General features: G+C 46.3%; 96 protein-coding genes, 1 pseudogene and 1 riboswitch (2 of these 98 running past the window's edge). Of the genes and pseudogenes, 80 read left to right on the top strand and 17 right to left on the bottom strand.

Annotated features, from left to right (window positions below):
• The 10 genes from alaS to MKY16_RS18300 form a co-directional block, all read left to right on the top strand.
• Positions 1–1,445, top strand: partial view of an alanine--tRNA ligase gene (alaS, locus tag MKY16_RS18345; RefSeq protein WP_029515725.1) — the 3' portion only. The gene continues 1,189 nt to the left of window position 1, outside the view; the window shows 1,445 of its 2,634 coding nt (coding positions 1,190–2,634); the start codon falls outside the window, past its left edge; the stop codon is at positions 1,443–1,445.
• 136 nt (positions 1,446–1,581) lie between these two features.
• Entirely contained in the window at positions 1,582–1,842 is a 261-nt protein-coding gene (locus tag MKY16_RS18340) for an IreB family regulatory phosphoprotein (RefSeq protein ID WP_007431624.1), read from the top strand.
• Between the two features lie 9 nt (positions 1,843–1,851).
• Entirely contained in the window at positions 1,852–2,268 is a 417-nt protein-coding gene (gene ruvX, locus MKY16_RS18335; protein WP_029515724.1) for a Holliday junction resolvase RuvX, read from the top strand.
• A gap of 13 nt (positions 2,269–2,281) precedes the next feature.
• Positions 2,282–2,584 carry a DUF1292 domain-containing protein gene (locus MKY16_RS18330; protein WP_013311523.1) on the top strand — a complete coding sequence of 101 codons (303 nt, stop codon included), beginning with the start codon at positions 2,282–2,284 and terminating at the stop codon, positions 2,582–2,584.
• Entirely contained in the window at positions 2,581–2,886 is a 306-nt protein-coding gene (locus tag MKY16_RS18325) for a DUF1292 domain-containing protein (RefSeq protein WP_013311522.1), read from the top strand. Before MKY16_RS18330 ends, MKY16_RS18325 begins: the two co-directional genes overlap by 4 nt.
• 94 nt (positions 2,887–2,980) lie before the next feature.
• A complete protein-coding gene (gene mltG / locus MKY16_RS18320) occupies positions 2,981–4,009 on the top strand; it encodes an endolytic transglycosylase MltG (protein WP_069012469.1) in 1,029 nt (342 codons plus the stop codon).
• An 11-nt stretch (positions 4,010–4,020) separates the two neighbouring features.
• Positions 4,021–4,950 (top strand): peptidase U32 family protein, encoded by a 930-nt coding sequence (locus MKY16_RS18315; RefSeq protein WP_318627537.1) that lies wholly within the window; start codon positions 4,021–4,023, stop codon positions 4,948–4,950.
• A 32-nt stretch (positions 4,951–4,982) separates the two neighbouring features.
• Complete coding sequence (locus tag MKY16_RS18310; RefSeq protein WP_340956547.1) at positions 4,983–6,314, top strand: peptidase U32 family protein; 1,332 nt, start codon at positions 4,983–4,985, stop codon at positions 6,312–6,314.
• A 223-nt stretch (positions 6,315–6,537) separates the two neighbouring features.
• Entirely contained in the window at positions 6,538–8,784 is a 2,247-nt protein-coding gene (locus MKY16_RS18305) for a methyl-accepting chemotaxis protein (RefSeq protein ID WP_340956545.1), read from the top strand.
• Positions 8,785–8,910: 126 nt separating this feature from the next.
• Positions 8,911–10,686 carry a peptidoglycan D,D-transpeptidase FtsI family protein gene (locus tag MKY16_RS18300; protein ID WP_340956542.1) on the top strand — a complete coding sequence of 592 codons (1,776 nt, stop codon included), beginning with the start codon at positions 8,911–8,913 and terminating at the stop codon, positions 10,684–10,686.
• On the opposite strand, the gene MKY16_RS18295 is transcribed toward MKY16_RS18300, so the two are convergent.
• The gene (locus MKY16_RS18295) at positions 10,674–11,828 is read right to left on the bottom strand and encodes an AI-2E family transporter (RefSeq protein ID WP_340956541.1); all 1,155 of its coding nucleotides are present in this window, start codon (positions 11,826–11,828) and stop codon (positions 10,674–10,676) included. The two genes, MKY16_RS18300 and MKY16_RS18295, sit on opposite strands and share 13 nt — an antisense overlap.
• A gap of 179 nt (positions 11,829–12,007) precedes the next feature.
• On the opposite strand from MKY16_RS18295, the gene MKY16_RS18290 reads away from it, so the two are divergent.
• Entirely contained in the window at positions 12,008–13,393 is a 1,386-nt protein-coding gene (locus MKY16_RS18290) for a polysaccharide deacetylase family protein (protein WP_340956539.1), read from the top strand.
• A gap of 99 nt (positions 13,394–13,492) precedes the next feature.
• On the opposite strand, the gene ilvD is transcribed toward MKY16_RS18290, so the two are convergent.
• The 3 genes from ilvD to MKY16_RS18275 form a co-directional block, all read right to left on the bottom strand.
• The gene (gene ilvD, locus MKY16_RS18285; RefSeq protein ID WP_039272868.1) at positions 13,493–15,181 is read right to left on the bottom strand and encodes a dihydroxy-acid dehydratase; all 1,689 of its coding nucleotides are present in this window, start codon (positions 15,179–15,181) and stop codon (positions 13,493–13,495) included.
• 345 nt (positions 15,182–15,526) lie between these two features.
• On the bottom strand, positions 15,527–15,775 hold the full coding sequence (locus MKY16_RS18280; RefSeq protein WP_165149659.1) for a KGG domain-containing protein: 249 nt from the start codon (positions 15,773–15,775) through the stop codon (positions 15,527–15,529).
• A 176-nt stretch (positions 15,776–15,951) separates the two neighbouring features.
• A complete protein-coding gene (locus tag MKY16_RS18275) occupies positions 15,952–16,986 on the bottom strand; it encodes an acyltransferase family protein (RefSeq protein ID WP_039272871.1) in 1,035 nt (344 codons plus the stop codon).
• Between the two features lie 313 nt (positions 16,987–17,299).
• Here MKY16_RS18275 and MKY16_RS18270 point away from each other — a divergent pair, with 313 nt between their 5' ends.
• The 4 genes from MKY16_RS18270 to mgrA all read left to right on the top strand — a co-directional run bounded on the left by MKY16_RS18270 (position 17,300) and on the right by mgrA (position 20,711).
• Positions 17,300–18,106 carry an alpha/beta fold hydrolase gene (locus MKY16_RS18270; protein WP_340956538.1) on the top strand — a complete coding sequence of 269 codons (807 nt, stop codon included), beginning with the start codon at positions 17,300–17,302 and terminating at the stop codon, positions 18,104–18,106.
• Between the two features lie 14 nt (positions 18,107–18,120).
• On the top strand, positions 18,121–18,891 hold the full coding sequence (locus MKY16_RS18265; RefSeq protein ID WP_340956537.1) for an HAD family hydrolase: 771 nt from the start codon (positions 18,121–18,123) through the stop codon (positions 18,889–18,891).
• Entirely contained in the window at positions 18,888–19,628 is a 741-nt protein-coding gene (locus MKY16_RS18260) for an NAD-dependent protein deacylase (RefSeq protein ID WP_340956535.1), read from the top strand. The genes MKY16_RS18265 and MKY16_RS18260 overlap by 4 nt, the downstream gene beginning before the upstream one ends.
• An 84-nt stretch (positions 19,629–19,712) precedes the next feature.
• The gene (gene mgrA / locus MKY16_RS18255; RefSeq protein ID WP_340956533.1) at positions 19,713–20,711 is read left to right on the top strand and encodes an L-glyceraldehyde 3-phosphate reductase; all 999 of its coding nucleotides are present in this window, start codon (positions 19,713–19,715) and stop codon (positions 20,709–20,711) included.
• 126 nt (positions 20,712–20,837) lie between these two features.
• On the opposite strand, the gene MKY16_RS18250 is transcribed toward mgrA, so the two are convergent.
• Positions 20,838–21,704: an AraC family transcriptional regulator gene (locus MKY16_RS18250; protein WP_340956531.1), complete on the bottom strand. Its 867-nt coding sequence runs from the start codon at positions 21,702–21,704 to the stop codon at positions 20,838–20,840.
• 219 nt (positions 21,705–21,923) lie between these two features.
• On the opposite strand from MKY16_RS18250, the gene MKY16_RS18245 reads away from it, so the two are divergent.
• From MKY16_RS18245 to ptsP, 10 genes are all read left to right on the top strand, one after another.
• On the top strand, positions 21,924–23,102 hold the full coding sequence (locus tag MKY16_RS18245; protein ID WP_340956528.1) for a galactokinase: 1,179 nt from the start codon (positions 21,924–21,926) through the stop codon (positions 23,100–23,102).
• 1 nt (position 23,103) lies between these two features.
• Positions 23,104–24,093: a UDP-glucose 4-epimerase GalE gene (galE, locus tag MKY16_RS18240; RefSeq protein ID WP_013311504.1), complete on the top strand. Its 990-nt coding sequence runs from the start codon at positions 23,104–23,106 to the stop codon at positions 24,091–24,093.
• 17 nt (positions 24,094–24,110) lie between these two features.
• Entirely contained in the window at positions 24,111–25,754 is a 1,644-nt protein-coding gene (locus tag MKY16_RS18235) for a UDP-glucose--hexose-1-phosphate uridylyltransferase (RefSeq protein ID WP_029515708.1), read from the top strand.
• Positions 25,755–25,938: 184 nt separating this feature from the next.
• Complete coding sequence (locus tag MKY16_RS18230; RefSeq protein WP_069012479.1) at positions 25,939–27,102, top strand: iron-containing alcohol dehydrogenase; 1,164 nt, start codon at positions 25,939–25,941, stop codon at positions 27,100–27,102.
• A gap of 174 nt (positions 27,103–27,276) precedes the next feature.
• Positions 27,277–27,795 carry a membrane protease regulatory membrane protein gene (locus MKY16_RS18225; protein ID WP_029515706.1) on the top strand — a complete coding sequence of 173 codons (519 nt, stop codon included), beginning with the start codon at positions 27,277–27,279 and terminating at the stop codon, positions 27,793–27,795.
• A 48-nt stretch (positions 27,796–27,843) separates the two neighbouring features.
• The gene (locus MKY16_RS18220; protein WP_069012481.1) at positions 27,844–29,379 is read left to right on the top strand and encodes a flotillin family protein; all 1,536 of its coding nucleotides are present in this window, start codon (positions 27,844–27,846) and stop codon (positions 29,377–29,379) included.
• 189 nt (positions 29,380–29,568) lie between these two features.
• A complete protein-coding gene (glcT, locus tag MKY16_RS18215) occupies positions 29,569–30,444 on the top strand; it encodes a glucose PTS transporter transcription antiterminator GlcT (RefSeq protein WP_029515704.1) in 876 nt (291 codons plus the stop codon).
• Positions 30,445–30,682: 238 nt separating this feature from the next.
• Positions 30,683–32,728 (top strand): glucose-specific PTS transporter subunit IIBC, encoded by a 2,046-nt coding sequence (gene ptsG, locus MKY16_RS18210; RefSeq protein ID WP_340956527.1) that lies wholly within the window; start codon positions 30,683–30,685, stop codon positions 32,726–32,728.
• Positions 32,729–32,838: 110 nt separating this feature from the next.
• Positions 32,839–33,114, top strand: coding sequence for an HPr family phosphocarrier protein (locus tag MKY16_RS18205; RefSeq protein ID WP_013372579.1), 276 nt, complete (start codon positions 32,839–32,841; stop codon positions 33,112–33,114).
• Positions 33,107–34,819 (top strand): phosphoenolpyruvate--protein phosphotransferase, encoded by a 1,713-nt coding sequence (ptsP, locus tag MKY16_RS18200; RefSeq protein WP_029515702.1) that lies wholly within the window; start codon positions 33,107–33,109, stop codon positions 34,817–34,819. The genes MKY16_RS18205 and ptsP overlap by 8 nt, the downstream gene beginning before the upstream one ends.
• Before the next feature lie 119 nt (positions 34,820–34,938).
• Here ptsP and gcvPB read toward each other — a convergent pair whose 3' ends face one another.
• From gcvPB to gcvT, 3 genes are all read right to left on the bottom strand, one after another.
• Positions 34,939–36,435 (bottom strand): aminomethyl-transferring glycine dehydrogenase subunit GcvPB, encoded by a 1,497-nt coding sequence (gene gcvPB / locus MKY16_RS18195; protein ID WP_029515701.1) that lies wholly within the window; start codon positions 36,433–36,435, stop codon positions 34,939–34,941.
• Entirely contained in the window at positions 36,432–37,787 is a 1,356-nt protein-coding gene (gene gcvPA, locus MKY16_RS18190) for an aminomethyl-transferring glycine dehydrogenase subunit GcvPA (RefSeq protein ID WP_029515700.1), read from the bottom strand. The genes gcvPB and gcvPA overlap by 4 nt, the downstream gene beginning before the upstream one ends.
• 125 nt (positions 37,788–37,912) lie before the next feature.
• Positions 37,913–39,013, bottom strand: a complete 1,101-nt coding sequence (gene gcvT, locus MKY16_RS18185; protein ID WP_069012538.1) for a glycine cleavage system aminomethyltransferase GcvT — start codon at positions 39,011–39,013, stop codon at positions 37,913–37,915.
• 176 nt (positions 39,014–39,189) lie between these two features.
• Positions 39,190–39,289, bottom strand: a riboswitch (glycine riboswitch).
• A gap of 392 nt (positions 39,290–39,681) precedes the next feature.
• Here gcvT and gcvH point away from each other — a divergent pair.
• From gcvH to MKY16_RS18110, 15 genes are all read left to right on the top strand, one after another.
• A complete protein-coding gene (gcvH, locus tag MKY16_RS18180; protein ID WP_069012484.1) occupies positions 39,682–40,074 on the top strand; it encodes a glycine cleavage system protein GcvH in 393 nt (130 codons plus the stop codon).
• Positions 40,075–40,500: 426 nt separating this feature from the next.
• Positions 40,501–41,979, top strand: a complete 1,479-nt coding sequence (locus MKY16_RS18175) for a PTS mannitol transporter subunit IICB (protein WP_340956525.1) — start codon at positions 40,501–40,503, stop codon at positions 41,977–41,979.
• Positions 41,980–42,060: 81 nt separating this feature from the next.
• Positions 42,061–44,139, top strand: coding sequence for a BglG family transcription antiterminator (locus tag MKY16_RS18170; protein WP_340956524.1), 2,079 nt, complete (start codon positions 42,061–42,063; stop codon positions 44,137–44,139).
• On the top strand, positions 44,136–44,570 hold the full coding sequence (locus MKY16_RS18165; RefSeq protein WP_340956523.1) for a PTS sugar transporter subunit IIA: 435 nt from the start codon (positions 44,136–44,138) through the stop codon (positions 44,568–44,570). Before MKY16_RS18170 ends, MKY16_RS18165 begins: the two co-directional genes overlap by 4 nt.
• Positions 44,567–45,712: a mannitol-1-phosphate 5-dehydrogenase gene (locus MKY16_RS18160; protein WP_069012488.1), complete on the top strand. Its 1,146-nt coding sequence runs from the start codon at positions 44,567–44,569 to the stop codon at positions 45,710–45,712. The genes MKY16_RS18165 and MKY16_RS18160 overlap by 4 nt, the downstream gene beginning before the upstream one ends.
• A 214-nt stretch (positions 45,713–45,926) precedes the next feature.
• On the top strand, positions 45,927–48,080 hold the full coding sequence (locus MKY16_RS18155) for a DUF454 family protein (RefSeq protein WP_208332641.1): 2,154 nt from the start codon (positions 45,927–45,929) through the stop codon (positions 48,078–48,080).
• On the top strand, positions 48,073–49,728 hold the full coding sequence (locus MKY16_RS18150; protein ID WP_340956519.1) for an amino acid ABC transporter ATP-binding/permease protein: 1,656 nt from the start codon (positions 48,073–48,075) through the stop codon (positions 49,726–49,728). Before MKY16_RS18155 ends, MKY16_RS18150 begins: the two co-directional genes overlap by 8 nt.
• 255 nt (positions 49,729–49,983) lie before the next feature.
• Positions 49,984–52,518, top strand: coding sequence for a type I pullulanase (gene pulA / locus MKY16_RS18145; RefSeq protein WP_340956517.1), 2,535 nt, complete (start codon positions 49,984–49,986; stop codon positions 52,516–52,518).
• Positions 52,519–52,750: 232 nt separating this feature from the next.
• Complete coding sequence (locus MKY16_RS18140; protein WP_029515690.1) at positions 52,751–53,392, top strand: 50S ribosomal protein L25; 642 nt, start codon at positions 52,751–52,753, stop codon at positions 53,390–53,392.
• 284 nt (positions 53,393–53,676) lie between these two features.
• Positions 53,677–55,173 carry a methyl-accepting chemotaxis protein gene (locus MKY16_RS18135; RefSeq protein WP_029515689.1) on the top strand — a complete coding sequence of 499 codons (1,497 nt, stop codon included), beginning with the start codon at positions 53,677–53,679 and terminating at the stop codon, positions 55,171–55,173.
• Between the two features lie 189 nt (positions 55,174–55,362).
• Positions 55,363–55,611 (top strand): hypothetical protein, encoded by a 249-nt coding sequence (locus tag MKY16_RS18130; protein WP_029515688.1) that lies wholly within the window; start codon positions 55,363–55,365, stop codon positions 55,609–55,611.
• A 42-nt stretch (positions 55,612–55,653) separates the two neighbouring features.
• Positions 55,654–57,315, top strand: coding sequence for a sensor histidine kinase (locus MKY16_RS18125; protein ID WP_176715758.1), 1,662 nt, complete (start codon positions 55,654–55,656; stop codon positions 57,313–57,315).
• Positions 57,312–58,076 carry a LytR/AlgR family response regulator transcription factor gene (locus MKY16_RS18120; RefSeq protein ID WP_029515686.1) on the top strand — a complete coding sequence of 255 codons (765 nt, stop codon included), beginning with the start codon at positions 57,312–57,314 and terminating at the stop codon, positions 58,074–58,076. Before MKY16_RS18125 ends, MKY16_RS18120 begins: the two co-directional genes overlap by 4 nt.
• Before the next feature lie 190 nt (positions 58,077–58,266).
• On the top strand, positions 58,267–59,520 hold the full coding sequence (locus MKY16_RS18115) for an L-lactate MFS transporter (protein ID WP_029515685.1): 1,254 nt from the start codon (positions 58,267–58,269) through the stop codon (positions 59,518–59,520).
• A 177-nt stretch (positions 59,521–59,697) separates the two neighbouring features.
• Positions 59,698–60,609 (top strand): serine/threonine protein kinase, encoded by a 912-nt coding sequence (locus MKY16_RS18110; RefSeq protein ID WP_029515684.1) that lies wholly within the window; start codon positions 59,698–59,700, stop codon positions 60,607–60,609.
• Between the two features lie 43 nt (positions 60,610–60,652).
• Here MKY16_RS18110 and MKY16_RS18105 read toward each other — a convergent pair whose 3' ends face one another.
• A complete protein-coding gene (locus tag MKY16_RS18105) occupies positions 60,653–62,740 on the bottom strand; it encodes a vWA domain-containing protein (RefSeq protein ID WP_340956514.1) in 2,088 nt (695 codons plus the stop codon).
• Between the two features lie 640 nt (positions 62,741–63,380).
• Here MKY16_RS18105 and MKY16_RS18100 point away from each other — a divergent pair.
• From MKY16_RS18100 to MKY16_RS17970, 27 genes are all read left to right on the top strand, one after another.
• The gene (locus MKY16_RS18100; RefSeq protein ID WP_340957592.1) at positions 63,381–65,549 is read left to right on the top strand and encodes a transcriptional regulator; all 2,169 of its coding nucleotides are present in this window, start codon (positions 63,381–63,383) and stop codon (positions 65,547–65,549) included.
• Positions 65,550–65,668: 119 nt separating this feature from the next.
• Positions 65,669–66,094 carry a hypothetical protein gene (locus MKY16_RS18095; protein ID WP_013311475.1) on the top strand — a complete coding sequence of 142 codons (426 nt, stop codon included), beginning with the start codon at positions 65,669–65,671 and terminating at the stop codon, positions 66,092–66,094.
• 130 nt (positions 66,095–66,224) lie between these two features.
• Positions 66,225–66,674: a J domain-containing protein gene (locus MKY16_RS18090; protein ID WP_340956512.1), complete on the top strand. Its 450-nt coding sequence runs from the start codon at positions 66,225–66,227 to the stop codon at positions 66,672–66,674.
• Positions 66,675–66,706: 32 nt separating this feature from the next.
• Positions 66,707–67,255 (top strand): FHA domain-containing protein, encoded by a 549-nt coding sequence (locus tag MKY16_RS18085; protein WP_029515681.1) that lies wholly within the window; start codon positions 66,707–66,709, stop codon positions 67,253–67,255.
• 67 nt (positions 67,256–67,322) lie between these two features.
• The gene (locus MKY16_RS18080) at positions 67,323–67,850 is read left to right on the top strand and encodes an FHA domain-containing protein (protein WP_028542470.1); all 528 of its coding nucleotides are present in this window, start codon (positions 67,323–67,325) and stop codon (positions 67,848–67,850) included.
• Positions 67,851–67,885: 35 nt separating this feature from the next.
• Entirely contained in the window at positions 67,886–68,716 is an 831-nt protein-coding gene (locus tag MKY16_RS18075) for a PP2C family protein-serine/threonine phosphatase (RefSeq protein ID WP_340956510.1), read from the top strand.
• 22 nt (positions 68,717–68,738) lie between these two features.
• Positions 68,739–70,616 (top strand): serine/threonine protein phosphatase, encoded by a 1,878-nt coding sequence (locus tag MKY16_RS18070; RefSeq protein WP_340956508.1) that lies wholly within the window; start codon positions 68,739–68,741, stop codon positions 70,614–70,616.
• Positions 70,617–70,660: 44 nt separating this feature from the next.
• Positions 70,661–71,980, top strand: coding sequence for a normocyte-binding protein (locus MKY16_RS18065; RefSeq protein ID WP_340956505.1), 1,320 nt, complete (start codon positions 70,661–70,663; stop codon positions 71,978–71,980).
• Complete coding sequence (locus tag MKY16_RS18060) at positions 71,977–72,666, top strand: iron-dependent peroxidase (protein WP_134902813.1); 690 nt, start codon at positions 71,977–71,979, stop codon at positions 72,664–72,666. The genes MKY16_RS18065 and MKY16_RS18060 overlap by 4 nt, the downstream gene beginning before the upstream one ends.
• Positions 72,667–72,697: 31 nt before the next feature.
• A complete protein-coding gene (locus MKY16_RS18055) occupies positions 72,698–75,349 on the top strand; it encodes a molecular chaperone (RefSeq protein WP_340956504.1) in 2,652 nt (883 codons plus the stop codon).
• A gap of 62 nt (positions 75,350–75,411) precedes the next feature.
• Positions 75,412–75,924: an RDD family protein gene (locus MKY16_RS18050; RefSeq protein WP_029515675.1), complete on the top strand. Its 513-nt coding sequence runs from the start codon at positions 75,412–75,414 to the stop codon at positions 75,922–75,924.
• Positions 75,925–75,992: 68 nt separating this feature from the next.
• Entirely contained in the window at positions 75,993–76,571 is a 579-nt protein-coding gene (locus MKY16_RS18045) for an RDD family protein (RefSeq protein WP_029515674.1), read from the top strand.
• Between the two features lie 107 nt (positions 76,572–76,678).
• Positions 76,679–77,455 (top strand): DNA and RNA helicase, encoded by a 777-nt coding sequence (locus tag MKY16_RS18040; protein WP_340956502.1) that lies wholly within the window; start codon positions 76,679–76,681, stop codon positions 77,453–77,455.
• A gap of 25 nt (positions 77,456–77,480) precedes the next feature.
• A complete protein-coding gene (locus tag MKY16_RS18035) occupies positions 77,481–78,083 on the top strand; it encodes a hypothetical protein (protein WP_340956499.1) in 603 nt (200 codons plus the stop codon).
• A complete protein-coding gene (locus tag MKY16_RS18030) occupies positions 78,080–79,492 on the top strand; it encodes a phage baseplate assembly protein V (RefSeq protein ID WP_340956498.1) in 1,413 nt (470 codons plus the stop codon). Before MKY16_RS18035 ends, MKY16_RS18030 begins: the two co-directional genes overlap by 4 nt.
• Positions 79,489–80,139, top strand: coding sequence for a hypothetical protein (locus MKY16_RS18025; protein ID WP_340956496.1), 651 nt, complete (start codon positions 79,489–79,491; stop codon positions 80,137–80,139). Before MKY16_RS18030 ends, MKY16_RS18025 begins: the two co-directional genes overlap by 4 nt.
• Positions 80,121–80,648 (top strand): hypothetical protein, encoded by a 528-nt coding sequence (locus tag MKY16_RS18020; RefSeq protein WP_340956495.1) that lies wholly within the window; start codon positions 80,121–80,123, stop codon positions 80,646–80,648. The genes MKY16_RS18025 and MKY16_RS18020 overlap by 19 nt, the downstream gene beginning before the upstream one ends.
• A gap of 15 nt (positions 80,649–80,663) precedes the next feature.
• Positions 80,664–81,056: a DUF4280 domain-containing protein gene (locus MKY16_RS18015; RefSeq protein WP_340956494.1), complete on the top strand. Its 393-nt coding sequence runs from the start codon at positions 80,664–80,666 to the stop codon at positions 81,054–81,056.
• A 16-nt stretch (positions 81,057–81,072) separates the two neighbouring features.
• The gene (locus MKY16_RS18010; protein ID WP_340956493.1) at positions 81,073–84,006 is read left to right on the top strand and encodes a hypothetical protein; all 2,934 of its coding nucleotides are present in this window, start codon (positions 81,073–81,075) and stop codon (positions 84,004–84,006) included.
• 24 nt (positions 84,007–84,030) lie between these two features.
• Complete coding sequence (locus tag MKY16_RS18005) at positions 84,031–84,852, top strand: hypothetical protein (protein ID WP_340956492.1); 822 nt, start codon at positions 84,031–84,033, stop codon at positions 84,850–84,852.
• Positions 84,845–85,453, top strand: a complete 609-nt coding sequence (locus tag MKY16_RS18000) for a pentapeptide repeat-containing protein (protein ID WP_340956491.1) — start codon at positions 84,845–84,847, stop codon at positions 85,451–85,453. The genes MKY16_RS18005 and MKY16_RS18000 overlap by 8 nt, the downstream gene beginning before the upstream one ends.
• Before the next feature lie 392 nt (positions 85,454–85,845).
• On the top strand, positions 85,846–86,052 hold the full coding sequence (locus MKY16_RS17995; protein ID WP_340956489.1) for a hypothetical protein: 207 nt from the start codon (positions 85,846–85,848) through the stop codon (positions 86,050–86,052).
• Positions 86,053–86,173: 121 nt separating this feature from the next.
• Positions 86,174–87,115 (top strand): hypothetical protein, encoded by a 942-nt coding sequence (locus tag MKY16_RS17990; protein ID WP_340956486.1) that lies wholly within the window; start codon positions 86,174–86,176, stop codon positions 87,113–87,115.
• A 15-nt stretch (positions 87,116–87,130) separates the two neighbouring features.
• The gene (locus tag MKY16_RS17985; RefSeq protein WP_340956480.1) at positions 87,131–87,601 is read left to right on the top strand and encodes an SUKH-3 domain-containing protein; all 471 of its coding nucleotides are present in this window, start codon (positions 87,131–87,133) and stop codon (positions 87,599–87,601) included.
• A gap of 333 nt (positions 87,602–87,934) precedes the next feature.
• Positions 87,935–88,378, top strand: a complete 444-nt coding sequence (locus MKY16_RS17980; RefSeq protein ID WP_340956478.1) for an SUKH-3 domain-containing protein — start codon at positions 87,935–87,937, stop codon at positions 88,376–88,378.
• Positions 88,379–88,628: 250 nt separating this feature from the next.
• On the top strand, positions 88,629–89,078 hold the full coding sequence (locus tag MKY16_RS17975; protein ID WP_340956476.1) for an SUKH-3 domain-containing protein: 450 nt from the start codon (positions 88,629–88,631) through the stop codon (positions 89,076–89,078).
• Between the two features lie 664 nt (positions 89,079–89,742).
• Positions 89,743–90,675 carry a DUF2167 domain-containing protein gene (locus MKY16_RS17970; RefSeq protein ID WP_340957590.1) on the top strand — a complete coding sequence of 311 codons (933 nt, stop codon included), beginning with the start codon at positions 89,743–89,745 and terminating at the stop codon, positions 90,673–90,675.
• Between the two features lie 171 nt (positions 90,676–90,846).
• Here the strand turns inward: MKY16_RS17970 and MKY16_RS17965 are convergent, their stop codons facing one another.
• Positions 90,847–91,878, bottom strand: a complete 1,032-nt coding sequence (locus MKY16_RS17965) for a PocR ligand-binding domain-containing protein (RefSeq protein WP_340956475.1) — start codon at positions 91,876–91,878, stop codon at positions 90,847–90,849.
• Between the two features lie 188 nt (positions 91,879–92,066).
• On the opposite strand from MKY16_RS17965, the gene MKY16_RS17960 reads away from it, so the two are divergent.
• The 4 genes from MKY16_RS17960 (at position 92,067) to MKY16_RS17945 (ending at position 97,460) form a co-directional block, all read left to right on the top strand.
• Positions 92,067–93,200: a glycerol dehydrogenase gene (locus MKY16_RS17960; RefSeq protein WP_069012504.1), complete on the top strand. Its 1,134-nt coding sequence runs from the start codon at positions 92,067–92,069 to the stop codon at positions 93,198–93,200.
• Position 93,201: 1 nt separating this feature from the next.
• A complete protein-coding gene (dhaK, locus tag MKY16_RS17955) occupies positions 93,202–94,962 on the top strand; it encodes a dihydroxyacetone kinase subunit DhaK (protein WP_340956474.1) in 1,761 nt (586 codons plus the stop codon).
• 228 nt (positions 94,963–95,190) lie between these two features.
• The gene (locus tag MKY16_RS17950) at positions 95,191–95,442 is read left to right on the top strand and encodes a hypothetical protein (protein ID WP_039273050.1); all 252 of its coding nucleotides are present in this window, start codon (positions 95,191–95,193) and stop codon (positions 95,440–95,442) included.
• Between the two features lie 404 nt (positions 95,443–95,846).
• The gene (locus MKY16_RS17945; protein WP_340886173.1) at positions 95,847–97,460 is read left to right on the top strand and encodes a cellulase family glycosylhydrolase; all 1,614 of its coding nucleotides are present in this window, start codon (positions 95,847–95,849) and stop codon (positions 97,458–97,460) included.
• 330 nt (positions 97,461–97,790) lie between these two features.
• Here MKY16_RS17945 and MKY16_RS17940 read toward each other — a convergent pair whose 3' ends face one another.
• Positions 97,791–98,795, bottom strand: coding sequence for an LLM class flavin-dependent oxidoreductase (locus tag MKY16_RS17940; RefSeq protein WP_029515656.1), 1,005 nt, complete (start codon positions 98,793–98,795; stop codon positions 97,791–97,793).
• A gap of 151 nt (positions 98,796–98,946) precedes the next feature.
• On the opposite strand from MKY16_RS17940, the gene MKY16_RS17935 reads away from it, so the two are divergent.
• Positions 98,947–99,270, top strand: a complete 324-nt coding sequence (locus tag MKY16_RS17935; protein ID WP_029515655.1) for a DUF3817 domain-containing protein — start codon at positions 98,947–98,949, stop codon at positions 99,268–99,270.
• 129 nt (positions 99,271–99,399) lie between these two features.
• On the opposite strand, the gene MKY16_RS17930 is transcribed toward MKY16_RS17935, so the two are convergent.
• Together MKY16_RS17930 and MKY16_RS17925 are read right to left on the bottom strand one after the other, a co-directional pair.
• Complete coding sequence (locus MKY16_RS17930) at positions 99,400–100,350, bottom strand: acetylxylan esterase (RefSeq protein ID WP_069012508.1); 951 nt, start codon at positions 100,348–100,350, stop codon at positions 99,400–99,402.
• 36 nt (positions 100,351–100,386) lie between these two features.
• Positions 100,387–100,650, bottom strand: a complete 264-nt coding sequence (locus MKY16_RS17925; RefSeq protein WP_238437904.1) for a YkgJ family cysteine cluster protein — start codon at positions 100,648–100,650, stop codon at positions 100,387–100,389.
• A gap of 297 nt (positions 100,651–100,947) precedes the next feature.
• Here MKY16_RS17925 and MKY16_RS17920 point away from each other — a divergent pair, with 297 nt between their 5' ends.
• A complete protein-coding gene (locus tag MKY16_RS17920) occupies positions 100,948–101,205 on the top strand; it encodes a GlsB/YeaQ/YmgE family stress response membrane protein (RefSeq protein ID WP_013311445.1) in 258 nt (85 codons plus the stop codon).
• A 118-nt stretch (positions 101,206–101,323) separates the two neighbouring features.
• Here MKY16_RS17920 and MKY16_RS17915 read toward each other — a convergent pair whose 3' ends face one another.
• Entirely contained in the window at positions 101,324–102,625 is a 1,302-nt protein-coding gene (locus MKY16_RS17915; RefSeq protein WP_340956473.1) for an MFS transporter, read from the bottom strand.
• Positions 102,626–102,904: 279 nt separating this feature from the next.
• Between MKY16_RS17915 and MKY16_RS17910 the strand changes: the two genes are divergently transcribed.
• From MKY16_RS17910 to MKY16_RS17900, 3 genes are all read left to right on the top strand, one after another.
• Positions 102,905–103,756 (top strand): amino acid ABC transporter substrate-binding protein, encoded by an 852-nt coding sequence (locus tag MKY16_RS17910; RefSeq protein WP_340956471.1) that lies wholly within the window; start codon positions 102,905–102,907, stop codon positions 103,754–103,756.
• Between the two features lie 73 nt (positions 103,757–103,829).
• Complete coding sequence (locus MKY16_RS17905; RefSeq protein ID WP_029515651.1) at positions 103,830–104,498, top strand: amino acid ABC transporter permease; 669 nt, start codon at positions 103,830–103,832, stop codon at positions 104,496–104,498.
• Between the two features lie 14 nt (positions 104,499–104,512).
• On the top strand, positions 104,513–105,265 hold the full coding sequence (locus MKY16_RS17900) for an amino acid ABC transporter ATP-binding protein (RefSeq protein WP_029515650.1): 753 nt from the start codon (positions 104,513–104,515) through the stop codon (positions 105,263–105,265).
• A gap of 120 nt (positions 105,266–105,385) precedes the next feature.
• Here the strand turns inward: MKY16_RS17900 and MKY16_RS17895 are convergent, their stop codons facing one another.
• The 3 genes from MKY16_RS17895 to MKY16_RS17885 all read right to left on the bottom strand — a co-directional run bounded on the left by MKY16_RS17895 (position 105,386) and on the right by MKY16_RS17885 (position 109,542).
• Positions 105,386–106,540 carry an MFS transporter gene (locus MKY16_RS17895; protein WP_069012512.1) on the bottom strand — a complete coding sequence of 385 codons (1,155 nt, stop codon included), beginning with the start codon at positions 106,538–106,540 and terminating at the stop codon, positions 105,386–105,388.
• A 262-nt stretch (positions 106,541–106,802) separates the two neighbouring features.
• Positions 106,803–108,083 (bottom strand): AAA family ATPase, encoded by a 1,281-nt coding sequence (locus MKY16_RS17890; protein ID WP_029515648.1) that lies wholly within the window; start codon positions 108,081–108,083, stop codon positions 106,803–106,805.
• A gap of 1 nt (position 108,084) precedes the next feature.
• Positions 108,085–109,542, bottom strand: coding sequence for an RtcB family protein (locus tag MKY16_RS17885; protein ID WP_340956468.1), 1,458 nt, complete (start codon positions 109,540–109,542; stop codon positions 108,085–108,087).
• A gap of 546 nt (positions 109,543–110,088) precedes the next feature.
• Here MKY16_RS17885 and MKY16_RS17880 point away from each other — a divergent pair.
• From MKY16_RS17880 to MKY16_RS17865, 4 genes and pseudogenes are all read left to right on the top strand, one after another.
• Complete coding sequence (locus MKY16_RS17880) at positions 110,089–110,418, top strand: ArsR/SmtB family transcription factor (protein ID WP_013311437.1); 330 nt, start codon at positions 110,089–110,091, stop codon at positions 110,416–110,418.
• 29 nt (positions 110,419–110,447) lie between these two features.
• Positions 110,448–112,229, top strand: coding sequence for a SulP family inorganic anion transporter (locus MKY16_RS17875; protein ID WP_029515646.1), 1,782 nt, complete (start codon positions 110,448–110,450; stop codon positions 112,227–112,229).
• 519 nt (positions 112,230–112,748) lie between these two features.
• Positions 112,749–114,374, top strand: a pseudogene (locus tag MKY16_RS17870) (S8 family serine peptidase).
• Positions 114,375–114,940: 566 nt separating this feature from the next.
• On the top strand, positions 114,941–115,343 hold the 5' end (the start) of the coding sequence (locus tag MKY16_RS17865) for a S8 family serine peptidase (protein WP_340956467.1). It continues 5,111 nt past the right edge of the window; the window shows 403 of its 5,514 coding nt (coding positions 1–403); the start codon lies at positions 114,941–114,943; its stop codon lies beyond the right edge, outside the window.

Here is a 115,343-nt window from a genome sequence, read left to right as displayed (position 1 = left end):
GGTTCCCATTCGATCTCACAGAGGATTATGCAGACGAGCAGGGCTTGAAAGTAGACCGTGAAGGCTTTGATGAAGCGATGCAGGAACAACGCAAACGCGCCCGTGATGCACATCAGGACAGCGCCAGCATGAAGATTCAGGGCGGAGCTTTGTCCGATCTGGCGGTTAAAAGTGAATTTGTTGGATATAATGACCTCGTAACTGAGTCTAAAATTGTGGCGATTGTATATGAAGATGTACTGGTGGACACTGTTAGTGAAGGGCAGTCTTGCCAGGTCGTGCTGGATGTGACTCCTTTCTATGCCGAAAGCGGAGGACAAGTCAGTGACCAAGGCTTGCTGCGTGGAGGTACGGTAACCGCGAAGGTCGAAGGATTGTTTAAGGCGCCACAAGGTCAGCATGTGCATCAGGTTGTTGTAGAAGCTGGTGAGCTGAACGTTGGCGATACGGTGAAAGCTGAAGTTGATCAAGCTTCACGTGGAGAAATTGAGAAAAACCATACGGCTACGCATTTGCTTCACAAAGCGCTTAAAGAAGTGCTGGGTGACCATGTCAATCAGGCGGGTTCTTTGGTAGAGCCTGGGCGTCTGCGTTTTGATTTCTCCCATTTTGGAAGCATTACACCAGAAGAACTGGCGGATATTGAACTGCGTGTAAACCGTGCCATCTGGAGCCAACTGGACGTTAATATTGAACTGAAACCGATTGATGAAGCCAAGGCTCTCGGAGCAATGGCGCTGTTCGGTGAAAAATATGGAGATATCGTGCGGGTCGTTAAAGTAGGCGATTACAGCATTGAACTATGCGGTGGCTGTCATGTCAGCAATACTTCGCAAATTGGCTTGTTCAAGCTTGTCAGCGAGAGCGGCATTGGATCAGGTGTACGTCGTATTGAAGCGGTGACCGGACGTTTTGGTTTTGAATATATGGAAGGTCAATTAGAGCTGTTGAAGGTATCGGCTGGACTTGTAAAATCCAAGCTGTCTGAGGTACCAAAGCGTATCGAATCATTGCAGCAACAAATTAAAGACCTTAGCCGTGAAAATGAATCGCTGCAGAGCAAGCTGAGCGTTATTGAGGCAGGCCAGCTGACCGATCAGGTCGTGCAAGCAGGCGGGGTGCAGCTGCTGGCTGCGCGCGTGCAGGCTTCCAGCATGGACGCGTTGCGTGCGATTGCTGATGAACTGAAAGGGAAACTTCCGGCTGCTGTGCTGGTGCTCGGCGCTGCAATGGACGATAAAGTTAATTTTGTCGTAGCAGTTCCGGCAGAGCATACCAAGGCCGGACTTCATGCAGGCAAGCTCGTGAAAGAAATTGCTGCCGTATGCGGTGGCGGCGGTGGCGGACGACCTGACATGGCGCAAGCCGGTGGTAAGGATGCCAGCAAGCTGGATGAAGCACTTCAACGTGCGCATGAACTGGTGGCGGCAGCCTCACAAGGATAAAGTTCGATATTTTTTGCAGATTTTTGGGAAAAAACGGGCTTAGATATTTCCTTGTAGGGCTTTGCTTATGGTATGATGTAAAAGAATAAGCTGGCATAAACATGTACACATGTTTTGTGGAAGCGAGGTGTCAACAATGGATTCCATGGACAAAACGGTCAAATTTAATGTCAAGGCAGATGAAAAGGAAGCTTCTGCTCAGGAGATTTTGTTGACCGTATATGATGCGTTGGTAGAAAAAGAATACAATCCGATCAATCAAATTGTCGGCTATTTGCTATCCGGTGATCCGGCTTATGTGCCACGGCATAATAATGCTAGAAGCCTGGTACGTAAAAAAGAACGCGATGAGTTGATTGAAGAGTTGGTTCGTTTCTATCTTGCTAAGCATCGTTAGGAGACAGGCATGAAAGTAATGGGATTGGATTACGGGGATCGCCGAATTGGGGTCGCCGTAAGTGATGCCTTCGGCTGGACCGCCCAAGGATTGGAAGTCATAGAACGACGCGGTGACGACAGCGAGTTCGGTAAAATTGCAAATTTGGTTCGTGAAAATGAGGTCGGCGAGGTTGTTGTTGGCTTGCCGAAAAACATGAACGGAACCGTGGGTCCACGCGGTGAGATTTGCATCGAGTTTGCGAACCGACTCAAGGAGTTACTGGGTTTACCCGTTCACCTTTGGGATGAACGGCTGACGACGCGTTCGGCGGAGCGTACGCTTCTGGAGGCCGACGTCAGCCGAAAAAAACGCAAGCAGGTGGTAGATAAACTGGCCGCAAGCCTGATCTTGCAAAACTATTTGGACGCACACAGTACAAGGTGAGGGGGATTTCGTAATGGCTGAAAATCAAGTGGGTATGGAAGAAGAGCCGGAAATTATTTATATTGCCGATGACGAGGGCAACGAGGAAGAGTTCGAGGTCATTATGAAGTTTGAGGTAGATGGTTCCGAAGCGAAGTACATGATGGTTGCGCCAGTGGACCCTGAAGCTGATGAGTCCGATGTGTACGCCTTCCGTTACGAGGAAGAAGGCGATGATATTAAATTGTTTGTGATCCAAGACGATGCCGAATGGGAAATCGTCGAAGAGACCTTTAATACATTCGTAGAAGAAGAGGAAGAGGAAGACGGGAAATGACGAGCTATTCACGTGAAGACCTGAGTTGGACCTCTGATTTGAAGGAAACGTTCGACGGCGATGTAGAGTTGCAGGATGAACAGGGCCATGCGATTCGCATGGAATTGGAAGCAGAGTTCAAGGTAGGGGAGCAACGGTACGCCGTATTGCGTAGACCCGGGGCTGCTGTTGGCGAACATGAACTTTACCATGTAAGCTCATCCACAGACGGCGAAATCTCTATCACCACCATTGAAGATGATGATGAGTGGGAAGATATTTCCGAACTGTACGATGAATGTACGTTGCCGGAAGAACTGTAAGTCTGGATAGCGATGAGATCAAACCTGAAAGGGCGGACCAGTCCGCCCTTTTTGGCTGTGAAGGAGTTGGGTGGATGTGAAGCGAAGGACGAGGATGTTTACGTTGTTGCTACTGCTTATCATTATAGCAGGAGGGGTAGCCCTCTATATTTGGAATGCCATGCAGCCTGTTCAGCCCCAAACACAACCCGTTGCTTTTACGGTGGTGCAGGGAACAGGAACATCGGCAATCGCAGATACGCTGGAGCAAAAGGGACTTATACGTAATGCGCTCGTGTTTAAGGCTTATGTAAAATTCAAACAGCAAGGAAGCGCATTTCAGGCCGGAAAATATGAGGCGCAGCCTGGCGCAACCTTTGATCAGTTGATTACTAAGTTATCGGCTGGAGATGTTGTCAAAGAGGAAATGATTCGTTTTACAATCCCGGAAGGTTTTACGATTAGACAGATGGCTGATAAGCTGCAAAAGGAAGGACTGGCAGACCGGCAGCAATTTTTGCAGCTGGCCAACGATCCGTCCGCTTTTGACGTCGCGCTGGTGCGGGACATTCCAAAGCAGGCGGGGCTTCGCTATGCGCTGGAGGGCTACCTTTTCCCGGAAACCTATGAGCTGAAAAAGGGCAGCACGGCCAAAGATATGATACAGGTGATGCTAGAACAGACACAAAAGCGGTTGGAGACTGTTTCCGATCTGGATGCCAAGCTGAAACAGCGGGGTGAAACGCTGCATCAACTGCTGACGGTTGCTTCTTTGGTAGAGCGCGAGGTGGTTGTGGAAGATGAGCGGTCTGTAGTAGCTGGCGTCATTTATAACCGGCTCAAACAGGGTAAGAAGCTGGAAATTGATGCTACGGTTCAATATATGCTGGACAAGCAAAAAGAACGGCTGTATTACAAGGATTTGGCTGTGGAAAGCCCTTATAATACGTATTTGCATCTGGGACTTCCACCAGGGCCGATTGCAAGTCCCAGTCTGAACTCAGTGATAGCGGCTTTACAGCCGAAAGCTACAGATTATTTATTTTATGTGACCAAAAAAGACGGGACACATGAACATTTGTTTGCCAAAACGTATAAAGAACATTTGCATAACATTCAGGTAAGTAACCGTAAGACAAATTAGGAGGTGAGCCTATGGCTTACAAACCCGAACTACTGGCAACTGCCAGCTCTCCGGAGGATGCCCGCCATATGCTGGGGGCTGGAGCTACTGCATTACTTATTGGAGATGACCGCTTTGGAATGCGACTGCCGGGACATTTTACACCGGACCAAATCCGTGAAGTGGTAGAAGAAGCACGCAAGCATGCGGCGCAGGTATATGTATCTATGACGAATTTGATGACGAACGAGCTATTGCCGCTCATTCCCGAATATGTGCAGACCCTAGCTGGATGCGGCATAGACGCCATTGAGTTTAATGATCCCGCAGTGCTTATGGCCGTGAAGGAGTATGCCCCGCATCTGAAGCTGTTCTGGAACGGTGAGATGATCTCTACCAACTTCGCAACCGCCAACTATTGGGGTGAAAAGGGGGCTTCCCGGGTCATTTTGGCTCGTGAGCTGAGTATGGATGAAATTACCGAAATGATACCAAAGTTGAACATAGAAGCACAGGTTCAGGTACATGGCATGACTAATATTTATCACTCCAAGCGTAAGCTTGTTCAAAGTTATATGCTGCACCAAGGACGTAATGTAGAAGGCGATTTGGGTAGAGGACGCGGCTTGTTTCTGATTGAAGCAGAGCGGAAAGAAGAGAAGTTCCCTATTTACGAGGATATAAATGGGACACATATTATGAGTTCAGATGATTTTTGCATCATGGAGGACCTGCATATTCTAATGGAGGCGGGCGTGCATAGCTTTAAGATCGAGGGCTTATTGAAGCCTACGGCCTACAATGAGGCGGTTGTTCGTGCTTATCGTAAAGCAATAGATAGTTATACAGCCGACCCGGATGCTTACGCTTATGATGAAAGCTGGCTGGATGAAGTTCGCCGTCTTCAAGATCCTGAACGGGAACTTTCCTTCGGATTTTTCTATAAAGAGCAGGTTTATTAATTTTAAAATGAATTTACAGAGGGGGGAACGTCATGGGGACGATAACCAAAACGAGAAAATATATAGGTAAACGGAATCGTTTGGACAAGCCGGAGCTGTTGGCTCCTGCCGGAAATCTGGAAAAACTGAAGTTTGCCGTTCACTATGGCGCGGATGCTGTATATATTGGTGGACAAAAATATGGTCTGCGTTCTAACGCCGATAATTTCAGTTTTGAGGAAATGCGCGAAGGTGTAGAATTTGCGAACAAGTATGGTGCTAAAGTGCTTGTGGCCACCAATATCTATGCCCACAATGAAGATATTGCCGGAATTGAGGAGTACTTGCGCAATCTGTACGAGGCGGGAATTCATGCCGTTATCGTCGCTGATCCGGCTATTGTATCCGTGGCATTGCGCGCTGTTCCTGGATTGGAAGTGCATTTGAGCACACAGCAGTCCACGCTGAACTGGCAAGCGGTAAAGTTTTGGAAAAACGAAGGACTACCGCGTGTGGTACTTGGACGTGAGACCAGTCTGGAGGAAATCGAAGAAATTAAAAAGCATGTGGACATCGAAATCGAGGCTTTTGTCCATGGTGCGATGTGCTCTTCATTTTCCGGCCGCTGCGTGTTGTCCAATCACTTTACAGACCGTGATTCCAATCGTGGGGGATGTTGTCAGTCTTGCCGCTGGAAATACGATCTGTTTGAGGATGCCCGCCCAGGTGAGGTTTGGATATCTGAAGAAGAGGCACAGGTTAGCAATGCACTGAAACAGTTCCAGCTCGGTGTTAACCAGCTTCCATTGTTTGAAGAGAGTGATAATGCCTTTTCTATGGGTTCCAAGGATCTATGTATGATTGAAAATGTCCCTGATCTGATTGATGTAGGTGTAGACAGTTTTAAAGTAGAGGGACGGATGAAGTCTATCCACTATGTGGCAACGGTCGTGAATGTCTATCGTCAAGCGATTGATTCCTATATGGCTGATCCTGAAAATTATGTGCTCAAACCAGAATGGATTGAAGAAATTAACAAGGCAGCTAATCGTCCGCTGAATACAGGGTTTTTCTACGATACACCGGATCATGAGGATCATATTTATGAGCCGGAAGAAAAAGCAGTCCCTTATGATTTTGCTGGACTAGTCATGGACTACGATGCCGCGAGTGGCATCGCAACTATTCAACAACGGAACCATTTTAAACCCGGTCATGAAATTGAATTTTTCGGTCCGAACGGAACATTCTTCAAACAAACGGTCGGAACGATCTGGGATGAGGAAGGCAACGAATTGGATGCTGCTCGTCACCCGCTTCAACGAATTAGAATGAAGGTAGCTCAGCCCGTATCGTATTTTGATATGATGCGTAAAAAGAAATAAATAAGCCTTAAGTCACAGATGAAAGAATCAAAAGCCTCTCCTATCGGTTGGAGAGGCCTTTTTTTGAATAGTTTTCTAGGAAAAAAGTTTCACAAAATTTAGTCGATGCTCAAAGGAAAGCTACATTCCTTGTCGAATAGTTCCGATAGAAGTTATATAGATAATAGATACATAATGGATGACGTGGAATTAGAAACTAATTATATGGTGGTAGGTGAGAGGAATGGGTTTACGGAAAAAAGAGGGGAATACAGTAAAAAGGCAACCCAAGAAAACGGATCAAATGCAGGGTTTGAAAGGCAGTAAAGCAACGAATAAAGGGGAACAAACGGTTGCGATGTCTTCGAAGGTTGCGCCCTGGTTAGCTAAGGCGATTCGTAAGGGTACACACAATTTAAAGCGTTTACTTAAGCCAGAAAGGTACAGTAAAGATTTCATGCATTTGGTCAAAAACTATAATCCGATACGTTCGGTTGGAATGAAGTTGTTTCTGATCTTTTTTGCGGCAATTATGTTATTTGTGGTCAGCTTGGGGATGCTCTCATACTACAAGGCTAAAAGTACGATTGAGCAAAATGCAGCAACGGCTTATCAGCAGACCGTTCAGCAAACTTCAGAAAAGCTTGACATTATTCTAGAGCGCTTTCAAGACACATCGACACAGGTATTTTTTGATACTGAATTAAGTGATCAGTTGCAAAAGGCTGTAAAGCAAGATAAAAATCCCTTTGCATCTTTTGTTGCTATGGGCGAAGTAAACAAGAAATTAACGAATATTGCTTTTACGAATAAAGCGATTGATTCATTGTACCTGTACCCAGAAGATACCAAGTTTGCTGCTATGGGCACCGGAACACAAAAGGATGTACGGCAGGAAGCGTGGTTTAAGGATATTTTGAAAAACAAGGGAATTGTTTGGCTACCTACGCAGGTGAATGACAATGGCAGCAAGACCTTTCGTCTGGCACGCTCCATGAACAGCATGTCCGGGTTGGGAGGGACTTATGTTCTGGTTATGGATTTAAAGTCCAGTGCGGTGGAGGACGAGTTGAAAGGTGTTAATTTGGGCTCAGGCAGTATGATTAGCCTTGTGACAGACAAGGGTGAGTTTGTAGGTTCTAACAATGAGAGCTTGGCAGGAGGAAAGACAAAGCTGGATTACGTTTCCAAGCTTGAAGGGATTGAAGGAAATCAAATTATGGAGCAGGTTGCAGATGGCAAAGAGCAAAATGTGCTTGCGGTTCATAATACGCTGGGAACTTCCAAATGGATTCTCGTGGGTGTAGTACCTGTATCTGAGCTGGTGAGAGACGCTAAGGGGATTCTAACCACGACCTGGATATTTGCTGCAGTGGCTGCACTCATTGCATTGTTCATTGGCTTGTGGATCGTGCGCCTCGTGGCTCGTCCATTGACACACCTAAAGGATTTAATGGTCGAAGGCGCCAAAGGCAACTTGCAAATTCGAACGAACTATAAGGCTCAGGATGAAATTGGGCAGTTGTCAGAAAGCTTTGATATCATGATGGAGCAAATTACATTGCTGGTAGAGCAGACGAATGCCTCAGCTCAGGAGGTTCTGAATACAGCAACAGAACTAGGCGATGCCTCGAAGAAGACAGCCATTTCAGCCAAAGAAATAGCAGCAGCAACGGAAGAAATTGCTCATGGCGCCGCCAGTTTGGCAACAGAGGCCGAACGTGGCAGCGGACTAACCGGGAATATATCTCAGCAAATGGATACGGTTATGGCTTCCAATCATGAAATGAGTCTGGTCGCACAAGAAGTTGAACAATCCAGTGAACAAGGGACAGTTCAACTGAAAAATCTATTGAGCAAGACTAAGGTTACGGAAGAAACTACGCATGCTCTGGTAGGCAAAGTAGATGAACTGAAGAAGACAACTTCCGATGTCTTTAAGGTGCTGGACGTATTACAGGATATTGCTAAACAAACGAACATTCTGTCACTGAATGCGACGATTGAAGCAGCACGAGCGGGGACGGCTGGGCGTGGTTTTATGGTGGTAGCCAATGAGGTTCGGCAGCTGGCTGAACAATCACGTCAAGCTATTCGCACAGCTACGGGTATTACTAATAACATCGTCAATGAGATGAATGAAACGGTACAGGCGTTATCTGAGGTGTACCCGCTGTTCCGGGAGCAGATGGGAGCCGTGCAGGAAACAACGGACATTTTCCAATCGGTGCAGCAGCAAATGGGAGAGTTCGCGCTTCGGTTGGGAACGGTCACCGCCTCCATTCATCATCTGAGTGAATCACAGACCACATTGTCCGAGGCAATGACCAATGTAAGTGCAGTAGCTGAGCAATCCTCGGCCACTTCACAGGAAGTCGCTTCACTCAGCACTGAACAGGCCAATATTGGTAATCAACTGGTAGGTTTGTCGGATAAACTGGAAGGAGTATCAGTGAACTTGAAGGAACAGCTTTCGCGGTTTACGGTGTAGATATAACTAAACCATGGGAATCAGGATTGTCACTGATCTCCGTGGTTAACCCATTCAACGTTAAAAGTTGAGTGGGTTTTCTTTTTCAACTACAGGACATACTACTGGAAAAAAGATGAAAGAAGGATGGGTGTGCCGAGGCGTGGTAGCAGTTTCATACGAAAACGTCGAATTGCATATATGGCCTTGGGGGTGATGGCGCTACTGCTGATTTTATTATTCCGACTGGCTTGGCTTCAGGGGACAGCGGGCATTCATATGTCCGTTTATGGGGGGCATTCGCTTAAGGAAATGTCAGCACGTCAGCGACAGGAGGGCATTTCTATCGACTCTGGACGTGGACAGTTTACGGACCGGCATGGGCGACCCTTGACTGGCGGAGTAGTATGGACGCCAGTACTTTTTCCCGATGTAGATGGCAAAGCGGCTTTACATGGCGAAGAACTGGCCGAGCTACTGCGTACGAATAAGAAGCAACTACTGACACGATGGAAAGGGCTGCAATCCCCGCTCATATGGCGAGATGGGCGCGGAGAGCCCGTACAAATCAATCCGCATGAAGCAGGCAAGCTGCTGAAGTTAGCCCCTTCGCTTATTGAGCTTGTACCTTATGCGAAACGTTACAGGGATTTGCCCAATGGCAGGCAATGGCTTGGCTTTTTGTATGAACGTGCCGACCGAGCGAGTGAACTGCCGATGGGGGCAGCCGGGCTGGAAAGAACGCTGGAGCCGCTACTGAGCGGCGTCGGTGAAACGTTCGTCTCCCGATTTGTAGATGCGCAGCGTCGTCCATTGGCTCATGTACCGCTGCGTGTCAGTGCTCCATCCAATGGTCACTATCCATTACAGGTACAGACTACAATTGATCTACCTATACAGGAACAGATTGAAAAGCTGACGGAATCTAGTCATTTGGCAGAAGGGGCGGTGGTAGTGCTCGATGCAGGCAACGCGGATGTACTGGCGATGGTGTCTCGCCCTTTTTATAATCCCGGTCATGTTGATCCCCAGAAAAAAACAGACTGGTCTAATCGTGCACTTAAGGCGATAACGCCTGGTTCCATTTTTAAGTTGGTTACGGCTGCTGCTGCACTTGAATCAGGTGTTGTCCAACCGCAGGAACAATTCCATTGTCATGGAACTTATGGCAAGTACGGTTTGGCTTGCTGGAAAAAAGAAGGACACGGTACCCTGAACCTGGAGGAAGGGCTTGCCGTATCCTGTAATAGTGTGTTCGCTCATCTCGGTGAACGGCTTAATCCTGAGCAAATTCAGGCCACAGCCTCTGCACTGGGATTGGGCCGAACTGTGGGCTGGCAGGAGCGGAATCTTGCAGGACTACCTCAATTCAGACCGCTGGATCACGAAGAAAAGGGAGCCGTATTCGGCCCCCATACGAACGCGTCTGATCCGGGCGTACGTGTACAGACAGCTATCGGCCAACGTGATGTGCTGGTGACGCCTCTCCAAGCTGCCAATCTCATCGTCACCTTGCTGCATGATGGTCAAGTACATGCACCACGCGTCGTCAAACGCATCAGTTATGCAGATGGTAGCACCTTACTGGAACTACCTACTCACGCTGCACCTTCACCTGAGGGTAGCCGCTTGATTCATACATCGACGGCTCGCACGCTTCGTGAAGCAATGGAAAAGGTTGTGACACAGGGGACTGGTGCCTCGTTGCGTAATAAATCATGGAATCTGGCCGGCAAATCAGGTACGGCCCAAGCTTTGAAGAACGGTCAACCTATAAATCACCAGTGGTTTATAGGTTATGGTCCGATAGAGCGGCCTCGTTATGCGGTCGCCGTCCTTGTGCAAAATGCTTTAACAGATTCTACAAATCAAGCTACAGCACTGTTTGGTCAAGTGATGGATCTGTTAGCTCAATCCTCTTGAGTACCACGAGTAGCTTCACGATCCTCCTCCTGTATTTTAACGATAAACGGAGGCTCGTCAAATTCCTCTGTCGGAAACCGAATCCATTTCTGTAGATAGCCTTGCTGCCACAATTCCTTGAGCAAAATGATCAGAATGGGTGACAGGATTAAGCCGGCTAGTCCAAAGATGGACAACGATATAATGGCAAAGGAAAGCATCAGATAGGCAGATGAAACACCGATGGAATTACCAGTGATTTTAGGCTCTGCCAGCTGGCGGACGATCACCGTGACAGCCATGACAATAAGCAGGCCTACAGCCAGGCCGGTATTGCCTGTGATGAACAGATACACTGCCCACGGAATAAAAATAACAGGCACACCCAACAAGGGCAGGATATCAAACAAAGCTGCCACGAGCGCCAATGAGAGGGCATTATCCACTTGCAAAATGAGTAAACCTATAAATACGAGAACAAAGGTAATCCCTACCAGCAGAGCTTGAGCCTTGAGAAAAGCGGAGATAGCTTTAAGTACGTGATTTTTCAGAAAAAGATAAGCAGTTTTTAGTGTCTTGGGTGTTTTACTACGGGCAATGCTCTTCCAAAGATTAATTTCCATACTTAAAAAGAACGCTAAAATGATTGCAATGGAAAAGTTGCCCATAAAAACAGTGAAAGAACTGAGGAACTGTATGAAAAAGGATAAGCCTAGCTGTGCCCATTTTGTAGCAATGGTGGTGGCAGTCGCAAAATATTCATTCACACGTTCGGTAACACCCGGAGGCAAAGCAGCGATTTTATCTTGAGAAAGATGAAGATACCGCGTGAATTCCGCTTGGATCATCTGAGTATACTGTGGGAGGTTTTGCGCCACTTTCGTAAATTGCGTAACCAGAATCAGACCCAATCCGAAAAAAATAGCAAGTAAAAGGATAATAAACAGCAATACGGAGAGTGCGGAGGCAAAAGGCTTTTTCATTCCTTTTCGATGAAAATAACGGGCAGCAGGTTCAATGCACCAGAACACGACGAACGAAAGGAACACAGGTGCGGCAAGTTGATACAGTTTGCTGGATACGAACATAATTAAATAAACGGTTAATACGATCAAACCGATATCAAAAACGGTACGCCAATATTTTTTGTACAATGGAAGCATATGGATACAACGACTCCTTTTAGATTTTTATTTATTGTACACTAAATTGGACCTCAATGCTGACCATATGAAGTAGCGAAATCTCGGCATGTTTACGTCATTGTGATAACATATAAGTAAGTGAGTTTTCCTCAGGAAGCCTGCTTGGGGAGTTCAGAATAGAAAAGTGGGGATAAAACGTGCAGACTTTGCTGTTATGGATGTTTTACATTTCAACTTTTTATGCTTTTATTCCGGCGCTGGTTAGTCGTATATTTGGTTTCCGGGTGTTCAGGCGCGGCAAAAGTGAACAAGAATATGCGCTCACCTTTGATGATGGCCCTGATCCAGTGTATACATCGCAGCTGCTTGATTTACTGAAGCGTTTTGATGCCAAAGCTACTTTTTTTGTTGTTGGGATAAATGCAGAAAAACACCCTGAGCTTCTGAAACGCATGCATGATGAAGGTCATCTAATTGGTATTCATAATTATGTGCACAAATCGAATTGGCTTATGCGGCCTGTTACTGTTAGAAGACAAGTTGCCCAGACAGAGTCAGTCATTCGTCGAGTAACTGGCGAGGGAACGACCTTTTATCGCCCACCTTGGGGGATAGTGAACTTCTTTGATATTTCCAACACCAATGGTCGTCGAATCGTATTATGGTCTTCCATGTTCGGGGACTGGAAGGCAAGCATTGGAGCTAAACAATTGGCAGAGAGAATGCTTAAAAAGCTAAGGGGTGGCGAGGTGATGCTGCTCCATGACTGTGGTACGACATTGGGGGCAGACGCGGAAGCGCCACAGAATATGCTAATCGCACTGGAGAAGCTACTGAGGGTCGCCCAAGAACGACAATTACGCAGCGTGCGGGTGGATACATTGTTTTGCCGTCAGTCTGTCAATCAACCTACTGCCTCCGAGATGTCCAGTACGGGTTGGTATAAAAGAACGCTGGTATTTGGATGGCTTCAGTATGAGCGTCTATTTCATGTTTTGTTTCGTCTTCGTCCCGTAAGTCAGGAGGATACGATCTTTTATTATCGTCGCCGTATCTATCATGGGCCAAATGTAAATATGGAGAACAGCAGGTGGCTAAAAAAAGGGGATCCGGTAATCGAACTTCATTTTGATAATAAAAAGTTGTTCCAATTGGGTTCGACGGCAAAGTCGATGGTACATCTAGCTATTCAATTAATTCGGATTGTAAAAAAACAACTTCCTGATCTGACCCAACGCATTGTACATGATTCTGAAATGAAGGGTGTAAAGGCGATCTATGCAGTAAGTATGATTCATCGGGGACCAGAGAAGTTGGGATTTCAAGTTCGAGAGCTTCCCAAAGGATTGTTTAAGCATGTGTCCACTGTATATCTTAAGCTGTTATTTCGTGTTATCCATCCTTCGGGCTTAGAGAAATTGAATGAAAAAAAAGATGTAATGGTACCGAAAATAATTGTGATGCCACTGGATACCTTGTTTGAACGTTTTCATCAGGGAGACTCACACCGCTCAAACGAAGCTCTTGAGCAAACAGCTCAGAGAGATGATGTCCATGCACTCAACAGCGAGCTGACTGAATAGGCTAACCCTGATGACCTAATAAAAAAGCCTCTCGATCCTTTGTTAGGGATCGAGAGGCTTTTTAGCCGTTCATAAAGTAGTCCTATCTTAGCAAAGCATTTAGATTTTCATAATTCCGCCGTTACTTGCGTTCGTCACCAGCTTGGAATAACGCGCCAGGTAACCCGTTTTCACCTTCGGCTCAAAGCCTTTCCAGTTGGCGCGACGACGTTCGAATTCTTCGTCCGTAATCTGGAGCTCAATCTTACGATTGTTCAAGTCCAGCTCGATGATATCGCCGTCCTCAACAAATGCGATAGGTCCGCCTTCTGCAGCTTCGGGGGAAATATGACCGATGGAGATACCACGGGAAGCACCTGAGAAGCGTCCGTCTGTAATCAGGCCAACCTTAGCACCAAGCCCCATACCCACGATTTGTGAAGTTGGAGCGAGCATTTCAGGCATACCAGGTCCGCCTTTTGGACCTTCATAACGGATAACAACCACGTGTCCTTCATTAATTTTACCGTTGGCGATACCTGCCAGTGCATCTTCCTGTGAATCAAAGCAGATAGCAGGACCTTTGTGATAACCACCAACCGAAGGATCAACTGCACCGACTTTAATGATGGAGCCTTGCGGTGCAAGATTACCGAATAATACAGCCAGACCGCCACGTTCGGAATAAGGGTTGTCCAGTTTGTGGATGACGTTAGTATCCAGAATTTCCTGACCCTCTACGTTTTCACGAATGGTTTTTCCGGTTACAGTAATACAGTCTCCATGCAGTGCGCCCGGTTTCTTCAACAATTCATTCAGTACTGCGCTTACGCCGCCTGCATTATGAACATCCTCAATATGATAGTCGGAAGCAGGTGCCAATTTGGACAAATGAGGTACGCGGTTTGCGACTTCATTAATACGTTCGATAGGGTAGTCAACTTCTGCTTCATGGGCAAGTGCCAATGTATGCAATACTGTATTTGTGGAACCGCCCATTGCCATATCCAATGCAAATGCATTATCAATAGCTTCTTTAGTCACGATATCACGTGGTTTAAGATCCAGCTTAATCAATTCCATCAATTGGCGTGCAGATTGTTTAACGAATTCTTTACGTTCTTCTGCTACTGCGAGAATGGTGCCGTTACCCGGCATAGCCAGACCCATTGCTTCTGCGAGACAGTTCATGGAATTCGCTGTGAACATCCCTGAACAGGAGCCACATGTCGGACAGCCATATTGTTCTAATTCAAGCAAGCTTTGATCGTCGATTTTACCAGCCTGATATGCACCTACGCCTTCGAAGACGGAGGTCAGGGAAATAGAGCGACCGTTCTTGTCTTTACCAGCTTTCATAGGACCGCCGCTGACGAAAATAGTTGGAATGTTAACGCGCAATGCGCCCATCATCATGCCAGGGGTAATTTTATCACAGTTAGGAATACAAACCATGCCGTCAAACCAGTGAGCGGACACGACAGTTTCCAGAGAGTCAGCTATAATTTCGCGACTGGGCAGAGAATAACGCATACCGATGTGGCCCATGGCAATGCCGTCGTCTACACCGATGGTGTTAAACTCGAAAGGTACACCGCCTGCGTCACGAATGGCTTGCTTGACAATTTTGCCAAACTCCTGCAAATGGACGTGGCCCGGTACGATATCAATATACGAGTTACATACCGCAATAAACGGTTTGTCAAAATCTTCTTCCTTGACACCCGCTGCGCGCAGCAAGCTGCGGTGAGGAGCGCGGTCAAAGCCTTTTTTAATCATATCGGAACGCATTTTCGTCTTAGCTGTCATGATGCTGGTTTCCCCCCAAAGTATAAAAATAGTATGGCGTTCAATGGACGCCGTAATAGCGCAGATGTTTTCTAAAGAGTCTATCATAGATGTGAGCTTTTTTCTACATATATGAAGATTTTGAAAAAGTACAAGAAGTGTTCTGTAATCAACAATATATAGATATGACCAGTTTTATTTGTCTATATATTGCATTTAGAGGAGGTTAGAATGTGATTCTATTAGAAATATGTATACTGATAGGTTTGCGTATCAGGTAAAATATGAAAGGGCCCATTCCGCAATAAAGCAGATGGGCTCAAGCTTGTTTTTATGTTAAAGGAGGGCGGAAGAGGACATTACACCTTAATTTCTGCCGCCTTTACGACCGATGTCTCTGTAGAAATCTTTGTCATGCGACTCAGCTGTAGCATCGCCGCCCTTTTTGCCGATTTCCTGATAAAATTCTTTATCGTGAGAGTTTGCGGTTGCTTCCCCGCCTTTTTTACCAATCTCCTGATAAAATTCCTTATTGTGCTTCTTGGAAGTAGCCTCTCCACCCATACGACCTGCCTCTTCGCGACTCATTTTCCCCTGATTTTGATTACGTGCCATTACAAATCACTCCTTAATAAAAAAGTTGTTTTTTGTTGCGCGCATCCTTTACTTACCACGTCACGCCTGTATGAAACAGGCTCCAAGTGGAGTAAAGAGGGGGTAGACTCGCTTACATGTTGGTCTGTAAGTGGGTTGTGGCGTGTTCAATGTTAAATAAAAAATGGATAAAAAAATTACGCGGACCGTCTAAAGGGATAAGGAGCTGGCTTTAGCATCCACTCTACCTGTGGCTCAATCAGAGGTCGTGTTGCAGTTCGAACCCAAGGCATGGTCAACATACAGCACAGACCAGCAGCACACACTACAATCAACATGACTTCCACTGGAGTGTCTATATATTCGTAGACTCCCTTCGCAACGACGGTACGGACGATCAAGCCATGCAGTAAGAAGACATATAGTGTCCGTCTTCCCATCTCGGTTATACGTCCTGTGACAGCTGGAACAAAGCTTAGGAACGCCATGGATGCTATCCATTGAACTCCATAAATGCCGATGCGGTAAATTCCTGCGTACCATTCGGTATGGCCCAATTCACCGTAAGTCATATTGCCATACAGCCAGCCTGCCGGGATGTCGAAATACGACGTTCCCGCCAGTACCATAAGCAGAAGAGATATAAAGCCAGCGATTATGCGGACTGGAGCTGTGAAGAACCGCCGAACGTCCGCATAATTCAAATGATAACCTGCTACAAAGTAAGGCAAATAAACAAAGGTTCTGCATACGCTCAGCCATATACCATCCACAGGGAGATACCCGACGAGGATACCGAGCAGCACGGATATACCCAATTGGAGGACAGGTGGTATTTTCTGAAAAGACAGCATTAGCAGTCTCCAACAGATATGGCTGGCAAGGAACCAGAGTAGCAAATAAGGAGCAAAGAACGAATGATGGATATGGGGAACGTGGAAGAGCGCAACATCCAAGATCGAATAGAGCGATTGAAAAATAAGATATTGCATACCGATCTGAAGCAGAACTTTTCGGCCTGCAGATCCGGTCAAAGATGTTTGGGCAAAGTAGCCTGTAACGAGTACAAACAACGGCATATGAAACATGAATATCCAGCTGAACCATTGTTGAGCAATATGAAATGAACCGACTAGAGGTTCCAGAGCATTTCCTGCAAATACGCATATGATCAACAGAAATCGCAAATTGAGAAAGAAGCTTTCCCCTTGTACATCATGGCTTGTCGTCATGTGTTTCCCTCCGAGCGGCTTCTGCCGAATAAACTATTTAAAAAATAATTCTTTACAAGGAACAAGGTACGATACTCTGGACTTTATCATTGTGATTTTATTCACAATAGTAAGCGTTATCATAACCTTATTGTGTGGCGAAAGCTTGAACACCAGACAAAGACGGGCTAATACCTGGAAATGTATGCTGATTTGACCCTGTATGTGCAACGATGTTACCCTAACAAGGCTATAGTTACGCTGAGAATACAGCGGCACATTTTATATTCAAAAACCGAATTACGAGGTACGAAAGACGAAAGGGACTTTTACAATGAGAAGAAGAACAAGAAGATCATACAATTCATATGGGACACGTGGTCCTCGGAGAATATGGAAAGTTCTCTTAGGCATCCTGATTATTATTGCACTGATAGCAGGGTGGGGAGCATGGAAGGTATTTACGCCTTATCAGCCTGACGAGACGGCGGCGGCTGCATTAGCCGAAGTAGCGGATGCTGTGAAAGTAAATGAACAAGAATATTGGGTTGGTTTTGAGCCTGTAAAAAGAAGCGGAGCTGGAGTCATTTTGTATCCAGGGGCGTTGGTGAAGCCCGAAAGCTATGCGCCTTTGGCACGCCGTCTGGCGGAAAAGGGTCATCATGTGATTATTGCAAAAATGCCACTCAACCTTGCATTGATCTCCCCGGATCTAGCGAATGAAGTGCTAAAGGCATATCCGAAAGAAGCGTTTGTTATTGGAGGTCATTCGTTAGGTGGAGTGATGGCGGCCCGATATGCAGCTGCGCATCCTGATCAGGTCAAAGGTGTATTTTTCCTTGCCTCCTACCCGGATAACAAAGGAAATTTAAAGGATAAAAATCTGCCTGTTATTTCTCTACTGGGAAGTGATGATGGAGTCGTCCAGATGGAAAATGTCCAAAGTGGTAGAACTTATTTACCAGCCAACACGCTGTATTTTACAGTCGAAGGGGGTAATCATGCTCAATTCGGCAGTTATGGTGCCCAAAAAGGGGATAATCCTGCAAAAATTAGCGCTGTCGAGCAATGGAATCAGACGGTAACGGCTTTACAGGACTGGATGAAAGAAAGTGTGGATGTGGCTCCTAAGAATCAGTAAAGGAGGTATGCTGCATGTCTGAGCTGATCGTGCAGGGGGAGCGGTACCCATGCCGTGGTATTTTATTGGATAAAGATGGAACGTTGCTGGATTTTATTCAGTTGTGGGGCCCCTGGGCTCGTTCTATACTGGATATGATGGAGCAGCATCTTGCCGTGGCGGGTGCCGGTTTTACGGTGGAAAAAGGTACCGTTCTAGGTACTGTTCACGATCAGGAGGGGCGTGTGATCGGTTACGATCCTTCTGGCCCGCTGGCCATGGGGACGGTGGACGAAAGTACAGGGGTACTGGCTTGGCAGCTTTATACTGCTGGTGTACCGTGGAATGAGGCTGTGCGGCTTGTCCGCGACTTTAATAAAACGGCGATGGCTGATATTCGGCGACATCGGGCAGCGAAGGTGTTTCCAGGATTGCGGACGTTGCTTGAGCAAAGCCGCCATGCCGGGCTGAAGCTGGCAGTTGTGACCTCTGACAGTACCGAGGCTGCACAGGAGCATTTGGAGTGGATGGGGCTGACATCTTATTTTGACGAGATTATCGGACATGATAGGGTTACATACGGTAAGCCTGACCCGGAAATGGCTGAAAAAGCCTGCGCATTACTAGGACTGTCGCCGGCGGACGTGGTAGTCATTGGAGACAGCAATGGGGATATGCAGATGGGCAAACGTGCCGGAGTGCGGCTCGCTATTGGATTTGCGCCAGAAGCAGAACGTTCTGGTCATTTGCTGGATGCGGATATGGTTGTTCGTGGATATGAAGAACTGGAGGTGCGTAGGGTATGAAAGTTAATACGTTGGCGGAATGGATACAGCAATCGCAGAATGTTGTTTTTTTCGGCGGAGCAGGCACATCGACGGAAAGCGGTATTCCGGATTTTCGTTCGGCAGCAGGCCTGTATCAAAGTGAGGAGAAATTGTCTTATTCCCCTGAGGTTATGCTGAGCCGTTCATTTTTTGTGAAGCATCCTGAGGTGTTCTTCGACTTCTATCGCAGCAAAATGCTGCATCCCGATGCTGAGCCGAACGGTTGTCATCATTTCCTCGCGTCATTGGAAAAACAAGGCCGTCTAAAAGCGGTTGTGACCCAAAATATTGACGGTTTACATCAGGCTGCAGGTAGTGTGAATGTACTAGAACTTCATGGCTCGGTACATCGCAACCACTGTATGGAATGTGGACGCTTTTACAGTCTAGATGAAGTGATGAACAGCTCTGAGGTTGTACCCAAATGTCCGATAGATGGAGGAATTATCAAACCGGATGTCGTTTTATATGAGGAGGAGCTGAATCAGGATACCATTATTCAATCCGTTCAGGCTATTTCGCAGGCTGATCTGCTGTTAATTGGAGGAACGTCGCTGACAGTACATCCCGCTGCGGGCTTGATTACTTATTTTCGTGGTAAACATACGGTGCTGTTGAATACAGATCCGACCTCGTATGATCATAAGGCGGATCTTTTAATCACTGATCCAATCGGTAAAGTTATGGAAAAACTTGCTCATCAATTAGGTTTGTAATCGTTTTCTTGTCAACGCCTGGATAAAAGCGCTATGATGATGTTGTGATGGACATTACAATGTTTCGAGAGAGGCTGGGATAGCATGGTTTATTTAGCTGGCGAAGATCGTTATGAAAGTATGAAATATAACCGTACAGGGAGATCAGGTCTAAAACTGCCCGCTATTTCGCTAGGCTTGTGGCACAATTTTGGCGGGATTAACAACGCGGAGAATGGCCGTAGCATGATTACCCGCTCCTTTGATCTGGGAATTACGCATTTTGATTTAGCTAATAACTATGGCCCTCCTGCGGGATCAGCTGAGGAATTTTTTGGACAAGTTTTAGCCAGTGATATGAAACCGTACCGGGATGAGTTGGTCATCTCCACCAAAGCGGGCTACAATATGTGGGCAGGGCCTTATGGAGACTGGGGATCTCGCAAGTATATGATATCTAGTCTGGATCAGAGCCTGAAGCGGATGGGGCTGGACTATGTCGATATATTCTACTCTCACCGATTTGATCCTGATACGCCGCTGGAAGAAACGATGGGAGCACTGGATCATATCGTACGTTCTGGCAAAGCGCTGTATGTGGGTGTGTCCAATTATAGTGCGGAGCAAACAGCGGAAGCAGCTCGCATTCTGAAGGAACTGGGAACACCGCTTCTGATTCATCAGCCGAAATACTCCTTGCTTGACCGCTGGATTGAAAATGGATTACAAGATGTACTGGACGAAAACGGGGTAGGCAGCATTGCCTTTTGCCCGCTGGCGCAGGGATTGCTGACCAATAAATATTTGAACGGAATTCCTGAGGATTCACGTGCAGCGAGTACATCGGTTTTCCTGAATGAGAACCATGTGACGCCAGAGACACTTCGCAAGGTACGCGCCCTGAATCAGATGGCTGCTGCACGCGGGCAAAGTTTGGCTCAATTCTCGCTGGCCTGGGCTCTGCGCGGCGAACGTCTGACCTCTGTCTTGATTGGGGCAAGCCGTGTAAGCCAAATTGAAGAAAATGTTGCTACCTTATCCAATCTGGACTTTACTCAGGAGGAACTGGATCGGATTGATTCGATTCTGAATGCCGGGAACTGACAGGACGGCGGCACAGCCTAATGGCGAAAGTTAATTTGTAGTCATCGGCCTAATTTCGTGTTCTCTTATACAATATAAATTAACAGCCCGTATCCGTTTGAAGGATGCGGGCTGTTTAAGTCTGTTTTACGACTGTGGATACTGCTTAACCTTGCTTCGGTACTCGGTTGGAGACTGACCACAGAAGCGCTTGAATTGACGTGAGAAATATAAGGCATCAGTTAGTCCGACCGAAGCGGCCACTTGCTCTACCGATAGTTCAGGACGCTCACGCAGCAGTTGACGTGATTTGTCAATTCTTAGCTTAAGCAGATAGGTGACGGGGGAGATGCCCGTTTCCTTTTTGAATATCCGGGACAAATACGCACGGTTATAACCAAGTCCTTCAGACATTTGCTCAATGGAAACGGGATGTGCGTACTGAGTGGACATATATTGCACCATCTGCTTGACTGTACGTTGAATTTGCGAATCCGCCCCGGACGGATCAGTCCAGTCGCTCAGGTAATTGCCTGCTTCCCCCATAATCAGATACAAATAGCCCAAGGCTGATAAATGAGAACTAGATTTTCTGCTATAAAAGGCCAATTGCATTTGTTTCAAATAACCGGGGATGGGACTTTGACCGGAAGCATGGAAGACAGGCTGATGAACACGCAACCCTGCCCCTTGCACCACCTGCTCAGTATGGTGTCCGGTAAACGCAGACCAACGATAACGCCACGGTTCCTCTTCATCAGAGATATAGCTCACCAGCTGACCAGGATGGATAAGGAAAAAGTCGTTTTCTTCAAGCTGATATGTGTGCTGTTCCGTTCGGAAGATACCTTTGCCCGATTCCACAAAGTGAAGCAGATAGTAATCATAGATTTTCGGCCCTACGGCATGACCGGATTTGGTTTGGCTCTCTCCTGCAAAAAGCACATGCAGTGGGCTATTTTCATAAAACACTGGATTAGAGGCGACAGCATAACTATATGAATGCGCTTGCAAAATAGGGTCATCCTTCCTGCATTTGTGAATAGTTTAGCGTATGCGGTATACTTACATTGTACATATCCAAGTCACATTTATCCATAGCTTAAACACATGGATGCATTACATTGTGTGACGCTTTCATTTATACTGAAATCATAAGAGATGTCAACCTGATTAAGATGTTACAGGGAAATCAGGTGGCCTTTACTAACGGTATACGAGGTGGATGCGGATATGAACTCTGCTGAATTAAAGAAACATTTTATTAAAAAATATGGTGAAAGCAGCAATGAACTGCGGATATTTCATGCACCTGGACGTGTCAATCTGATTGGAGAGCATATCGACTATAATGGTGGTTATGTACTCCCGGCTGCGCTGGAATTTGGAACGACGCTGATCCTTCGTGCGCGTAATGATGATAAGATTCATTTTGCTTCGACAAACCTGTCGTATGAAGTATCTATCTCCCGCGGAGAAATAGGTAAAAACAAAACGGATGAGTGGGTGGACTATCCGGTGGGCGTGTTGGTAGAGCTAGCTGATAAGGGAGTTTATCCGTCTAAGGGATATGACCTGCTCTATCACGGAGAAATACCGAACGGTGCTGGATTATCCTCTTCGGCCTCCATTGAGGTTGTTACAGGATACGCGTTCCTCACTATTGAAAAACAGAAAACAGATACGGTCGAAATCGCTTTGTTGTCCCAGCGAGCAGAAAACAATTACGTTGGTGTCAATTGCGGCATTATGGACCAGTTCGCTGTAGCGAACGGAGCAGCTGATCATGCCATTCTACTGATGTGCGATACGTTGGATTACCGCAAAGTTCCATTCCGTACGGGAGATTATAAGTTGGTGATCGGCAATACAAATAAGCGTCGCGGTTTGGTGGACTCAGCCTATAACGAGCGGCGTAGCCAATGTGCCGAAGCACTGACCATTTTGCAGCAGCAAGAGCCGTCACTGGAATACCTCGCTCAGCTGGATGAGACGCGTTTCGGAGAGCTTCAGCACCACATCACGGACGAAACAGTGCGTCGGCGGGCACAGCATGTGGTGGAGGAAAACGCTCGTGTATTGGCCTCTGTCGATGCTCTCGCGGCGAATGAACTTGCAGCTTTTGGTCAGTTAATGAATGCTTCTCATGATTCATTACGCGATTTGTATGAGGTCAGCTGCACGGAGCTGGACGTCATGGTTGAAGAAGCCCGACGCATTCCTGGTACGTTGGGTGCTCGTATGACGGGAGCTGGATTTGGAGGGTGTACGGTTTCGTTGGTTCATGAGGACGATGTTGAACGTTTTGTGAAGGAAGTCGGCGAAGCTTATCAGACCCGCACAGGGCTGGAAGCCAGCTTTTATGTATGCAAGGCAGGAGACGGAGTTAAAGAACTGAAGGAGGACGAATAACATGGCCATTTTAGTAACAGGTGGAGCTGGATATATCGGTTCACATACCGTAGCAGAATTGTTGGATCTGGGAGAAGAAGTTGTGGTGCTGGATAATTTGCAAACCGGGCACAAAGCAGCGTTGCTTGGGGGCAAGTTGTATGAAGGGGATTTGAGGGATAAAGAATTACTGTCCAAACTGTTCTCTGAAAATAGTATCGATGCAGTTATCCATTTTGCAGCCAACTCGCTGGTTGGAGAAAGTATGCAAAATCCTGGTAAATATTACGACAACAATGTATTTGGCACGCTGAGCTTGTTGGAGGCGATGAAAGATGCCGGAGTGCGCCGAATTGTATTTTCCTCTACTGCGGCTACCTACGGCGAACCGGAAAAGGTGCCGATTGAAGAGGGTGACCGTACAGAGCCAACCAACGTGTATGGTGAAACAAAGCTGATGATGGAGCGCATGATGTCGTGGTTTGATAAAGTTTTAGGCATCAAATATGTGTCTTTACGGTATTTTAATGCGGCTGGTGCGCATGAGAGCGGCAAGATCGGCGAAGATCACCGACCAGAAAGTCATCTGATCCCATTGGTGCTCCAGACAGCCTTGAAACAGCGTCCACACATCGCTGTGTTTGGTGAGGACTATGCGACACCTGACGGCACATGTGTTCGGGATTACATTCACGTAAGTGATCTGGCGGATGCTCATGTGCGTGCAGTAAATTATTTGCGCGAAGGCAATGACAGCAACGTGTTCAATCTGGGCAACGGACAGGGCTTCTCTGTGAAAGAAGTAATTGAGACAGCACGCAAGGTCACCGGGCTCGAGATTCCAGTTGTGACAGAACCTCGCCGCGCAGGCGATCCAGCGATATTGGTTGCATCTTCTGACAAGGCTCGTTCGGTGTTGGGCTGGAGTCCAGCGCGTACCCAACTGGAGGATATTATTAGCGGAGCATGGGGATGGCATCAGTCGCACCCTCACGGCTACGGCGACGAATAGACGGGAGACGATGACATATGAGCGAGCGCCAATCTGCAGATAAAGGCCAAGGCCGGGAACATTCCCGGCATCTGGCCCATGACATCGACGAAACTGTACAGCAGTCGGCTCTATATGCGGTGGAGCAACTGGTTGCATTCGCACAAAATAAGGGCTTGGTCGGTCCGCAAGACACAGATTACAGCCGTAATTTGTTATTGGATCAGTTTGGTTTTTCCGAGCCTTATTCAGGTAGGGATGTAGGGGGCATTATGGCCCCTGAAGCCCTCCAGCCTGTGCTTAATGTATTGATAGATTATGGTTTTGCCATAGGCCTTATCCCCGAAAACACAGATACGTATCGTGATTTGCTGGATTCCAAAATTATGGGACTACTGATGGCGAGACCATCTGAAGTCATCCGTGACTTTCATCAAACGGAGGCTGAACGTGGCATAGAGGCGGCGACTGATGCTTTTTATCAATTATCTATCGATTCGAACTACATCCGAATGGATCGGGTTGCCAGCAATGTGTACTGGAATCAGTCGACATCTTACGGAGATATGGAAATTACGATTAATTTGTCCAAGCCAGAAAAAAGTCCCAAGGAAATTGCGATGGCGAAGCTTTTGCCGCCGCCTGTTTATCCCAAGTGTCAATTATGCCGTGAAAACGTTGGATATGCAGGAAGAGTAAATCATCCGTCCCGTCAAAATTTGCGTATCATTCCGGTGGAATTGAATGGGGAACCGTGGTTTTTTCAATATTCACCCTATGTGTATTACAACGAGCATTGCATCGTGTTCCATCATAATCATGTACCGATGAAGCTCACGAAGGATACACTGCGCCGATTACTGGCCTTTACGAAAGCGTTTCCGCATTATTTTATTGGCTCCAATGCGGATCTGCCGATTGTCGGCGGATCGATTCTGACCCATGATCATTTTCAGGGTGGTCGTCATACATTTCCAATTGAAAAAGCGGGTGTGGACGGCGTATACCATAATGAAGCGTTCCCGCAGGTTACAGCAGGGATTGTAAATTGGCCGATGTCGGTCATCCGTTTTACGTCAACAGATGCCGAGGCGCTGTTGGAAGCGGGAAATGCTGCTTTTGAAGCCTGGAAAGCTTATAGTGATCCTGTAGCTGATGTCCTCTCTCATACAGAGCAAGAAGGGGAAACGATTCCGCATAATACTGTGACGCCGATTGTGCGCCGTGATTCCGAAGGCAGGTATCAGATGGATCTCGTACTGCGCAACAACCGAACGAGTGAAGAGTACCCGGAAGGTATTTTTCATCCTCACCGCGAGATGCATCACATCAAGAAGGAAAATATCGGTCTGATCGAAGTTATGGGACTTGCCATATTACCGGGGCGGCTCAAGGATGAACTGGATGGAATTGCAGATATTTTGTGTGGGGATGACAAACTGGCTGTGGCTGTACAGCAAGAAGGACATCCGCTGTTTAAGCATGCAGACTGGATTTACCAGTTAAACACTCGGTTCGGTCGTTTGCCTGACAAGGAGACGGCTGTTCGTACCATACAAAATGAGGTTGGACTGAAATTCAGTGAAATTTTAGAGCATGCAGGAGTATATAAACGGAATCCGTCCGGACAGCAGGCCTTTGGTCGTTTTATGAAACAATTGGGATATACTTTGGGAGAATAAAATTGCTTGCGAAGCACATACTATACTACGAGAACCCTCCCAAGATATGACATGGAACCATGCTCCTCAAGGAGTGTGGTTTTTTTCTGAAAACAAAGCAGATTTGTTTCCTGTAACCGAAAAGGTTATAATAGAGTAGTTTCTTAATATTAAACTTTAGAACTATTGGAGGCGAGCGTTTGCGATGAAAGCATTCGAATTTTATAATCCTACACAATTGATCTTCGGTAAAGGACAATTGGAGGCTCTCAAGCGTGAAGTTCCTAAATATGGTAAACGTGTATTGCTTGTATATGGCGGCGGCAGCATTAAGCGCAGCGGCTTGTATGATAATGTAATAGGTTTGCTTGGTGAAATCGGTGCAGAGGTAACGGAACTGGCTGGTGTGGAACCGAATCCTCGCTTATCTACAGTACATAAAGGCGTGGAATTGTGTAAAACACATCAAATCGACCTCGTTCTGGCTGTAGGAGGCGGTAGTGTGCTGGATTGTTCCAAAGCCATTGCTGTTGGTGCAAAATATGATGGCGACATGTGGGATTTTGCAGAGCGTAAAGCGGCACCACAGGCAGCATTGCCATTAGGTACGGTTTTAACTATGGCAGCCACTGGTTCTGAAATGAATGCGGGTTCTGTTATTACAAATGAAAAAACACAGGAAAAATTGGGCTGGGGCAGCGTATTTGCGTTCCCTGCGTTTTCTATTCTTGATCCAGTGAACACATACTCACTGCCGCAAAATCAAACGGTTTACGGAATCGTAGATATGATGTCACACACGCTGGAGCATTATTTCCATCTGGAATCCAATACTCCGGTCCAACTTGGCTGGTGCGAAACGATTTTGCGTACGGTAATGGACGCGGCTCCAGGTCTGGTCAACGATCTGGAAAACTACGAGCTGCGTGAAACAATTATGTATTGTGGTACGATGGCGCTGAACGGCTTCCTGAACATGGGGCTGACAGGTGACTGGGCTACTCACAATATCGAGCATGCGGTGTCTGCTGTTTATGATATTCCACATGGTGGAGGACTGGCTATTCTGTTCCCGAACTGGATGAAACACAATCTGCATGTGAAGCCTGAACGCTTCAAACAACTGGCTGTCAATGTGTTCCATGTAAACCCAGAAGGCAAGAGTGATGAGGAAGTGGCGCTGGAAGGTATTCAGGCGTTGCGTGATTTCTGGAACTCGATTGGTGCACCAAGCCGTCTGGCTGATTACGAGATTGATGCGTCCAAAATCGATGTTATGGCTGATAAAGCTGTGAAATTCGGATCTTTTGGTGGCTTTAACAAGCTCAATCGCGAAGATGTAGTCGAAATTTACAAAGCATCCCTGTAAAACGACATTTGTATCATTTAAAGCACGTTTGTGCGTCATTAGACGTACGAACGTGCTTTTTTGGGTTTGATTTGGGATATTGGAGGAAAATTTTGAAACTTTTTTAGGTTGAATACGTAAACATAGTTATAGACTGGAAACCAGACTGAAAAGGTACATGGAAGGAGGAGTCGCATGGAAACCATATTTTGGTGGCTATTGGCAGGGGGCGCTATCTTTACCGTGGTCAGTGTGCTGATCGGGGATGTACTCGGTAGTTGGCTGGATGGTGCATTGGAGCTGCCGGGCCTTGATTGGTTCAGACCTGTCGTTTTACTTGGAGCCATGACCGCTTTTGGCGGAGCTGGAGTACTGCTGACAAAGTATACCGGGCTGAGCACGGGATGGGTCGTCGTGCTTGCTTTAGGGATTTCGTTTGTCATCGGAATACTCGTGTTCTTTGCGTTTATCAAACCCATGGCGAATTCGGAGGTATCCAGCGGCTTCTCCATGCGTGAGCTGACTGGCCGGATTGGTGAGGTCACCATTCCTGTTCCTGAGGTTGGTTACGGGGAGGTTATGATCCGCTTGGGTGCAGGCAACACCATACATACAGCATCGAGCTTTGATCACAAACCGCTTGCTGCGGGAACCCGTATCGTCGTGGTTGAGGTCGCAGAGGGCGTCGTCCGCGTAGCGTACCTGGACACCTAGACGGCGCAATCGCTTAACTTGAAGGGAGCGTGATCGGGAGTGTCAAATTTGCAAGATATTGTGCTGGTCCCTGGGATTGTTGTTATCGTTATCGTCATATTAGGGATCGCTTTTTGGGCCCGCTACAAAACGGTAGGGCCGGATGAAGGGATGATCGTGACGGGTTCTTTTCTGGGAAATAAAAATATTTCCGAGGATGACTCTGGACGTAAAATTAAAATTGTACGCGGCGGGGGGGCCTTCATTTGGCCTATTTTCCAGCAGTCCGAATTCATCTCTCTGTTGTCCCATAAACTGGACGTAACCACACCGGAAGTGTATACGGAGCAAGGAGTTCCCGTGATTGCGGATGGTGTGGCGATCATCAAGGTCGGCAGTTCTATTGAAGATGTGGCTACAGCAGCCGAGCAGTTCATCGGGAAGCCACTGGAGGCTCTTAGGGGAGAGGCTCAGGAAGTGCTGGAAGGGCATTTACGCGCAATCCTCGGCTCGATGACAGTGGAGGAAGTATATCGTAATCGGGATCGGTTTGCGCAGGAAGTACAGGGCGTGGCTGCTCGTGATCTGAAAAAGATGGGCTTGCAAATCGTTTCCTTCACCATCAAAGATGTGCGTGATAAGCACGGATATCTGGATGCGCTTGGTAAGCCGAGAATTGCCGCTGTGAAACGGGATGCTGAGATTGCGGAAGCCGAAGCTGTGCGGGATGCCCGGATTCAGAAGGCGCGTGCAGAACAGGAGGGCCAGAAGGCCGAACTGCTGCGAGATACCAACATTGCCGAGGCAGCCAAAGAGAAAGAACTGAAAGTGGCTTCGTTTAAAAAAGAACAGGATACAGCGAAGGCAGAAGCCGATCAGGCTTATCACATCCAGGAGGCCCGTGCCAAGCAGACTGCCGTCGAGGAGCAGATGAAGGTCGAGCTGGTGCGCAAAGAACGGGAAATTGACCTTCAATCCAAGGAAATACAGGTACGTGAAAAGCAATATGATGCGGAAGTGAAAAAGAAGGCAGAAGCCGATCGGTATGCGGTCGAACAAGCGGCGGAAGCAGATAAATCGCGTAAAATGCGTGAGGCTGAATCACTGCAATACTCGATTGAGACACAGGCTAAAGCGTCAGCTGAACAAAAACGTCTAAACGGGCAAGCAGAAGCGGATGCCGAACGCGCCAAAGGTACGGCAGACGCAGATGTCATCCGTTTGCGTGGACTTGCAGAAGCGGAGGCCAAGGAAAAACTGGCGGAGGCGTTCCAGAAGTTTGGAGAGGCTGCCGTGCTCGATATTATCGTAAAAATGTTGCCTGATCTGGCTGGACGTATTGCCGAACCGATTGCGTCCATTGATAAACTCACCGTAGTTGATACAGGAAAAGGAGAAGGAGCAGCGCGTGTCAGTAATTATGTCACCGAACTGATGGCTACGGCGCCCGAGATGCTGAAGAGTGTATCCGGTATTGATGTGGAACAGTTAATCAAGGGGCTTACCACTGGGAAAAAAGGCCTTCATTCCGTGCCGTCCTCCGGTGAAGCGAACAAGCAGCCTCTTCCAGCCTCGGTGGAGGCAGCACTAACAGATAAAGAATAACGATAAGTCTTTGGGAGCTTCTATCCCTAACCAAAAGACCGCTTTTCATCACAGCATTTTCCGGCAATGTGATGAAAAGCGTTTTCTTTTTATTGACCTTTAGCCGAATATTTGGTACTTTAACGTGGATTCCTCTGAGCTTCATGCTATAATTCTTAGGATCAAGGTTCTGATAAAAGAGGTGCGGATGTGAGCAGCCTAAAAGTGGCCAAAGCGCTGAATAACAATGTGATTATAGGAATGCACCCCGAGCATGATGAGGTTGTCGTGATTGGAAAAGGAATCGGTTTCAATCGCAGACCCGGCGATCTTATGCCGTTGGATTCAGTTGAAAAATTATTTATATTAAAAAGCCATGAAGAACAGGAGCAATACAAACGGTTGCTTCCTGAGCTGGATGAAAAGCTCATCGAGGTCATCGGTGAGGTGCTTCATCTTGTTCAGCTTCAAGCAAAGAAGCCTCTAAATGAGCACATTCTGATTGCTTTAACTGACCATATCGCTTTTTCCATCAACCGTCATAAACAGGGAATTACGATTCATAATCCGTTTTTGTATGAGACTAGGGAAATATATCCTCAGGAATACAAGATGGCTGAGCAGGCTGTTGCTTTAATCAGGGATAAGATGAATGTAGATCTGGGAGAAGATGAAATCGGATTCGTGGCCCTGCATATTTATAGCGCCATGACAAACCAGCATATTTCCGAGGTTAGGAAGGATTCTCGTCTGATTGCTGATATGGTTCAGGTTGTCGAAACGACACTGGATTATCGAATTCCTCTCCAATCCCTTGATTATTCTCGACTGCTGACTCATCTGAGGTTTGCGATTGAACGTGTGCGCCGGGGAGAGATTGTGCAGGAGATTTATCGATTGGACAAGCTTTTGAATGAAGAATATCCAGAAATGTATATGCTGTCCTGGAAACTGACGAAGATTATGGAGAAAAGGCTACGTAAACCTGTTTATCCGGCTGAGGTTAGTTATTTGACAATGCATCTGCAGCGGTTGTCCCAACGCAAAGAGCAGGGGGAGCAACAAAAAGTGATAAAACCGGAATAAAAAAGTATTGCCTCGCATTTAGTGGGGTGCTATAATCAATTTTGCAATGAGGAAGACAACAACTGAACATTTAACGTGTTACTGATTCGATCAGGCATGAGTTGTTTTAAGTTATGATTGTTTACAGCCTACTGGGGTAAGCTATATCCCAAGGTTGTTTTCAAACATACTTAAATCGGCTCATGCCTTTTTTGTTGTTTTGCCTCTGTTCTAAATTTCAGAGAAGGATGTGGAAGGTATGTTTAAAAAGCTTTTCGGCGTTTTACAGCGTGTCGGTAAAGCATTAATGCTTCCTGTAGCGATTTTGCCAGCTGCGGGGCTTTTATTGGGTATCGGTAACATGCTGGTCAATCCTGATTTTCTCCAGTATATTCCGGCATTAAATGCGGGCTGGGTTCAATCGGTTGCGACGATCATGATGAATGCCGGACAAATCGTTTTTGATAATCTGGCACTGTTGTTCGCAGTCGGCGTAGCCGTCGGTCTGGCGGGCGGTGAAGGTGTAGCAGGTCTGGCTGCCATCATCGGTTACCTCGTTATGAACATTACTCTGGGTACAGCCGTGGGTGTCACACCTGGTCTGATTGCTCAAAAAATACCGGGTTATGCGAACGTGTTGGGAATTCCAACGCTTCAAACCGGGGTGTTCGGCGGGATAATCATCGGTATACTGGCCGCAGCCATGTACAACCGCTTTTTCAAAATTGAGCTTCCTTCGTATCTGGGCTTTTTCGCGGGTAAGCGTTTCGTTCCAATTGCAACGGCGGTATCCTCACTTATTGTCGGACTAGCACTGGTTCTGATCTGGCCTCCAGTTCAACAAGGACTTAACGCAGTATCTCACTTTATGGTGTATTCCAACCCGACTTTGTCGGCGTTCCTGTTCGGGGTTATCGAACGCGCGCTGATTCCATTTGGTTTGCATCACATTTGGTATTCACCGTTCTGGTTTGAGTTTGGTGAATATGTTAACAAAGCAGGTCAAACTGTTCACGGTGACCAGCAGATCTTCTTCAGCCAGCTTCGCGACGGAGTGGCTTTGACAGCAAGTACGTTCCAAGTGGGTAAATTCCCATTCATGATGTTCGGTTTGCCAGCAGCAGCGCTTGCGATGTACCATGAAGCAAGACCAGAACACAAAAAATATGTAGCAGGTATTATGGGTTCAGCAGCATTGACTTCGTTCTTGACAGGTATTACGGAGCCACTGGAATTTTCCTTCCTGTTCGTAGCTCCACTGCTGTTTGCAGTACACTGTATATTCGCAGGTCTGTCATTTATGACCATGCAAATTTTACATGTCAAAATCGGTATGACCTTCTCAGGCGGATTTATTGACTTCCTGATTTTCGGGATTATTCCAACCCGTACGCCTTGGTGGTATGTAATCATCGTCGGTCTGATTTTGGCAGTTATTTATTACTTCGGATTCCGATTCATCATACGGAAATTCAACTTGAAAACACCAGGGCGTGAAGAAGCCACAGAAAATGTGGATGGCGCAGCAACTGGTAGTAGTGACGAGCTCCCACACAAAATTTTGGCAGCTTTCGGCGGTTCATCGAATATCAAGCATCTGGATGCTTGTATCACACGTCTTCGGATCGAGGTTAATGAGAAATCGAACGTTGACAAAGCTCGTTTGAAACAACTTGGCGCATCGGGTGTCCTTGAAGTCGGTAACAATGTACAGGCAATTTTCGGTACACGTTCCGACACCATTAAAACTCAAATGGCTGATATCATGGCTGGACGTACACCTGCACCAGCTCCGGCGCAACCTGCTCCACAAGAGGAGAAGGAAGCTGGAGAAGAACAACAAACCATTATTGTAGAAGATATTGTAATGCCTGTTAACGGCGAATTGGTTGATATCTCGACGGTTCCCGATCCGGTATTTGCAGAACGTATGACAGGTGACGGCTTTGCGGTCGTGCCAAATGATGGAACGATTGTGTCCCCTGTTTACGGCAAAGTATTCAATGTATTCCCGAGCAAGCATGCGGTTGGTATCCAATCCGATGGCGGTAAAGAAGTGCTTGTTCATATCGGGGTGAATACAGTGAAGCTTAAAGGTCAAGGATTTGACGTTTTGGTGAACGAAGGCGATCTTGTGTCAGCTGGCCAGCCTATTATGAAAGTAGACCTGGAATACGTGAAGGCAAACGCTAAATCCATCATCTCACCTGTCATTTTTACTAACCTTCCTGAAGGTTCTTCGGTAACTTTAAACAAAACTGGAGTATTGAAGGCTGGCGAAGATGGTATAATTACGATAAAATAAACTCTATGTGTTTCGGATTAGTTGATTAGGCGGCTTAGGCCGTCTGATCAATTATTCGGTATACTGCGTGTAAACAAATATTATCTTTAGGAAAGTGGGAGGAACAAATTATGCAAACAACTTTTAGAATTACGGATGAAGACGGTATCCATGCACGTCCTGCAACTGCGCTGGTAAATACAGCTAACAAATTCAGCGGTGCTGAATCTTTTGCCGAAGCTAATGGTAAAAAAGTAACTTTGAAATCCATTCTGGGTGTATTGTCTCTGGGTCTGGAACAAGGCGATACTATTAACATTATCTGCGAAGGCGCTGAAGCTGCCGAAGCACTGAAAGCTCTTGAAAATGTAATCGTCAACGAAGGGCTGGGCGAAGTTCATGCTTAAGATTTCTGGGATTGCCGCTTCGGCAGGCATAGCCATTGCCCGGGCGTTTATCTTGGAGCATCCGAATTACGCTGTAGAGAGACGCGCGGTTGGTGATGTTGAAGCTGAAATCGCAAGATTGGATGCGGCTTTGGCACAATCTCAAACCGAATTGGAATCGATTAAGGAGAAAACGCTTAAGGAACTGGGAGAGAAAAAAGCAGAAATTTTTGCATCTCACCTGCTCATTTTGAATGACCCTGAATTGATCGATCCGGTTAAAGCTAAAATCAGAGACGAGCAGCTTAATGCTGACTATGCTTTGAATGAAGTAGCTACACAGTTCATTTCCATGTTTGAAAACATGAAAAGTGCCTATTTGCAAGAACGCGCATCGGACATGCGTGATGTAACCAAGCGGATCCTGAATCACCTGCTTGGTGTTCATTTTGTTAGTCCTGCAGAAATTGCCGAAGAAACGATTGTGCTTGCAGAAGATTTGACACCTTCCGACACAGCTCAGCTGAACCGTGAATTTGTTAAAGGTTTTGCAACGAATATCGGCGGACGTACTTCGCATTCGGCTATTATGGCTCGCTCACTTGAAATTCCTGCAGTTGTGGGAACGAAAAATATATTGTCTCAAGCTAAAAGCGGCGATTTGATTATCGTTGATGGTTTGGATGGTCACGTATTCGTGAACCCTACCGAAGAGATTGTTGCAGAATACCGTGCTAAACAAGTGGCATACGACAAGCAACGCGAAGAGTGGCGCAAGCTGCGCGGCGAAGCTACGGTTTCTGTCGATGGTGTCCATGTCGAACTGGCAGCCAATATTGGTACGCCTAATGATGTAGCTGGTGTCCTGGACAACGGTGGTGAAGGCGTTGGCTTGTACCGTACGGAGTTCTTGTACATGGGACGCGATAAGCTTCCATCCGAAGAAGTACAGTATACAGCGTACAAAACTGTTCTGGAAAGAATGGAAGGTAAACCGGTTGTAGTCCGTACTTTGGATATCGGTGGTGACAAAGAACTTCCTTATCTGGACCTGCCGAAAGAAATGAATCCGTTCCTCGGATTCCGTGCTATTCGCCTGTGTCTGGATCGCCAGGATATTTTCCGCACTCAATTGCGTGCTTTGTTGCGTGCGAGTGTGCATGGTAACTTGCGCATCATGTTCCCAATGATTGCTACGCTGAACGAATTCCGTGAAGCTAAAGCTGTTTTGTTGGAAGAAAAGGAAAAATTGGTAGCTGAGGGTGTATCCGTATCCGAAGAAATTCAACTGGGCATCATGGTAGAAATTCCTTCTACAGCGGTATTGGCTGACCAATTCGCAAAAGAAGTAGATTTCTTCAGTATCGGTACAAACGATCTGATTCAATACACAATGGCAGCGGATCGCATGAACGAGCGGGTTTCTTACCTGTATCAACCATACAATCCATCCATTCTGCGTCTGGTGAAAATGGTTATTGATGCCGCTCACCGTGAAGGACGTTGGGTTGGTATGTGTGGCGAAATGGCAGGAGATACAACAGCAATTCCGTTGCTGCTGGGTCTCGGACTTGATGAGTTCAGTATGAGCGCCACTTCCATTCTGCCAGCACGTAGTCAAATTTCCAAGTTGTCCCGTGCGGACATGGAAAAACTGGCTACAAAAGCTCTGGACATGCAAACAGCAGAACAGGTTGTTGAATTGGTTCAAAGCATCGAAGGCTAAGGAAGGGTATTACATTTCAAAGGTTATATCTTTTTCCAACAAAAAATTGCTGTGTACATACAGCAGCCGGTATCTAATTAGATACCGGCTTTTTTGCATCCTTTAAGTAGAATTTGTTTTCAACTGCATGAGCAATTCAGTACAGGTTTGCGGGCTGCAGTAGTTTCGTCCAATCGTGTGACTGGAGTAGTATATGGTGCATTGAGCACCAGCTCAGGGTTCTCTTCTGCTTCCCGCGCAATATGAATCATAGTGTCGACAAAAGCATCAAGTGTTTCCTTACTTTCTGTTTCCGTGGGCTCGATCATGATGCACTCCTCTACATTCAGCGGGAAGTAAATTGTAGGTGGATGGTAGCCGAAATCAAGCAGCCGTTTGGCTACATCAAGCGTGCGCACTCCAAATTTTTTCAAGCCTCGCCCTGACATCACGAATTCGTGTTTGCAATGTCCAGGGTAGGGCAGATCAAAATATGGAGCGAGCCGATGCATCATGTAATTGGCATTGAGTACAGCACATTCCGATACACGCTTTAAGCCATCAGGACCGTAGCTACGGATATAGGCATAGGCACGGACGAGAATACCGAAGTTCCCGTAAAAGGCTTTAACCCGTCCAATAGAATCTCCCTGTTCCCGGTCCCAGTGGTACACCCCCTGTGGATCCCGTGCGACAAGCGGCTTGGGCAAATAAGGGATGAGCCGTTGCTTTACGCCGACAGGCCCAGCGCCGGGGCCACCGCCACCATGCGGGGTACTCATCGTTTTGTGCAAATTGAGATGCACTACATCGAAGCCCATATCTCCGGGACGGGTAATCCCCATGATGGCGTTGGAGTTCGCCCCGTCATAGTAGAGCAGACCCCCCGCGTCATGCACGATGGCAGCAATGTCAGTGATTTGCTTCTCGAACAGCCCAAGCGTGTTCGGGTTGGTCAGCATGAGCGCAGCAGTGTCGTTGCCTACGGCTTGACGCAGCGCATCCAGATCCACTAGCCCCTCAGGGGTGGAAGGAAGGGTGACTGTTTCGAAGCCTGCGACGGTTGCACTGGCGGGGTTCGTTCCGTGCGACGAATCCGGCACGAGCACCTTGGTACGTCGCTCACTACGTGCTTCGTGGTATGAGCGAATCATCATCAGCCCGGTCCATTCGCCATGGGCGCCCGCGGCGGGCTGAAGCGTGACGGCATCCATGCCAGTTAACGCAGCCAAATCATTTTGGAGCGTATGCAGCAACTCCATGGCACCCTGGATGCTCTCCTCGGGCTGATATGGATGGATTTTGGCGAAGCCTGTATATCGGGCGACATCCTCATTCACCTTCGGATTGTATTTCATCGTACAGGAGCCGAGCGGATAAAATCCATTGTCCACGCCAAAATTGCGCCGGGACAAGGCGGTATAATGCCGAATAACGTCTACTTCGGATACCTCGGGTAATGCTGCAGGTTCGCTGCGCAGCGCATAGTCTGGCAAAAGCTCTGCCACCGGGCGACGGGGAACGTCGCACTCGGGAAGGGAATAGGCGATGCGACCCGGACGGCTCAATTCAAAAATGAGCGCTTGATCGTGTTCCTTTAACAGCTCTTGTTTCTGATCCTGTCCGGTATGTGTCATAGCAATCCCCCCAAGGTGTGCACAAATTGGTCAATCTCTTCTTTGGTTCTTTGCTCCGTCACGGCAATCAACATGTGACCAGCAAGTTCCTCATAGTCCCGGCCCAAATCGTAGCCAGCGATAAATCCAGCAGCTAGCAGCTCGGCCTGGAGTCTGCTCATATCTGTACCCTCAGGCAGTCTCAGGGCAAACTCGTTAAAGGTCGGTGCGTTAAACGAGGCAGTTACGCCCTTCAAGCTCAGCAATTGCTCTAAAGCATACCGGCTTTTATGCAAATTTAGCTCGGCTACTTCCTTGATCCCCTGTCTACCCATAACAGACAAGTATACAGATGCAGATAAAGCTAGCAACGCTTGATTGGAACAAATGTTAGAGGTGGCCTTTTCGCGGCGGATATGCTGTTCGCGCGCTTGCAAGGTCAGCACGAAGCCGCGTTTACCATTGCGATCAGTGGTCTGACCCACAATACGGCCGGGGATACGGCGCATATGTGCCTGAGAAACGGCAAAGTACCCACAGGTCGGACCGCCGAGAGAAGAGGAGATGCCAAGTGGCTGCGCGTCTCCTACCACAATATCCGCGCCCTGTTTGCCGGGTGTCTCCAGCAAGCCAAGTGCCAGTGGGTTGGCACTGACGACCAAAAGACCTTTGTGTGCATGGATGAGGTCAGCCATCGGCTGTAGATTTTCCACGGCTCCGAAAAAGTTGGGGCTTTGGACCAAAACAGCCGCGGTCTGTTCCGATACGGCCGCCGCTAACGCATCAGCATCCGTTACACCGTCCGAACAGCCGATCTCCACGATGTCCAAATTCAATCCGCGTGCATAGGTTGCCAATACCTGACGTGCCTCTGGATGGACGGACCTCGATACGATAAGCTGTTTACGGCGGGTAGCTGCGGCGGACAGTGAGCCCGCTTCCGCCAGTGCAGTCGCTCCGTCGTACATGCTGGCATTAGCTACAGCCATGCCCGTCAATTCGCAAATATACGACTGAAATTCGAAAATGGCTTGTAGCTCGCCTTGGCTTACTTCCGGCTGATAGGGGGTGTAGGCTGTATAGAATTCCGAGCGTGAAGTGATGTGCTGGATGACCGACGGAATATGATGATCATAAATTCCTGCGCCAAGAAAGCTGGCATGTGTGTCTGTATTGGCGTTGTGTCCAGCCAGCTCGGCCAAGTGGCGGGTTAAGGCTTTCTCATCGAGTCGAGAAGAAAGAGGGAGTTCCCCTTGATATCGAATGGCCTCTGGAATGTCACTGAATAAATCATCAATGGATGATACACCCACCACACGCAGCATTTCGGTTTGATCTTGTTCAGTCATAGGGAGATAACGATGCTGCTTCATAGGTTCTGGCTCCTTTCGAAAAGCAAAATTTTAAATCGTAATTAGCTAATAAAAAAGTGTGAGCTGAAAAACCCGGAAGTTCATATCTGACATGTTTGCTTTATTGGAATGAAGAGAGTTTAAGATTAGCGCGGGCGTTTATAAAAGGGTGCTGCCACTACCTCGGCACGCAGGCGTTTGCCACGAATCTCAACCTCCAGCGGTGTGGAGAGGGCACTAAAACGACTGTCCACCAAGGCGAGGCCCAGATTACGCTTCAAGGTGGGCGACTGAGTCCCCGTTGTGACCTCACCGATGCGTTGTCCTTCTGCGAATACCGGATAATGGGCGCGTGGGATGCCGCGATCAATCATTTCCAGCCCGATCAATTTACGAGGAATCCCTTGATCTTTCTGACGTTGCAGTGCTTCTCTACCGATAAAATCTCCTTTATTCAGCTTGACGAAGTACCCTAGACCGGCTTCAAGTGGTGAAATCGTGGCAGATAGCTCCTGTCCGTACAGCGGCAACCGAGCCTCAAAGCGTAGTGTATCCCGAGCACCAAGTCCAGCGGGAATCAGCCCATACGACTCACCGGAACGAAGCAAACCCTCCCATACGGCGGGTGCTTCCGCAGCAGGTACATAAAATTCAAAACCGTCTTCGCCCGTATATCCGGTTCGTGAGACGAGTGCTTTTGCTCCGAACAATGGCACGTTCTCATGAAAGTGGAAAGATGCCAGATTCGTAATATCCGTATCTGCCACGGCTGCGGCAATACGTGCTGCTTCCGGTCCCTGCAATGCCAGCAATGCTATTGCATCAGACACATTCTCCATGTGAACGGATGCAGGCACATGACGAAGTAACCAATCCCAATCCTTATCAATGTTGGAGGCGTTCACAACGAGCATGTAGCGCTCCGGTCCTTTGCAGTAAATAAGCAGGTCGTCTACTACACCTCCATCGGGGTAACACAGGAGTGAATATTGTGCCTGACCTGGTTCCAACTGGCTGACATCATTCGTGGTCACCCTTTGTAGAAAAGCTTCGGCCTCTTTGCCTTCAACCAAAAACTCACCCATATGCGATACATCGAATAAACCCGCACGTTGCCGGACGGCCTCATGCTCCTTTTGGATACCGCTAAACTGAACGGGGAGCTCCCAGCCGCCAAAGTCAATACAACGAACCCCAGACTGCGTCCCGTAGGACGAATATAGCGGTGTTTTTCGCAAATTAGTCATGTTTCCACTCCTATCCGGTGTGATCGGCAAAACAAAAAAGACAGGCCGAAAAAAACGTATAGACAGCAGTCTATACTCTTTTTTCAGCTCTGTCCTTGATACCAGAAAGTTACCCCGGTATGTACCGGGTTTCCTCTTGGGTGATCCGCTCCAATAGCGAATGCTCTCCAGAGATGCGTCCGGCAGAGGTCCTTTTGCCTGAGAGATTCACCTGCAATGCAGGCTTACTCCTTCGGCGCTACCTTCGGGATCAGCAGTATATTACCTGGCTTTGCAGATAACAACTTGATCCGATTCGCGTGCACAACTGTCTCACAAGCGGCAACAGCTATGCGAATCTTTTTGGCAGTCTCTCCCTCTGCGTTCATCCGCGTTTGCAGTTGTCGGGTGTTTCCCAAAGTATTTGCTATAACCCATTAATACGCAAATTCATTCAAAATGTCAATAAAAATGTCATCAAAAACAATAGAAAAAACATTTAATATATAAATAAGGATATGTAAGCGTTTGTTATAAATTATTATATTTTTATATAGAGCGCTATAGGAGGTGATATGAAGTATTTTTGTTAGTATTATTGACATGAGTGTTCTTATTGTCATAATCTTAACCTGTCTAATACAGGTGAGCAAATGCGATTTTATTCATATGGAAGTGAGGGGAACAGAATGGGTGAAGTGAAGCAGCAACTTTGGTATACAGACGAACATGAGTGGGTTCAGCGGACAGAGAATGGAACGGTGCGGATTGGTATTACAGACTTTGCACAGCACCAACTGGGTGATATTGTTTTTGTAGAATTACCTGAGGCGGGAGTAACGATTGAGCAGGGAGCGGAGATCGGTACGATTGAATCGGTGAAGACGGTATCCGACCTTTTTGCTCCGGTGACGGGAACCATATTAAAAGTGAATGAAGCGCTGGAAGGTACACCTGAGCTAGTGAATGAATCTCCATATGACAAAGGTTGGATGGTAGAAGTAGAGATGGATAAAGATGTGGAGGAATCATTGGGCAAACTACTGTCGGCGGATCAGTATGAGCAGTTGATTTCGGAGTAATAAATAGAGCAATGCAGCATGAAATAATAGCGTGTTATTCGGAATTTTATATTGATTTTTAATTGAATAAGAGCATCGTTAGTTTGCTCGATTTTTGTATAAAATAGTCGCTATGATTTGACGTAGCGGCTATTTTTTTGTCTTTTTTTGAAAACGTAATTACGTGTGTTGTTCTGATATAGTGGGTTGTCCCCATATAGGAATCATACATAATCCAGCGCGGTTTTTCGACTAATTTCTATAGCTACAGGTCATATTAAGAAGAATTATGCAGGTATAATATCTTCCTGGATAATTTAAATTTAAATGTTGTCATCAACGTTCATGACGAAAGTACGTTTTCATTTCGTTGATGAAGATAGCGCTGTCATTTAGTATGAATTTTAAGAAAAGGTAGTGATGCTTACCTACAAGGAGGATTTGAATATGAGTACATTGGACGCAAAGCCAAGTTCAAAAGGAGGCACTCGTGTCGCCGTACAGCGTTTTGGCCGTTTTCTTAGCGGTATGGTTATGCCCAATATGGGAGCCTTTATTGCGTGGGGGTTGATTACGGCACTCTTTATTCCGACCGGATGGTTCCCGAACGAAGGTTTTGCACAGTTGGTTGATCCGATGAAAAATTATTTGTTGCCGCTGCTGATTGGTTATACAGGGGGCACGATGATTCACGGACAGCGTGGAGGTGTGATCGGTGCCATCATGACGATGGGTGTCATAGTAGGAGCCGATATCCCGATGTTCCTGGGCGCGATGGTAGCTGGTCCGCTGGCTGCGTGGATATTGAAGAAGTTCGACAAGGCCATTGAAGGCAAAGTCAGATCAGGCTTTGAAATGCTGGTCAATAATTTTTCGGCCGGGATTATCGGTGCCATTCTAGCACTGCTTGCCCATGTGGCGATCGGCCCGGTTGTACAAATGATCAGTCAAGTGTTGTCGGCAGGGGTACAGTTCCTCGTGAACGCGGGGCTATTGCCGCTTGTCAACCTCATTATTGAGCCCGGAAAAGTATTATTTTTAAACAACGCGCTGAATCACGGAGTATTGAGTCCGATTGCGTTGGAGGAAGCTGCAAGAACAGGCAAATCCGTACTGTTCATGCTGGAATCCAACCCTGGGCCGGGGCTTGGTATTTTGCTGGCCTACTGTCTGTTCGGTAAAGGCTCTGCGAAGTCGTCAGCTCCTGGCGCAGTCATCATTCATTTTTTCGGCGGGATTCATGAAATTTATTTCCCTTATATTTTGATGAAGCCGATTCTGATTCTTGCAGCTATAGCTGGCGGTGTTGTGGGAACCTTCTGTTTCATGTTGACAGGTGCCGGACTGGTTGCTGCTCCTTCACCGGGTAGTATCATCGCCTATTTTCTAATGACGCCAAAAGGTGGATATTTGCCAATGCTGAGCGGGGTGATCGCTGCTGCGGTCGTATCCTTTGCTGTTGCAGCAGTGTTACTCAAGACAGGTAAGCAACAAGAAGAGGGGCTGGAGGAAGCTGCATCTCGCCTGAAAGATATGAAAAATCAAAGCAAGAGTGCCAGTGCTAACGCCACTGTAATGGAAGATAACCACGAATCTGATCGTGCTGCCGAGATTGTCGCAGATCGAACGCTCAAGGATAAATCCGAAGTGAACAAGATTGTCTTTTCCTGTGATGCAGGTATGGGTTCAAGCGCGATGGGTGCCTCGATTTTACGCAAAAAAATGAAGCAGGCGGGCGTAGGCGTAACAGTTACGAATACGGCAATCAGTGAAATTCCACAGGATGCGGATATTGTCATTACGCAAAAAACGTTGACAGACCGGGCTAAAACAGTAGTCCCGAATGCTGAACACATTTCCATTGACAATTTTCTGAAGAGTCCTGAATACGAAGCGCTGGTTGAACGTCTGAAATCCGATTCTTAATCCCCGTCATAGTCAGGCGGACTGTATGCAGTGTACGTCTCCTGCTGGAGGGATGAGCTTGGGAAGGAACGGTATGCGCTTATGAATATTACGAAACGACAACGTGACATCGTGGAATATCTTCTGGAGCAGTCCAAAGAGGTTACTGCCGGGGAAATTGCCACGAAGATCAATGTCAGCACAAGGACGGTTCATCGGGAACTGGGCGCAGTCGAGCATTGGCTGGCAACTCATGAGGTGAAGCTGGAGAAAAAGTCAGGGATTGGTATCTGTATAGATGCAGACCCAGCTCAGCTTGTATGCCTGCGAAAGCAATTGCTGTATACGAATCCAGACGAATATTCGGCTGAGGAGAGAAAGATCGTGGTTCTCTGCATGCTGCTGGATACACGGGAGCCGATCAAGCTGCTGGCGCTGGCTTCAGATCTGAAAGTCACGGTAACTACGGTCAGTCATGATCTGGACGAATTACAAGACTGGATCGGAGATCGAGGGCTCGTGCTTGTCCGCAGACGGGGATATGGTGTCGAGATTACCGGACGGGAGATAGACAAAAGACGGGCGATTTCCGAGCTGGCCCTCGAACATTTGGATGAATCTGATCTGTTTTCCAGCCAGGGAGGGGTTCGTTCTGTGACTCGTGTCTCCGACAAATTGCTGGAGATGATTGGCAGAGGGAACTTGCTGATCGTGGAAAAGGCCCTCTGGCAGCCCCATGAAAAGTGGCTGGAAAACATGGTGGAAAGCAAATATATGGAGTTGCTGATTCAGATTTGCGTTTCGCTGGCACGTCTACGACTCGGGTATGTTATGGATCCTCTTCTCTCCTATTTAAAAACAGATTCGGATGAGAATATCATGCTGCGTACAGCTATGGTAGAACGCATATGCGCAGAATTGTCAGCGGCGCTGGATATTAACTTTCCGGACCCGGAACGATCTTATTTCAGGCTGCTGTTCCGTGATGCCGAGGATCATTCTACCCGGCTGCTGCCGCTCGATGATCTTGTACTGCTGGAGTCGGTTCATGAGTTGATTCGTCGTGTGGAGGAAGAAACAGGCACGCCATTGGAAGAGGACCGTGTTCTGCGTGAAGGACTGATTGCCCATATGGCTCCGGTATTCAAACGTTTGAAGGAAGGCAAGTCGATTCGTAATCCCCTCCTTCAGCAAATCCGCAAGGATTACAGCAGCTTATTCGACTCAGTGAAAAAGGCTGCGGCGGACATGACAGAAATGAAAGTCCCTGATGAAGAGATCGGATTTCTCGTCATGCATTTCGGCGCTTCGCTGGAGCGGCTGCGACAATTGCGGCGGGAGGTGCGGGCCATCGTAGTCTGCACGAGCGGCATTGGTTCATCCAGACTTCTGGCAACAAGGCTCGCCAAAGAGCTGCCACAGATCAAAATTGTGGATAGGGCCTCATGGTACGAGGCGGCGCGGATCCCCAAGGAGGATTATGATCTGATCATTTCGACAGTAGAGCTACCGCTTGAACCAGATCGCTATCTTAAGATCAGCCCGCTGCTGACGCAGGAGGAGAGTGATCGCCTGCGTCAATTTATCCAGCATATTACACTCAATCATCCTGATGACCATCAGCAGGAACACGTCGTTCAGCCCGGTCAGGACATGGAGTGGCTTACCGGTCTGCGGAAAAGTCTCGATGAAATTGTACACATTGTACAGCAATTTCAAGTGTACCCGCTGGAAAATCAGGAGATGGATATGGCGGCGACCGTAGAGGCTATATGCATGTTGGAGGCGGGGCGGGGGAATGTTACAGAGCCTTCTGCGGTTGCTGCACAACTCATGGAAAGAGAGCGCCAAGGTAGTCAGGTGATCTCTGATACCTCCATTGCTTTAGTTCATACGCGTAGCCACTATATTCGCAAACCTTCGCTTACCTTGTATAAGCTGGCAGAGCCGCTGTTGGCGGATACAGGCGAACAGGTAGAATGCGTGCTGCTCATGTTGGGACCTCGTGAGCTGCCGAGAGAAAGCTTGGAGGTATTGAGCGAGATTAGTGCATTACTCTTGCAGGAAGACATGGTTACGCTACTGGAACACGGTAGCAGGGATCATATTGTCAATTATATATCGAGTGAGCTAGCTGGATTTTTACACAGTAAATTAGGGACAGGGAGGAACCTACCGTGAGTATTATGACGATAGACAAAGTAAAAATGAATGCAACCGCCAAAGACAAATATGAGGCGATTCGTATGGCTGGACAAATCCTGCTGGATGCAGGACATATTTCAGGTGAGTACATTGACAAGATGCTGGAACGCGAGGAGATCGTGTCCACCTATATCGGGAACGGGCTGGCTATTCCACATGGCACCAAGGAATCCAAGACGCTTATTCAATCCACAGGCATTTCCATCGTCCAGTTTCCGCAAGGCGTAGATTTTGGGGGAGAAAAAGCATACATGGTAATCGGCATTGCAGCACAAGGCGGCGATCATATGGAGATTTTGACGAGTATCGCTGTGGTGTGTGCGGAGGAAGAAAATATGGATAAACTTCGCAATGCGGTGACCCCACAGGAAATTATAGATCTGTTCGAAAGTGAGCTGGAGCTATGAGAGCCGTCCACTTTGGAGCAGGAAATATCGGTCGCGGCTTTATCGGATTGATTCTGTCGCGTGCAGGCTATGAGGTTGTTTTTTCAGATGTCAACGACACCCTTGTATCCGAGTTACGCCGTCGTAAACAATACACCGTAGAATTAGCCAATGATACAAAGGATACGGAGCTGGTCACGAATGTGACGGCGATTGACGGCAAGGATGCAGCGGCTGTAGCCGATGCAGTAGACCACGCAGATCTGGTAACGACCGCGGTAGGGGTCAGCATCCTCAAGCACATAGCAGCAGGTATTGCGGAAGGAATCAAGCGGCGGGTAGAGAGAGGAGCGAGGCCGCTGCATGTGATTGCCTGTGAAAATGCAATCGGAGGTAGTGCGCAACTGAAAGAGCATGTTTTTGCGCTATTAGATGAGGCGACCCGTGCCAAGGCTGAGGCTTCGGTGTATTTTCCAAATGCTGCCGTAGACCGGATTGTGCCGATCCAGCAACACGAGGACCCGTTACATGTGCAGGTAGAGCCTTTTTACGAGTGGGTGGTGGATCGTTCGCAAATGGCATCTGAGCATGAAGAAATCGAAGGTATCCTGTACGTGCAGGATCTAGAGCCTTACATTGAACGAAAGCTGTTCACGGTAAATACGGGACATTGCGTGGCAGCTTATCTTGGTTATACCGCAGGTTATGCTACCATTCAGGAGGCCATGAAGGATAGCAAGGTGGTGGATTCGATACAAGGGTCACTGGAGGAAACGGGAGCGGTGCTTGTGAAGCGCTTCGGTTTGGATCAAGAGGAGCATAGGAAGTACATCTCTAAAATTTTGGATCGCTTCCGCAACCCTAATCTAATAGACGATGTTACTCGGGTCGGACGTTCACCATTACGCAAGCTGTCTCCCAATGACCGTCTTGTACGTCCCGCGCTCCAAGCGCAGGAGTATGGCATTCCGACGGATCATCTGGCGTTAGGAATGGCTGCTGCCTGTAAATTTGATATTACGGAAGACCCCGAGGCAGTCGAGCTTCAGCAGGTGATCCGCAACGAAGGGCTGGGTGTGGCGCTGACGCGTTATACTTCCATAACCGCAGACCACCCGTTACATCGGCAGATATTGGAGCAATATGATATTATAAATTCATAAAACAACGGATTACTAACATTAAATTTCGATAATCCTCTTGAAGACAAAGCATCCACATCAACACTAGCGTGTTCTGTAGAGATGTGCTTCAAGAGGATTTTTATATGCGTGATTTACATCACATAACAACCTGCTTAAATTGTTTATATTGATAATGATTATCATTATCTATAAAATGAAACCATTACTATTATAACTATTAGGGAGGATTATAGTGAAACCGATCTATATTACCTTAGGGTTTTTATTTTTAGCGCTTGGAGTTATTGGTGTAGTGCTACCGTTGCTACCGACTACACCGTTTCTGCTGCTCGCGACCTTTTTCTTTATGCGGGGGTCCGAAAGGATTCACCAGTGGTTTTCGAATACCTCTCTGTACCAAAAGCATCTAGAGAGTTTTGTTCAAACAAGGTCGTTGAAGCTGTCTACGAAAATCACGACATTGGGCTTAGCGTCAACGATGCTGATTATAGGCTTTATTTTCACCCCTAATGTGTGGGGCAAAACGCTCATCGTCTTGGTCATCCTTTTTAAATATTATTACTTTATATTCCGAATCGGAACAGTGAGAAACGCTGCAGCAAAAATAACACCATCATCTTCACCTGCACCTACTCCAAAAAAAAAGTCTAAAATGGTCGACAGCCGTCTGCTCGGTCTAGTGGAACATTCTCGAAAATATATCGTATGGGGTGTGCTTGTGCAGTGGATCGGTCTTTTGGGGAGTATAGCCGCTGTGTTGTCTATGGCCTTTGTTATGCAGCAGGCATGGGAAGGACAAGTGACTCGCAAGCTGATTCTATCTATGACGGTCATTGTTATTGCTGCTATTGCAGTTCGCTGCCTGAGCAATTATGCAGCCAGTATGTTATCCTATCGTGCTTCGGTAAATGCTAAAAAAACGCTGCGCTCGCAAATTTACAGCAAGTTGCTGAAGATAGGGCCCGCATATACAGATCATACCTCCACCTCGGGGGTTATTCAGGTTGCTGTAGAAGGGGTAGAGCAGCTTGAAACCTATTTCGGTAGATATATGCCTCAGCTATTTTACAGTCTGCTTGCCCCCGTAACGTTATTCATTACCCTCTCTTTTGTCAGCTTCAAAGCAGCCATTATACTATTGATCTGCGTTCCCTTAATTCCAGTGTCGATCATTGTCATTATGAGGATGGCTAAAAAGCTTTTTCGGAAATATTGGGGTAGTTACGTCAATTTGGGCCACAGCTTTTTGGAGAATGTGCAAGGTCTGACTACGCTCAAAATGTACGGAACAGACCAGGATAAACATCAGGAAATGAACACAGCAGCTGAAGATTTTCGCAAAATGACGATGAAAGTGCTGACTATGCAGCTTAACTCCGTGGCCATTATGGATCTTATCGCATTTGGTGGTGCCGCTGCGGGTGTACTGGTCGCGGTAAGCGAATATTCTTCTGGACGAATTGGCTTGGCAGGAGCAATCATCATTGTTTTGCTGTCGGCAGAATTTTTTATTCCTCTGCGTCTTCTGGGTTCTTACTTTCATATCGCCATGAACGGAATGGCTGCAAGTGACAAAATATTCCAAATGTTGAGCACAGAGGACCTTATCCAAGGACAAAAAAGCATAGAAACCACAGATATTCGTCTGGAACAGGTGAGTTTCGCCTACGACGAAAGAGATACCTTACGAAATGTATCCATGGATATTCCCCAGGGCAGCTTTGTATCCATTGTTGGGGAATCAGGCTCTGGTAAAAGTACGGTAGCCGGATTGATTGTTGGGCATCACGAGGGGTATCGAGGAAGCCTGACGATTGGAGGAACCGAGCTTACCGATATTTCGGAAGAAAGCCGCATGCGTCATATGACCTGGATCGGTTTTAACAGCTATATTTTTAAAGGCACCGTGGAAGCAAATTTAAAAATGGGCAATGAGCACGCGGATGAGCAACACATGCTGGAAGCTTTGCGACAAGTGAAGCTGTATGATTTTATCCTCTCAGAAGGAGGTCTGGAAGCAGAACTGGAAGAGCAGGGAGCCAATCTGTCAGGAGGACAGCGCCAGAGGCTAGCACTAGCCAGAGCATTGCTACATGATAGTCGTGTCTACATTTTTGACGAGGCCACCTCTAACATTGACAGTGAAAGTGAGGAAGGCATTATGGAGGTTATACATGCGCTGGCAGGTCAAAAAACAGTGATTCTTATCTCTCACAGACTGGAAAACGTAGTCCAATCCGACTGTATCTATGTGCTGCAAAACGGTTTGGTGGCAGAATCCGGGACGCACCATGAGCTGTTGAGCCAGCAGGGGCATTATGCGGAGATGTATCTCAGTCAACACCGGGTAGAGCAGTTTGGAAAAGGAGGGGCTGTATATGCGTAGACACGGATTACGGATCATGGGCCAATTATTGGTACTGGCGGGACCTCTTTTACCTGTGCTGCTCATCACGATTGTTACAGGAGTGCTTGGTTTTGTTTGTGCTATTGGCATTATAGTGTTTGGAGCCCTGGCTCTGCTTACAGCAACGGGCATCACGACAGGCTACACCCTATCGTTTTTGCTGACAACGATCGTGGTTTGCGCCGTACTGCGCGGGGTATTCCGTTATGGCGAGCAAATGAGTGGTCACTATCTCGCTTTCAAGCTGCTGGCTGTACTACGTGACAAGATGCTTCAAGCCCTGCGAAGACTCGCTCCAGCCAAATTGGAAGGCAAGGACAAGGGAAATCTGATCTCACTCATTACAAGTGATATTGAGTTGCTGGAAGTATTTTATGCGCATACGATAGCTCCTGTTATGATTGGCATCATCACCTCACTGCTCATGGTGTTTTTTATCGGTTCTTATGAGCCTCTGCTAGGCTGGCTTGCTGCGCTTGCTTACATAACCGTCGGTTTGTTTATTCCCCTACTTACGACACGTATGGGCAAGCGCCAAGGGATGGAATACCGGAGCAGCTTCGGCCAGCTGAGCAGTTATTTTTTGGACAGCTTACGTGGGATGAAGGAAATTGTGCAATATGGGCAAGGGGAACAACGATTAAATGAGATTAACCGTCGTACGGATCAGTTGGATGCCAAGCAGAAGGACTTGAAGCATCATGAAGGCATCACAAGAGCCATCACAGATGCGGCTGTAGTTGGATTCTCATTCTTGATGCTGCTGGCTGGATTGTACGGTATGTCTAATGGTCAGGTTGACTTTACAGGTATGCTGATTTCTGTCATTGCCCTGTTTAGTTCATTTGGTCCGGTCATCGCACTAAGCAATCTGTCCAACAATTTGCTTCAAACGCTGGCGAGCGGGGAACGAGTGTTGAGTCTATTGGAGGAAACTCCGGAGGTAGAGGAAAATATCGACGGGATGAGTGTCGCCTTTACTGGGGCACGAGTAGACAAGGTGACTTTTTCATACGATGGTCAAACGGTGCTGAATGATGTAAGTCTCATGATACCGCATCAGCGGATTTTAGGCATTCAGGGTAAAAGCGGCTCTGGCAAGTCTACACTGCTAAAGTTGCTGATGCGATTTAGGGACCCGCAGCAAGGTGCAATTTTGCTATCCGGACACGATCTGAAGGAAATTGGGACCCGACATTTGAAAGGCTTACAGAGCTATGTCGACCAGCATACGTTCCTGTTTGATGATTCCATTGCAGCTAATATCAAAATCGGAAAGCATGATGCTACACATGAGCAGATTGTGGAAGCAGCGCGTAAGGCATCCGTGCACGATTTTATTATGACCTTGCCTCAAGGGTATGACAGCCGAGTTGGAGAATTAGGGGACAGGCTGTCTGGTGGAGAACGTCAACGCTTGGGGCTGGCCAGAGCCTTTGTCCATGATGCGCCTCTCTTACTGCTCGACGAGCCTACCAGCAATTTGGACAGCCTGAACGAGGCCATTATTTTAAAATCGTTAAAGGAACAGCAGCAAGATAAAACGATTGTCCTTGTTTCGCACCGAAGTTCTACCATGCGGATTGCTGATGATATTTTTCAAATGGATAATCGAAGACTGTCCTGACTTTTCTAACTATTGTTATATCCTAAGGGCAAAAGTTGTAGCCTGTTCATGGTATTGTCATAAAATGGAGTGTGTGTTGAAATGGAAGCGTCATCCTTATTTAAATCATCCAGCTTTTCAAGCTTGTCTTATTTTGTTAGCCTATTAGGTGAAGATTTTATAAAATCCTAAGGTATATTGACAAGTCATAAACATCATAAATGATGGATGAACAGAGGCTGTAAGCCGATGTACAGAAATGGGTGGTGAACAGAAATGTCAGATTTCAATCAGCTTAAAGAGCTTGAGCACACAAAATATCCCATATATGAAGGCTATGATTTGGGTCTTACTTATACGCCTGCGGGCAGCAAGTTCAAGGTATGGGCCCCGACTGCGAAGCAGGTCCATATAGCGTTGTATAGCGATGCAGGGGCGTACGATCAGGAGGGGAACGTTCAGGAGCACGGCGGGGGCCAGGAATTTCTCATGATCCGTGATGATCAAGGGGTATGGTCTATAGAGCTGGAAGGTGACTGGAACAAATATTATTACATGTACAGGCTGGAGTGGGCGGACAACACTGTTCATTATGCTGCCGATCCATATGCCACAGCGGTATCAGCCAACGGGCAACGTACAGCGATCATTGATTTGGCTCAAACCAACCCGGATGGATGGGAATTGGATGCGGGGCCTACCCTTAAGCGGCCGACGGATGCCATTCTCTATGAGGTTCATGTGCGTGATTTTTCGATGGATACCTATTTTAATACAGGGAAAAAAGGCTTATCTGCTGCTCAGGGACGGTTTGAGGCCTTTACGTATACGGGATTGAAGGATCCTGAGGGGAACAGTATCGGGCTGGATCATCTGCTGGAACTGGGCATTACACATGTTCATTTGCTTCCGGTAGCTGATTTTCATACGGTGAATGACTTTGCGGAATTAGATACTGAATATAACTGGGGCTATGATCCCCAGCATTATAATGTGCCGGAGGGGTCTTATTCTTCCAATCCGGCTGATCCGGAGGCACGTATACGAGAGCTGAAACTGCTGGTACAGTCTTTGCATTCTGCCGGCATCGGTGTCATTATGGACGTTGTATACAACCATACGTATTCGGTGGAACAGGGGCCATTTGAGCCTGTTGTACCTGGATATTATTACCGCACGGATGAACAAGGGCAGCTCACCAATGGATCAGGTGTAGGCAATGAGGTGGCAACCGAACGTCCGATGGTGCGCAAGTATATCAAGGATTCACTACGCTATTGGGCAGAGGAATATCATATAGACGGCTTTCGATTTGATCTGATGGGTCTGATTGATACACCAACCGTGGTGCAGCTTACGCAAGAACTTCGCTCTGAAGTGCGTACGGATCTGCTGATCTATGGTGAGCCTTGGACGGGAGGAGAATCTCCACAACCCTTGCTTACGCTAAAAGGAACACAACGGGACAAAGGCTTTGCTGTTTTTAACGACAACTACCGTTCTGCTATTAAGGGGGATAGCGACGGTACTGGAAGCGGGTTTGCCACGGGGGCAGAACATCAGGAGGAGCAGGTGCTCAAAGGTGCTTTTGGGGCTATTCATGATTTCACAGCTCAGCCATCGGAGACCGTCAATTATGTAACTGCCCACGATAATCTCAATCTGTGGGATAAAATTTTGACGGTAAGACATTTGCGGGAGCACTGTCGTTTTCCACAATGGGAGCAGGGGAAGCCACAGGATGGGAGGACACCTGAACATGCTGTTGCCGAAGCAGATCCGTATGGGGAACTGGATGAAAATAACCTGCTAGAGGACGAAACCGTGCGCAAGTCCCTGTTGGCCAACGGCATGGTACTCACATCTCAAGGTATTCCTTTTATTCATGCAGGGGATGAACTGTTGCGCTCCAAATATGGAGACCACAATAGTTACCGGAGCTCAGATGTGGTCAATGCCATTCATTGGGATAACAAGGCGAGGTTTCGCCCCGTGTTTGATTACTACCAAGGCTTAATTGCTTTGCGACGCAGCCACCCAGCATTCCGAATGGACCAACGTGAGCTGGTGGAGCAGCACATGGAAGTGCTGCAAAGCAGTGGGCATGTGGTGGCCTTTGCTTTGAGGCACCATGCTAACGGCGATGCCTGGAATCATATTGTGGTGATTTATAACGGCTCGGATACGGAGCAGACGATAGTATTGCCTGCGGAATCGGATCGTTGGCATGTGGTCGTGGACGCACACGGGGCTGGTAATGAGACACGGTATGAAGTCGTAGGCCATCGTGTAACTGTATCGCGCTGGTCAATGATGGTGTTATATGATCAGGAAGAACCTGCACGAGTCTCCTTTTTGACTGAACAAGATCAGGCTAATCGTCAGGCGGAGAACGAATTGGAAGACTCGGATGAGGGAACAGATCAAGAAATTGCAGGTACAGCCATGGATTTGACAGATGTGCAGCTTGGAAACGATAATGAAGTCGCTCCATTTCGTACGATTGAACTGATCTACGAGCGTACGGATCGGCAATACACTGGCTGGAACGTATGGGTATGGGGAACTGGGCATCGCGACGGACATGTCGAATTTCGGGATTTGGATGACGGTCGTGCAATAGCGCGTATTCAGGTGGCTCCTGATATACAGCGAATTGGCTACATTGTCCGGCTTAATCACTGGGATGCCAAGGATGTTGAGGCAGATCGATATATTGATATAGACCAGAACCAGTCTGTGATGCAGGTACTGATCCATAGTGGCAGAGAAGAATATTTGTTACTGGTAAATGATAATCGGGCCGGTTAGACTTGCGTGCTTGGTTGCGTATATACACAAAAATAGCATTTTTCGATCATTTCGAGAAATGCTATTTTTTTATGCAAACGTGTGTCAGTTTCAGAAAAAAGGGGTAAAATAGAATTATGGACTTGTTTAGTTTTGCCAGCTAGCTGGCTTACATCCTGTAGTACGACTGGTAAACAGGCAAGATTCTTGGAGGAAAATCATTTGTAAGGTAACCTGAAGGAGGTTGTATATCATGAGTTCTAATGGAGGAAGTATTCAACTGACCGCCCAGCCGAGAACAGAGAAGAAGGGTTCGGCCATTCGTGGATTGAGGTTAAAAGGACGGATTCCAGCTGTGGTTTACGGCTCTGAGCTTGAAGGAACCCCTGTACATGTCGATGCCAAGGAATTTAATAAAGTAGTCAAAACCGGACGTTCAGAGGTGTTTAACCTCACAGTAGAGGGTGGAGAAACCATTCCAGTTATTATTAAAGATTATCAACAGCGTGATAACCAATGGTTGCATGCCGACTTTCTGAAAATCTCCAAAAACAAACCGCTTCGCGTGCGTGTTTCTATTGATTATCAGGGTACACCTGCAGGTACAAAAACAGGCGGTATTCTGCAAGTTCAGGAAACGGAAGTTGAGGTCGAAGGTCTTCCGGCTGATTTGCCATCTACCATTGAGGTGGATGTATCCGCGCTGGATGTTGGCGACAAGCTGAGCGCTAGCGACTTGAAACTCCCTAAAGGAGTAACACTGCACGTCCCTGAAGAAGAACTGCTTGCTTCTATTATCGTTCCACGTGCAGTTGAAGTAGAAAATGCTGCTGTGGAAGGTGATGCAGCGGCAACCGAAGGCGCTGAAGAGGCTTCTGAAAACAAGGAATCCTAATATTATCAGTGGTACATGAACCTTTTCCAATTGCAAAGATCATCAAAAATGAATTCAAAATCGCTCCCTGTCAGGGGGGCGATTCTTTGCATTCATTTATTTACAATTACATACTCTTTCCCTTTAAGAGTTGTCCTGTTGTAATTTGACGATTAAAGGGAATGTGGAGTGTTTGCATGATTTTCATTCACTACGTGTTCTGATATGACGATATATAAAGTATGGTATTTACATTTTTATTTTATAAATACCTAATATATATTCTAAGGAGCGCGTACACAATCATGGACAGAACGAGTGAATTGTTGTGGCAAAGAAACAAATTGGTGATCATTATTTTTTGGATTATGGCCTTGAGCGGCATCGTCCCGGCATTATCTAATCCCTCGATGTGGGTATCTAATGGTGTAGGATTTGTAGTCGCGGCAGTTTTAACGATCCTGAATGTGAAAAAGAAAGGAATCCGCCTTATTCCGTGGATTACTACGTTTTTTAGCGTATTAATGTGTATATTTTTGAACTTATCTAACGTCGAGGTAGGGACCACCATATTAATTTGCTCTTTGTTTTTGCTGTATCCGTCTTACCGGTATTTTCTGGTAGCTATGACCTTAAATCTCTGTAATATATTTGTGCAAATAACAATCGGTACGCCCCCAATTCCCCCGGCTACCGGTTCTTTGCGCTATGTGCATGAGTTTATTATTGTTTTACTCATTGGTTTGCTACTGTTAGTGGTATCGGTGTTAAATCAAAAGCAGTTTAAGAAAAGTGAAGAGCAAAATAAAGATATCGATGCTACAAGGCAACGAATTGAATTTCTGTTTGAGCAAGTTAGACAAGCAGTGGCTGGATTGCATAGCTTTACAGAACGATTCAGGAATCAAGTAGATGCGACGGGCAGCGTGACAAATGAAGTCGCTATCGGATTTCAGGAGGTTGCCAAAGGGGTAGAAATGCAAGCTTCGAATATCACCGAGGTTACGGATAACTTGGCTCAATCTGACCAGCACGTGCGAGAGGTAGCTGATCATTCCCGAGAACTGAAGCAGCTTTCCGAAGATACGAAAAATGCCGGGGACAGAGGGAGCAGTCAACTGCTTGCATTGACGTCTCAAATTAAGGATTTGGGTCAAGTCATGAGTCGTACCAAAGAAGAACTGGACGAGTTTAGAGTACAAAGTGATAACATGTCTGCCATGCTTAAAGATATTACTCAAATCTCGAAACAAACTAATTTGCTGTCCTTGAATGCATCCATTGAGGCCGCCAGAGCGGGAGAGCATGGAAAAGGATTTGCCATCGTAGCTGGCGAAGTGCGTAATTTGGCTGAAATGGTAGGGAACACCTCGGTGGCGATGGAAGCTATTTTGACTCAACTGAGAACTCAGATGGATTCTGTCGTAAGCCAATTTGACATGGGACAGCACAGGCTACAGCAAAGTATGGAATCGGCACATTCGACCGAAATTGTACTGGAAGACATCCTGCAAAACGCCAATAAAGTGCTGATGCAGGCCGTGGATGTGGAAAACAGTACGAATAGCATGCAGCAGTATTCATCTCAGGTTGTTCAAGAGATGACGGAATTTTCAAGTGTAACGGAACAGGCGAGTGCAGCATCAGAACAAATTTTGGCTGGAGTAGAGGAACAACGAAATATAACCTCCAATATGGTGACCGGGTTTAGTGAGCTAGAGGCGTTGATTATCCAATTAAAAGAACTGGTACATGATCAGAAGGAGTACAACAGTCCTACCGAAATCAGCAAAAGCAAATAACCGACAAGCTTCTTCATCGGACTAGAGAGCCGGGGAGTATCGCTATCAAGCGGTACTCTCCGGTTTTTTTCTGCGTTTGAAGAAGGGAAATGAAGAAGAGGCGATTTCTAGAAGCTATAATTAGATGGAAGTTGATGGTATAATTTGTGGCAGTTTAAATGCTTTGTAACTAAGGGGGGATAAATTCTTATGGAGCTTAAATATTTGTTATTCGGCGTGTTGAGCCTATTGGGTAGCGGAGTGATATATACGATGGAGCGCTTTATAGCGGTCATTCAATGGGCTGCGAATTCCGTACCTGTTAAATTGAATAGTTCGGGCATTTCTATGTCAGAACCTGATATGCCGAGTTTTGTTGACAATATATTTGTTATTATTTTATTCGTATGTGGCTTGATGATACTTGGGTATGGTGTGTATGAACGACGTACACGATAACAACTATGTAGGCATATCCGTTTTTATTTGGGAGGAACGCATGTGAATGCCTTGTTGGAAATGCTGATGCAGCTATTTGAGCGCGCAGCATTGTTGCTGATTTGTTTATTTTTTATTACACGTATCCCACGGTTTAAGGAAACCTTGCAAAAGAACAGTCATTCTCCGGCAGAGCTGGCCATACTAACATTGATTTTTTGCATGTTTGCACTGTTCGGCACCTACACCGGGATTGAAGTTGAAGGTTCGCTTGTTAACGTTCGAATCATAGCAATTATGGCAGGCGGTATTTTGTTTGGACCCTGGGTTGGGATCGTTACAGGTATTATATCGGGTATCCATCGTTATCTGATTGATATCGGGGGAGTGACCTCGATTCCGTGTCTGATTACGAGTATTCTGGCAGGTGTGGTGTCAGGATACATCGGCCGCCGGGTCAATCGTTCCAAGAGATGGCTGGTCGGTATCGCCGCAGGTATGGTCTGCGAAGCGTTGACGATGCTGCTCATTATGGTGATGGCACAACCCCATAGCCTTGGAGTGGACATCGTTTCCAAGATTGGTCTACCGATGATTATCGGAGAAGTCAGTATCGGTTTAATCGTTCTGTTGATCCAGAGTGTGGAGGGGGAAAAGGAGAATATCGCGGCCAGACAGGCCAAGCTGGCACTGGATATTGCCAATAAGACGTTACCTTATTTTCGCTCCATTAATGCCGAATCCTTGCATACGATTTGCTCGATCATAAAAGAAGATATTAAGGCAGACGCGGTGGCGATCACGGATACCAGAGATGTGCTGGCCTATGTCGGTTTTGGCGAAGAGCGTTATCACATCGGAGATGAGATCATTAGCGATGTGACTAAATCGACAATCCGCAGCGGTAAAATCACGATTCGCAACCATATTGCAGACGATAAAACACCCCAAATCCAGTCTCTGCTCATTATTCCATTAGAAGAGCGGGGAGAAGTAACCGGAACCTTGAAGATTTATTATCGCAAAGCTTATAAAATCACGTATCCGTTGCAGACGATGGCGATTGGCTTGTCTCAAATCATTTCCACGTTAATGGAAGTGTCGCGTGTGGAGCAAATTAAGGAAGCGGCGAATAAAGCTGAGTTAAAGGCACTCCAAACGAAAATTAATCCCCATTTTCTGTTTAACGCGCTGAACGCCATTGCCTCTACGACACGCACCAAGCCGGATAAGGCCCGAGAGCTAATCATTAATTTATCGGGCTATCTGCGCTATAATTTGGAGCTGAATGATGATTTGATTGAAATTCATAAGGAGCTTCAGCAGGTGTCTGATTACGTGGAAATTGAAAAAGCGCGCTTCGGCAACCGGCTTCAGGTAGAGTATGTAATGGATGAGGTGTCTGTGCGTATTCCAAGCCTTATTATCCAGCCCCTGGTTGAGAATGCGATTAATCATGGAATCCTCAAGAAAAAGGGGGCAGGTACAGTAACCATTTCTGTAAAGGATCGTGGAGAAAAGGTGCGTATTTCTGTGGCAGATACCGGGGTAGGTATACGCGATGATGTTGTGGATAACCTCTATCATGATCGGGTTCCGGCTAAACAGATCGGCTTGTACAATGTGCACAGACGGCTCAAGCTTATGTACGGCGAAGGAGTTATTATTCTAAAGCATGAGCCGGGCACCGAAGTTTATTTTGACATACCAAAGGAGAAGTCATGAAGGCCATAATTGTAGAAGACGAACTTCCGGCACGTGAAGAGCTGGAGTATCTTATTCAGACTCATAGCAACATTGAGGTGACCGATAGTTTCGAGGATGGGCTAGATGTGTTTCGGTTTCTGCAAGATCAGGAGACGGACGCGATCTTTCTGGACATTAACATTCCTTCATTGGACGGGATGCTACTGGCACAGAACATTAGCAAATTTGCCAAAAAGCCCTATATTATTTTTACGACCGCCTATAAAGAACATGCGGCGCAGGCTTTTGAACTGGAGGCGTTCGACTACATCCTCAAACCATATGATGAAAAAAGGATCGCATCTATGCTACGTAAGCTGGAAAATGCTTATGAGCAGCAGAACGTTCCAATACAGGAGCCTGTCCAGACGGCGCAACCCCGAGCTGCTGAAGCCAGCACCGTTGCTGCGCCAGGTCGTATTAATCTGCTGAAAAATGACAAAATCATCGTAACGGATGCGAACGATATTTACTATGCGTGTGCGCAGGAAAAGGTGACCCGTGTCTTTACTAGGCACGAAGAATATACGATGCCGATGAGCATTTCAGAATTTCATAGCCGGTTGCCGCAGCAGGACTTTTTCCGCTGTCACCGATCGTACACAGTTAATCTGTCGCAGATCCGTGAAATTGTACCTTGGTTTAATCATACGTATCTCCTGCGTTTGCGTGGACTAGAGGCTGAAATTCCAGTAAGCCGTAGCAAGGCCAAGGAATTTCGGCAAATTATGCGACTTTAAAGGCATTTCATTCCGCTATATGTGCATTTCATTCCTCAAACGATTTCTGGCTGACATGCAGGGTTATAATAACCCGTGTAGAGAGAATCCTTACAGACTTGCTCCTCCTCAGGCGCAAAGTATACTGGATTCCCGGTTATCATAATCACAAATTGACGCTGTAGAGCCGGAATGAAAAGAGGAGATTGAAATGAAAACAAACAGCGGAAATCGTTGGCTTGTCGTACTTGGAACAATAATTGTACAAATGGGATTAGGAACCATTTACACATGGAGTTTATTTAATCAACCGTTGGTGGACCGCTTTGGCTGGAACCTCAGTTCGGTTGCCATTACATTTTCAATTACCAGTTTTGCACTGGCGTTTGCTACCTTATTCGCAGGCAAACTACAGGATAAATGGGGACTACGTCGTTTGATTTTGTGTGCAGGTGTCGTGTTAGGAGCAGGGCTCATGCTCAGTTCACAGGTAACTTCGTTATCCCTGCTATATATTTTGGCGGGTATTGTCGTAGGTTTTGCGGATGGAACGGCATATATTACATCACTTTCTAATCTGATTAAATGGTTTCCTGAGAAAAAAGGACTTATTTCCGGTATTTCGGTTGGGGCATATGGAACAGGCAGTCTTATATTCAAGTATATTAATGGTTCGTTGATTCAGTCCGTTGGTGTATCGCAAGCGTTCTTATATTGGGGAATGATCGTGCTGATCATGATTGTGGGTGGTTCTTTCCTGGTAAAAGAAGCTGTAGTCGTGAACAAGCCTTCGGTACAAAATGGGGTTGTACAGCGGGACTACACCGTTAAAGAAATGCTGCGCACCAAGCAGGCATACCTGCTGTTCGTCATGTTCTTTACCGCTTGTATGAGTGGTCTATACCTGATTGGAGTCGTCAAAGATATCGGCGTACGGATGGCCGGCCTAGATGTAGCAACAGCCGCGAATGCGGTCGCTATGGTCGCTATTTTCAATACGGCAGGTCGGATCATTTTAGGTGCGCTATCGGATAAAGTAGGTCGTCTGAAAGTAGTAGCGGGTGCTCTATTAACAACGGCGGTTGCAGTTACAGTGCTGAGTCTATTACCGCTGAATTATGGTTTGTTCTTTGCCTGTGTAGCAGGAATTGCTTTTTGCTTCGGCGGCAACATTACAGTCTTTCCTGCCATCGTAGCTGATTTCTTCGGTCTGAAAAATCAAAGCAAAAACTATGGTATTGTGTATCAAGGCTTTGGCCTTGGTGCGCTGGCGGGGTCATTTATCGCAGCCTTGCTCGGCGGATTCATCCCGACCTTTACCACAATTGCTGTGCTGTGCGTCGTATCGTTCCTGATTGCCCTTACCATTCGCACTCCAGAACAAGGTAAAGGCAAACTGCGTAGTGAACGGAAGAAAAATACGAACAGTGTGCGCAGCATGAAGCCTGGAACGAAACTGGGTTAAAGGATTTGAGAAAAAAGAACCAGATGAATGCCAAAAGACCTGTCATCATTTCTCTAAGGGAGATTATGGCAGGTTATTTGTTTTTCCAATAATCTATTTTACGGTATAATAAAAAGATATGTAATAAGCCGATATATACAAAAGACATAAGCTAAGAACCTGACAGGAGGACGAGTCATGATCGTGGATACAAGCGGGAATCTGCTTGCCCGCAATACGAAGCTGCGAAATACATATCAAATTCGAAGCGCCTTGTCCCGCAGTGAGCTGGCCATCGTGTATACGGCAAGGCTGTTGGACAACCGAGAAAAAGTCATTGTGAAGGAATTTTTTCCGAATGCACTGGCTTTGCGGGGGATGGATCGAAAAACGGTCACTTGCGGTGCTTCGATGCAATCCAAATATGTGGAGTTTATGCATTATTTTTTGCGTGAAGGGCAAATGTTGAAGGAGTTAAGTCATCCGGGAATTGTCGGTTATATAGATCACTTTGAGGAAAATGGAACTGCTTATCTGGTCATGGAATACTGTGCAGGCAAGACCTTGGATCGAATGATGAAAGAAGAGGCTGCGCCAACGTATGACCCCACTTTTTTGTACCATACGCTGCTACCTTTAATTGATGCCATGGAGTACATTCATGACAAAGGAATTATTCATCGGGATATTAAGCCGGGCAACATTATGATTGGGGAAAATGGCAACGTCAAGCTGATTGATTTTGGTTCGGCTGTGCATTTTGAAGGCAAAGAGCATCCGATTTTCACCACGGCGGGCTATTCTCCGCTGGAATTTTACTCTAATCGTTCGCAGCAGGGACCTGTGTCGGATATCTATAGTTTGGCCGCTACGCTGTATTATTGCCGAAAAGGAACACCTCCGCCAGATGTGCCAGGCCGATTATTTGCAGATCATGCTGAGCGGATTCAGATTGAAAATGCGGGACTTTCTCTGCTGCCGTATGTCATTCGGCGTGGTCTGGAGGTACAGGCTAACAAGCGCTGCCGCTCACTTCGATGGTTTAAAGCCGCACTACGTGCGGAATATTGGATAAAAAAAGGGAAGCGCCCTACTCTTACGGTTCGTTAATCGTAAGAGACGGCGCTTCTCTTTTTTTACGTTGTGACCGACATTATCCTGTCGGAGCTTGGATATGGTCGGTGTACACTGAAGTATTTGGTTTAATCGCTTTGTATCGCAGCTCGATTTCAGTGACACCATCCTCGAATGTAATGTACAGTTTGTCACTGTACTCCATGACCGCTTTTTTGTTGCGAGCTAATCTGATCTTTCCATGCTGTAAGGCACAGCGTGTATCATGTTTCACGATCAGGCTCCCTTTTTTACCTGCGGAAAATAGGATCCGTTCCGCTTCTGGCAACGGTTCGTGAACGTCAAGCGTACGGAACAACTCCTGCAAGCTGACCTTACGACCCGGAAAGGAGGTGAGCGGCCAGGATTTTACCGGAATCTCCTGCCCACTTGCTGTAGCGAGAAAATATCCTTCGATTCTTCCGGCAAACTGCGGCTTCGGCCGCAAGAACCAATACAGAAGAGCGGCTACCACGATACTGATGGCTACTGTCCATTTAATGGCTGTATACCGAGATTGTACGGTAACGGTTAGTGTAGCGCTGCTGGATGCTCCTTCCGGATCGGTGGCAGTAATCTTTAGCTGAGAGTCACCTGTGCGGAGCTCGGATAGCAGCAGATCATTACCGTTAATCTCAGCATGGATCGCATCCCCAGAGGCTTCTGAATCCAACTTATAGTTCAGCTTGTCATGATTCGGGTCAACAATAAAATCCGATACACTTCGACGGGAATCACCGTCTTCTTTCACCAGGTGAATCGTCAGGTCTTTTAAGACCTGTGGCGCTGCATTGGCCGCGTGAACTTTATGTACAGTTCCCTTACGGTACCATTGCGGACTATCCAGAGATAGCTGCCATGTATAATCCCCGGTTTGAGGGAACGCATATTCGGTATGGAAGGCTCCTGACTTATAGGTCATAGGCACCTTTTTGGCTGTGCCCCCCTTTGGAGTAACAATAATATGGGCTTGGAGAGACGTATATACGGCTTCATCCGTAAGCTTTTGACTGTCGGGTAACAGGAGCTGAGCTTGAAACGGTGTGGCTTGACCTTTCAGCAACTGCACAGGCTTGTCGCCATGAGTTGCCGATGCTTGCTTTCCTCCTATGGTTGCTTCGGCTTCCAGTCGGTAGCTGCCAAGTAAATTGATTTTCACCAAATCCCCGCGTATGCCCCGTAGTTTCAACTTCACTTTGCCTGCCTGTGGATGCTCGATTTTTAAAATCGCATATCGGCTCGACTTGTACCTGCGGACATTTTCTGAATTGGAATATAGCTGTGTTTCCAGAAGGGGATGCTCCGACAAAAGCACCAGATTGGCTTCCTCCATACTGGAATCAGGTAGAGTTACAGTTAATTCCTGCATCTCGCCAGTGGTCGTAATTGCAGCAATTGGAACGAGCTTGGAGCGAATTTGACTGGCGAAAATACGGTTCAGAATTTCCGGCAGATCCTCGGCACTACTCGTAATAAAAGAAGCTCCACCCGTTTGAGAAGCGATCCGTTCGAGTTCTTGTCGGTTCACTGTGCCATCATGGTTCAGACCAATCGTGTACACCGGATATCCTTTGGTCTGTGCAGATTTGATGACAGAGGATACATCGTTATTGGAGTCACCTTTGGATCGGGAACCAGAGGAGGCACCAAAATCAGTCTCTCCATCTGACAATAGAATCATAAAAGGCTGACGCCCTTGGGATGCTCCTGCGGCTAGAAGCTCCGAGCCTTTGCGCAACCCAAGTCCCAAATCCGTATAACCGGAACGGTTAAGTGTTCTGATTTCCTGCTGGATCTGGGATTTTTGCGCTGCCACGGCAATCGAAGTGAGTGGTTTCGAGGCGACCACGTGATGATTGTAGGCAACGAATCCGACGCGTGTGCGGTCTGCATCACTCAAATCCATAAACATATTGATGACTTCCGCGGCAATGCCCTCAGGATCGGTATCCCTCATGGAATAACTGGTATCCAATACAAAAACGGCATCATAACCCTCGATCGGGACAGCACCTAAAGATGCTGCATTAGCCTGATTTACACTGCAAATTTCCCCATTTAAGCCCATTTGTAAAAATAGTACAAAAGTCATGAAAACAATAATCGCTAGTTTCCTTATTCTGAACATAAGCTCCTCCATCGCCGAGGCCAACGTGAGGGGATCAACTCTCCTAATCCTTGGGATATAAGGGATAAAGGATCAAAACAGCTGATAAACCTCACATTAGCCATGAATTTGATTCTTTTACGCTTATCAGAAATATCCAATGGACTTCTATCGGTAATTGAGTTCCATTTGTGAATATTTCCCTGAAGAAACAGGTCTAACATATCATAAAAATTACGTATTCACGCATAAAATGAGTCAAAATGCCCTGTTTCAATCTGAGACTACAGAAATTGACAAAACTGAAGGGTGCTTTGTATGATAGCTCTCGTATCAACGGCAAAAATTGGGATTGAAGTTAGGAATACGAAATCATAAATTTAAAATTTCTGTGTTATCTGACTTTGTGATTTAAAAAAACATCTCACTTGCATGCTTTGCCGTTAAAAGCCGAATAACGCTTCGGACCGATTTTCGAGGTTACATGCCTGTACCATAAATGTGGTATAAGCTCAATCCTTTGACGAATTTAAATGTATAAGTAGGGGGGAGGAGGCAAAAGAACTAAAAATGAGTATTCGTCCGTTTCAAATTGGACATCCCGTGTCCGTGTATGGAGCAATGGACCTATAACTCATACTTTATTCATTTGCCGACAGCGATGGAAATCATTTATCAAACCAACCGGACAATGCTTTTTGAAGAGATTAACCCGGAAAAGCTGGACCTGATCACCATAGTAGGTGATGTGAAGGGTATTGACAGCTTGAGCGATGAGAAGATCAAGGAGATTAATCAGCACCTTCTGGTGCGCAGCTTTGACGAATTTTTGGATAAGTTTTCACCGACCGTGTATTCGTTTTTTAACGCGGCCAATCAAAAAGTCGTCTACACCCTTAAAAAGCCAGAAGGAATTGATGAGGATAGCATTTCTGAAATTCGTGTAAATCAAAGTAATGACTTTCTGAAAATGTTGTTTACGCTCATCGATACCAAGCGCAGTCAAGGAATCACTAATGTAGATTTCAAATTTGAAAATCTGCTGGATATGATTTCACCGAAAAAGGTCATGGATGATATTCGCCAAGTCCGCAAAGAAATTCACTATATGTATGGTGAATACGACAAGCTGGATGATGGTGACCCGAAGAAACTTGACATGGGTGACAAGCTGAATGGCATGTTCGAGGAAGCGAGTCAAAACTACAACAACGTTATGGCTATGCTCCCACTGGCAATTGAGGACATCAAAACCCGCCTTCTGCTCGGTGGCGCCCAAGAGGAAAACTCCGGTGAACTGATCCAGGTGGGCATGCTCTCCATCGGGGAAAGCGGCGAACTGAAAATTATTGAAGCGCCGAAGAGCGACAGCACTGAGCTGATGTTGTTGGATGAGAACAGCACTGGCGATCTCTCTCAAGTATTCGAAGAAGACTATAACTCTATCACAGATACGCCTTCTGATTATGTGAAGGATTTGGTAGTTCGCACGTTTGTGCCACTGCCAGCTGTTCAGACCAAGGTGGATACAGCAGTTGAGGTTCAGAACTACAACACGTATCTGGAGTTCTATAAAAATGCCAAGGATGATTTCGTAAAGGCGGTTAAGCCCCTTGTGGAAAAAATTCTCGGTGTCAAAATGTTCTTCGATCAATATGCAACGAAGAGCAAAGGCATGCTGCCGACAATGCTGGTGGCGAACAACAAGCTGGACATGCTGGTAAAAAGCAGCAATATCCCGCGCCTGGAAACGTACCTGAACACTGTGAATGCTAAGAATGAATTTAGCGACACGATCTGGTTCGGTATCGTTCCATCCGTCGAGCTGGAAGCGGGCGGTAAGGTAAAAGTTTCACGTGAACGCTTCAAGGGCAACGAGAAGGTCGTTAAGCAGGGCGGCAATTCAATGGAATCGCTCTCGATGCTGCTGCAAGTCGTGAAGGATTACAAAATTCAAATGTTCTTTAATTTTGAATCCGGTGAAGAAACGACTTTCAACAGTATGGCAACAGCAGGCATTGATAAATATGTCGATAAATGCGCTAGTCTCGTTCGCAGAGAATATAGCGAATTTGCAATTCCTTGTGTACCGAACTTTACGATTATTCCGAAGGACAAATCGGGTGTCATTATCGACAGCAAAATGCTACAGACCGAAGATGGTGTACAGCTCTCTAAGGAGAAAGAGGATATTCTCAAGCTGTGGATCGAGGGCGTTTATGTAGGTGCAGCCTACGTTGCCGCCGGCTTGGTCGCTTCCTATCAGTGTCCTGAATACCTGCGTGAGACGTTCAAAACGGTCAATAAGAACTTCCCTGGCGTACGCTTCGATATCGAGGCAGGAGACAACAGTCTGCGCACGGTGACGACGATGGCCAAGGAGATCACCGGTTTCACTAACACGATCAAGGATGCCATCAACCGTAAAAACTTCGGCTTTGTATTCTCGTCGGAGAATGCACAGATCCAGGATAAGGATATCCGCCGGATTACCGTCTACAAGGCGAGAAGCATGGCGATGTCCGAGGACGGTTTTGACTCCATCTACAAGACGCTGGTCAGCACGTATATTGAACGTATTTTGCGCTACCAGACAGGGGACTTCAAACACGAGAATATCGTCCGTTTCTTCAGTAACAATCCGAGCAGTCAGAAGAGCAAGTGGCTGAGCAGCAGAGGATCTGTTAACTCGATCATTCAGGACGGAGACGATATGAGCTTCATTATTGATGAGAAAAGCAATATGTGCCATATCGATCTGGTCTTCAACGGTAATGTGAAGAACCTGGAAGTCATGATCACTAAGGGAACCAGCTCGGTCAAATCATGATCCGAGCACTACGAAAGATGTTAGAGGCGTTTCTATCCAGAACCGCCTTTATACATAAATCGCGGAGAAGCTCTGCTTCTTCCACCATCATATTACCTAATTTCAAGGAGGCAACACACATGGGATTCAGATTGAAAGTAGAAGGACAAGAAACAATTGAGCTGGGCTTGGATAACATCCAAACGGTTATTTATGACACCGATACACCGGACGATTCCAATGCACGCTCGACTGACGTAGGCTCCACGCTGCGCATCAGCGGTAAAATCATCACAGCAGTAGACGGTGACAGCGCGGATGACACGCTGAAACTGGCTTTGTGGTCTCTGGTTCCTGCTGAAAAAGCAGACAGCTACCGTAAAGTAACACTGGAAGTTATCGCAGCTGATCAAGTTGTGCGTAAAATCCACTTCCCGAATGCTTTCGTTGTAGACTACAACGAGCACTTCGGCGACACAGAAGGTGTAGGTGCATTTACACTCTACATCAAACAAAAGAAAGACAAAACCGAGCTGGCTACAATCGACGGCGGATATCCGGTTTAAGCTTAACGTCTTCACGTTAAGTGCAGCTTAAACACACACTCACCCGGCACACAAGTGCAGGGTGGATAAATATTAAGAGGCCTACGGGTCTCTTAATATTTATTTTTTTCGGAGAGGGGAACATCACACAATGACTAACTACTATGAGCTGCTCGGTGTCAGCCGGGATGCTTCGGAGGCAGAGATTAAGCAGGCTTACCGTAAACTGGCCAAAAAGTATCATCCTGATACCAACCAGGGAAGCGAGGAAGCAACGCGCAAGTTCAAGCTGATTCACGAGGCTTACAATACCTTGCGTGACGAAGCATTGCGGCAGGCATACGATGCCGAGCTCATCCGAAAAACTGAGGGAGCTGGCGGGGAACAGCAAGAGAGAGGGAGAGGGGCTACATCTTCCGGTGGTGCGCGTACAACAGCCAAAGGATTCAATCCAGCTGACATAGGAACTGATTTTGAGCAATTTTTTGGTTTTCATCCGAAAACGAAGGAAGGCTCACCAGGGAAAAAAACGAAAAAATCCGGTGATCCGACGGATACCTCAGCGATGTTTAACCAATTTTTTGGTATTCGTAAAAAATGATGATTTCAGGATAGAAATGGGGGAAGCAAGCAGTGAAAACGGCGCAGAACAGATGGGTTTTCATCATAGATGTTGCCATGTTCGGGCTGATGCTGGCGATCGCCTTTTATGTGTTTAATCGTACAGGCTACAGCGGTTTGAAAACCGTGGTCGCGACAGGTATTGGAATCGGCGTGCTTGTATACATACTGCGCAATCTGGTGTCCGTTGTACCTGTGGCCAAGTCAAGGGCACAACGTCAGCGGATTGCCAAGCTGGTGTTGATTGATGAAGAGGGCGAGTCCATTAAAGAATGGTATATCGAAGGCGAAACGTCGCTCTTAATCGGCAAAACGACGTCACGTTCGGAGGCGGATATTGATTTGGCAGGTACAGATTATGCCTCCCTGGTAAGTGTGGAACATGCGGTACTCAACCGGGTGAACAGCGACTGGTTTGTAGAGGATGTGGATTCCGGTAATGGTACAGGCTTACGGTCTGCCAACGAAAGTGTAACCAAGAAGTTGGAAAGTGGTGAGCCATACCGGATTTACTCAGGTGACTTATTATATATTGCCAATACGAGGGTGCTCGTTAAATAGATGAGGATGCTGCAAAATTCTCAGATCGCTGAAAAGACAATCATGACAATGGGGGAAGGAACCGACTATGAGTTTGACAAGATGCCCGAACGGACACATGTTCAGTACACGAAAGCACGGAAATACGTGTCCTTATTGCAACACGGTAGTAAATATAGCTGCACCCAAGAGCGCGGAGCCAGCAGCGAAAACAAACGTCGCGGGAGATAATGACAAAACAATGCCGTATTTGGGTGAGACGGTGGGTATTCATCCGGTAACTGGATGGCTGGTATGCATCGAAGGAGCACAAGTGGGTCAGGACTATCGCATTATGGCGGAGAAGAACTTTATCGGACGCGCAGAAGAAATGCATGTCCGCATTATCGGGGACAACACGATTTCTCGCAGAAATCATGCGGTCATTGTGTATGATCCGAAGAAACGCAACTTTTACTTGCTGCCAGGCGATTCATCAGGTTTAGCGTACCACAATAACGAGGCGGTATATTCACCAGCAGAGCTGGCTGCCTATGACGTGATTCAGCTGGGACACAGCAAATTTATCTTTATCCCGCTGTGTGGCGCCCATTTTGAGTGGGATAACGAAAACTAGGATGGAATTGGGCAATGGTGCAGGGAGGTAACGATATGCAGCCTTATTTTGTTGTAAGTGGAGCTGCGGTACTATTCGCTGTTCTTCTCATGATCCGTATACGACTGACGCGAAGTTCCGGCAGCCGTACCGTAAGTGGAATTGAAATCGGAAATGGTCAAACGATCGGGAGCCGGAGCGAGCAGGATGATTATTTCTCCAGTATGACGACACCTGTCGGTACGCTGGCTGTTGTCGCAGACGGTATTAGTGGACTGGCCAATGGACGTATGTCCAGTACCTTGGCTGTGACGACTTTTACAAAGGCATTTGCCAAGCTGGAAGATGCAACGAATTTGAACGGATATTTTGCAGAGGCGTCAACTCAAAGCAATCGCGGCATTTTGCAAAATTTGAATGGACAGGGTGGAGGAACGACGCTGGCTGCGGTCATTGTGTGCGGCTATCAGCTGTATTACGGAGCGGTGGGCGACAGCCTGATTACGATTTACCGTAATGGTCATTTCCAAACAGTCAATTCCAAGCATACAGCAGAAACACTGCTGGAGGAACGAGTGCTTGCTGGACAAATGACCTCGGAGGAAGCCAAAACGAGTCCAGTGCGCAATCAACTGGTCAACTACTTGGGCTATGAGGGCTTTGAGAGCATGGAACTGGGGAGTGCACCGATTCGTCTGTATTCGGGCGATCATGTGCTGTTGTGCAGCGATGGCATTCAGGAGGCGCTGACGGAGATTGAATTGGAAGAGATTATGCGCAAGGGTGGAACACCGCAGGAAACAGCGGATGCCATGATCGACGCCATTAATGATAAAGGCTTTAAAAGTCAGGATAATGCAACAGTACTTATTTTGGCGATAGGATGAAACAAGAAAGACGGGGGTAGCGATGCGCAAGGACAACAGCGATTTTAGTACCGCCTTTGTGTCGGAAGCGGGCTCTTACATAGACAACCGGGACTATTTTGCATTCATGGAGACGGACGACATGGCCTGTTATGTCCTCGCAGACGGTCTGGATTCGGATCAGGAGCTGCGCAGCGCAGAAATGGTTGTCAAAACGGTGCTTGAAAACTTCATGGAGAAGCCTTCCATGTCCAAGCGGCGCTTGATGAGAGATCTGCGTGAAGCGCAGGAATGGCTGCAATTTGAAAGCCGTCGTGTTCGGCTCAAAGCCAGTCTGCTGATGGTAGTGACCAACTACAACAAAATGGTGTACGTTTCGTGCGGTAATGTGCGGCTATATCATTTTCGCAATGGAAGGCTTAATTTTCGCAGCAAGGATCATAGTCTGGCTCAGTCATTGGCAGATGATGGACGCATTCCAGACGAAGCGACCAGCACACATGAGGAACGAGGTAATCTGCTGGAATACTTGGGAAATCCGAATGGAGTTCATGCCCATTACGCCAAAAAGACCCAGCTTGCAGATGGAGATGTAATCCTGCTCGCCACATCCGGGATGTGGGAGGACGTTGAGCTGGCGGAAATGCTGGGGGCGCTAGAGGAAGCGAAGGATCCGGTCATGCTGACGGACACATTGGAAGAGGTTCTGCTAAGCAAACAGCACCGGACGGTGAACAATTACACGGCTGCGGCCATTTATGTAAATAAAGTTTTTCAGGAAAAGCCTAAAAACCGCCGTAAGCTGATCAAACGGATTTTGATTGCGTTGCTCGCCTTTGTAATCGTGGGAGGGGGAGCATGGATTACACTGGCGCGTATGGCAGCGAACAAGGCGGCTGCGCTGGAAACGATGGTCGAATCGGCTCAGGCCGCGGATGATTATGCCAGGGCAGGAGATTATGCGAAGGCACTCAAGTCCTACAGTGAAGCGAAAAACGCGGCGGTTAAAATTAACGATAAAATTCACAAACGAATGTATACAGCCGAGCAGAAACTGTCTCAATTGCTGGTTGACGGAGACGGCTACGTGGAAAAGGCGGACTTTACCAAAGCTGAAGCCAGCTACGAGAAAGCACGGAAAAGCGCTGGTCTGTACCCGCCTTTCAATGTGAAGGATATTGAGCATAAAATCGACCAACTGGACAGCTATGCTGAGACGGCGAGCTGGATGAAGGACGGAGATATGAAATTTCAGGGCGGCGATTACACGAATGCACTCAAGCTGTACAAAAAAGCAAATAAGGCTGCGATGGAATCCGGTTATACGTCTGCGCAAAAAGAACTGGAGAAGAAAATTACCGAGGCCAACGATAAATTGACTGCTATTCAGCAGCAGCTCAAGGAGATTCAAGCTGGCAAGCTTCAGGCTAAAGGAGATCGAATGATGAAGGATCTCGATTATGAAGGAGCCATTGATGCCTATAGCGGGGCACAGGAAATTTATCAGGAGATCGATAAGCTCGAAAGTGTTCTGGCATTGGAGCGGAGCATAGCCAAGGCGGAGGAAAAGCAGAGCGCTGAGCAGCAGAAAAACGGTCAGCTTCCTGCTGGATTGGGATTGTCTGACGGAGCGTTGAACGACACGGACGCAGGGGACGCAGCGAGTAATGCTTCAGCTTCCGTCGCTGCAACCCCTGCTGCAGAATCGCAAACGAAGGCTACGCCAACGGCTTCAGCGGGAACTACACCCGCGAAGAAGGAAGTCTCTTCAGCGGCAAAAAATAGCGGTACGGGCGATGGAAATGCCTCTTCGGCCAAGGCGGGCACCAGCAAAGAACAAGGAACTGCTGATTCCGCTTCTAAAGCAGAAGGAGCGTCTGATTCAGAGAACCAAGATCGGGCTGCTGCGAATGGAAGTTAAGTTTTCATGTTCAATGAAGCTGGAGCCGAAAGGAGTGAGACGTCGTGAAAGAGCTGGTACAGGACCGTTTGAGCAAGATGGACGATTTGGAGCAGAGACGTTTACTGAAAAATATGATGGCGGGGGTATTTATGAACCTCGTCGAATATCAGGAAGAAATGACCCGCCAGCTAGAACGGCGGGTATTTGAGGAAATTGAGAATACGGAAGAAAAGATTGATGTGTACGTGTCATTGACATCGCGTGAGGACTATGACCCGATTCATGAATTTTTATACCCTGTGTTACCGTCGGATACGGAGGAAAAGCAGATTGACATCAGCCATGTGGCAGAGGTGGTACGCGAAGGCGGATCGATGCCGCTGTTTACGCTTTTCCTTGAGATGGAGACCGAACGAATCTCAGCACTGGTGCGCAGCAAGCGAATTTTCTCAGGAATGTTGGTCACGGAAACCGGCAATTATCCGATTCGTTTTCGTCTGGAGCATAACCGTTCTTATATTTTAGAGATTGAGCAGTTATATCACACGTTTATGCAAAATGGCATGCCGTGGAAAACAATTAATCACCCGTACGCTTATAAGTTTGTGGACTGTGTATTGATTGGTGGAGACGGCGAGCCGGCCGCCCATGAAGAAATTCATGAAATTACAATTTCATTGGAGGAATTCGACGGTTTTAAGAAGGGTGACGTTTTTCCGCTTTGGAACATTGAAAGGCTATCTCTAAAGAACAGCGGCTTTCCTATACCCGCTATGGATCGTGTGAATTATGAGCATGTGCTACCTTTGCGAAAAACAGGTCCTGAGCATGGTTACTTGATTGACGGGACTGAAGGCGATATCCGGTATATCAAGCGTACAGAAGAGGAACTGACGATTGTCACACCACGTGATAAGTCTGGCGAATGGAATGTGTTGAAGGTTACGAAGCCTGTTACAACGAGACTTAGTCGTCAGACTTATCCGTTATTGTCCAATCGGCGACAGGACAGCTTTTTGGGCCGCTATGCAGGAAAACAGGCCGTGATTGTCCGTGCCAAAGCGGAAATCATGCGCATCGTAAACTCGTTTGAAGCAGCGCAGGGGCTTGAGCTGGAACGTGTAGACATCTGGGGAGGTGCAGGGAGAAATGATGTAAGCAACCTTTTAACCAAAACCCAGACGTATCCGTTAAATCCGTTTATCAGCGATAACGTACGGACAGAGGAAGGCAAGCAGATCATGCGTTTGGGGTTCAGACGTGGTTCTGACGATGTTTTGCCCACTGCGCCTGCTTATATTTTATCCGATTTAATGAGCTTTCTAGTATCAGAAGTGCAGATGTATTTTCCGGAGTACAAGTGTGAAGGAGAATGGGTGTGAATTACGTCTGGGATTTGCTCATGCGCGCGAGGGAACAGGGGCTGGATGTAGATAAATTCCGCTTCGTACCCGCTGTCAGCTACTCTCCGTATATGGAGCTTAGTCTGGCAGAGTTGAATACTTCCCATTTGGAGCAGGTAGTGGAAATCAATCCGTACTACCGCTTTTATTCTATTTTTCGGGATCTGTTTCCACCGGATGCTGAAGAGTATCTAGAGCTGAGAGAATCGCTATTTGATATTATGATGCATTTCCTGGCGGAAATGGACTTGTATCAAGGGATGAATCGGCGGGAGTACCATATCCGGTTTGTTCAGCGTGATATTGCAGAGGGCATTTTTGGCCCGAAGGTAAAGGAAGGCTTTGGACAATTAAACCGTGAGGATCAGGACGCGATTGCTGAAGGATTGCTGCGCCTGTATGAGACGGGAGAAGCCGTACATTTGCTAAAAGAAACGATGCGGCGCGTCTTTCATCGCTCAATCATTTACACCAATTGTGAGGAAAAAGACGAACTGCTCATCTATATCGGCCAAGAGGAGACACCATTGTCACGGATTAAAGTGGATTTGATTCTGGATTTGTTTCTTCCGGCACGTTTTACGACGGAATTGTATTGGACAAGTCATTTCGGCATTTTGGAGGAAGATCCTACGATGAAAATAGACGCTATCGCCCTCTATTAAGGCTAAATGGCTAAGAAAGGACATGTGAACGATGAACGGACCCTATACATACAGGTTGCTAGACCCGCTCACCGATCGAAAAAGCATACGCTTCACGGCGAAATACACGCGGGCGGAATTGGAGCAAATGACGACCTTTCAGTTACGCGGAATATGCGATAAGGAACGACTGGTCGAGGGCTTTGCCAATCGCCTGGCACGTGAAGAGTTGATTCGCGTGATTTTACGTTTTCGGAGCGCGGAAGAGCATTTACTCATCACAAGGCCAAATCCTGGCGGCTTTGAACGCATGGAATCGGCACTACAGCGAAACTGGAACGACCGTCGGCAGGAGAGCAGCGGCATCCGGGTTCCCGCCAAAATCACGCTGTATCAGGGTGTACGCACAGGTCGCATGGACAACTACCGGATTGAATCCGATTTGCCTTGGCTGAGCTCATCTAATGTGCTGCTGGTGAATGCAACAGGAGAACTGTGCGGTGTTTTGAATTTGGTGAAGGATGAGACACGAACAGGCGTATATTATCTTTCTCGTCATCGTGATGCTGAACTGCGAGAGACGTCCAATCATAGTTATAGCCTGCTGTTTCTGCGAAGACAGGAATCAGAATATTTTTATAACCTCTACTATGGAGATAAGCCAATGCTGCCGCTGAAGCTTCAAGGTCACCGGATTCCGGTGGCAGAGCTGATCATTCGGGGCACGGAAACTACAGATGCGGTACTTGCGATTGATTTTGGCACCTCGAACACCACAGCAGGTGCTTATTTGGATAGCTCCTACGTTACGGCTCCTGATACAGGTATGAGCAGCACAGTAAGGCTGAACGCCATCAATTATGTGTCATTCCCCGGCCCAGAAGGGGCAGAAGGCGACTGGATCGAAGTATTGCCGACTGCTATTCGCGTCGCAGATTGCTCCAATCCAGAACATATCCTTTATGTATTTGGGGAGGATGCACTACGTGGATCTGACGTGGCAGGAAGCCGTGCAACAGTATTGCGGGGGATCAAGCGGTGGGTCAACGATTATAAGCGAATTGAGGAATTAATGGATTCCGAGGGGAATACAGCAACCGCTTCCCGCAGTGATATTTTAGCTGCTTTTATCCGTTATGTGATTGCTACAGCCGAGCAGCAATTTAAGTGTCGGTTCCGCAACCTGCACTTTTCTGCTCCGGTAAAGCTGCAGCCCCAGTTTATAGAGATGTTTAGTGATATTTTGCCTGATTACCAGATTGAAGCGGAGGATGCGCTGGACGAAGGGCTGGCTGTGCTGTACAACACGCTGGCAGACCAGATGGAACGAGGGACTTTTGCGGACGGTGAGGAGTACCAGGCACTTGTTATTGATTGTGGTGGAGGCACGACAGATTTGTCTTCCTGCCGATTCCGAATTGAGGACGGACGTATTGCTTACAAGCTGGATATTCACACAACATATGAAAACGGGGATACCAACTTTGGCGGCAATAATCTGACGTATCGGATTATGCAGTTTATGAAAATTGTATTTGCAGGTTATTATGCTGCCGAGACGCGTTTGCCTGACACCGATATTGATGCCCTGATCGGCATTCCTTCGGGAGATTTGTACCGTCATGTGGATGAGTTTGGTGTAGATGCTGTATATGCGGGACTGGAGGAGCGCTACCGAGAGGCAGAGGCCATCTTGCCTACCGCGTTCAAACAGTATGAGCATGCTACACGGGATGAATATCAGCGGGTACTGAGTAATTTTCATCTGTTGTGGAGCGCGGCAGAAAATATGAAAAAGGAATTTTTTCTACGTACGGGGATCTTGCGCAGCCGCTTCGAATCCGAGCAGGTATTATCTGCTGAAAGCGACCTGAACATTGCAGTGATGGACCGTTGGCTGGTTTCAGTCATCGAGAACGGACGGTTTCGTGATGAATATGGTTTGCCTGATGTGGTGTTTAACATTCGGGAAATACAGCAGCTTCTTAAGGCGGACATCTACAATATTGTGCGCAAGTTTCTGGATGAGTTTTATCTGGAGGGACGCATGCAGGATTATTCGATTATCAAGCTAACCGGGCAATCCTGCCGGATTGACGTATTTCGCGAAGCACTCAAGGAATTTGTACCGGGGCGCAGTATTGAGTTTCGTCAAAAGGCAGAGGACCTCAGCCGGGTACCTGAGTTGAAAATGGCCTGTCTGCGCGGGGCTATCCGTTACCTGAACGCTAAAAAAATGGGCACGATTGAGCCTGTCATTACCAATCATATTCCGGCTATTCCGTACACGGTCAGCGCATGGACGCATACGGGACGCGAGAAGGAGCTGATTGTGAGTTTGGAAAGCAATCGGGTACGCGGTTCTATTTCCCGGCCGTCTCATGCGGCTGAGGTGGAGTTCTTCCTGACGGCCGACGGCGGCAAGCTGCGTCAGCGCCATGTGTATCGTAGTCGGCCAGAAGCTTTTGAACCCATGCCGTATGAGGAAATTGCAGTGCTGTACGGGCGGGATATCCCGCAGGATGATACGGACTCCATCCGTAATGGGGAAACGAAATATTTTGTTTTTGTCGGAGATAGCCGCTGGGGCTTTTATGTAGTGCCGATTACTCGCCGAGATGAATTGCTGCATCTGGGACCCAAACGCTTTTTTGCCTTCGAGAATGATCTCTCCGAGCTGGATTTCTTTGACGGCACGAAATAGTAAATTAAGGGTTTTGCAAAATGCTGAAATTAGAAAAGTACACAACACTTGGAGGGGATAACGTGCTGTATGCAGGTTTTTGGAAACGAACTTTGGCTTATATCATCGATGGCCTTATTCTATGGTTTGTATTTTTAATATTTGGATTGATCTGGATGGTAATTCGGACCTTAGGGGATTGGGTACCGTCTCCGGCAGAAAGCTCTTTGCTCTCAGACGGATCGTCTTCTATTGTTACCATGAAAGTAATAGGACAGACCTTGCTGAATTGGGGAGCTATATGGCTATATTATGCGCTTATGGAATCATCGAAATGCAAAGCCACGGTGGGCAAACTGGCTCTCGGCATCGTTGTAGTAGATGAGTTTAATCACAAGCTCAGCTTTGGACGTGCTAGTGCCCGCTACTGGAGTAAGCTTCTATCAGTCATCATTTTGTTCGCCGGCTTTATTATGGCAGCCTTTACGGCGAGAAAACAGGCTCTCCACGATCTGATTGCCCGTACCTACGTTGTGGACAAACGCGAGCTGAATTATATCCTTCGTGAGCAGGCTGGGCGCGGAGCTGGAATGTAACATTTAGGTTGGCACACAGATTCAAAGATTCTGATGAACAGCAGGCTTTAAACAGGAGGAGCAGTAGGATGTACGCTGGTTTTTGGAAAAGATTTTTAGCCCATTTGCTAGATTATACTATTTTATTTGTGACTATTCGTTTGATTGATACGTTGCCGTTTGTGACGATAGGGTTTGTCTCTGCGTTCGTAAAAATGCCGAATTTTTCGGAGTTTGTTTCACACTTAGACGATGTGTCGGTGAGAATTTTGGGAGCTATTATTATTTTTGGCCCTCTTTTATTGGATTGGCTTTACCACACCATCATGGAATCATCAAAATGCAGAGGAACGGTCGGCAAGCTGGCTGCGGGGATTGTCGTTGCGGATGAAAATAATGAAAAAATATCTTTCGGACGGGCCAACGCCCGCTACTGGGGTAAAATCATTAGCTTAGTCACTATATTTGTAGGCTATATCATGGCAGCTTTCACTGAAAAAAAGCAGGCGTTGCATGACAAAATCGCTCGTACCTATGTGGTGAACAAAAATTGGCTGGACTACTCTGAGTATATTAAGCAAAATCCATCGCTGACAGAGATGCCTGTCCCGGCTCCTGCACCCGGTGTGAATCGGTTGTCCGTTCCCTTGAATAAAGAAGAGCAGTAATGACGTCGCAGAGCGACCCGGCTGGCGCATAACGTTGCTACGCAATGTCATTACTGAGGTGCCGGGCGACACTTGTGCCGAAATCGGCACGGAGAGGAGGAAACCACATGTTAACCCATATCGTGCCGAAGTTCGAGAAAGGCCGTATTCTCAAAACCGAGATGCTAGAGAACCTGCGGGACTACCCCCGCAGCTTTCTCGATATCCGGTATCAGGATTATTCGGATGGCATCATTACAGGAATGAACGTAACTGTCGGGGAGTACACGCTAACCATTGGTAGAGGCATCGTGAAGCACAAGGGTAGATTGTATCTGCTGGAGCAGGAGCAGGAAGTGTCGTATGCGGCCACAGGGCGGCTGTCGGTGTTGAAGCTGCTCTTTTTGGAACAAACAGATCGCCCGGATTTCACAGCCCATCATGCAGATATCGTGCTGGAGGATGAGGCAGAAATCGGTCTGGATGAGATGGAGCTGGGCCGATTCAAGCTCAAAGAGGGAGCCGTGCTTCGCTCGGATTATCAGGATTTTGCCGACATGGCAACGGAATTCAATACATGGAGTGATATCCATGCTCCTTTTGCGGGTTTGAAGCAGAGTACATTGCGCCCGGAGACGATGCGCTACTTCGCATCCGAGCTGCTTAAAAGTGGTGCATCCGATCCGATGGATTGTATGTTTGCCCTCATATGCCTGAACTCAGAAGCCGTAGACAGGGAGTCCATTCAGCATTACATCGCAAACCGAAATGCTACGGAATACAGAGATTATTCACCTGCTCAGCTCCATAGGCAGCTGGTGCTGATCCTGGAGGGAGTCGGGCGGGGTAAGCGCACAGCAGGCCGCTGGCAAGGCGGCGGAGCCGGGCGGATGATTGTGGATTAGTCAATATGCGGAGGAGGAATAGACAGTGAAATATGAGGATGAAAAGATTTTGGCCTTGATCAATGAAGCCGAGAAGTTGAACAAACCACGGAATATTCTTACGGGACCTGTTAGGATCGGGGATCAGGATTATGAATTTGCTGAACGTTTCTTTTTTTCTGACATGCTAAAGCTGCACATCCCGAAAACATTTGAACCGATGTCCATAACTATGCAAAAGATTAAATATCCTCATGAGCAGCGCCCGGAAATTGTTTTAACCAATCAACCGGGCAGTGTGAATATTACGTTAAATCGCGTAGATCAGAAATTGCAGGATGAATGGGTAGAACGGTTGACTTCAGGAATGAAGGCGATGTTGAAAAAGATGAGTCCAGCCAATGTGTTTTACGATGAGCAAGTCGAGTCGATTAATGGAAAGCGGATTGGCTATTTCGATTTTAAAAGTCCTGCTTTGGATGAACCCGCGTACCACATGATGTTTTACTTTGAATTGTCTGGCGAGACGGTTATGGGGAGCTTTAACTGTCCTTATAAACAGTATACAGAGTGGCGCGACATTGTATTGCAGATCATCCGATCCATTCATACGATAACCCCCGAGGAAGGAGAGGAAACATCCGAATGAGTAATCTTGTCTATACTTCCGCAGATATTAAGGTAGCCCCCTATCAGTTTGAACATATTTTGGATATGCATTTGATTAAACAATTAAATGAGCATGTGAAATTTTCTATTCGAGGCATCATTGCTGAAGAAAAGCTGGATAAATATGTTGAAGGAGCCGATGAGGACGAGCAGATTGAAGTTTTTTTGAAAAATGCAGAGCGGAATGTCAGGTTATTTCAAGGAGTTGTTACGGATATTTCGGTAAAAGCCGTGAATGGTGTCAGAGAATTAACGATTCAAGCGGTAAGCTCTACCTTTCGGATGGATATTCAAAAAAAGCGCCGTTCCTTTCAGAATACGGGGCAATCTTACAAGCAGCTATTTTTGCATGTCACAGGTGCGTATGCTCGTGCAGAAATGATAGATGAAGCTTCTCAAGGCGCTTCCGTTGGCGAGTTGCTGGTTCAATATCATGAAACCGACTGGGGCTTTATGAAGCGGGTTGCTTCGCGGTTACACGCATCCCTGGTGCCGATCTCCATGCAGCAAGGATTGAAATACGTAGTCGGGATACCGGACATGGGAGAGCCACAGCATTTAGATGAACACAACTACAGGATTCAAAAAGATTTGAAAGAACACAAGCTGAAATCAGAAAATGGATTACCAGAACTAAGTGAGCACAACAGCTTGAGTTATGAAGTTACCAGCTACAAAGTACTGGAACTGGCCAGCGAAGTGATCTTCCAAAAGCGAAAGCTATATATCGCCCGTGTTGAAACCGTCCTTGATGGGAACGTGATCGTAAGCCGTTATGTGCTGCGGGATTCAGAGGGGATGAAATGTCCTACTACGTTTGCATATGACTTGTCTGGGGCATCGCTGTTCGGTACAGTGAGTGACATTTCCAAGGATCAGGTGAAAATAAAACTAGAAATTGATCGAGGCTCCTCTGCGTCAGGTGCAAAGTGGTTCTCTTATTCCACTGTATATTCTTCTCCGGATGGAAGCGGTTGGTATGTGATGCCGGAAGTGGGGGATCAAATACGCCTGTATTTCCCCGATGAACGAGAGCAGCATGCGTTTGCCGCCAGTTCCGTGGATCTGGCATCCTCTGATCCGGTCAAACGAAGCGATCCTTCCATTAAAAGCATCAGCACCAAATATGGAAAGCAGGTTGTTTTCAAGCCGGGTGCGGTAGAGATTATCAACAGCGGAAAAATGCTGATGCGCCTTACGGATGAAGGCGGTATTGAAATCAAAAGTGATAAAAAAATTACCATGAAGGCTGATGACGATATCGAGATTAAGGGTGAAACCAAAATACTCATTGAAGGTAAAGAAGGTATTCAATTCAAACAGGCGGGTGCGACGCTTGATATTGTGAATGATATCACCTTAACAGGTGGTAAGGTACACATTGAATGAAGCTCATGGATCGGGACGCTGCCTTGCAGGATTTTTTGGGAAAATATGTGCTGGAAGCATGGACAGGCGATATTCCCTTTATTGAAGATTACTATCAAAAGCACGGGGAAGAGATACAAGAGGAACTGCTGCGTGCGGTGGAAACGGTGTGCCTTAAGGCAGCATCTCAGCAGCAGGAAGGAAATAAAGGGGATATTCGCTACATGTACATTTCCTTGCTGCGAACCAGCATCATGGCTGGGAAGGTACAATATCGCATAGATGCCTATGACCAGAATTGGTTCCTGGATTTGGTCGAATGCTCAGCCATGTGGTCAGCCGACTTTGTGTTTCAACCGTTGCTGAACCGGATGACGGAGTGGGAAACGGTAAAAGGCGCTTATGTCCGCAAGATTACGACCATGGATCTGGAGCAAATACAGCAAATCGAGGCTGTCAAGTATCACGTGCTGACTATTGCTTTTTTGAAAAGTATGGTGTCCACACTGATCGATAGCAAGGTCATGCAGGCCATGAAAAAAGCAGCCGGGTTTACCTTGTATGCCGGAGAGTACAGAGATGAGAGTGATCCGTTGTGTCAGTGGGAACATCCAGGGGATCCAAACTCAGCGGAGGGGGCGGAAGAGCGATGGATTATTTTCTCCTAAAGCAGGATCCACGATATACGGATGTGCCCGTATTGCAGAAGGTAACTGAGAAAATCGATCCGTGGAAGCTACAGGATTTACAGCCGGACGATCTGGTTGAAAAAGCGCTGATGCTCCATGTGATGTCAGGGCCAGACAGCCGATTTCTGGATTTTATGGAAGGGCCTTTTCCATTAGTATCAGAAGCTTTTATGAAGCTTTTGAAGGCGTATTGTGCCGATATCCCATTTAAACTGACCGTTTTGGCCAACGTAAAGCATCGTCAGATGAAAAACTATCATATTCCCTTTGTAGAATCGGTAGAAGCCCTCCATCCGGCTAGCGAATGGAACCAGAATCAAAGTGTTTTAAAGAACATGATTTTACTTCAGGAATCCATTCGGAACAAGAAGGTGTTCCGTATACAAGAAGGGAGAAAATGGCGGATTATCGTTCGTCTGGATGTGGCGGAGAGTATTCTGCGACGTGATTTTTTGGGAATCAGGATGGAAAAAGTCCTATTAGAGTAGAGGGGGAGGTAGAACATGCCCGAAGGTGAGTATTATATTGTCCGGGGAGCCTGTATGAACTGCCAGTGCGGAAGTCATCCTCGCAAAATCAATCTGCCAATCAGTCATGGTTCCTATGTGAACCAAAAACCGATGATGAATCAGGACGATTACACAGAAGAAAATGTACCTCATTTTGGAATTTGCAGTAGCCCGGATAACCCAAGTACGGAAACCATATACCTGATTGCAGAGAATGGACAAACCATATCCGGCAAGCCCTGCAAACCTCAACTTTTAGAACCATGGATGAACACGAAAGAGAATACGAAAGTAGAAGGAAAACCGGCACTGATCACCTCCTCCTATCAAAGGTGCTTGTATCTGGGATATATTCAGTTCTCTACTACCGGGCAACAAGAAGAATAGCGGGGAGGTGTCAAAGATGTTTGGATATCAACAGATAAGAGTGGCTTCGCCATATCCGATTCAACACCTTAGCGATCTCAGCATCGACTGGAAGCCTGGGGAGCATGGCCGTGTCATCATCAAGGGAACGAGTGACGAAGCTCATCAAATCAATGCCGCTCTGCAAGCTTCCTCCGATGATCACATTCATGTATACGCCCAAGACGGCGAGCGGGAAGTAACCTTGTTCAAGGGAATCGTGAATAAGGTGGAAGTGATACACAGCCACGGTGTCCATACGGTGGGCATAGAAGGAGTAAGCGGATCCTTTCAACTGGATGTTCAAAAAAGAAAGCGTTCCTTTCCAGAAGAGAAGCAGACCTATTCGCAGTTGATCGGTAAACTGATTCAGGGCTATGAACAAAGTGACGTGCTGTATCACACCGGGGGGAAGAACGTTGTAGGAGAAGCAATTCTTCAATATGAAGAGACGGATTGGGAATTGGTAAACCGACTGGCCAGCCGCTTACACACGATAGTCGTCTGTGATATATTGGAATCAGCGAAGGCTAAGCTGCACTTTGGCTTACCAACAGGAGTCTTGAGGAGTGTGGATGAGAGGACACCGTATCAGGCAAGCAAGGACCTTCGGGCGTATCAGCAGGCAGGTGGAAGCTCGGCGGGACTGCATAACACTGACTTTTTCACCTATGAAATTGAGACAGGCGAGCTTTTTGTATTGGGAGATTCTGTGCGGTTTCGAAATAAGGACATGATCGTAAGTGAAATGAGCGCTCGCATGGACAAAGGGCAATTGGTCTTCAGGTATAAGCTATCCAGACCGGATGGAATTCGGAGTGAACCGATCCCGAATCCCCAGACGATAGGTATCTCTCTGGAGGGAGACGTACTGGATGTGCGGGGAGAAGAAGTCAAGTTGCGTCTGGCCATTGACAAGGACGATGGGGTTTCCGACCCGCATTGGTACCCATTTGCTCCCCCGACAGGAAGCGCGATGTATTGTATGCCGAAGGTGGGTACTAAGGCGAGTCTGTATGTTCCGGATGCTTCGGGATCCCGGGCGATGATCCTTGGTTCGGTTCGAACGAACGGAGGCAGTAGTGAAAAGACGGGGGATGCAAATAACCGATATTTTGGAACAGAGCATGGAAGTGAGTTGAAGCTGGGACCGGATGTAGTACATATTATGGGAGATCCGGGCGGAGCGTTGCAACTGAGTCTGAATGATGCGAGCGGCATTGAGATCAAGAGCCCAAAGAAACTGACGATCCAGGCCGATCTGGAATTGAGTCTGTATACGCCGAAACAAATTGTATTCCAATGCAATAGTCAACTGATGGCCTATCAGACCGGAGGAAGCACAGGGATATCGGTAGAGAGTGAATACCATCTGCTGGGGGAAAACGTCAAGGCAGAAGGAAGCGATCGAACGGCATACCCGCCGTTTGATGACGAACCCAAAGAGGGGAAACCGCCGGAGCCTCCTGCACCGCCAGAACCGGATCCATTTGATTGGGGAAAACTGCTGACGAATGTAGCGATAGGATTAGCAGTCGTAGTGGCCGTAGCGGCTGTGGCTGTGTTGACGGTGGCGACGTTAGGAACGGCCACGATGGTGGCGGTAGGCGTAGGGGCCGTCATGCTAGGAACGGCAGGAGTGGTCGGACAAGCGGTCTCGGATTATGCGAGTGGTGAAGTCAGTGATGTGATGGACTATGCCACGACCGCTGTGAGAGAGAGCGTGATAGGAGCAGTGTCAGGAGCGTTGTTTGGTCCTTCAGTAATAGCTGGCACTGTACTAGGCAGGATGGGCATTGGTGGAGGAATCGGGATATTCGAGAATTCAGCCAGCCAATTGTTGCAGGGGAAAGAGTTCAGTTGGAAGGAAGTGGCGATAGCCGGAGCGGCGGGCTTCGTGAGTGCAGGAATATTTGACCCCAAGGTGCTGGGAGCCGTGGGAGGAGCGTTAAAGACAGGAGCAAAGAAAGGGTCAGAACTGTTAAGTGCAGGAGCAAAGAAAGGATCAGAGTGGTTAACAGCAGGGCTGAAGGGTGTACAGAATGGATATAGTCGTGCGGTCAGTAAGCTGAAATCAGCGGGCAGTGAAATCGCCGGAGCCATCAGTCGAGCGTCGAGCCATATCAATCCGAAAAATTACGGGCTCTTGGATACGGGAATGGGAGCCAAGGTTGTTGGAAAAGTAGGGGACGAGCCGCTGTTCAGTTTAGGTGGAAATGGCGGAGGTAGGAGAGTAGAGGATACAATAGATACCACGCCTCCTAATCCGAATAAACCAAGGGAGAACCCGCCTGAGGGGACGGGTAAAACTGAACAAGATTATAGAAAGTTGATTGACGAGGCCGAAGCACGTGGGAATAGGAAGGTCGCTGACGATTTAAGATACGAGCGTTATTGTGCAGCAAAAGAAGCTAGTGGTGGGGTTCCGAGGAGCCGCGAAGATTGGGACGTTGCAAATGAAAGATTGAAAAATAATGCTAGCCGTGGAAGAGTAGAAGAAAAGAACGGGAGAGAGTCACTGGAACAACATCTGGGACGTCAACTAGAAGACAACAATGCAGATGAGGTAGTAACATTTACGTCTAGTGAAGGACATGTAACGCGACCCGATAGTATTGGGCGGAATGAGTATGATGAAATAGACATAGTACACGATCATAAGCACCATACAGGTGAGGGTGATCAAGTTATTTACAATGATCCACAGATGCGGGCGGAAAAAGAAATGGCAAAGAGTGTAGAGAATGGACGTCATATAGTGACAATGTCAAGTGATAATCCCAATTTACACGGTGTTCCTCCCAAGCCAAGACCAAGTGCACCTTTGGCTAAAGGTAGTGAGATATATTATACCGATCCTTCTAGTGGTAAAATAACTTATAAATGGGTAGTTGATAGAGAGACTGGAGAAGGTTATTGGGAGAAGCTATAAATTGAGATGGAGGTGTTTGAAATTATGAGTGTATTTCCGAAAATTTTTGGCATTTCCATGTTTCCAAGTATTGATTTAGAAGATATAGATGCAATAAACAGTATACTAAATATTTTCGAAACAAAAGATTATTTTAAACCAACTTCATGGGGAAACAGTGAAACGATAAAAGTTGACTATGACCGTGATGAGATTAAGGAAAGGATAATTTTGCAACAACCAAGGTTTTCAGAGCTATACCTTCAGCGAGCACATTCAATAGAGTATTCGGGAAGCTTCGATCTAATTTCAAATTTTAGAGCTTATTTTGGTTTCGATTTTAAAAACACCCCAAAAAAACTCTGGCCTGAAATTTATGAACTATCAGAAAATATTGCGAGTATTATTAAGCCACGGTACGGAATTGCTCATGGCTTTTGGCCAGTTTCCACACCCTGGCAATCTGAACGTGATCGTTTACACAAATGGATGAATTTTTGCTCTCAACCTGCTCCGGTTACCTTCGGGCCGTGTGGTCCACTGGGAATGGGAACTCGAACTTATTTTAGTGGAGATATACTTGATTTATTTAATAAAGAGATATTCCTAAATATCCCTGCCAACGTGACAGAAACGGATTGGGGAGGTATTCGAGTTGATCTTGTAGCTAAGCCTTGGGAGGCAGATGCTAATGAATTACTTGATCGCTGGATTTGTGTAATGGATTATATGGAACAGTACGATGTATTTGCTATACCCAACTTTAGTGAAAGTAGAAGATCAGTTTCATTTAATCCAAATAAAGCATGGGAAATATATTTGAAAAATTTACAAATATCGAGACAAAGGAGAGGAGTGAATGGCTAATCAAAGAAGTGAAAGAGATGAAATACTCTCGAAAATTTCATTTCATATACATGAAAAGAATATAATTGAATCAATGGATATTTCCGGTATAGATCTTACTTTTTCAGATCTTTCTGAACTCATAGCTGATCGAATGATAGCTATCGGTGTTAAATTAAGGGCATCTTCCATTATCAGGGCGTCTTTTCGAGACTGCAACTTTAGTTCTGCTGACTTTAGAAGCTGTAATCTGGAAAGTATTGATATTGCAGATTGTTATTTTAGGGATGCAAACTTCAATAAATCAACTATGAGATTTGCTAGTATTAAAATCAGTTTTTGCGATAGAGCATGTTTTGATCAGGTTGATTTAACAAATGGAGACTTATACGACACCATTTTTAATGGAAGTACATTTCGAAGTGCAAATCTAACAGGTGTCAATGCAAAGCATGCATCTTTTAGAGATGTCGATCTTAGTGGTGCAAATCTTACTAATGGAAATTTCGAAGGAGTAAATTTTATTAATGCAAAATTGGATAATGTAATTTGGGCAGGTACAAATATAATCGGGGCTAGGTTTGATGAAGGGGTGCTAGAAAAGATCCAAAGTGAGTTGTAATATAATGTATTTTATTGGAGACGGATTGTAATATGAAGTGTGACACCTGTTGGAAATGGTAAGTTAAAAAGCAGAATGAGGCATCCTTATAACATCTTTGATGAAGGTGTAATCAAAAATATTTTTCCTAAAGCTGTTTCGACTCAATTATCTGAAAGCCTATCCCAGCTCTAAAACGAGTTCGGGATAGGCTTTTTTTGCTACGCTCATAAAACAATACGAGCAGCGGCCGGAGATCGTTCTGACAAATCCGGATGACACCGTGAATATCACCTTCAACCGTGTGGACCAGCAACTGCAAAATGAATGGGTGGAGAAGCTGACGAGCGGGATGAAGAATATGCTGCGGAAAATGAGCCCGTCCAATGTCTTCTACTAGCAGCAGGTGGAGGATGTACGGGGGAGACCGTCTCCTGTCCATAGGCCTGTATCAGCCGCATCAGGCGCTCAGACAAGAGCGGCAGCGCACCTTCGAACAGATCAAGGAAGGCGGCACGGAGACGATCTATCTCGTCTCGGAGGAAGGGCAGCAAATATCAGGCAAGCCGTGTACACCGAACTTTCGAACAAATGGAACAACACGAAGGCGACGACTCTAGTGAAAGGCAAGCCAGCCTTGTAAACTCGACCAATCGAAGGTAAAAGAATTAAGGGGAAGGCTATCCAATAGGTTAAAAGAAGATGGGAATTTTGCTTACTCAGAAGTAGATATACCGGGCATTGACAAAACGGAATTTTATGCTCATAGTGTTGGGTTTTGTCACCGTAGGCGTACTGGATTCCAAAGTAGGCAAGGCCATTGGCGGATTCGCGGAAAAAGTAGGCAGCAAAGTTACACCGCAATGGATCAGCAAAGGTGTAGATGCAGTCGGGGCAGGCTTTGGCAAAGCTGTAACCAAGCTGGAGCAGGCCGGCAGTAAACTGGGGCAGAAGTTCAATGAGCAGCTGAGCAAAATGGCAGACGGCCTCAGCCCCGGGAAGTTGGCCACAGCCAACGGAGCGCCAGTTCCGCACGTTAATAAGATGGACAGCGGACCACTTCCACAGACGGATGTGCAGAAGAATTACAACAAGGTCACGAGTTATAAGTTTACGCAAGAAGAAGCGGATGAGCTTGTTAAAAAGTATCTTGCTAAAGTTCATAAAAAGATTCAAAGTGGGGCTCTAAAGAAAGCCATTGGAAATAAAATCGACTGTTCAGCTGTTTCTGTTGCTGTCGATAGAAGAACAGGTAGTCTTAGTATTGGATTTAGTGGGAAATCAGGACAGAAAGGTTGGGGGAAACAAACAATTAAAGGACAAGGTGAAGTTCCTGTACCTAACCCATCACGTAAAATTGATAAGATAACTGGGGAAGAGATTGTGGACCCCAAATTGAAGAAGATGTTAGAAGAGCATGGTCCCAGTAGAGAACCGTGGTCAACAGATAACTGTGCTGAGTTTAATGCAACTAATCGTCTGATGATAAAGGGATCAAATCTAGAGGATTTGCATATTTCAACATTTTCTAATAAGGTTTCGGGTAAGAAAGGTGTAGAAAGCCTATATAAATTTAAACCGCCTTGTGATAATTGTGGAGAGTTGTATGAACCAAGATCAAGAATAGTGCCGTTTGAAGGCACTATGGATGATTTATTTGAATTGTATTTTGGGAAAAAATAAACAATGGAGGGAAACATGTTTAAGAGCGAAAAGGTTAAAAATTACTTCAAGGAAAATGGTTGGTATGAAGGAAGGAAAATTGATATATCACTTTATAAGGAGATGTATAAAAAGTACAATATTACGCCAAATCCTTTAGCATTAAATATATTGGGGGAATTTGGAGGTATAAATTTGAAATTACCATCTAAAGGCTCGAATTATTATACGTCTTTAATACTTGATCCAAGTGAAGGCGAGGTAACATTCGAAGAGTTAAAAGAATTTGAAGAAACAATTGGTGAGAAATTGACACCTTTAGGTTTCTTTCCTAGAAGTACACTCGATATTTATATTTCAGACTCAAATAAATTTTATTTTGCTGGTTCATATGAATTTATGTATATTGTTTTTATAGGTTTCGATTTTTATGAAATGTTAGAAGTTTATTTTAACAAGGAATATCTTGACCAGGATAAATTCCCTAATTTATTTCCTGAGGATTAATTTATAGTACTGTAAATCAAATATAAAATAGCCTACGTACTACCAAGAAAGTAGAATATACTGATTAATAAAAGCTAATAATTTAGCCACAGACTTACTCCACTCGAAATTTGAGTTGAGGTAAGTCTTTTTTTGTAAAGCGTATCAAAAGCTAGAAGTAGCAGAGAAATAATCGATTACAATTTAGTAGAGAAGTTACGGAAGATGGATAAAGGAATACTTTCATAGACTGAGGTTTTTAGTGTGTTGCTGCGAGAGTCGTCAGTAAATATACAGTATAAACAAAATTGTAGCGGTAATTTAAATGATAAATAAACCGGGTGAGGTTAACATATGACTTTTTCACAAAGAACTATTGATATTTTAAAGGATGCTGGTTGGTATCCTGAAAGAAAAGTAGATATCAGCTCAACAATAAACTTTTTAGAAAAAAAAGGATTTGAAGTATTTGATCCTGCTAAAGAGGCATTTGAACATTTCGGAGGACTAGAGTATTCAGTACCTAGTGACGAATCAGATGACTTTCAGATAGGTCCTGAATTTTTAAGGGAAGGAATCGGAAGGAAGCACTATAGCAGGTATGAAACGATAATCGGAGAAGAGCTAGTTGTAATCGGATTGGCATATGACGATAATGCAACTATGTTTATGTCTAAGACAGGAAAAGTATACGGTATCATGGACGATTATTATATTTGGAAATTTGGCAATAATATATATGAAGCTATGGATAATTTATGTGAGAGTAAAGAGCTAAAGGTAATTAGTGAGGAATGAAGCTAAGTGTTTAACAAAGTCAACTAAGCAATAAATAACTTCAGTTTTAATAAACTTTTAAAGCTTATTCCATTTTGAATCAATGGGGGAATAACCTTTTTTTCTGTATGCCGAAAATAAAAGTGGAAAGGAACTACATGGAGAAGCAATGGCGATAGTAGGAGTAATTGTGATCAATCTCAAGCAGCTAGACAACAGACCTTTTTAGATTTCATTAACGATTTACAATAAGCATAGGGTTGGGGAATGATTGAATAAATTATCTAAAGAAACTGTACAAATTCTAACTGAATCAGGGTGGTACCCTGGAAGGAAGTCCGATATAACGGGAACATCAGATTTTTTGCAATCGAAAGGGTACCAACTATTTCCTTGTGTAGCTGATGTTTTAAGGGAATTTGGAGGGATAAAGTATAGCTTTAATCAACCTAATGGAGACAAAGACTCATTTCATCTAATTCCAGAGGAAGCTTATGGGGATTATTATGAAAAAGAAGATTTCGAAGAAATAGAAATGCGAGTTAATGAATCATTAATTGCGATTGGTCAAGTGAGAGATGATAATATGATGATGTTTATTTCTGAATCTGGGAAAATTTTTGGAGAAATGGGATATTGCTTAGTTAAGTTTGGTAATCACATTTATGAAGCATTAGACACTCTTTGTTTAGTTTTACCAGTAAAAAAATTGAATAAGTAGAGAATATTTTATGAAATATTGTAATATGAAGTGCTAAAGTTAAACCAGATTAGTCTTAAAATTCAGTCAGTAAGCCCCTAATGTGGAACAGGACACCCTTATGTCTAAAAAATCACCTAGGGGCTATTTTTTCAATAATTAGCTTATTTCTAATCAATCAACCCTATGAAAGCCTATACATTCTTTTAAATAAAAAAGTTGACATATGTCTAAAAACAGGTGAAAAGTCACTAAGACTAAAGTCTCTTGTTAGATGAATTATGCATTCCTTAATCTGATGAAATTCGACATTTTTTATGCTAGATGGATTGTTCGAAATTAAGCTAGAAGTCAATGGGGTTGTCGCATCAAGGAATAAGCCCCGTTTAGGAATTCATAAGTAGGAAACTGGAACGGAGAAGTAGTGCTATTGCGCAATTGTGCTTGTCCTTTATGAGTATTTCTAATCGTTCATTCACATTTTATTAATTCAGTTCGATTAGATTAGAATATTTGCATACATATGTATAAAAATGAGTATTAAGTCTCGGAAACTCCCTTTGCTACTGTGAATTGACAAAATATGAAGCAGTGGCTAATATGGTTGGGTACACGGGAGATATTGGAATTTATAAAGGGGTAATGAGTTTTGAACAAGAGACTAGATAACAGATGTAGTAACAAAATGAAATGGGGCCAAACGATTTTTGGAGCGCTGTTGGCGCTTAGTCTGGTGTTACTCAGTGGGGGTAATGCGTGGGCCTCATCCAATGAACAATTAAAATGGATTGAGGGTGGCCGAAAGGTAGATCTGGGAAAAATGGCTACGGTTGAACTGGACTCATCTCTTCTTTTCTTGGATGCAGCTAACACAGCAAAGGCAAGCGAGATGAATCATGATAAGCCATCTGGTAAGGAGATTGGGAGTATATTTCCGAAAGATGAAAATCAAAATTGGGAAGTTGTTTTTGAATACGATGAACTTGGACACATTAAGGATGATGAAAAAGAAGATATCGATGCAGATGCCATTCTAGATAGTTATAAAAAGGGGACGGAAGAGAGTAACAAGGAAAAAGCGGAAAGTGATCGCTTGTATGTTACGGGCTGGGATGTCGAGCCTTTTTATAATGAAGGGACCCATAATCTAACCTGGTCTATGCTGGCGGAGGATGGGAACAAGGAAAAACTGATCAATTATAATGTTCGATTGCTCACTCGTCAGGGTTATATCTCTGCAATATTAGTGTCCGATCCTGCGCATTTGGACGCAGATAAGAAGTTTTTGAATGAGAACATATTACCCAAGCTGATAGTCAAATCAGGTGAGCGGTACGAGGATTTTAATGCTTCAACGGACAAAATTTCCGAATACGGCCTGACCGGATTGATTTTGGGAGGAGCAGGCTTGGCAGTAGCTAAAAAAGTAGGCTTGTTGGCATTACTCATTGCTTTTTTTAAGGGCGCGGGAATTAAGGTTATCCTACTTATTGGTGCTGCTTGTGCAGGTGTGTTTGGCGTGATAGGCAAGTTTTTTGCCAAATTATTTCGCAAGAAAAAATCGGAATCCATGCACAATGAAACGAACGCCCAGGATCAGTCAGAAACACTACAGTAAAGATAAAAAAACACTCTATAAAATTGCTGATAAATAGGGGATGATGATTGAGCGCAAAACACAATCTCAGGCAGCCTGATAAGTACACACGAACATGTAGCTTGGGCAGAAAATTATGAACAGATGATCATGGTGACGTTAGACCCGTGAATCATCTGTTTTTCGTTTGTTTTATCCCTTGTAATACTTTCGGTACACCGCGGGCGTTGTGCCTTCATACTTTTTGAATATTTTGATGAAATACCCCGGCTCATTAAAGCCGAGCTCGCTACTGATCTGAGATACAGGAATATCTGTAGCTTCGAGCAACTGCTTCGCCCATCTAATCTTCAAGCGGGAAAGATAGCTGGAAAAGTTCTCACCCGTTTCCTTGGCAAACAGCCGACTAAAATAGCTTGGGCTAATGTGGCACAAGTCAGCCATGGCTTTCAAAGAAAAAGTTTCACCCTTGTGCTCAAAGATATATTCGAAGGCGGGTTTGAGTACGGGATTTCCGCACGGAATATCCACATCTTCTGAGGAATTCAGATAGGCATCTGCTAAGAAATTATTCATTTCTTTCTTAAGGTTTTCGATATGCTCCAGCGAGTAGCCAGGAAGGATCTCGGACAACTGCGGAGTGGACTGTGTGGCCGACGCCTTCTCGAACATTTCTGCGAGGAGATTTTTGTTCATCGCTTCTTCAACAATATAATTACACAGTAAGGATAACATGTTGGAGATCGTCTGAATTTCCTGATAGGTCATGGAGGGCAGATCGGCGTAGTCGTTCTTAAGTTCCTCCCATTTGGAACTGTACAGTTTTTCATTTTTTGACGTGAGGATTTGCTCCAGCTGTAGGGCACTCGAAGGATCGGCTAAGCGGACCTGACCTGCCATGACGGCGCCAATGTACTTATCGTCAATAATGATCGGTACCGCGATGTCGACGATGTCATAATGACAGAGATAAATATAAGGTTTGTTGGAACGTACCGCTTCAAGTCCACCGCGAGAGTCACATTTTTGGCAGTAGGGAAGGAGATTCTCATTCTGACGAACCTTCTTGCAGAACGATTGGCATTGGCTGTGGCTAGTTACGGGATTCCCTTTATAATCGACGGTAAGAATAGCTAATTGGGTAACGGATGCTAATGAATCCTGCAACTGCTCCCACTTTTTTAAATCAAAGATTTTCTGGATGCTCAAATGTTCACGTATCAAGATCTCATCCCTTAATAGTAAATTATCCTGTAAGCGATAACAAAAAAGTACAATTCGTGATCCTTAGTGCAAAAAAATACGATTGTAGATTATAATATATTCCTTGATTCCTCCAATGTAAAGTTTACATGGTTCGGTTATAGTTTTAATCAGAACGAAGCCAACACAATCATAAGGAGGAATTATAGATGAGAAAAGCTTTTATCAGCCCAAGCAAATATGTACAAGGTGAAAATGAATTGTTGAATTTGGGTTACTATGTGAGCACCTTCGGCAAATCCGCTTTACTGATTGCGCATCCTGCCGACGTGGCGCGGGTAAAAGATAAACTTGATTCCACTTTGGGTAAATATAACGTGACTTTTATTGAAAGCGGTTTTATGGGTGAGTGTTCCAGACAGGAAGTATCCAGACTTCAGGAAATTGCTACTGCAAACGGATGCGATTGTATCGTAGGTCTTGGCGGCGGGAAAGCGATCGACGCGGCGAAATGCGTAGCTCAAGGGGAAGCGCTTATCATCTGTCCGACGATTGCTGCGACAGATGCACCGACAAGTCACTCGGCCGTTCTGTACACTCCGGAAGGTGCTTTCGACGATTACGCCTATTTTAAGCAAAGTCCGAGTGTCGTATTAGTCGACACCACCGTAATTGCCAATGCACCAACCCGATTCCTTGTATCAGGTATGGGTGATGCACTGTCAACTTACTTTGAAGCCCGTGCGACCTCCCGTTCTTACTCCAGGGTCAATGCCGGACTGCCTAACGGAGTACGCGAAGGACAGTGTGCGCCAGCAGTAGGTACAAATGCGGCGATTGCACTTGCAACGCTATGCTATGAAATGCTGTTGAAAGACGGTGCCAAAGCAAAAGCGGCATGTGATGAAAACCAGGTTACGCAAGCACTCGAGAATATCATTGAAACTAATATTTTACTCTCAGGCCTCGGCTTCGAGAGCGGCGGACTTGCGGCGGCCCATGCGATTCATGATGGACTCACGATTTTGGAAGGCACGCATCATTATTATCATGGAGAGAAAGTTGCGTTCGGCACGATCGCACAGCTGGTGCTCGAAAACGCACCGACGGAAGAATTACATCAGGTACTTGATTTCTGTTTAGCCGTCGGTTTACCGGTCTGCTTGGCTGATATCGGCGTCGATCATATCAGTCAGGAAGAACTCATGGAAGTAGCTGCAAAGGCCTGCATTCTGGAGGAATCGATTCATTCCATGCCGTTTCCGGTCACAGTGGAGCAGGTTGCAGCGGCAATCGCTGCGGCCAACCGTATCGGGAGCCAGTACAAAGCGGAGGTAAAGTAGCATGAAAAAGGTCATCAACCGTGCGGAAAATTTGGTTCTTGAGATGTGCAGTGGTATTGCGCTCGCGCATCCTGAGTTGGAATTTCTGCCAAAATACAAAGTGCTCAAGAAAAAGGAATTGAACGCGGAGAAAGTAACGCTCATCAGCGGCGGTGGCAGCGGGCATGAACCCGCCCACGCCGGCTTCGTTGGCCAAGGGATGCTCGATGCCGCGGTCTGCGGTGATGTCTTCGCCTCTCCCTCACAAATTCAAGTATATCAGGCCATCCGAGCGACGACCGGGAAAAAAGGTGCGCTGCTGATTATCAAAAATTACAGCGGCGATATTATGAACTTTAGAAACGGCGCCCATCTGGCCACTGAAGACGGTCTGGAAGTGGACTATGTAAAGGTTGAGGACGACATCGCGGTAGAAGACAGCCTATATACAGTCGGACGGCGCGGAGTGGCGGGAACGGTACTCGTCCACAAGATCGCGGGTGCAGCGGCGGAAGAGGGCCGGAGTCTGGCGGAAGTTAAAGCAGTAGCCGAGAAAGCCGCTGCGAATGTACGCAGTATCGGATTCGCATTGACTTCGTGTACCGTGCCGGCGAAGGGCACGCCAACATTAGAGCTCGGGCATGATGAAATCGAGTACGGCGTCGGCATTCACGGCGAGCCTGGGACCAGCCGCGAGAAGCTGACGGATGCGGATACGTTGGCAGGCAGAATGGTAACCGATCTCCTTCGAGACATGCAGATTGAAACTGGCTTCAGCGGAGAAATCGCCTTATTGATCAATGGTTTCGGCGGTACTCCTTTGCAAGAACTGTACCTCTTCAACCATTCGGTTACTCGCGAACTAGCAGCGAAGGGGATCAAGATTGATCGCACTTTTGTCAACAATTATATGACGAGTATCGATATGTCAGGTATCTCGGTTTCCATCATGAAGCTGGACAACGAACTGAAAACGCTCCTCTCCCATGAAAGTAACGCGCCTGCGTTCAAGGTGGCTGGACCTGTTGATCATGTCGTATTCACGGATATTTCAACTGTAGCAGACGAAAAGCGGCAAGTATCCTTTGAGGTGGAAACGGACCCTGCCTTCGCAGTTATTGAGAACAACAAAGTTACGTTGAACAATCTTACCTACCTAGTCGATAAGATGAGTGAGGTTATCATCAAGAATGAGGTACCTTTCTGCGATCTTGACGCTCATGCAGGCGACGGCGACTTTGGCATGAGCGTTGCTAAGGGATTTCGTCAGCTGAAACGGGAATGGAGAGACATTCTGAATCAAGACTCTTTGACGATGGGAGCCTTTCTTCATTCATGCTCGCTCGTCATCATGGAATACTGCGGTGGCGCTTCGGGTCCGATCTGGGGCTCAGCATTTCGCGCAGCGGCACGATCTGCTGGCGAACGAACCGAACTCACCGTTTCCGAATTCGCAGATATGATGCAGGCTGTGGTGCAAGGCATACAATCAACAGGCGAACGTTCTTTCGGCAGAGGAGCCGTTGTTGGCGATAAAACACTTATAGATGCATTAGTGCCATGTACAGATAGCTGGTTGGAGAGCGCAAAATTAGATTTTGACGTGAAGACAGCCTTTGTAAGTGGTGCTCAAGCCGCTGTATTAGGGGCCAAAAAGACGGAAGACATCGTGGCGCGTATGGGCCGTGCCGGAACGGTAGGAGAGAGAAGCCTTGGTTATCCAGACGCGGGGGCTTATGCGCTTGGCGTGATTTTTACGGAGCTTGCTGATTGTTTGAACTGATTTTCTATAAATCCAAAATTGCTGGCACGAACACTTCGTTTAGGTTTCCATTCCTGCCCGTACCACTCGCTAATTCTTAAAAATTCAAGGTTTGTTCATTGCAATTGATGTGCATTAGGTTTATAATTTCAGACGGATTCAACGGGCTTATCCCGGAATCCATGGGAGTTCATCCCATCTGAGCTAGCTTACTGCATGCTCAAATATGAATTAAGCGAGGGATTTACAATGAAAACCTGCTGCACCATCCAAGTTGACGAAGACAGTTTAGTTATTGATTTGCCAGAAGAAGGAACCACGCTAGAGTCCCTGCTCGGTGATATTGAGAGCTGTGGAGGTAGTGAAGAACCTTGGCTACAACTTATTGACAAGGTAATAGGTAACTCATCTGAGACTGTACTGACAGAGCAAGCGACGGATGGCGGCGATATGAAGAAAGATCAGACGACCAAAGAACCTCAAGCAACTGCTCAGGGGTAATAGGGAGATCATACGTTAAGACGATATTTGTAACATTATTCGATCACATATAAGATCATCTATAAGACTGCTACCGAGCCAAGGCACGGGAAGCGGTCTTTTTTTATTAAAATAACTAAAATTCTCCGAATTTTGCAATTAGTAAATGAGTCTTTTGTCCCTTTAGTACTCCATAGTAGCCAACCAAGTAGAACACATCCCAAAACCGTGACTTCCTGTTCATTTTCTATCATAAAGTCGAAATGTAACATGGAACTAACTATAATAGTAGTATCATCCATATACAGGTAAGTGACATCGATGTTTGGACCTGATCCTCTTGTTGTATAAAGGAGGGGGTAAAAGAGCAGAGAACAACGTACTGATAAGTCTTATCTACTTTATAAAAAGGAAGGAATGTGTAAATGATGAATGGGCAATGGATCCTGTCAAGGATCGCAAAAAGAGTAGCGGTGATGCTAACAGCAGTATTACTATTAACGTTAACGAACGGATTCAACTGGAATACGCAAACAGCAGAGGCTGCTGGGACGACACCTGTGGAACGTTACGGACAACTTTCAGTAAAGAATGGTAAATTGGTGGATAAAAACGGTAAACCTGTGCAACTCAAAGGTATTAGCTCTCACGGCGTCCAATGGTTTGGGGATCTGGTAAATCAGGACTCTATGAAATGGCTACGGGACGATTGGGGCATTTCCGTATTTCGGGTTGCACTGTACACTGAAGAAGGTGGTTATATCGCCAATCCTTCTTTGAAAAATAAAGTGAAAGAAGCGATTGAGGTAGCACAGAAACTGGGCTTGTACGTCATTATCGACTGGCACATTCTTTCAGATGGCGATCCGAACATTCATAAAAATGAAGCCAAAGCTTTCTTTAATGAATTTTCAACTCAGTACGGCCATTTACCTAACGTAATCTATGAACTTGCCAATGAGCCGAATGGAAATGTGAACTGGAACAATCAAATCCGACCTTATGCGTCTGAGGTATCTCAGGTTATTCGCGCTAAGGACCCGGACAATATTATTATTGTAGGAACAGGCACATGGAGTCAGGATGTACATGATGCAGCAGACCATCCACTTCCAGACAAGAATACAATGTATACCGTACATTTCTATGCGGGTACGCATGGACAATTCTTGCGCGATCGGGTCGATTATGCACTGAACAAAGGCGTGGGCATATTTGCTACCGAGTGGGGTACAAGCGATGCTTCGGGTAACGGTGGTCCGTTCCTGAATGAATCCAAAGTATGGACTGATTTTCTGGCTAGCCGTGGAATCAGTTGGACTAACTGGTCGCTGTCAGATAAAAATGAGACCTCTGCTGCGCTGATGTCTGGTGCTGACCGTAAGGGCGGATGGCCTGATTCACAATTGTCCGCTTCTGGAAAATTCGTAAAACAGGCGATTCTGGAAGGCTCCAGCAACATTGGTGGAGGCGGAAACAACGGTGGGGATAACGGCGGAGATGGCAACACTGGCGGTAATAACGGTGGTGGCAACAACGGCGGCGATAACGACAACGGAGGAAGTACACCAGGCAGTAACGATCAAGGAATTGTGCTACAGTATCGCACCGGTGACACAAATGCCAAGGATAACGCAATCCGTCCTGAATTTAATATCAAAAATAAAGGGAAAACAGCTGTGAAGTTGAGCGATCTAAAAATTCGCTACTATTACACAGATGAAAGCAAACAAGCTCAGCAGTTTTTTGTAGACTGGGCCAGGATTGGCAATGAGAAGGTAAAAGCAACTTTTGTAACATTGCCGAATCCAAAGGCCAAGGCTGATAAATATGTGGAGATTTCTTTCACAGATGGAGCCGGAACGATTCAGCCCGGTGGGGAAAGCGGAGAAATTCAACCCCGTATTCATGCTGCAAATTGGAGCAATTTTGATGAGACCAACGATTACTCCTATGGTGCTACCCAAAAAGCATTTGCAGACTGGGACCATGGCACTGTATATCAGCAGGGTAAGCTGGTTTGGGGTATAGAACCTTAGGAACCTTAGAATTTAACCGTTATTAACTTTATCGGAATGAGTAAAGAATGGGACTTTTGGGTGCAATTTTTCCAAGGTTTGGAGTATAGAATATGCGCCTTTGGTATATACGAACTGGAACTTTAGGAGGTAACAACTGGAACTTTAGTTTCGATGTGTATACTACTAAAGTACCATATGGTGTTAGACTTTTGTAGTGCTTGAATTACTTCCATAGTGTAGATGGGTTGGTTCCAATGAACCCGTCTTACGACAAACCCCCGCTGTTGCCATTATAGGCTGGCGGGGGTTTTTTATGTTTCTGAAGCTCAGCCTCCGTTCAACGGCTGTCTATACCAAATCAAAAGCTTTGGCCAGCAGACGGTAGGACTGAACACGTTTATCAAAGTCATGAATGGATGAAACGACCAGTAACTCATCGGTACGATACTGCTCAGCCAGTCTTAGTAGCTGTTCCTTACACTGTTCAGGGGTACCAACAACACGCCATGCTGCGGACTGACGCAGCCGCTCACGATCCAACTCTGTGTATGGATAGGACATTGCTGTTTTCACCGACGGAAGAGAACTCATTTCTTTACCTTGCATGAGCAAAAGGAAATACAAACTAGCACTGGACGCCAGCTGCTCAGCTTCTTCTTCGGTTTCAGCGCAGGCCACCGTAACTGCCGCCATGGAATGGGGCTTATCACCCAGGATCGAAGGCTGAAATTGCTCGTGGTAACGTGCAGTAGCTTCTACACCGCCTGGAGTCCCGAAAAATTGGGCAAAGGCATAGGAGGCCCCCATCATCGCGGCCAATCGGGCGCTCTCTCCGCTGGAGCCGAGCAACCATAATTCAGGAACGGTCGATATCATCGGGGAGGCATGAAGACCGGCAAACCGATGATTGTCAGGCACCGAATCATGGAAGTAGTCGATTAAATCGAGAATCTGCTGTGGATATTGTTCGACAGATTGGTACTTGCCTTCCTGCAGGGCGCGAGTAGCAAGCGGTAAACCGCCGGGAGCCCGTCCTATTCCCAGGTCGATACGTCCTGGATGGAGTGCCTCCAGCAAACGGAAGTTTTCGGCGACTTTATACGCGCTATAGTGTGGCAGCATAATACCGCCTGAACCCACACGAATGCGTGATGTGTGAGCAGCCAAATGCGCAATCAGCACCTCAGGGCTGGAATGCGCTAGTGTTTTGGAAGCATGATGTTCGGATACCCAATAACGGCTGTACCCCAGTTGGTCAGCTTCGCGGGCTAAATCTGTTGTATTGGATAATGCATCCTGAGCAGTACCGCCTTCAGGAATATGAGACTGGTCCAGTATACCCAGTTTAAGCATTTATAATCACCTCTTACACAACTCTATCAGACACAACTCACTAGGTCAAAATTCAAAATGGATAGGTTGGAGTTTGGGGACCTTTTCGTTATAATAAAGGATGTGTAAAGGATGAGAGTACATCCTTGCTAATGGAGAGGGGATTGAAATTGTGTTAAGAACACCTTTAGGGCGTGTCCGACTCATGCTCTGGATTCAAGCTATAGCTTATTTGGCGATACTATTCACCCACCAGCCGCTGCAAGCAGCGGGCATGGCCCAGGCGGTTATGGTGATTGGTAACATATACCGGGTGAGCTTTTTGTTGCTCCTCGTTGCTTTGATCTATGGGAAAACAGCACTGCATTGGTCTATACGGCGGCCTCTTTTTATTATGTTTGCCTCCTTCATTCCGTTTGGTCTGATGATTATGGATTTTGTTTGGGTGCGAAAATGGACAGGGGATTCGGCAGCAGAACAGCGAGCTGCATCGTAATCTTAGAAGTTTTGTTTTGTGTGAGTTGTCGAGGAGTTTGTCTGGCGTAAGCGGGACTGGCCCCGATGCAGCAGAAAAGAACATTACGCAGGTTGATGCGTGGTGTTCTTTTTTTGTGCACCGGAGGAATTATGAAAAATGCTGCACTAAAAATTCAACTGTTTTACGTCTTTGAAAGCCTTCAACCCAATGTCCGGTAAACGGATAAATTTCAATCGTTTTCGGTGATTCAATACGGTTATAAGCGGCGAAAATCGTCTCTGGCATACACACAGTATCCTTGAACCCTACCGATACCATGATCGGGATACGAATACGATGAGCAAGATTCATCACGTCAAAATAACTTAATGTATGTAGCACCTGCTCCAAATGCTCCGGAAATCGGTTAGCAAATTCAGCTGCTTCCGTCAGCGAACTGGTAGAATTCATCATACCAAAATCCATATGACACATATTGGGGATATCTGCTACTGTAATAGCAGCTTTATCGCTGAGCGCAGCCACCATTAATGAAAGTCCGCCGCCCTGACTGGCGCCACTGATTGCGATTTTAGCCGAATCGACATCCGACTGCTCCGCTACCCAATCTACGGCTCTAAGGGCATCAGTTGTAATCGTTTTGTAGTAGCAGGTATCTTTGTCCAATATTCCTTTCGTTACCCAGCCTTTAACCGTACCATGAGCATCACCCAGACGGTCTCCCGTTTCTCCACCTTGACCACGTACATCTACTGCCAATACAGCAAAGCCAAGCATAAGCCAGGAGGAATAATCTTCAGGATAGCCTTTTCCGCCTGTATAGCCATGAAACAGAACGATACATGGCAGCTTTTGATCTCCGGCAAATCGGGGGCGTACATACCAGGCATGCAGAGGCGTATCATCGACACCCTCAAAAGTAACCCGGTAGGCAAGAATATGAGGATATGGCGTTTCTACGAGAGTTTTGAACGCATGTACAGGTTTGGCGTGGACTTCTTCCAGTGTTTTGGCCCAGAATAAATCTATATCCTTCGGGGCGGTAAGATCGGGTCGATATTGCTTCAATTCGGCAATTCTTTTTTCAATAACATTCATAATCAAAATTCTCCTTCATATAGAATGAACTTCTCCTTAAGTTTTACCCGGTAAAGTTGACTCCTCTAGCTCTCTCAGTAGCTGATATGCTCTTTCATTAGTGCTTCCGCACGTATCCTCATCAGCATGGAACCCACTGCATACAACTGGGCGCTCAGGTTTGCCAAACAATCGGCAACGGTAATCGGAAGTTAGCTGAGGGCAAGGAACACCAGCTGGTTTTCCATCTGGCATGCCGGGAATAGGGGAAGAAATCGTAATGGCAATGCAGCACGCGGCACATCCTACTCGACACTCCAGTTGGGGTCACTCCTTAATAATCTGTTATTTTTGTAACTTATGCATGAAGTGACATTGATGAAGCCATAATGTGAGGATGGCACAAAAAAAGCAGGAATACAAGGATAAACGCATATGAGACACACTTTTCACACAAGGGGTATAAATAGTCGTAGAGGCACGTAAGATGGTATCAAGTCCCTAAATCAGTGTTCCATACTGTGGTAATATTAACCAATCGTCTTTTGTGTGTTCAAAAGGAGTTCGAGTGGTTAATAATAGAACACAACGATAAAAACTTAAACGAGGTGACGCAAAATGAGTTGGTTATGGGCATTGATTGTTGGTGGTATTATTGGTTGGTTGGCAGGAATTATTGCAGGTCGTGATGTTCCGGGTGGCGTGATAGGTAACATCATCGCTGGTTTTATCGGCGCATGGTTGGGTAGCTTGATTCTGGGAAACTGGGGTCCTGAAATCGGATCATTCTACATCGTTCCTGCATTAATTGGTGCGATTGTGCTGGTCGTGATTGTAAGCTTGATCTTCCGTTCCGTTGGACGGACTAGAGGCTAACTTTACGAATCATTGAATAGACTAGCCCCTATGGGGCACAAGGCTAAAATGGAAAGAAGCTGCTTCCGCAAGGTTCGCAAATGAACCTGTGGGAGCAGCTTTTTTTTGAGGAAAAGTCCTATTGAAAACGCCTGATATGAGGAACACTCAGAACGCCTAGCACGATACACATGCCGATGGTTGCAAACATACCCATGGTGAACATACCACCAAGCTTATCCGCCACAGCACCTACTGCCAGATAGCCGACAGGGAGCAGGGCAAAGGAAAACATTAGATCCAGACTAGCTACACGTCCAAAAGACTCGGCTGGGACTAATTCCTGAAGGCTCGTCTCCCAGATAATCGCAAATATCATAATGCCAAACCCTTCGATCATCATGCTCATAATCAGTCCTGGCATCCAAGTGACTACAGACAACAGTAGTAAAGCAAGACCGCTGACAAAAGCTCCTAAGTAAGCGAGCAGGCCACGATGCTTCCAATGCTTGCGTGATCCATACACAAAGGCCCCCAACATGGCGCCAATACCGCTACTTGCCATCGCAATGCCATATACGACTGGATTGTAGCCATGATGAACCTTGAACAGCCATGGAATGAGTACAGCGATAATGCCTGAATAACAAATATTAATGAATGAAAAGGCAAGAATCGTAATCCATAGCCAAGGATGGCTTTTGAGAATGGTAAAGCCTGCGATAAAATCCTTGAGAAAATGCTGTCCCCCCTGATCTTGCTGTTCTGGATCTACCTGACCTTTGCCGATGATGGAGGCCAAATGAGCGCTCAGCATCCAAAAACAGGCAAAAGATATCAGATAAGCGATAGAATCCAGCCCAAAGCCCACACCCGGTGAGGAAAAAGATACAATGAAGCCTCCTAACGGAGGACCAAGTAGACGGACGGCTTGTATACTAATCTGGCTAAGCGCGTTGGCTGCATTGCGTATGTCCGGTGTGAACACCTGTGCACGTAAGGCAGAATAAGCGGGATTAAAGATACCGTCCATCAATCCGTATAACGCTAGGCCAACGAATAGAAACGGCAATTTCATCCCGCCCGTAAACATCAGCACGGCCGCAATGAACATCAGCCCAAACCGGGCGATATTCGTAAACAGAAGGAGACGGATTCGGTCAATTCTGTCCACAATCATTCCTGCGAAAGGCAGAATAAGTACATTAGGCAGCATATAAACCGTCATCGCCAGTCCCATGATAGTAGTCGAGCCTGTTAGGGAATAGATAACCAGTGGCAAAATGACTGTGGTGACTGAGCTCCCCAACATTGCGATCCAATGTCCAAGCCACAACAAGGTGAACGCTTTGGATTGTTTTAAGGGTGAAGTGAAAGTAGCCCAGGCCGAGGGACTGCCTTCAGGTGAAGTAGAGGATAAGGTTGAATTCTGGGTATCCATGATCACACTCCGGTACATATTTCTAAATTGCATATTAAAACCTATTATACGAAATCTCAAACGTGAGGGTACAGAAAAAGTTGCTGTGAGGGGAGTTATAATGAATAACCTGCCAATGAAAGAGTCAACCTAGAATAACTTTAGGCCACAAAAATATATAACTTACCTTTTTCATAGGGATTATTGGATAAAAGCATTGACGCGTGAAAATGAATGATGTACTATTCAATGACCAGCCGCGTGCTAGGTTATCAAGAAAAGGGAAAGAGTGTGGATACCATGAAAAAATTTAGTTTTTTGCCGATTGTACTCTTCGTGATGGCATTGCTGGTTTCGGCCTGCGGGAACAACGATAAAGGCGCCAGTACCAATAATGCATCTACCGGAGAAAACGGATCTAATAATGGAAAAGCAGATACCACTGCTACAGCTACTCTTGAATCTGTAAAAGCAAGCGGCAAGCTAAGAATTGGCACGGAAGGCACCTATGCTCCGTTTACCTACCATGATGCTGCTGGTAAACTGACGGGCTTCGATGTCGATATTGCGACTGAAGTGAGCAAACGCCTGGGTGTACAACCGGAGTTTATCGAGACGCAATGGGACGGCATATTCGCAGGGTTGAACTCCAAGCGGTTTGACACAGTGTTCAATGAAGTATCCATTACAGACGAGCGCAAGCAAAAATATGATTTTTCCGATCCGTACATTGTCTCCAAGGCAGTTCTGATCGTAAGCGAAGACAATACAGACATCCATAAATTTGCTGATCTAAAAGGGAAAAAGTCCGGGCAATCCCTGACCAGCAACCTGACTCAAATCGCGAAAAGCAACGGTGCGGAAATTGTGGCAACAGAGGGATTCAACCAAGCCATTGACCTCCTCACTTCCAAACGGGTGGATGCGACCGTCAATGATGGATTATCCTATCTCGATCTGAAAAAGCAAAAGCCAGACGCACCCATCAAAAAGGTGGACGAATCTCCAGATGCTTCACACAGCGCAGCTGTATTCAATAAAGGCAGCGAAGATTTGATCAAGGAAGTAAACAAAGCGTTGGCTGATATGAAGGCTGACGGTACGTATCTGAAAATTTCCGAGAAATATTTTGGAGCCGACGTATCCAAATAATAAATGAAGACCAAACGTTCGCCAAGGCGAACCGAATCTTCTCAAACCTATCTTTTCAAAGGATGTCTGTACAATGGATGATCGCCAAATACAAATCATTATGGATTCATTATTGCCTCTGCTAAAAGCAGGGGTTTCTTTTACGATTCCGCTCACGCTTATCTCCTTTGCTCTGGGACTCGTGCTGGCGCTGATTACAGCGTTAGCCCGTCTGTCCAAATGGAGAATACTCAAGCTGATTTTCGGCTTCTATGTATGGGTGATTCGAGGAACTCCGTTGCTGGTGCAGTTGTATATTATTTTCTATGGTTTACCTTCCGTGGGTATTACATTGGACCCGTTTATTGCTTCAGTAATCGGTTTTACCCTCAGCGTAGGGGCTTATAGCTCTGAAATTATACGTGCGGCTATCATATCTATTCAGGAAGGCCAATGGGAGGCGGGATACTCCCTGGGGATGACGCGCTGGCAAGTATTGCGACGTATCGTGCTACCGCAAGCATCCCGTGTGTCCGTACCTCCGTTGGCTAATTCATTCATCAGCTTGGTGAAGGATACCTCACTGGCTGCGACCATCACCTATGTGGAAATGTTCAGAACGGCTAACCAGATTGTAGCTACCACATACGAACCGCTATTGGTGTATACCGAGGCGGGGGTTATTTATCTGCTGTTTAGCACTATTTTGACTGTGCTGCAAAATTACCTGGAGAAGCGACTAGGCCGTTTTTCCGTCAGATAAAGGAGATTGTACCGGTGATCCAAATTCGGAATATACACAAATCGTTCGGCTCGCTGGAAGTGCTTAAGGGTGTTGACGTAACGTTGGGTAAGGGGAAGGTGCTTGTTATCATCGGTCCTTCCGGTTCTGGTAAAACAACGTTTTTACGCTGCTTAAATTTGCTGGAGATTCCTGACCAAGGAGAGATTCAAGCAGGGGATATTGCACTGAATTTTGCGAAAGGAACGAAGCTCCGGCAAGAAAATATTTTGGCGCTGCGCAAGCGGACAGGGATGGTGTTTCAATCCTACAACCTTTTCCCACATATGACAGCAGCACAAAATGTGATGGAGGGACAAGTCACGGTTCAGAAAAAGAGCAAGGACGAAGCGCGCAAACGTGCATTGGAGTTGCTTAAAAAAGTGGGGTTGGCTGATAAAGCCGAATCCTATCCGCATCAGTTATCAGGAGGACAGCAGCAACGTGTCGGTATTGCCCGGGCAATGGCGGTCGAACCTGAGGTACTATTGTTCGACGAGCCGACCTCCGCGCTTGACCCCGAGTTGGTAGGCGAAGTGCTCAAGGTTATAAAACAGCTGGCTGCCGAAGGGATGACGATGGTCATTGTTACCCATGAAATGAAGTTTGCAGCCGAGGTCGCAGACCATGTGATTTTGATGGATCAGGGTGTAATCGTTGAGCAGGGTACGCCGCATGAGGTTCTGGAACAGCCCACCAGTCCACGGGCTATTCAGTTTTTGAATCGTCTGAGCGGGGAAGTGGAATAAAGGGAAATACAGTATTTATTAAAATAAGCGTTTAGACTGAATAAAAGGCAGCTACAGCCGGGCATTTCAAAAATAAAGCCTTGCACCCGTAGCTGCCTTTTGCTCATCAGTTGTCCTCTTTTATTTCATTTTTAATGTAAGCAAAAAAGTAATCAACAGAATACAACAGCCTGCTATAAATGGAGCGAACAGATTTGCATCCAATAAAAAACCCGCTAGAGTAGGGCCTAAAATATTCCCAACACTCATATAGGCATTATTCATACCAGCTACATATCCTTGCTCATTCCCGGCCATCTTCGATAATTGTGTATTAAGAGCTGGACGAAGCATAGCTGTGGCAAAGAAAATAAGGGAAGTGACAAGGAAGATACTCCAGAAATCTTTGGCTAAGAGAAATAAAATATAAGCAACAGAGGTGAAAAGAAGCGATCCTTTGATCACTCTTTGTTCACCAAACTTATTGATTATTTTAGCAACAACTAATGCTTGCATACCGACTCCGATCACAGCACCTGCGGTCAGAATGACAGCAATATTTTGCGGCGAGAATTGGAAGCGGTTCGTTACATATAAACCAAGAACAGATTCAAAATTAGCGAGTCCAAAGGTCATCACCAGGACAAGTACAAAGAGCATTGTATATTTTGACTTCAATGATCTCGCGTATTGTTTATAAATAGATTCCTTCTGAATCATTCTTGCCCGTGCTGCTTTCATTTGCTCTTTCGATAAACTTTCAGGCAAACAAAACACTGAAAAAATAACAGCAGCTATAGCAGCACCTGTCGCTGTGTAAAGCGGCACTCTCGTTCCATATCCTGCAAGAAGACCACCCAATCCAGGTCCAATAACAAATCCGAATGACATGGCTGCGGCGAGCAGGCTGTTCCCTTTGGCGCGTTCTTCGGTTGTTGTAATATCCGCTACATATGCCATCATAGGAGGAACAATCAAGGCTGCTGCCATTCCTTCCAGAAGTCTTGAGGTATACAGCATCCATAATTCATCTCCGATAGCAAAGATAAATTTAGCTACAGCAAAAACAATGACACCTACGAGGATAAAAACTTTTCTCCCATATCGATCAGACAGCTGTCCAGTCAGGGGAGAGAGCAGGAACTGCGTTATGCCATAGGCTGCTACCAATAAACCGATTGCCCGCCCACTGGCTCCAAACTCAATGATCAGTTCCGGCAGGATGGGGGTAATTAAACCCACGCCCACCATAACAATGAAGATATTAATCATTAGAATCCCAAGTATTCTTTTCATGCAAAAAACCTCCTTATCCATTGGTTTCTGGATAGGAGGCAGACATACGAACAAGAAGATACACTGCTCCCGTCAAAGAAGCAATGCTCTTATCGTTAATACCCAAAAGCCTACACTAATCCTATCCAGAAAATTCGTAAGATTACGATTTTTTTCTTTGGTGGAATAGGATTAGTAGATCATTGGCTTAAGGTCACCCTTTCGATACTTTATTGTTTATCAACGTAACATAAATTTCTTGATAAGGCAATGAAAGGATAAATCAGAAGAACCCGACTCGTCCTTCGGCCACATTTTTTAGCCAGTCCTGCTTACGGCTCTTATCGAGCTCGCCTCGCATACCTTTGATAATCAGTTCAATATCGGCTTTTCCCTGCTCATGCCACTCCAGAGCCGTGCTGACATAAAGTTCTCCGAGCTGTGCCAGCGAAAACCCGTCAGTCATGGCTGCCGCCTTCTGTGTACCCGTTTCTCCTGCAAAAACAAGGAAGTTACGCAACTTGAGATATGCCAGTCGCAGCGCTTCGTCAGGCAAACTGATTTCATAAGCCCGGTCGAAACGCCCTGCCCGGTTCATCAGACCCGGGTCGATTTTTTCGGGATAATTGGTCGTTCCGATCAGGAAGATGCCCTCCTTGGATGTAGCACCGTCGAGGGTATTCAGGAAAAAAGAACGCACCTCCTGAGGCATGGAATCAATGTCCTCAATGACCAGCACCATCGGAGCCAGGCGAGTAGCCGCCTCGAACACCTCTTTGACCGATTCACTGGTTGTATACTCCGTAATTTGCCAGTAGGCTGCCGGACCCGGTACACTGCTGGCAATTGATTTTACAAGTGTTGTTTTACCATTGCCCGGATGGCCGTATAGCAGAATGCCGCGCTTGTAAGGAATGTTATAAGTCTGATAGAAGGTACGATCCGCTTCAAAAAACTGATCAAGTGATCGGAAAATATCCCGTTTGATTTCCGCTTTCAAAATCACGTCATCTCGCGTAATTGCGCGGGTTATCGGCTCTGCCTGCCGAGAAAGTCCACGGCTTGTGTCGGTAAACACGGTGACACGCTTCATATTCTGCTTACGTTCACGACCGCGTACTCCCGCGAGGAAGCCTTGCAGCTCCTGGTCGCCTATCGCAAATACGTAATCTTCATTGTACACGCCATTATCACGGAAAAAGGGAACTCGCGCCAGCGCGATGCCCCACTTGGGATAGGCGAATACATTATTACGCATCGACAGATGCACGCCGTATTCAGGAGTCGGCCCGTCATCGTCATACTGGATGGTGCGTTCCTCCAAACGATCGAAGACCCGTGCCACATGCTCCAGGTCGGGACTGCCTGAACGAATATCCTCCTCCAGCAGATCCCAATACTCAATATTGGGATCATCGCTGGCATACAGCACGTATTTTACGCCATAGCGGTTATAGAGTGCTTCACTGATACCGTCGATCAGACGGGCATAAGCGGCATAACCGGTAATGCGTCCATCTGTACGTTCATCAAATTCATAAATAGCTGGGATGTCTATACTCAAATTATTTGGCTCCTTTCAGGGCAGCTAGCGGCTTGCATTTGGCTACAACTGCTGCGAGTCCTGCCCCGGTGACACTTTCGATAATATCATCTACATTTTTGTAGGCTTGCGGAGATTCGTCGATAATGCTTTCCAGTGATGCCTGATTGACCACAATTTCGTCGTCTGTCCCTACACCCAGGGCCCCTGCAAAATCGTCCACACTGACGAGTCGTTTGGTCGCAGAACGCGAACGAATACGGCCTGCTCCATGGCAAATGGAGTGGAAGTTATCCTGACCGCCCGGTAAGCCTACCATAATATAAGAGGCTGTTCCCATAGAGCCGGGAATCAGGGCCGGATGCCCTGTCGCCTGATAAGGCCGCGGATTGTCGGGGTGTCCTGCTGGAAGAGCACGCGTAGCACCTTTACGATGCACAAACACACTACCGTGATCCGGATGGGATTCCTCCCAAGCATAATTGTGCATTAGATCGTACAAAGTACGCAACTCGCACTTTGTACCAAAGACATCGCGAAAGGCTTCACGCACGGAATATGCGATAAGATGTCGGTTCACCACGGCATAATTCAGCGCTGAATACATCATATCGACATAATGTGCAGCTTCGGGATGGTCCAGCGGTGCGAATACCAGTCTCGGGTCAGAGGTACCGAGTCCGAGACGGCTCATCGTCTTGGAAATGGCAGATGAACTAGACTGGCTGACTGCTCCACCCCAAGCCCGCGATCCAGAATGAATCATCACAGCCACCTGACCGTCGAACATCCCCCAAGCTTCAGCTGTTTCACGGTTTTCCTCCGCGATTTCAATCGCCTGAATTTCGACGAAATGATTGCCTCCACCCAGTGTGCCGAGCTGTCGGTGAGCCCGGTGCCATGTACGGTCTTCGACAAGATTCAGCACCTCCTCGTCAAAGGAGAACTTACTGTGCTCTACATGGGTGAGTGAGGTGGATTTCTTAGGAGTGTAGCTGTCCGGAATATATTTGTTGGGTAAGCCGTGTAGACCCTTGCGTACAATATGCTCCAGTCGGATATCCGAATAATGCCCGCGTTGGTGGGCTTCCATGGGCAAATATTTGTCGATGGTTTTGACCAGCTTACGGCGCAGCTTGGTTTCCTTCAAAGCATCCTTGTGCAGATTGGTCAGGTGTACGCGCATGCCGCAGCCAATATCACTGCCGACGATGGAGGGAGATACGTAACCATCCTCCATTCCCCATACAGCAGTCGTACCGATGCAGGTTCCGACGCCTACATGTACATCTGGTGTGTATCCCATATAGCGGATACCTGGAATTTGTAAATTGTTATTAGCCATCTCGAACACTTTGTAATCCAGTGAGGAGAAAAGTTGCTGAGAAGCATAGACGGTTAGATCACCTGCCGGAAGCTTCATCAGATGGCTGTATGGTCCTTCATGCAAGGACGAGTCGGTTGTATGTTGTATATTCATATAAATGGGTAGTTCCCTTCTTCAAGTAAATTCATAAATACTTGCATAAAAAGATTTAAAAAACAAAAAAAGCCGCAGACTTGTCGTCTACGGCTTCTTGCACCGAAAGTGTTATTACATTTTATGATCAACACATCATAAATACGTAAAATAACTTGTTCTTCCAATAGCATAAAAAAATAAAAAAGCCTGGCTAATCACGCCGTCAGACAGCGTGATATCACCCATCATGTCGCCCGAACGGGGCCGATGAGACGAAAACTCAAATATGTGGTTGTATCATGCTGCCTGTCTGTCGTTATCATGTAAAGCACGGTCATGTCTGTCGGCCCCCTTTTCTTAAAGTTAATTGCTATGTTAATGGAAACCTGTGGAAGCTGTCAACCCCTGAAAGGTAGAAGTGTGGAAAAATGTGACTTTACTCATGGTGAAGTGTGAGTAACATCATAGTTCAATTGACCCGAAGCTGTTATTGTACTAAATATTCAAATATTCAGATATTGTTGATCGTTTATAGGACAATTCTGTGAGGGGGACGGAGCAGGCATGGAAGGAGATCTCCAGAAATTTAAGGCCGACTTTTTCAAAGCATTGGCTCACCCTCTGCGCATCCGCATTTTGGAGGTGCTGAGTGAAGGGGAACGGAATGTGAACGAGCTGCAGACTGCGCTCGGTTCTGAAGGTTCTGCCGTATCGCAGCAATTGGCCGTTTTACGAGCCAAAAATTTGGTGAACAGCTTCAAGGAAGGTACATCGGTTGTGTATTCACTACGTGATCCGCTTTTGACGGAGCTGCTTGCAGTGGCGCGACGGATTTTTGACAATCATTTGGTCGAAGCTATCTCGTTGTTGGAAGGTATACGTAACGAGAAGTAATGCTATTACAGAAAAGAAGGGTTACAGGAATGAAGTGGATAGGAAGGTTCGAAGGCTATAACGCAGGGGCTTTGCGAAAGGATCTCATTTCCGGAAGTATTGTAGCGATTGTGGCGATTCCACTCGGTATGGCGTTTGCCATTGCATCAGGAGTAAAGCCGGAATATGGGCTGTATACGACCATTGTTGCGGGAATTTTGGTTTCGCTGCTGGGAGGATCCAAATTCCAGATCGGAGGACCTACAGGCGCGTTTATTCCGATTTTGCTAGCTATTGTCATGCAATACGGTTATGAGAACTTACTCATAGCCGGTTTTATGGCGGGCATTATGCTCATTTTAATGGGTGTACTCAGGCTGGGGGCATTGATCAAGTTTATTCCCAAGCCAGTAACGATTGGCTTTACGGCCGGAATTGCCGTGACGATATTCAGTGGTCAGATTGCTAACTTTCTCGGCTTGCGCGGGGTAGAGAGGCATGAAACTTTTCTGCCTTCCATGGCAGAGCTCATCCATCGACTTCCTTCACTGAATGTGTATAGTATCCTGACGGCTTGTATCTGTCTTGCCGCGCTTATTTTGGTGCCTAAAAAATGGCCCAAGATACCCGGATCACTGGTTGGTCTACTCTTGTCAACGCTGGTGGCAGCTTTACTTTTTCCAGGGCAGGTGGCTACGATTGGCTCTGCGTATGGCGCAATTCCAGCATCTTTGCCTGAGCTACATATTCCTGCGGTGACGTGGGATTTGATCGTGAAACTCTTGCCGCCAGCACTTGTTATTGCAATGCTGGGAGCTATTGAATCTCTGCTTTCAGCGGTGGTAGCTGACGGTATGACGGGAGCCCGGCATAGCAGCAATCGTGAACTGGTTGGACAAGGGATTGCTAATTTGCTGACACCGCTGTTCGGCGGTATTCCTGCGACAGGTGCAATTGCCCGCACCGCCACAAATATCCGTAATGGTGCTGTTTCTCCTATGTCAGGCATCGTACATGGGTTCGTGGTGCTCCTCATTCTGGTGCTTTTTGCACCTTACGCATCTAACATTCCGTTGGCCAGTATGGCTCCGGTGCTGATGGTAGTAGCGTGGAATATGAGTGAGCGCAAGCATTTTGCGCACATTCTCAAAACGCGGACAGCGGATTCTATTGTGCTGGTTGTCACCTTTTTGCTGACGGTTTTTACGACACTGACAACGGCTGTGGAGGTAGGCCTGATTCTAGCGGTTGTATTGTTTGTTAAACGTATGAGCAGTACACTTTCAGTAGACAAGGTACTTCCTGATCCTTCTGTAAAACATGAAAAAGTAGGCGCCCATATGGTCACAGATCAGCATGATTGTCCACAAGTGGCTATTTACAATGTGGAAGGCCCTCTATTTTTCGGTGCAGCCTCGGTATTGGAAAACTCAGGTGTGGGAGGCCGGACTGATCACCTACAAGGGATTTTGTTGTTACGTATGGGAAAGGTTCCTTTTATGGATATGACGGGAGAAGGTAACTTTACTGCATTAATTCAGAAATACCGGAAGTCTGGCGGGACAGTGCTTGTTTCCGGACTCCAGCCTCAACCGCTGGCATTACTACAGAAAACTGGATGCTACGACATGATTGGACAAAAGCATTTTTTTGAACACACAGGAGAGGCCCTTACGGCTGCTCTTGCACTGGTGAATCAGGATCATTGCTGTGGATGCAGGCAAATGGCTTTCCGAGAATGTACGAGTCTGTGCCGCAGACCGCAGCCAACCAAATCATCCTTTCCAGATGGAGCCGTCTCGGTTCCCATACCTGTAAATAGCGGCAGATAACACTCTTTTAAGTTTCTTGCTGAATGTCGAAAAATCTCTTCTGATCTCCGAAACCAAGTGCACAATGAAGACTTGCATTTGCTTCGAAAATGGAAGAGATTTTTCTTTTCTTCAAGGAAAAAAGGAATAAAATTCAAAAAAATGCTTGAATATCTGATTTTATGACACTATACTAGATTCAAAAGATACCATATGTTTCATTCTTTTGTTTTAAATTGTATTTTAATACTTGCACATTAACCTCCTCGATTACTTCTAAATTTCTTATCCTACCTTTCTCTTCATTTTTTTCACTTATCATTTTCAAACTTGTCCACCTGTTTCTACCCGATGCTCGTTTTTTACGGTCTGCACCAAGGGTTGTTCACCTCAGAATGATGATCTATGGATTTCACCCCGGCGGAATCTATATTTTTTAAAGGAGGTGAGTACCAGAGGCTATCTTGTGAGCTTTTGACGTAGCTGTCCGGAAGGTTGTCCTTGAGAATTAAAAAACCAAGTAAAGGGAGATGGAAAGTATTGATTAAGTCGAAAAATATCAAAAAGACGCTGTCGGTCAGTTTTACCGCTCTTCTTGCCTTTTCTCTAATTTCCCCGGTATATGGGGATTCCAGCACAACCACCTCAGAGGAGGATCAACCATTTCCGCCAAGGTTTCAGCCAAGCTGAACCAACAATTCAGTGCCAGTGAGTATGTCACCTATCTGGTTAAATTGAAGGATCAGGTGGATACGGAGTCCGTTGCCAAGCATGCTTTCCAAAAGGCCTCTGCAGAGCAGATTTCACCCGCTGCTGCTAAGCTTTCTGTACGTACAACAGTTGTGAACTCTCTCATGGATACAGCAGAAAAAACGCAACAATCCGTGGAAGAATACTTAAAGAAAGAAGTTAATAACGGAAGCGTCAAAAAGTACAAGAGTTACTTTATCGTGAACGCTTTTGCGGTCACCAGCACCAAAGAGGTCATGGATAATCTGGCCACACTTCCTGAGATCGACAAAATTTTACCGGATGAAAAGCGGGAACTGCAAAAGGTAGAAATAGATAAGGATGCCCAGCCTGTGGTTGAGGAATCTACAGCTGACCAAGTGGTTGCAGATCAGGCCGCTGTAGATACGGCTGTGACGGAAGAGAATGCGCAAAAATCGGTGGAAGAATCCGTATATAAGGATGCGGTAACGCCAAGCCGTGTCGAGTGGAATATCTCTAAAATCAAAGCACCACAGGTTTGGGCCAAAGGCATTGACGGCAAAGGCATTGTTGTCGCCAATCTGGATACAGGCGTTGAATATACTCACCCGGCGTTGAAAAGAAAATGGCGTGGTCTGAATGCTTCCGGTCAGGTCGTGAATCCAGAACTGAGCTGGTATGATGCGGTTGATGGAGCATCGCTGCCAACTGATTCAAATGGACATGGTACACATACGATGGGTACAAGCGTTGGCTCGGACAGCAACGGTACGAATGAAATCGGTGTTGCTCCTGGCGCCAAATGGATTGCGGTTCGAGTATTCAATCCAGATACCACCGACTCCATCTTACTGGACGGTGGACAATGGATTCTTGCTCCTGTAGATAAAAAACGGTAAAAAGCACCCTGAGCTTGCACCGGATGTGGTGAATAACTCTTGGGGCGGTGGACCTGGCCTGGATGAATGGTATCGTCCAGTCACCAAGGCGTGGAGAGCGGCTCAGATTTTCCCTGAGTTCTCCGCAGGCAACACAACACTGTCCAATCCGGGCGGACCTGGGTCTGTAGCCAATCCGGCGAATTTGCCGGAGGCTTATGCCACAGGGGCCACCGACGTTAACAACAAGCTGGCCAGCTTCTCGCTGCGCGGTCCTTCTCCTTATGGCGAAGTGAAACCTGAAATTTCGGCTCCTGGTGTAAACATTCGTTCTTCTGTACCTGGCGGAGTTTATGAGGGGGGATGGAACGGTACTTCCATGGCAGGTCCGCATACAGTCGGATTGGTGGCACTGCTTCTTCAGGCCAAACCATCATTGACGGTGGATCAACTGGAGGATGTGATTTCGAAAACAGCGACGCCGCTGACTGACAGCCAGTATCGGACTTCACCAAATAATGGTTACGGATACGGTCTGATCGACGCGCTTGCTGCGGTGAACTCCGTACTTAAGTGAGGAGTTTGCAAAAATCCCATAAGCGACTTCCAATGAACAAGATATAGAGCGAAAGATAGGATTAAGAGAGACCCCCATAAATCCTTTTGAGCGGCTCGTACAGAGATTGCATACACCTGTTAACCGTGTAATGCACTATTACGTAGCCGCAAAAAGGGGTTTTCGTACATAAAAGAATATAAAAGTCATAGAATTTCAAGAAAAATGCAAAAAAATGACTTGTATATCTGTTTTGATAACTTTATACTATTCCATAATATATGATTATATATCAATTTTTAATATAAATTGTAATGATATAACATGTTTTTCTTCGAAGTTCTCCTGCTTTTTCTCCTTGGTTTCTACTGAATTTCATCGCTTCCTATTAGGATTGTAAACTCACCTATGAAGTACCACCACCTATGAACAACCAAATATTTTTGTGCCTCTATATTCTATGAAGGAGGTGGTCGCCAACCACATCGTGTTGCGCAACCCGTGTGTTTGATGTGTAAGGTATGAGGTCTTACTCTGTACAGGTTATTCCAGAAACATTAAACCTAGTAAAAGGAGTGGAGAAGTAATTGATTAAACCTAAACGATTCAAGAAACCACTATCTATCGGACTATCTTTGCTAATGGCCTTTTCCTTTGTTCAACCTGCTTTGGCGAATAACGCACCGGATGGCTCCAAGCTGGAGCTGAAATCAGCCTCGCACAAGGTCACGACCGCGAAGGTGTCTCCGAAACTGACCAAACAGTTTGAGGAGAATAACTATGTTACCTATCTGGTCAAATTAAAAGAACAGGTAGACACCAACAAGGTTTCCAAAAATGCTCTCCAAAAGGCCTCACTTGAGAAAATAACACCTTCCGCTGCCAAAATGGCTGCACGCAGCCATGTGATCAGTTCTCTGCGCGAAACGGCTTCAAGAACCCAATATGGGCTTGAAAATTATTTGGATAAGCAATCAGAGAGCGGCGGAG

The organism is Paenibacillus sp. FSL L8-0641 (assembly GCF_038006265.1).
In the GTDB taxonomy this organism is placed as follows: domain Bacteria; phylum Bacillota; class Bacilli; order Paenibacillales; family Paenibacillaceae; genus Paenibacillus; species Paenibacillus polymyxa_D.
This window is presented reverse-complemented; position numbering and strand designations above follow the sequence as displayed.

Coding starts and splice junctions, on each gene's coding strand:
- MKY16_RS18270 (WP_340956538.1), top strand. CDS start 17,300: ATGAGAAGAAGAACAAGAAGATCATACAATTCATATGGGACACGTGGT.
- MKY16_RS18005 (WP_340956492.1), top strand. CDS start 84,031: ATGAGTGTATTTCCGAAAATTTTTGGCATTTCCATGTTTCCAAGTATT.
- MKY16_RS18305 (WP_340956545.1), top strand. CDS start 6,538: ATGGGTTTACGGAAAAAAGAGGGGAATACAGTAAAAAGGCAACCCAAG.
- MKY16_RS17915 (WP_340956473.1), bottom strand. CDS start 102,625: ATGGATACCCAGAATTCAACCTTATCCTCTACTTCACCTGAAGGCAGT.
- MKY16_RS18295 (WP_340956541.1), bottom strand. CDS start 11,828: ATGCTTCCATTGTACAAAAAATATTGGCGTACCGTTTTTGATATCGGT.
- MKY16_RS18205 (WP_013372579.1), top strand. CDS start 32,839: ATGCAAACAACTTTTAGAATTACGGATGAAGACGGTATCCATGCACGT.
- gcvH (WP_069012484.1), top strand. CDS start 39,682: ATGGGTGAAGTGAAGCAGCAACTTTGGTATACAGACGAACATGAGTGG.
- MKY16_RS17980 (WP_340956478.1), top strand. CDS start 87,935: ATGACTTTTTCACAAAGAACTATTGATATTTTAAAGGATGCTGGTTGG.
- MKY16_RS18010 (WP_340956493.1), top strand. CDS start 81,073: ATGTTTGGATATCAACAGATAAGAGTGGCTTCGCCATATCCGATTCAA.
- MKY16_RS18055 (WP_340956504.1), top strand. CDS start 72,698: ATGAACGGACCCTATACATACAGGTTGCTAGACCCGCTCACCGATCGA.
- MKY16_RS18110 (WP_029515684.1), top strand. CDS start 59,698: ATGATCGTGGATACAAGCGGGAATCTGCTTGCCCGCAATACGAAGCTG.
- mltG (WP_069012469.1), top strand. CDS start 2,981: ATGTTTACGTTGTTGCTACTGCTTATCATTATAGCAGGAGGGGTAGCC.
- MKY16_RS18130 (WP_029515688.1), top strand. CDS start 55,363: ATGGAGCTTAAATATTTGTTATTCGGCGTGTTGAGCCTATTGGGTAGC.
- MKY16_RS18000 (WP_340956491.1), top strand. CDS start 84,845: ATGGCTAATCAAAGAAGTGAAAGAGATGAAATACTCTCGAAAATTTCA.
- MKY16_RS18310 (WP_340956547.1), top strand. CDS start 4,983: ATGGGGACGATAACCAAAACGAGAAAATATATAGGTAAACGGAATCGT.
- MKY16_RS17905 (WP_029515651.1), top strand. CDS start 103,830: ATGGATGATCGCCAAATACAAATCATTATGGATTCATTATTGCCTCTG.
- MKY16_RS17995 (WP_340956489.1), top strand. CDS start 85,846: ATGTACGGGGGAGACCGTCTCCTGTCCATAGGCCTGTATCAGCCGCAT.
- MKY16_RS18225 (WP_029515706.1), top strand. CDS start 27,277: ATGGAAACCATATTTTGGTGGCTATTGGCAGGGGGCGCTATCTTTACC.
- MKY16_RS18315 (WP_318627537.1), top strand. CDS start 4,021: ATGGCTTACAAACCCGAACTACTGGCAACTGCCAGCTCTCCGGAGGAT.
- MKY16_RS17895 (WP_069012512.1), bottom strand. CDS start 106,540: ATGAAAAGAATACTTGGGATTCTAATGATTAATATCTTCATTGTTATG.
- MKY16_RS18235 (WP_029515708.1), top strand. CDS start 24,111: ATGAGCGAGCGCCAATCTGCAGATAAAGGCCAAGGCCGGGAACATTCC.
- MKY16_RS18265 (WP_340956537.1), top strand. CDS start 18,121: ATGTCTGAGCTGATCGTGCAGGGGGAGCGGTACCCATGCCGTGGTATT.
- MKY16_RS18015 (WP_340956494.1), top strand. CDS start 80,664: ATGCCCGAAGGTGAGTATTATATTGTCCGGGGAGCCTGTATGAACTGC.
- MKY16_RS18170 (WP_340956524.1), top strand. CDS start 42,061: ATGAATATTACGAAACGACAACGTGACATCGTGGAATATCTTCTGGAG.
- MKY16_RS18120 (WP_029515686.1), top strand. CDS start 57,312: ATGAAGGCCATAATTGTAGAAGACGAACTTCCGGCACGTGAAGAGCTG.
- MKY16_RS17985 (WP_340956480.1), top strand. CDS start 87,131: ATGTTTAAGAGCGAAAAGGTTAAAAATTACTTCAAGGAAAATGGTTGG.
- MKY16_RS18070 (WP_340956508.1), top strand. CDS start 68,739: ATGCGCAAGGACAACAGCGATTTTAGTACCGCCTTTGTGTCGGAAGCG.
- MKY16_RS17880 (WP_013311437.1), top strand. CDS start 110,089: ATGGAAGGAGATCTCCAGAAATTTAAGGCCGACTTTTTCAAAGCATTG.
- MKY16_RS17945 (WP_340886173.1), top strand. CDS start 95,847: ATGATGAATGGGCAATGGATCCTGTCAAGGATCGCAAAAAGAGTAGCG.
- MKY16_RS18095 (WP_013311475.1), top strand. CDS start 65,669: ATGGGATTCAGATTGAAAGTAGAAGGACAAGAAACAATTGAGCTGGGC.
- MKY16_RS18100 (WP_340957592.1), top strand. CDS start 63,381: ATGGAAATCATTTATCAAACCAACCGGACAATGCTTTTTGAAGAGATT.
- MKY16_RS17930 (WP_069012508.1), bottom strand. CDS start 100,350: ATGAATGTTATTGAAAAAAGAATTGCCGAATTGAAGCAATATCGACCC.
- MKY16_RS18025 (WP_340956496.1), top strand. CDS start 79,489: ATGAAGCTCATGGATCGGGACGCTGCCTTGCAGGATTTTTTGGGAAAA.
- dhaK (WP_340956474.1), top strand. CDS start 93,202: ATGAAAAAGGTCATCAACCGTGCGGAAAATTTGGTTCTTGAGATGTGC.
- MKY16_RS18280 (WP_165149659.1), bottom strand. CDS start 15,775: ATGGCACGTAATCAAAATCAGGGGAAAATGAGTCGCGAAGAGGCAGGT.
- MKY16_RS18300 (WP_340956542.1), top strand. CDS start 8,911: ATGGGTGTGCCGAGGCGTGGTAGCAGTTTCATACGAAAACGTCGAATT.
- MKY16_RS18245 (WP_340956528.1), top strand. CDS start 21,924: ATGAACTCTGCTGAATTAAAGAAACATTTTATTAAAAAATATGGTGAA.
- MKY16_RS17950 (WP_039273050.1), top strand. CDS start 95,191: ATGAAAACCTGCTGCACCATCCAAGTTGACGAAGACAGTTTAGTTATT.
- MKY16_RS17920 (WP_013311445.1), top strand. CDS start 100,948: ATGAGTTGGTTATGGGCATTGATTGTTGGTGGTATTATTGGTTGGTTG.
- MKY16_RS18135 (WP_029515689.1), top strand. CDS start 53,677: ATGGACAGAACGAGTGAATTGTTGTGGCAAAGAAACAAATTGGTGATC.
- MKY16_RS18275 (WP_039272871.1), bottom strand. CDS start 16,986: ATGACGACAAGCCATGATGTACAAGGGGAAAGCTTCTTTCTCAATTTG.
- MKY16_RS18340 (WP_007431624.1), top strand. CDS start 1,582: ATGGATTCCATGGACAAAACGGTCAAATTTAATGTCAAGGCAGATGAA.
- mgrA (WP_340956533.1), top strand. CDS start 19,713: ATGGTTTATTTAGCTGGCGAAGATCGTTATGAAAGTATGAAATATAAC.
- MKY16_RS18230 (WP_069012479.1), top strand. CDS start 25,939: ATGAAAGCATTCGAATTTTATAATCCTACACAATTGATCTTCGGTAAA.
- MKY16_RS17940 (WP_029515656.1), bottom strand. CDS start 98,795: ATGCTTAAACTGGGTATACTGGACCAGTCTCATATTCCTGAAGGCGGT.
- MKY16_RS18150 (WP_340956519.1), top strand. CDS start 48,073: ATGCGTAGACACGGATTACGGATCATGGGCCAATTATTGGTACTGGCG.
- MKY16_RS18325 (WP_013311522.1), top strand. CDS start 2,581: ATGACGAGCTATTCACGTGAAGACCTGAGTTGGACCTCTGATTTGAAG.
- gcvT (WP_069012538.1), bottom strand. CDS start 39,013: ATGACTAATTTGCGAAAAACACCGCTATATTCGTCCTACGGGACGCAG.
- MKY16_RS18260 (WP_340956535.1), top strand. CDS start 18,888: ATGAAAGTTAATACGTTGGCGGAATGGATACAGCAATCGCAGAATGTT.
- MKY16_RS18330 (WP_013311523.1), top strand. CDS start 2,282: ATGGCTGAAAATCAAGTGGGTATGGAAGAAGAGCCGGAAATTATTTAT.
- gcvPB (WP_029515701.1), bottom strand. CDS start 36,435: ATGACACATACCGGACAGGATCAGAAACAAGAGCTGTTAAAGGAACAC.
- ptsG (WP_340956527.1), top strand. CDS start 30,683: ATGTTTAAAAAGCTTTTCGGCGTTTTACAGCGTGTCGGTAAAGCATTA.
- MKY16_RS18075 (WP_340956510.1), top strand. CDS start 67,886: ATGCAGCCTTATTTTGTTGTAAGTGGAGCTGCGGTACTATTCGCTGTT.
- MKY16_RS18090 (WP_340956512.1), top strand. CDS start 66,225: ATGACTAACTACTATGAGCTGCTCGGTGTCAGCCGGGATGCTTCGGAG.
- MKY16_RS18105 (WP_340956514.1), bottom strand. CDS start 62,740: ATGTTCAGAATAAGGAAACTAGCGATTATTGTTTTCATGACTTTTGTA.
- MKY16_RS18045 (WP_029515674.1), top strand. CDS start 75,993: ATGTACGCTGGTTTTTGGAAAAGATTTTTAGCCCATTTGCTAGATTAT.
- MKY16_RS18115 (WP_029515685.1), top strand. CDS start 58,267: ATGAAAACAAACAGCGGAAATCGTTGGCTTGTCGTACTTGGAACAATA.
- MKY16_RS18160 (WP_069012488.1), top strand. CDS start 44,567: ATGAGAGCCGTCCACTTTGGAGCAGGAAATATCGGTCGCGGCTTTATC.
- MKY16_RS18175 (WP_340956525.1), top strand. CDS start 40,501: ATGAGTACATTGGACGCAAAGCCAAGTTCAAAAGGAGGCACTCGTGTC.
- MKY16_RS17970 (WP_340957590.1), top strand. CDS start 89,743: ATGAAATGGGGCCAAACGATTTTTGGAGCGCTGTTGGCGCTTAGTCTG.
- MKY16_RS17910 (WP_340956471.1), top strand. CDS start 102,905: ATGAAAAAATTTAGTTTTTTGCCGATTGTACTCTTCGTGATGGCATTG.
- galE (WP_013311504.1), top strand. CDS start 23,104: ATGGCCATTTTAGTAACAGGTGGAGCTGGATATATCGGTTCACATACC.
- gcvPA (WP_029515700.1), bottom strand. CDS start 37,787: ATGAAGCAGCATCGTTATCTCCCTATGACTGAACAAGATCAAACCGAA.
- ruvX (WP_029515724.1), top strand. CDS start 1,852: ATGAAAGTAATGGGATTGGATTACGGGGATCGCCGAATTGGGGTCGCC.
- MKY16_RS18040 (WP_340956502.1), top strand. CDS start 76,679: ATGTTAACCCATATCGTGCCGAAGTTCGAGAAAGGCCGTATTCTCAAA.
- ptsP (WP_029515702.1), top strand. CDS start 33,107: ATGCTTAAGATTTCTGGGATTGCCGCTTCGGCAGGCATAGCCATTGCC.
- pulA (WP_340956517.1), top strand. CDS start 49,984: ATGTCAGATTTCAATCAGCTTAAAGAGCTTGAGCACACAAAATATCCC.
- MKY16_RS18030 (WP_340956498.1), top strand. CDS start 78,080: ATGAGTAATCTTGTCTATACTTCCGCAGATATTAAGGTAGCCCCCTAT.
- MKY16_RS17960 (WP_069012504.1), top strand. CDS start 92,067: ATGAGAAAAGCTTTTATCAGCCCAAGCAAATATGTACAAGGTGAAAAT.
- ilvD (WP_039272868.1), bottom strand. CDS start 15,181: ATGACAGCTAAGACGAAAATGCGTTCCGATATGATTAAAAAAGGCTTT.
- MKY16_RS18140 (WP_029515690.1), top strand. CDS start 52,751: ATGAGTTCTAATGGAGGAAGTATTCAACTGACCGCCCAGCCGAGAACA.
- MKY16_RS17885 (WP_340956468.1), bottom strand. CDS start 109,542: ATGAATATACAACATACAACCGACTCGTCCTTGCATGAAGGACCATAC.
- MKY16_RS17875 (WP_029515646.1), top strand. CDS start 110,448: ATGAAGTGGATAGGAAGGTTCGAAGGCTATAACGCAGGGGCTTTGCGA.
- MKY16_RS18080 (WP_028542470.1), top strand. CDS start 67,323: ATGAGTTTGACAAGATGCCCGAACGGACACATGTTCAGTACACGAAAG.
- MKY16_RS18020 (WP_340956495.1), top strand. CDS start 80,121: ATGGATTATTTTCTCCTAAAGCAGGATCCACGATATACGGATGTGCCC.